This is a genomic window from Algoriphagus ratkowskyi (assembly GCF_002150505.1).
Taxonomy (GTDB): Bacteria; Bacteroidota; Bacteroidia; order Cytophagales; family Cyclobacteriaceae; genus Algoriphagus; species Algoriphagus ratkowskyi.
The window spans coordinates 1-94,466 of record NZ_MSSV01000020.1 but is presented as its reverse complement, the minus strand read 5'-3'; the positions used below and the strand labels follow the sequence as shown (position 1 = coordinate 94,466).

The 94,466-nt window shown below is 38.7% G+C and carries 64 protein-coding genes, 1 tRNA gene and 1 pseudogene; 24 read left to right on the top strand and 42 right to left on the bottom strand.

All coding sequences use genetic code 11. The features are described 5' to 3' along the window. On the bottom strand, positions 1 to 978 hold a 978-nt coding region (locus BVH02_RS17795; RefSeq protein ID WP_143244243.1), incomplete at its 3' end, for an MBG domain-containing protein. Positions 979 to 1,642: 664 nt separating this feature from the next. On the opposite strand from BVH02_RS17795, the gene BVH02_RS17790 reads away from it, so the two are divergent. After that, positions 1,643 to 2,182 carry a GNAT family N-acetyltransferase gene (locus tag BVH02_RS17790; RefSeq protein WP_086502823.1) on the top strand — a complete coding sequence of 180 codons (540 nt, stop codon included), beginning with the start codon at positions 1,643 to 1,645 and terminating at the stop codon, positions 2,180 to 2,182. A gap of 147 nt (positions 2,183 to 2,329) precedes the next feature. Here the strand turns inward: BVH02_RS17790 and BVH02_RS17785 are convergent, their stop codons facing one another. From BVH02_RS17785 to BVH02_RS17775, 3 genes are all read right to left on the bottom strand, one after another. After that, entirely contained in the window at positions 2,330 to 7,720 is a 5,391-nt protein-coding gene (locus tag BVH02_RS17785) for a CHAT domain-containing protein (RefSeq protein WP_086502822.1), read from the bottom strand. A gap of 368 nt (positions 7,721 to 8,088) precedes the next feature. After that, the gene (locus tag BVH02_RS17780) at positions 8,089 to 8,646 is read right to left on the bottom strand and encodes a GNAT family N-acetyltransferase (RefSeq protein ID WP_223271910.1); all 558 of its coding nucleotides are present in this window, start codon (positions 8,644 to 8,646) and stop codon (positions 8,089 to 8,091) included. Continuing rightward, entirely contained in the window at positions 8,643 to 9,767 is a 1,125-nt protein-coding gene (locus BVH02_RS17775) for a pyridoxal phosphate-dependent aminotransferase (RefSeq protein WP_086502821.1), read from the bottom strand. The genes BVH02_RS17780 and BVH02_RS17775 overlap by 4 nt, the downstream gene beginning before the upstream one ends. Positions 9,768 to 9,965: 198 nt before the next feature. Between BVH02_RS17775 and BVH02_RS17770 the strand changes: the two genes are divergently transcribed. Then, the gene (locus tag BVH02_RS17770) at positions 9,966 to 10,757 is read left to right on the top strand and encodes a hypothetical protein (protein WP_169712850.1); all 792 of its coding nucleotides are present in this window, start codon (positions 9,966 to 9,968) and stop codon (positions 10,755 to 10,757) included. Positions 10,758 to 10,832: 75 nt separating this feature from the next. Here the strand turns inward: BVH02_RS17770 and BVH02_RS17765 are convergent, their stop codons facing one another. Beyond that, complete coding sequence (locus BVH02_RS17765) at positions 10,833 to 11,357, bottom strand: hypothetical protein (protein ID WP_086502819.1); 525 nt, start codon at positions 11,355 to 11,357, stop codon at positions 10,833 to 10,835. Then, positions 11,350 to 12,453: a ferredoxin--NADP reductase gene (locus tag BVH02_RS17760; RefSeq protein ID WP_086502818.1), complete on the bottom strand. Its 1,104-nt coding sequence runs from the start codon at positions 12,451 to 12,453 to the stop codon at positions 11,350 to 11,352. Before BVH02_RS17760 ends, BVH02_RS17765 begins: the two co-directional genes overlap by 8 nt. Positions 12,454 to 12,673: 220 nt before the next feature. Here BVH02_RS17760 and purB point away from each other — a divergent pair, with 220 nt between their 5' ends. Next, positions 12,674 to 14,017, top strand: a complete 1,344-nt coding sequence (gene purB, locus BVH02_RS17755; protein ID WP_086502817.1) for an adenylosuccinate lyase — start codon at positions 12,674 to 12,676, stop codon at positions 14,015 to 14,017. A 106-nt stretch (positions 14,018 to 14,123) separates the two neighbouring features. Here the strand turns inward: purB and BVH02_RS17750 are convergent. From BVH02_RS17750 to BVH02_RS17735, 4 genes and pseudogenes are all read right to left on the bottom strand, one after another. Continuing rightward, positions 14,124 to 14,237 (bottom strand): annotated as a pseudogene (locus BVH02_RS17750) (arginine deiminase-related protein); the annotation flags it as partial. Positions 14,238 to 14,453: 216 nt separating this feature from the next. Beyond that, on the bottom strand, positions 14,454 to 14,975 hold the full coding sequence (locus BVH02_RS17745; protein ID WP_086502815.1) for a transposase: 522 nt from the start codon (positions 14,973 to 14,975) through the stop codon (positions 14,454 to 14,456). 337 nt (positions 14,976 to 15,312) lie between these two features. Then, positions 15,313 to 16,248 (bottom strand): citrulline utilization hydrolase CtlX, encoded by a 936-nt coding sequence (gene ctlX, locus BVH02_RS17740; RefSeq protein WP_223271909.1) that lies wholly within the window; start codon positions 16,246 to 16,248, stop codon positions 15,313 to 15,315. 5 nt (positions 16,249 to 16,253) lie between these two features. Beyond that, on the bottom strand, positions 16,254 to 17,120 hold the full coding sequence (locus BVH02_RS17735) for a hypothetical protein (protein ID WP_086502814.1): 867 nt from the start codon (positions 17,118 to 17,120) through the stop codon (positions 16,254 to 16,256). 111 nt (positions 17,121 to 17,231) lie between these two features. Between BVH02_RS17735 and BVH02_RS17730 the strand changes: the two genes are divergently transcribed. Continuing rightward, positions 17,232 to 17,657 (top strand): hypothetical protein, encoded by a 426-nt coding sequence (locus BVH02_RS17730; RefSeq protein WP_143244242.1) that lies wholly within the window; start codon positions 17,232 to 17,234, stop codon positions 17,655 to 17,657. A gap of 44 nt (positions 17,658 to 17,701) precedes the next feature. Here the strand turns inward: BVH02_RS17730 and BVH02_RS17725 are convergent, their stop codons facing one another. From BVH02_RS17725 to BVH02_RS17715, 3 genes are all read right to left on the bottom strand, one after another. Further along, positions 17,702 to 19,987, bottom strand: coding sequence for a xanthine dehydrogenase family protein molybdopterin-binding subunit (locus BVH02_RS17725; protein WP_086502812.1), 2,286 nt, complete (start codon positions 19,985 to 19,987; stop codon positions 17,702 to 17,704). A 23-nt stretch (positions 19,988 to 20,010) separates the two neighbouring features. Continuing rightward, positions 20,011 to 20,469, bottom strand: coding sequence for a (2Fe-2S)-binding protein (locus BVH02_RS17720; protein WP_086502811.1), 459 nt, complete (start codon positions 20,467 to 20,469; stop codon positions 20,011 to 20,013). A gap of 186 nt (positions 20,470 to 20,655) precedes the next feature. Beyond that, positions 20,656 to 21,945, bottom strand: coding sequence for a Gfo/Idh/MocA family protein (locus BVH02_RS17715; protein ID WP_086502810.1), 1,290 nt, complete (start codon positions 21,943 to 21,945; stop codon positions 20,656 to 20,658). 258 nt (positions 21,946 to 22,203) lie between these two features. Here BVH02_RS17715 and BVH02_RS17710 point away from each other — a divergent pair. Continuing rightward, a tRNA-Asn gene (locus BVH02_RS17710) sits at positions 22,204 to 22,277 on the top strand. Positions 22,278 to 22,769: 492 nt separating this feature from the next. Here the strand turns inward: BVH02_RS17710 and BVH02_RS17705 are convergent. From BVH02_RS17705 to BVH02_RS17695, 3 genes are all read right to left on the bottom strand, one after another. Next, positions 22,770 to 24,026, bottom strand: a complete 1,257-nt coding sequence (locus BVH02_RS17705; RefSeq protein ID WP_086502809.1) for a glycoside hydrolase family 27 protein — start codon at positions 24,024 to 24,026, stop codon at positions 22,770 to 22,772. A gap of 81 nt (positions 24,027 to 24,107) precedes the next feature. Continuing rightward, positions 24,108 to 25,643, bottom strand: coding sequence for a sialidase family protein (locus BVH02_RS17700; RefSeq protein WP_223271908.1), 1,536 nt, complete (start codon positions 25,641 to 25,643; stop codon positions 24,108 to 24,110). A gap of 32 nt (positions 25,644 to 25,675) precedes the next feature. Next, entirely contained in the window at positions 25,676 to 26,956 is a 1,281-nt protein-coding gene (locus BVH02_RS17695) for a Kelch repeat-containing protein (RefSeq protein ID WP_086502808.1), read from the bottom strand. Positions 26,957 to 27,562: 606 nt separating this feature from the next. On the opposite strand from BVH02_RS17695, the gene BVH02_RS17690 reads away from it, so the two are divergent. Next, the gene (locus BVH02_RS17690; RefSeq protein ID WP_086502807.1) at positions 27,563 to 31,807 is read left to right on the top strand and encodes a hybrid sensor histidine kinase/response regulator transcription factor; all 4,245 of its coding nucleotides are present in this window, start codon (positions 27,563 to 27,565) and stop codon (positions 31,805 to 31,807) included. Between the two features lie 85 nt (positions 31,808 to 31,892). Here the strand turns inward: BVH02_RS17690 and BVH02_RS17685 are convergent, their stop codons facing one another. From BVH02_RS17685 to BVH02_RS17660, 6 genes are all read right to left on the bottom strand, one after another. Continuing rightward, positions 31,893 to 33,935 carry a family 20 glycosylhydrolase gene (locus BVH02_RS17685; RefSeq protein ID WP_086502806.1) on the bottom strand — a complete coding sequence of 681 codons (2,043 nt, stop codon included), beginning with the start codon at positions 33,933 to 33,935 and terminating at the stop codon, positions 31,893 to 31,895. A gap of 13 nt (positions 33,936 to 33,948) precedes the next feature. Then, positions 33,949 to 35,067, bottom strand: coding sequence for a beta-N-acetylhexosaminidase (locus tag BVH02_RS17680; RefSeq protein WP_086502805.1), 1,119 nt, complete (start codon positions 35,065 to 35,067; stop codon positions 33,949 to 33,951). Positions 35,068 to 35,084: 17 nt separating this feature from the next. Further along, positions 35,085 to 35,603 carry a glycoside hydrolase family 20 zincin-like fold domain-containing protein gene (locus tag BVH02_RS17675; protein WP_086502804.1) on the bottom strand — a complete coding sequence of 173 codons (519 nt, stop codon included), beginning with the start codon at positions 35,601 to 35,603 and terminating at the stop codon, positions 35,085 to 35,087. Between the two features lie 52 nt (positions 35,604 to 35,655). Beyond that, positions 35,656 to 36,510, bottom strand: coding sequence for a glycoside hydrolase family 16 protein (locus BVH02_RS17670; RefSeq protein WP_086502803.1), 855 nt, complete (start codon positions 36,508 to 36,510; stop codon positions 35,656 to 35,658). Between the two features lie 125 nt (positions 36,511 to 36,635). After that, on the bottom strand, positions 36,636 to 38,630 hold the full coding sequence (locus BVH02_RS17665; RefSeq protein WP_086502802.1) for a RagB/SusD family nutrient uptake outer membrane protein: 1,995 nt from the start codon (positions 38,628 to 38,630) through the stop codon (positions 36,636 to 36,638). Between the two features lie 12 nt (positions 38,631 to 38,642). Beyond that, positions 38,643 to 41,903 carry a SusC/RagA family TonB-linked outer membrane protein gene (locus BVH02_RS17660; protein WP_086502801.1) on the bottom strand — a complete coding sequence of 1,087 codons (3,261 nt, stop codon included), beginning with the start codon at positions 41,901 to 41,903 and terminating at the stop codon, positions 38,643 to 38,645. Positions 41,904 to 42,910: 1,007 nt separating this feature from the next. Here BVH02_RS17660 and BVH02_RS17650 point away from each other — a divergent pair. Further along, the gene (locus BVH02_RS17650) at positions 42,911 to 45,178 is read left to right on the top strand and encodes an aminotransferase class III-fold pyridoxal phosphate-dependent enzyme (RefSeq protein WP_086502799.1); all 2,268 of its coding nucleotides are present in this window, start codon (positions 42,911 to 42,913) and stop codon (positions 45,176 to 45,178) included. 16 nt (positions 45,179 to 45,194) lie between these two features. On the opposite strand, the gene BVH02_RS17645 is transcribed toward BVH02_RS17650, so the two are convergent. The 3 genes from BVH02_RS17645 to BVH02_RS17635 are packed head-to-tail and all read right to left on the bottom strand — an operon-like array spanning position 45,195 to position 46,740. Next, positions 45,195 to 46,202: a HipA domain-containing protein gene (locus BVH02_RS17645; protein WP_086502798.1), complete on the bottom strand. Its 1,008-nt coding sequence runs from the start codon at positions 46,200 to 46,202 to the stop codon at positions 45,195 to 45,197. Then, positions 46,202 to 46,528 carry a HipA N-terminal domain-containing protein gene (locus BVH02_RS17640; protein WP_086502797.1) on the bottom strand — a complete coding sequence of 109 codons (327 nt, stop codon included), beginning with the start codon at positions 46,526 to 46,528 and terminating at the stop codon, positions 46,202 to 46,204. The genes BVH02_RS17645 and BVH02_RS17640 overlap by 1 nt, the downstream gene beginning before the upstream one ends. After that, positions 46,525 to 46,740: a helix-turn-helix domain-containing protein gene (locus BVH02_RS17635; RefSeq protein WP_086502796.1), complete on the bottom strand. Its 216-nt coding sequence runs from the start codon at positions 46,738 to 46,740 to the stop codon at positions 46,525 to 46,527. The genes BVH02_RS17640 and BVH02_RS17635 overlap by 4 nt, the downstream gene beginning before the upstream one ends. 549 nt (positions 46,741 to 47,289) lie before the next feature. On the opposite strand from BVH02_RS17635, the gene BVH02_RS17630 reads away from it, so the two are divergent. After that, positions 47,290 to 48,393, top strand: coding sequence for a metallophosphoesterase (locus tag BVH02_RS17630; RefSeq protein WP_086502795.1), 1,104 nt, complete (start codon positions 47,290 to 47,292; stop codon positions 48,391 to 48,393). A 129-nt stretch (positions 48,394 to 48,522) separates the two neighbouring features. Then, positions 48,523 to 49,458 (top strand): endonuclease/exonuclease/phosphatase family protein, encoded by a 936-nt coding sequence (locus BVH02_RS17625; RefSeq protein ID WP_086502794.1) that lies wholly within the window; start codon positions 48,523 to 48,525, stop codon positions 49,456 to 49,458. 548 nt (positions 49,459 to 50,006) lie between these two features. Here BVH02_RS17625 and BVH02_RS17620 read toward each other — a convergent pair. From BVH02_RS17620 to BVH02_RS17595, 6 genes are all read right to left on the bottom strand, one after another. Continuing rightward, positions 50,007 to 50,195, bottom strand: coding sequence for a DUF6804 family protein (locus tag BVH02_RS17620; protein WP_086502793.1), 189 nt, complete (start codon positions 50,193 to 50,195; stop codon positions 50,007 to 50,009). Between the two features lie 61 nt (positions 50,196 to 50,256). Next, positions 50,257 to 50,463 carry a thermonuclease family protein gene (locus BVH02_RS17615; RefSeq protein ID WP_223271907.1) on the bottom strand — a complete coding sequence of 69 codons (207 nt, stop codon included), beginning with the start codon at positions 50,461 to 50,463 and terminating at the stop codon, positions 50,257 to 50,259. Positions 50,464 to 50,486: 23 nt separating this feature from the next. Then, a complete protein-coding gene (locus tag BVH02_RS17610; RefSeq protein ID WP_111357181.1) occupies positions 50,487 to 53,765 on the bottom strand; it encodes a C1 family peptidase in 3,279 nt (1,092 codons plus the stop codon). After that, positions 53,762 to 56,551 carry a tubulin-like doman-containing protein gene (locus tag BVH02_RS17605; protein WP_086502790.1) on the bottom strand — a complete coding sequence of 930 codons (2,790 nt, stop codon included), beginning with the start codon at positions 56,549 to 56,551 and terminating at the stop codon, positions 53,762 to 53,764. The genes BVH02_RS17610 and BVH02_RS17605 overlap by 4 nt, the downstream gene beginning before the upstream one ends. Positions 56,552 to 56,563: 12 nt before the next feature. Next, a complete protein-coding gene (locus BVH02_RS17600; RefSeq protein WP_086502789.1) occupies positions 56,564 to 58,291 on the bottom strand; it encodes a vWA domain-containing protein in 1,728 nt (575 codons plus the stop codon). 10 nt (positions 58,292 to 58,301) lie between these two features. Further along, the gene (locus tag BVH02_RS17595; protein WP_086502788.1) at positions 58,302 to 58,922 is read right to left on the bottom strand and encodes a hypothetical protein; all 621 of its coding nucleotides are present in this window, start codon (positions 58,920 to 58,922) and stop codon (positions 58,302 to 58,304) included. Positions 58,923 to 59,310: 388 nt separating this feature from the next. Between BVH02_RS17595 and BVH02_RS17590 the strand changes: the two genes are divergently transcribed. Both BVH02_RS17590 and BVH02_RS17585 read left to right on the top strand, forming a co-directional pair. Beyond that, positions 59,311 to 60,162 carry an N-acetylmuramoyl-L-alanine amidase-like domain-containing protein gene (locus tag BVH02_RS17590; RefSeq protein ID WP_223271906.1) on the top strand — a complete coding sequence of 284 codons (852 nt, stop codon included), beginning with the start codon at positions 59,311 to 59,313 and terminating at the stop codon, positions 60,160 to 60,162. Positions 60,163 to 60,379: 217 nt separating this feature from the next. After that, entirely contained in the window at positions 60,380 to 61,042 is a 663-nt protein-coding gene (locus BVH02_RS17585; protein WP_086502786.1) for an SDR family oxidoreductase, read from the top strand. A 206-nt stretch (positions 61,043 to 61,248) separates the two neighbouring features. On the opposite strand, the gene BVH02_RS17580 is transcribed toward BVH02_RS17585, so the two are convergent. After that, positions 61,249 to 63,093 carry a hypothetical protein gene (locus BVH02_RS17580; protein ID WP_086502785.1) on the bottom strand — a complete coding sequence of 615 codons (1,845 nt, stop codon included), beginning with the start codon at positions 63,091 to 63,093 and terminating at the stop codon, positions 61,249 to 61,251. Between the two features lie 418 nt (positions 63,094 to 63,511). On the opposite strand from BVH02_RS17580, the gene BVH02_RS17575 reads away from it, so the two are divergent. Together BVH02_RS17575 and BVH02_RS17570 are read left to right on the top strand one after the other, a co-directional pair. Beyond that, the gene (locus BVH02_RS17575; protein WP_086502784.1) at positions 63,512 to 64,144 is read left to right on the top strand and encodes an ABC transporter ATP-binding protein; all 633 of its coding nucleotides are present in this window, start codon (positions 63,512 to 63,514) and stop codon (positions 64,142 to 64,144) included. Beyond that, positions 64,137 to 65,198: a hypothetical protein gene (locus tag BVH02_RS17570; RefSeq protein WP_086502783.1), complete on the top strand. Its 1,062-nt coding sequence runs from the start codon at positions 64,137 to 64,139 to the stop codon at positions 65,196 to 65,198. The genes BVH02_RS17575 and BVH02_RS17570 overlap by 8 nt, the downstream gene beginning before the upstream one ends. A gap of 81 nt (positions 65,199 to 65,279) precedes the next feature. Here the strand turns inward: BVH02_RS17570 and BVH02_RS17565 are convergent, their stop codons facing one another. The 4 genes from BVH02_RS17565 to BVH02_RS17550 form a co-directional block, all read right to left on the bottom strand. Continuing rightward, a complete protein-coding gene (locus BVH02_RS17565) occupies positions 65,280 to 66,950 on the bottom strand; it encodes a RagB/SusD family nutrient uptake outer membrane protein (RefSeq protein ID WP_086502782.1) in 1,671 nt (556 codons plus the stop codon). Between the two features lie 10 nt (positions 66,951 to 66,960). Further along, complete coding sequence (locus BVH02_RS17560; RefSeq protein WP_086502781.1) at positions 66,961 to 70,371, bottom strand: SusC/RagA family TonB-linked outer membrane protein; 3,411 nt, start codon at positions 70,369 to 70,371, stop codon at positions 66,961 to 66,963. A gap of 119 nt (positions 70,372 to 70,490) precedes the next feature. Then, positions 70,491 to 71,474, bottom strand: coding sequence for a FecR family protein (locus BVH02_RS17555; RefSeq protein ID WP_086502780.1), 984 nt, complete (start codon positions 71,472 to 71,474; stop codon positions 70,491 to 70,493). 121 nt (positions 71,475 to 71,595) lie between these two features. Next, positions 71,596 to 72,174 carry an RNA polymerase sigma factor gene (locus BVH02_RS17550; RefSeq protein ID WP_086502779.1) on the bottom strand — a complete coding sequence of 193 codons (579 nt, stop codon included), beginning with the start codon at positions 72,172 to 72,174 and terminating at the stop codon, positions 71,596 to 71,598. A gap of 495 nt (positions 72,175 to 72,669) precedes the next feature. On the opposite strand from BVH02_RS17550, the gene BVH02_RS17545 reads away from it, so the two are divergent. Both BVH02_RS17545 and BVH02_RS17540 read left to right on the top strand, forming a co-directional pair. Beyond that, on the top strand, positions 72,670 to 74,112 hold the full coding sequence (locus BVH02_RS17545; protein WP_086502778.1) for a PhoPQ-activated pathogenicity-related family protein: 1,443 nt from the start codon (positions 72,670 to 72,672) through the stop codon (positions 74,110 to 74,112). Positions 74,113 to 74,537: 425 nt separating this feature from the next. Next, positions 74,538 to 75,815, top strand: coding sequence for a ComEC/Rec2 family competence protein (locus BVH02_RS17540; protein WP_086502777.1), 1,278 nt, complete (start codon positions 74,538 to 74,540; stop codon positions 75,813 to 75,815). 23 nt (positions 75,816 to 75,838) lie between these two features. Here the strand turns inward: BVH02_RS17540 and BVH02_RS17535 are convergent, their stop codons facing one another. Continuing rightward, entirely contained in the window at positions 75,839 to 77,242 is a 1,404-nt protein-coding gene (locus BVH02_RS17535) for a sugar porter family MFS transporter (RefSeq protein ID WP_086502776.1), read from the bottom strand. A gap of 374 nt (positions 77,243 to 77,616) precedes the next feature. On the opposite strand from BVH02_RS17535, the gene BVH02_RS22075 reads away from it, so the two are divergent. The 7 genes from BVH02_RS22075 to BVH02_RS17500 all read left to right on the top strand — a co-directional run bounded on the left by BVH02_RS22075 (position 77,617) and on the right by BVH02_RS17500 (position 85,477). Then, on the top strand, positions 77,617 to 77,820 hold the full coding sequence (locus BVH02_RS22075; RefSeq protein ID WP_394363995.1) for a DUF1016 N-terminal domain-containing protein: 204 nt from the start codon (positions 77,617 to 77,619) through the stop codon (positions 77,818 to 77,820). A gap of 388 nt (positions 77,821 to 78,208) precedes the next feature. Further along, positions 78,209 to 78,418: a helix-turn-helix transcriptional regulator gene (locus BVH02_RS17525; RefSeq protein ID WP_086502775.1), complete on the top strand. Its 210-nt coding sequence runs from the start codon at positions 78,209 to 78,211 to the stop codon at positions 78,416 to 78,418. Positions 78,419 to 78,422: 4 nt separating this feature from the next. Then, on the top strand, positions 78,423 to 80,864 hold the full coding sequence (locus BVH02_RS17520) for a sensor histidine kinase (RefSeq protein ID WP_086502774.1): 2,442 nt from the start codon (positions 78,423 to 78,425) through the stop codon (positions 80,862 to 80,864). A 4-nt stretch (positions 80,865 to 80,868) separates the two neighbouring features. After that, entirely contained in the window at positions 80,869 to 81,495 is a 627-nt protein-coding gene (locus BVH02_RS17515; RefSeq protein WP_086502773.1) for a coiled-coil domain-containing protein, read from the top strand. Next, positions 81,488 to 82,048, top strand: coding sequence for an HNH endonuclease (locus tag BVH02_RS17510; protein WP_086502772.1), 561 nt, complete (start codon positions 81,488 to 81,490; stop codon positions 82,046 to 82,048). Before BVH02_RS17515 ends, BVH02_RS17510 begins: the two co-directional genes overlap by 8 nt. Next, positions 82,045 to 83,883: an Eco57I restriction-modification methylase domain-containing protein gene (locus BVH02_RS17505; RefSeq protein ID WP_086502771.1), complete on the top strand. Its 1,839-nt coding sequence runs from the start codon at positions 82,045 to 82,047 to the stop codon at positions 83,881 to 83,883. The genes BVH02_RS17510 and BVH02_RS17505 overlap by 4 nt, the downstream gene beginning before the upstream one ends. Positions 83,884 to 84,385: 502 nt before the next feature. After that, positions 84,386 to 85,477: a PAS domain-containing sensor histidine kinase gene (locus BVH02_RS17500; protein ID WP_086502770.1), complete on the top strand. Its 1,092-nt coding sequence runs from the start codon at positions 84,386 to 84,388 to the stop codon at positions 85,475 to 85,477. A 147-nt stretch (positions 85,478 to 85,624) separates the two neighbouring features. Here BVH02_RS17500 and BVH02_RS17495 read toward each other — a convergent pair whose 3' ends face one another. From BVH02_RS17495 to BVH02_RS17475, 5 genes are all read right to left on the bottom strand, one after another. Then, on the bottom strand, positions 85,625 to 86,422 hold the full coding sequence (locus BVH02_RS17495) for a phytanoyl-CoA dioxygenase family protein (RefSeq protein WP_086502769.1): 798 nt from the start codon (positions 86,420 to 86,422) through the stop codon (positions 85,625 to 85,627). 1,574 nt (positions 86,423 to 87,996) lie between these two features. Next, positions 87,997 to 89,688 (bottom strand): sulfatase family protein, encoded by a 1,692-nt coding sequence (locus tag BVH02_RS17490; RefSeq protein WP_086502768.1) that lies wholly within the window; start codon positions 89,686 to 89,688, stop codon positions 87,997 to 87,999. A gap of 145 nt (positions 89,689 to 89,833) precedes the next feature. Continuing rightward, positions 89,834 to 90,334, bottom strand: a complete 501-nt coding sequence (gene msrA / locus BVH02_RS17485; RefSeq protein WP_086502767.1) for a peptide-methionine (S)-S-oxide reductase MsrA — start codon at positions 90,332 to 90,334, stop codon at positions 89,834 to 89,836. Positions 90,335 to 90,394: 60 nt separating this feature from the next. Further along, positions 90,395 to 90,679 (bottom strand): peptide methionine sulfoxide reductase, encoded by a 285-nt coding sequence (locus BVH02_RS17480; protein WP_086502766.1) that lies wholly within the window; start codon positions 90,677 to 90,679, stop codon positions 90,395 to 90,397. Between the two features lie 216 nt (positions 90,680 to 90,895). Next, positions 90,896 to 92,524 carry a sulfatase family protein gene (locus BVH02_RS17475; protein ID WP_086502765.1) on the bottom strand — a complete coding sequence of 543 codons (1,629 nt, stop codon included), beginning with the start codon at positions 92,522 to 92,524 and terminating at the stop codon, positions 90,896 to 90,898. A gap of 361 nt (positions 92,525 to 92,885) precedes the next feature. Here BVH02_RS17475 and BVH02_RS17470 point away from each other — a divergent pair, with 361 nt between their 5' ends. Together BVH02_RS17470 and BVH02_RS17465 are read left to right on the top strand one after the other, a co-directional pair. Continuing rightward, complete coding sequence (locus BVH02_RS17470; protein ID WP_143244240.1) at positions 92,886 to 93,104, top strand: glycoside hydrolase family protein; 219 nt, start codon at positions 92,886 to 92,888, stop codon at positions 93,102 to 93,104. 183 nt (positions 93,105 to 93,287) lie between these two features. Further along, positions 93,288 to 94,337, top strand: a complete 1,050-nt coding sequence (locus tag BVH02_RS17465) for a glycoside hydrolase family protein (protein WP_086502824.1) — start codon at positions 93,288 to 93,290, stop codon at positions 94,335 to 94,337. Positions 94,338 to 94,466 lie beyond the last annotated feature (129 nt).

The following is a 94,466-nucleotide window of genomic DNA, read 5'->3' as shown; positions in this document are numbered from 1 at the left end:
ATAAGTGAACGGAGCACCTGTGATTGTTACCGTTGTAACTGAAGCTGCTTTGCCAATACTAAACGCCAATGGTGCTGAAACTGCGCCATTATAATTAGCATCAGAAGCTAGCGTTGCAGTCACTTGATAGCTTCCTGCATTTGTTGGCTTTGTTGCACTTGCAGCATAAGTAGTTGGAGATACACCAACATAACTGAAGGTCACTGATCCGGTAGATCCTGATTTTGTAACTGCATCCGGTCCTTGAGGATTGGAATTATAAGTAAACGGCCCTACGGCATTAACAGATATCGTCGATGCCCCTTTGCCCACGATATAAGTTGCTTCTATTCCAAAAGTACCAGTTGCTGGAATTGTTGCTGGTGAAGTAGGAGATGTACTAACTAAAGTATAAACAGTTGTTAAAACAGTAATTGTATTTGGGAATTGAAAATTCAAATTTCCAATCAAAGCAATGTTTCCACTAGCTCCATTACCTCCTCCACCAGTGGAGAAAGTAACAGAACTTGATATTGCAGATCCTGGAGAGGGAGGTGAAAATCCAGAATATGAAACTGTTACATTAACATTTGGAGGAAGTCCTGTAGTTGAAAATTTTACATTCGCATCCGTAAACTCCGTCACAGCAACTCTCCCAGAAACCTGGCCTGTAGCAGTCAATACAAAGTGAACTCCCAAGTGATTAATCTTTATCAAAAACCCATCATAATAGATATTACCACTCGCATCTGCGGTAGCAAAATTATCATGTGAGTTAACACAGGATTCAGGTTTAGGTGTTTCAACAAAGGTGAAGTCCACCCGTTCTCCAGGCTCCCAGCCTGTTCCTGTGATAATGACATATTCACCAGGAGCGTAATCATCCTTGTCCGTAGTGACCGTGGCCTGTCCCAGTGCCGTGTTCCAACTAGCGAAGGCTAGTGTTAGGAATGCCCCCATAAATAGGGCTTGAAGTGACTTAAGTAAAATTTTTCCCATATATATTGAATTTTTATAATTGCAAAAGGATTTACCGAAGTCCTGTCACCGACACATCTCTATTAATCAGAGCTTTGGATCGTCGAAAGTGAGAAGTATTTTTCAAAAAAAAAATAGGTTAGAAAAATATTTTAACATTTTTTTTGTTTTTTATACCATGTTAATTGCTTTTCATAACAATAGGCCATTACAAGGCCTATTTAAAAAATTAAAAAAATTTAACTAAACACACTTCCTCCTTAGATTCACAGCAATCATGACATAAAAGTCTATTAACAAAGAACTTTTGCCAGCCAATAATCTAAAAATATGCATAACCACTTTTTTGACTGTAAAAATAGTTTATGTAAAAAAACGATTAGGAAACCATTAGCCAAACTGCAGGATGGGATGACGGGGAGCGATGTGCCAGCAATCCCAATCCGTAGCAGGTAACAAGTCCTTTTTAGTGCATATACCTTTGCAATTGAGGACATACATACTAAAAAAATCTCCCTAAGCTATAATTGCCACTTTTTGATTTCTTTTGATGTGACTCGGAAATCTGTTCACTTTTATTTTGGCAAAACAATTGAAATACATTTCTTTGAATAGGAATTATCTAAAATTATGCACCCACATTTACCGCTCGTAATATTCTACCCATATACTCTCGCCTATTTCAATGACTAAACTTTCGGAAGATTTAAGTGTTCAAAAACTCACCTCCGCAGATCAGCCAGAGCTTATCGAATTGATGAAGGAAATCTATATCCCCTCCTACAAGCATATTTGGTCTGATTCAGGGGAATGGTATTTGGATCAAATGTATAATCCTGAAGCCTTTCAGAATGACTTGGATGACCCTAAGAGTCACTATTATTTTGTCCTTTATGAAGGATGGAAAATCGGAATTCTCAAGTATAGCTATCCAGAATCACCTGAGCTGGTAGATTTTCCAAATTCTCTGAAACTGCATCGCATTTATATCAGCAAGGAATATCAAGGCAAAGGAATCGCAGCACAACTCATGAAAAGAGTCGAATCTATAGCTAGGGAACGAAACCTGAATTTCATTTGGCTAGAAGTCATGGACACTCAGCTACAAGCTCAAAGCTTTTACAGAAAAATGGGCTTCGAATGGCTGTTCACCTATCATTTAGATTTTAAAAAGCTTCTTCCAAAGTATCGCGGCATACAGATTTTGAGAAAAACTTTGAAGTGACATGCTTTTGCTTTGAAGTTAGCCACGTTTACCCTATTTCTTTTAACCATTTGTTCTCAGAAGGAAACGGATGAGAAGTGTGAGCTATTTTGGTCCTACATAGAGAGACGGGTTATATTACTTGTTGAAAACACATTGGTAAGTAAATTATAGTCCCTCCTTCAGTTCTTTTTTTATACGGGAAATTAGTGGACTTAAAGCCTTTGCTTTTTCATTTTCTATGTTCCCTAATACAGCAGCAATAATCTCAAAGTGCTCAAGTTCACCTATCTTTTGACCCTTATTTCCAGCCAACTTCCAAAGCTTTAAGTAGGCTGCTGTGATTGCTTCTACTTTGGCATTGACTTCGGAAGGTTTGGTTGTATCCATGAGGAATTGTGTCAAAAGTATATTTGCTTGATGAGCCATCTTCCAGAAGTCACCTACTGCCTTGGAGTTAGAACTATTTTCATCAAAAATCTTTTGCATTGCCTTTCTAGCATCCAAATCAATATGTTTGACACCCTTTTTACCTTCTAGTAAAAGCTGAATTTGCGCCATTGTCAACCAATTAGTCAAAGGGTAAGCATCTGTATGGTCAGATAATCTACTTGCTTCTTTATAGGCATGAATGGATAAGGAGAGTGCTTCCGACATTGCTTTAGGTGAAGAACTATTTAGTAAATGCAATTTACGCTTATAGGTACTCCCCAGAAGGCTCCATCTTTCAGCGCTTTCTCCGAAATGTCTTGAAAGCCCTTGTAGATCGTCAATCACCTTATCGAGCATTTTTATTGCATCCTTCATTTCAATTTTTCCGGAAGCAAATTGCTGCAAGGTAAATTTGGCCTGTGTATTACAATAACGTTCGAAACTTCTGATGGTAAATTCTGATTTTTTCGATTTCAGTAATTTCTCATAGCAGGCACAGGATTTTTCGTACTCCTGCAAACCTGCATAAATACCAGCTGATAATTCTTGAATCTTATCATTGAGCATATTTCTAACATGCAACTTATCCATGATTTCATCTATTCTACCAACTATTTTCTCCTGATTATATTCATTTGCAAACATGGATTCATAGATATTCTGTAATTCAATTTCGACTTCCTCACACACCAACAATTCATCCTCATGTCCTCTCCAAACACCCTCTTCCGTCAATTTATAGAAAGGATCTCCATAGCACTGGAAAGCTCCCCACGTGTTCGTCCTACGTCCGAAATTTTTATAGATCCCCTTTCTTGCCCGCTTCACTGATTCTCCAAATCCCAATCCATCAAACATATTTTCGTAGAACTGCCTGGCAAACTCCAGCGCTGCAGCATCATCTACCGCCCAGCCAGCCACGATCACAGCCCTTGCGCCGTTATTGATCAGTTGTGTACCAATATTTGCCGCAAATTTATTCCTATACTGACTTCTCTCCTCAGAATCCTTATCTATTGCACCCAAATAACAACAGTTCACGAATACCATTTCGGCCGAAGAGCTCATCCCTGCTATCTGTGCCGGCGTCAGGAATGTATCGTAGCCGATAACCATTCCAGTGGAGCGATTTGGCCCATAGTTGAACACTCCATGACCTGCAAGGTGAATTATTTTATGATTTCTGGAAAAAAGCTTGAGGATAATATCCGCCGCTGTACTACTTATCAAACTCTGAATTTGATAGTCATTTTTACGCAAAATACTTACAACAGTCTCTGCTTCTCGCTTAGCTCCAAGAAGCTGAGGCATATACTTTTCTAATATTGGATCTCCCACCACTAGTGCTGTTTTGGCCGTCACACGAGCTATCTTTTGACGAAATTGCATGGTCGCCAACTGACGAATCATCCCTGTATGAACACATAGTGGCACCGCATCTACATCCTCTTGAATCATCTCCCAAGGATATTCCGCCGATGCAACATCCAATATCCAGGAGACATTACTCAAGCGTTTTACTTCTTCCTTAAACTGATAGGGTATCAATAATTCAAACATTGTCTTGGCGATCTCAGGAGAATATTGATTTTCCTGTGTCATTCTTTTCAGTAAGACTTGAAGCGTCTTGTCATTTGCGGGCATGTGTTCCACTTTTTCACTTGCGCCATTGGAAGCGATTGACATTCTGATCACCTCCTCAAACTCATTTGTATCTCTCAATTTCATTTCATGACAAACACTTACTCGGGTCCACCAGTCATTGGCATTGTCATATGGAATTCTCCAAAGCCTGCCCAATTTGTAGTTGAGTCTCTTTTCGCTGAACACCACATTAAACTCTTTACTATCATCGACTTCCAATCGCTGAATAGTTTTTAAAATAGCCAAGGCCTTATCATTGAAAATCTCAATGACTTCTATTTCCTCTATGCCTTTGATTTTACCTTTGTAAGCCGAGTGAATACTTCTATTGGCATGCTGAATCCCCAAAATAATTGCTCGGACTGAGCTTTCTGTAGTTAAACCGCCATAGGCATTGGCGATGGCAATCACCGAAATACCGGTGGTAGCCGAAGTAGTACCATCCCTTTGTGAATTGGCATTCTCCTTTCTAATAGTCAGGTATCTTGCCACTCCCTTCTCGACAGATTTCATCAAAGCAAAACCCGACAATTCACCAGGAACTCCCAAGCCTACTATTACACCACCTTTAAACGTTGTTTTGGAATAATCTTCATTTAACACAACCTGATTGGATCCTATATCACCTGGATATAAACCCAAGCCATGCAACCTTGCCAATTCTCCACTTAGCTGACGATCTATCGCGAGCTCGGTCGTGAGAATCGCATCAAATTTGAAATGGCCAGCAAGCACAGGAAATTTCGCATATTTCAAATCTCCATGACTTACAGAGATGAGTACAGGCTTTTCTTCTTGCCATTTTGCTTCCTGTTCTACTATTCCCAAAATGGTATCCAAGACATTCTCTTCACTTATATCAAAAATCTCAGTCTCCGTAGGTGCAAAATCCTTCTCTTCACCACGCGTTTTTGGAAGACTATTTTGCAGCCTTTTTGTACTACCATAAACCATCAACTCTTCAATGGCAGCAAAGAGATTTCTTTCTTTTGAAAGGCCTCCATGTGTGACATTCACATAATAAACTTGGTTTCTATCGTGCAGACTTTTAGGAATTCCCGACATCCAGGTAACACTTTCATCTCCTGCATTGGTGGCATAGAACACTAATTCCCCATTAACAATATCCAGATTTGAAATCGTAAAGCTTTTCTTACCACTTTGCCCTGCGATATAAGTGATATTTGAATAGTCAATTTTATCAACATTACTCAATACCATTTTTTGATGTGCTGCGAATTCTTTCAGCACCTCCACAGAGGGTATTGGCCAGGAATCGTCTCCTGAAGCAGCACGCATTCTTTCCCATAATCTCCTATCTGAGAAATCATGCAAACTCGTGTTGTTACTCATCGGAAGGAGATTTAGAATCCCGTGGAAATTGCAGAAAACAGACAACAGCTCCTTAGTAGAATGCTTGATATCTATCTTACCCAGCAACTTAATCATGCTATCCTTACCAAAAAGCACATACGGAATTCGGTAAGACCCACCCAGAGGAGAACCCAAGAGCACTGCTCTGAAACCTAAGGAGGTGTTGAGTTTTTCCCATGTCTCCTGATGATAAACAATAAAATCTCGCACCAATACACCTCCCATGCTGTGCGCGACAATTTTGATAGGCTGGTTTTTAGTGAGTAAGTCTTGAATTTTTCTTTCAAAACGAGCTGCGCTCACTTTAAGAGGGATTCTCCAATCAAACTCAAAAGTGACTACATCATAAGTCTCTTCAAGCTTTTCACCAAGTTCTCCATAGGAAGTTTTGATCAATGAATGTGGGGTAAGTTTGGTCTCATTCGTAGGATCCAAAGACATTCCTATCAAGTTACCAGTAAGAAAACTCCAATAATTGATCCACAGCAATTCGTCCCTTTTGCCTATTTTTTTCGAATCTCCCAAGTTAGACCCCATAATTCCTGGTATCACTAGGGCAATAGGTCGCTGACCAGAAACTTTGTCACGCTTATATGCACCATAATCTAATCCAGCGAATCCTCTATCGCTGGCAATTAGTTTGAGTTCAAAGTCTTCAATTACATCTCCAACCTCTGCCGATAGTCCAGCTAACACAGCTTTTAAAGTTTCAGGATTGGAGAAATATTTGAAATGGTTAATCGCGTCGCTTTTCTCGATACACACAAACACTTTTCCAGGCTTACGCCGCGCTCCCCAGGTCATACTTTCGGTATCCACTACTAAGTCATTTTTTCTCATAAAAAATAACTTTCCTAGAATCACCACAAGGGACTTGAAACTTACACTCAATTCACTACTGCCACCTACGACATAAAGCGGGAAATCAACTTCAATATCCGAAGCTTGATAGTTCAGCGCTTTGATGAAAGGTGATTGAGGCCCCATGGCCTCTAGTCCAGGCAACACATCCACATCGTCCTTAGATGCGACAGCCTCCATAATAAACTCCTTGAAAGCCACGAAAATAGGATTGCCAATCTGACCTACTGCCAAACCAGCTAAATTGAAGGTGACATTTAGAAAAATATTCAAGCGATTAGATGCTAGTGTTGTTCCATTTGCAGGACATGCCACACGTACCATTGACCTAATAGTAATTTCTTTGGCAGTGAGAATCCCTTCTATTTCCTTAATGACTCTGAGATCCATTTCTCGATTATTTTTATCAAGAAGTGACTTTTCAATTGCATCAAATCCTTTGGAGTCAGTAGAAAACCTAGCCAGCAAATCAGCTAATAAGCCTCCTCTTGAGTGACTCAAAAGGTCTAATTCTATCCCAGCTGGCAGTTGATTTACTAATTGTAGAATATTCTGAATTGGACTTGTAGTAAGTGTTCTATGCTGATAGGAAAGCAGGTGATCTGCTCCATATTCTATAATAAACTTCTTCCAATCCTCAGAATCCTTCAACTCACCAAATGATCCTAAAGTGGACGAACCTGTACCGTGAAGAAAAAGTAAATATCTATTTTTGACTTCTAAATCTGCTTCTCCTGAAGTTTTGAATTTGAGACTACTAAGTTCTATTTCTGGACTACAGGCTGTTAACACCCCATATTGCACCTCCTTAAAATCCACCCCAGAAAAAGCCAACTGCTTATTCTCAAGATTATGTGCCATGACAACCATCTTAGGCTTAATGATTGTCTTTTTCACAAAAATCTTAATTAGTTTGATCGCTACTTTTGAAAAGACACCCCTATCCTGCTCCTCTGACTCTAATTCATCTGGAAGAAATAGCTCATCTCCATCCGCAGAGCGCTTAACTTCCTTCGGAAACAGCATGGTAATCGATTCATTATCACCCAGCCAGACCGTTTCATCTTCAAATTGAAACTCTACAATTTTGTCATCGCCTAGTTCGAGTAGCTGCTCAGGCACGTCGCCTCTAGTGGGACTTTCCACAGTATATGCCTGGTCAAATTGGTAAAGGTCAAAACCGCTATCATCTCCCGTATGAAACAAAGAATGATCGAATCCTTTAAGCTTTATTTTTAAAATAGCCATAGGTAAAAATTATTAGATTGACAGTAAAATATACTTTCAGCAGAGGAAGGAAAAATTCTAAAAACACCTACAACAATGCCTGATTTGTACGATACAAGCGAGAAAAAATCGTCTCGGAGTTTTCGACAACCGAATGTCAATCAGTGCCAGTGAAGAAATCAATTCAATATGAAAACTCTTTACAAATTAAAATTTATTGACTAGAAATACCCATTATGTCCAAATAATCTGAGACTTATGATAAATCTAATGCCTATCGTATGCCGTGAATTAGGTAGAATCCTCTTTTTTTATTCGAAAAATCATAGCGATCAAAAAGTACTACATCCTTTACTTTCATGAAGTAACTTACTAGTTATACTTAGCGCTTATATCTCAGCAGAAATCCCCTTCCACTCACTTTCCAGCACACTATAATAAATAGTATCTCTACGTCTGCCATGAGTAAGCAACGTATGACTTCGCAACACGCCTTCCTCCAACGCACCAAGTCTCAATAAAGCTCTACGTGCAGGTATATTGAGTACGTCTGTTTTAAACTCCACGCGCTTTAGCTTTAGTGTCTCGAAACAATATTCAAGCATCAATAACTTCATCGCTTGATTGATACCTAATCCATGAAATTGTCGTCCAAGCCAAGTCCAACCTATTTCTATGCGTTCATCTCTCGGTGCATAATTCCCTAAAGCAGTGCTTCCTACAGCCTGATTTAATTTCTTGTCCCAAATCAGAAATTGCAAGCGCTGTCCATCTAGTGCCGGATTTGCCCATTCCTCAAATTCAGAATCAACACTTAGATCAAAGGTGAAATACCTCCAAAGATCTGAGTCCTTTGCCAAAAGCATCAAACTTGAGAAATCCCGCTTAGTAATTGGCCTGAGTAGAATTTGCTCATTTTCTAAAATTAGGTTCGACTCTAGCATCATCCTAAAACCTCTTGAATGGCCTGATTGTATAAAGCTATTTCCTCAATTGTACCTGTAGAAACTCTACACCAATCATTGAGTGGCTCAAAGGGTCGTCCTATTATGAAGCCTTTCGCTAACATAGTTTTATTCAACTCGGCGATATCTCTACCTGACTGGAAAAAGATGAAATTAGCATGGGAATCCAGGTAGGGTAATTTCAAGTCATCGAGCGTTTTAGTTAGCATTCCCATCGCCTCCTTGGTTTTATCCAGAGAAAATTGATAGAACTCAGTATCCAGCAACGCAGCCTTGCTTGCTTCAATCGCCATAATATTGGTATTAGCTACCACCCGATCTGACAGTAATTTCGCTAATTCAGGTTTTGCGATCAAATAACCCATTCTGATTCCTGCAAGACCATATACTTTAGAGAAGGTACGTGACACTATCACGTCGTAACCTTGCTTGACAAGCTCCACCATGGATGGATAATTTGGTTCCTTGATGTAATCATAATAAGCTTCATCAGAAAAAACTACGGCTTGCTTACTTACTATTTTACAAAAATCCACCACTTGATCTGCAGGCAGTAATTTGCCCGTCGGATTATTGGGATTACATAGAAAAACCATTTTAGTTTTATAAGAAACACGCTTTTCTATCTCTTCTAGATCGAAGTCCAACTCTTTATTGAGAGGAACCCAATTGATCTCCGTACCCCAAAGCTCAGCATAGCTCATCATAGACAAGAATGTCGGCGAACAGGAAATGATTTCTCCTCCGCCTCCAAAGGTAATCCCGGCTATTTTCAACCCTTCTGTAGATCCTGCCACTAGTACGATATGATCGGCGGGCACGCCTTCCTTTTCAGCGATCATTTTGACCAAATCTGCATTATAACCCCAAGGATACCTGCATCCATTATCAAAACCTTTGATCATCGCATTTCGCATCGATTCGGAAGGGCCATAGGGATTCTCATTGGATCCTAGCCGAATTGGACCCACGCTTGATCGAGGGTTAAACTTCTTAATCTCTTCTGCGGAGAGAGAGGAAATTATGCCTGAAGTACCCATAGCAGCTAAACCACTACCTAGAGAAGCTTTTTTTATCCATGACCTTCTTGAAATACTTAACATAATTTTTCGTTTTGATTGTTAAAATAACAATGTTTCACCACAGATTTTGAGATATTTTCATTATTCAACCAATTAATTGAATATGATCTTGTTTGGCGATATTAGGTTAATATAAAATTATCTCTCTTAAATATGGTTAACCACGAAATATTTATATAAATTATACGAAAGCGAAATTAACCCTAAACCCTAATATTCATGAAAAAGCTATTACTTTTCTTGGTTTGTGGGATGCTTTGGGTAAGTAGTCTCAAGGCTCAGCAAACACAATACATGGTATTCGAATTTGTCAAAGTTGAAAAGGATCAACTTTTTGATTATATCGAGTTTAAAGATCTAATGGAAAAAGTCTACAGGCAAGCTCTAAATGACAAGAGAATTAAAGGCTGGGACTTTTGGGCGCTACAATCAGGAGCTAATCAAGCCGACTTTCAATACATCATGGTTACTTATTACAATGACCCTGTGCAAATGATGAATGGACTCGATGAACAATCAATGATCGAATACACGAAAATAGCCTACCCTCACTTGAACAGTGCTCAGGTAAGTAAATTGTTTCAAGAGTCACTTGCGATGCGCGACATGCCTATGAGACTTTACATGAGGGAAATCACTGAAACGAAGGATAATTTCCAGATGAAACCTGGCGTACTGGCATCATTTGATTTGATGAAAGCAAGAGAGGGCAACTTCGAAGCCTATGAACAAGCTGAAGCTCAAACATTCAAGCCTATTCATCAAAAGCGCATAGAGCAGGGTTTGATGGGACATTGGAGTTTATTAAGAACTGCTTTGCCGCTAGGTTCTGAGGCTACATCGACTCACTTGACGATGAACATTTATAAAGATTATATGCAGTTTTTCAATGCACAATCTTATGAAGACATGAATCAAACTGATGCTCAACGAGAAGCCGTCAATGAAGGGCTAAACAGTAGAGATCAAAAATGGGTATACTTAGCAACATTAGAAAACGTAGTTCGATAGTCCGGTAGAAACTTACGTGGAGAGGCTTTGAAAGAAGCCTCTTTTTTTTACTTCAAATATCTACTCACTCAGCTCCTAATCCGGTCTTGATGCCAATCGAATCACCTCAGCATCTTCTTTATTCAATTTCATCAAGCTTTTAATCCGGTCGGGAGTAGGTTTGCCAACTGAGAAAAAGAAAAGTGCTGTTGCAAAAATCACGTTATAAATAGCAGATCCGAAAAAAAGTAAACCGGCTGAGCATAATAAAGCAACTAAAAAGAGTATTAAGTATCGCTCACGAGTAGCATTTGCATAAATCTTAAGCTTAGCAAGCAATTCATCTGTCTGAAAAACGAGTTTAACTCTTTTACGAAAAAGTATGTGTTGCACCAATACCAAACCTACTCCTAATCCAGTCAAAATTTGACCTACCAGAAGTGGTAATTCAGGAAGATTCCATGTTAATTCCCCTGATGATTGATACAAATAAACCATACCAAAAACAGGAAGCACCAACACTAATAGGATCATTATGAATCTATCTAGGTTTTTGTAAACCTTCCTGAACTCCCGAATATCCACAATTGGCGTTTGAGTAAGATTGGCTGAATTATTCAATGTTGATCTTCACATCATCTGTCAATGGATGTGACACGCAGCAAAGCACATAGCCAGCTTCTATTTCATGTGGACTTAAACCTGCATCCTCGTCCATCTTTACTTTACCGCTAATCAGTCGTCCTCTACACGCAGTACAAAGCCCACTTTGGCAGCTATATGGCATATTCAAATTTTGTGCAAGACCAGCTTCAAGGATTGTTTTATCCGGCGCAACTGTCACTGAACTTTCCTCACCTTCCAAAATCACCTGCACATCTCTGGTCAATAAGCCACCAGTAATTCCGTGAGCGGCATCTTCATGTGCTTTATCTGCAGCTGCAGAGTAAAAACTCTCCCGATGTACTTTTTCGCTAGGAACACCTAAATCTGCTAATACATCAACCACGTTATCCATGATTTCTTCAGGACCACAGGCAAAGTATTCCTTTTCAAAATCTGGCTCCGATTCTGATTTTTTAACAAATTCTTTAATGATCTCCTTTGTCAAACGACCTTTCATGCCAGTCCAATCAGCACTCGGCTGACTCAAATTATGAATAATTTCCAACCTACCAGGATTATTCTCAACCAACGCAGCAAGCTCTTTTCTGAAGATAATTTTGGATTCATTACGGCTACAGTACATCAGGGAAATCTTGGAGTTGGGTTCATTGACCAACACAGATTTCAAAATACCCATAATTGGCGTTATCCCACTTCCTGCAGCCACTAAGACGAAATGCTTCTTGTTTTTGGAATGAAATTCAGTCGTAAAATTCCCCAAAGGTTTCATCACATTGATTGTCTTACCTGGAAAAACACGTTCATTCAAAAAATTGGAGAATCTGCCTTTAGGGACACGTTTTACAGAAATCCCAGGAAATGGATCAACAAAAGGTGAGGTGCATAAGCTGTAAGATCTACGCTCTTCTTTACCCTCAAACTCCATTACAAGCGTCAGAAACTGCCCAGGCTTATAATCCAAAAACGGCTCTGGCTGCTCAAAATACAAAGTAACTGTATCTTCAGTTTCTTTAACTACTTCTCTAACTTTCAGAGGCAAATACTGAGGAGTCTTGACCTCTTCCTGCTTTTTCTTAAATATATTGAACATTACTGATCTGAGCTTTTATCTGTTTAAACGGTTGCAAAATTAAGCTTCAAAGCCAAATATTATGACATCTAGCTAAATATTTCAAAATCTTAACCACGATAATGCCTCGCTAGTTCGGATTAATTGAAGGATATTTCCGGAATAAGGCAGTATAAAGCCCCACTTATGGCTTCAAAAAAATTAACTTTGCAGCTTCCTAAAACCAAATTGAAATAAAGTGATGGAATTAAACGCATTGACCGCAGTGACCTCTATAGACGGGCGCTATGCTGGCAAAACTGCTCCTTTGAGAGCTTATTTTTCTGAATTTGCCCTGATCAAATACCGTGTTCACGTAGAGGTAGAGTACTTTATCGCACTTTGCGAACTTCCATTGCCGCAATTGAAGGATTTTGATCAAAGCTTGTTTGACAAACTGAGAGCTATCGTGACTGATTTCTCTCTTGCTGATGCAGAAACCATCAAAGCCACAGAAAAAATCACCAATCATGACGTGAAGGCAGTAGAATATTTCCTAAAAGAAAAATTTGACTCACTTGAATTAGAAGCTTTTAAAGAATTTATACATTTTGGCCTCACTTCTCAAGATATCAACAACACGGCAACACCATTAATGCTTAAGGAAGGTTTAAATGAGGTAATATTACCTCAATTGAACGCAGTGATGGCAAGGCTTCATGAATTAGCCAAAAACTGGAAAGACATTCCTATGCTGGCAAAAACCCACGGTCAACCAGCTTCTCCAACCCGCCTAGGCAAGGAAATTGAAGTGTTTGTGGTCCGCCTAAAAAACCAACTTATCCTACTTAATCACATTCCTTACTCCGCAAAATTTGGAGGAGCTACAGGCAATATGAATGCGCATCATGTAGCATATCCAGACTTCAAGTGGAATGAATTTGCATTCACTTTTGTGGGAGAATACCTAGGTCTAGAGCGAAGCTACCCTACTACTCAGATTGAGCATTATGACAATCTTGCTGCTATTTTTGATGGATTAAAAAGAATTAATACGATCCTGTTGGATCTTTCTAAGGACATATGGCAGTATGTGGCAATGAATTACTTCAAGCAGAAAATAAAAGCTGGGGAGATTGGTTCTTCCGCTATGCCACATAAAGTCAACCCAATTGATTTTGAGAATGCAGAGGGAAACTTGGGGATTGCAAATGCGCTTTTGGAGCACTTGGCAGCTAAACTTCCTGTGTCGAGATTACAGCGAGACTTGACTGATAGTACAGTATTGAGAACTATTGGTGTACCGCTTGGCCATATGATGATTTCCTTTGAGTCATTACTAAAAGGCTTGGGTAAACTTGAATTGAATGAAGCTGCAATTCGCGCTGATTTGGAAGAAAACTGGGCTGTTGTAGCCGAAGCCATCCAAACTGTGTTGAGAAGAGAAGGATTCCCAAAACCATACGAAGCACTAAAAGACCTTACCAGAACCAATACAAAAATCACAGAAAAATCCATTTCTGAATTCATTTCAAATCTTCCTATTTCTGATGAGTTGAAAGCTGAGCTCAGCGTGATTACTCCATTTAACTATACTGGAATTTAGTCGGTATTCGAATGTCGGTTAGTTCTGAATGCAATTGTACTAAGGGTTAAAAGAGTTTTAATAAATCTTTTAACCCTTAGTTCTTTTCATTTTAATAGAATTAAAATCAACCTTTCGCTACAGGCAAAAAAACCTCAGCCATCATACATCTAGCACTTCCTCCACCTAATTTTTCTATTGTTGGAATTCTCGGACTTATAATAGTTGAGTATTTTTCTATCAATTTCGCCACTGTTCATGTCCTCACGAACGGTTTATTAGCCATTTCAACCGACGCCGTATGTAATAAAACCACAAACGGTGGGATTTAAAGAATTTAGCACGTGAGTGGAGGCTCTCACGTAGACCACGCATAGACTTTATACTCGCCACTGTTCCCGTCTCCACGAATGGTTCCTCAAAAAACCCAATCATCCTTCTTTTCTCGCGAATGTTTTCAGAGTCTTTCCCCTATGTGAGTCAAAAAACCAAAATCATCTGTATTAAGCTCATAAAAGTTAAAGGATGAGTACGGATATTTTACTGGATCTTCTGCTAGCATCCATTTCTTTTGACATGGATTATTGTGAACATAATCAAGCTTTTGATAGACAACTTCAGGGGTGTAAAGTTCAATCGCCAATGAATCACGTTGCCAAAATTGATAAGTTTTGTTTATCAATTCAACTCTGAATTTGCTTAATAATTCTGGAGATTCATTTTTTAACCTTTTTAGAAAACTGTGGCTGGTGTATTTCAAAAAACTAGCATGTGGTAACTCTTTGCCATTCATCTTAATATTTTCTATTATCAAATGAATATGATTTGGCATAATTACAAACCCATAAATCTTCATACATTTTTGTTCAAAAAGGTAACTAAGACTAGATAAAATGATTTCTTTAAAACCATTTTTATCTAATAAAGGAATCCATTTGTGAATCGTCCCTGTGAAAAAATATAAGGTGTTTAGTTCCATAAAAATCAGAGATTGAAACCGTTAAAAATCAAACACTAACTTACAGAAAATTTGATTGAATTAAATGGCAGGGTCTGCGATCTAAGCCACACGCCGAGGCAAAAGAGATTGAATAAAAGCAGAACTACCGTTCGTAACTCCAAAACAGGAAATAATCCGTGAGTGAAGACACTCACGGAGGCGGTAGCTGAGCTCAGCGTGATTACTCCATTTAACTATACTGGAATTTAGTCGGTATTCGAATGTCGGTTAGTTCTGAATGCAATTGAACTAAGGGTTAAAAGAGTTTTAATAAATCTTTTAACCCTTAGTTCTTTTCATTTTAATAGAAGTAAAATCAACCTTTCGCTACAGGTAAAAAGACCTCAGCCATCATACATCTAGCACTTCCTCCACCTAATTTTTCTATTGTTGGAATTCTCGGACTTATAATAGTTGAGTATTTTTCTATTAATTGGATCTGGCCAATATTCAGCGAATCTAGCGCAGTTTCTGACATCACAGTAAACTTCTCCCCGCCCTCATTTCCCACTTCCAGCATATTACCCGCAAAGGAAAACTTCTGCTTAGAAGTTATAGGTACTACTTTCTTACCTACTTGAGTTAGACTTTTTTGCACCGCTTGTTTTTCAGATGCTTTCGGAATACTATCTAAGCAAACCACCGCCAAGTCAGAGCCTACATGCATCATTACATTGGTGTGGTAGATAGGCGACGAGACACCATTAATCTCCTGAATTGCGTGGAAACCTACTACTTCATAGCCCAGAAGCTTTCGCAAATAATCTAGCGGGATTTTATGCGTCCGCTCTGAGTAGCAGGCAAAAATAGTTTTGGACTGATGGTCCATGACCATACTTCCTGTGCCTTCTAAATACTGCCCGTCTTCCTCGAAAAAGCTTAAGTCAATAATCTCATCCACTCTAAACTTACGTTTCATCAGGTCTTCGATTAAGTCCTTTCTCCGCTCCAGTCTTCTATTTGGAGAATACATGGGATATAAAATAAGCCTTCCATCAGGATGTGTGCTGAACCAGTTATTAGGGAACACTGCATCTGTTTTGACAGGGTCTACTGTGTCTTCAATGACGATCACATTGACACCCTGATCTCTTAGAAGTGCTACAAAGCTATCGAACTCATTTTGCGCTAGCGAATTAATCTCTTCGGCAGAGCGAGCATCGGTTTGTTGGTAGAAATTGTTGGCAGCGGTTTCTGGATTAAAACCAAAATTCACTGGGCGAACCATCAAAATTGTGGAGGAGGTCTGCATAGGTGCTATTTTGCAGTGTATTTATAAAGTACAGGCTCGATATCGAAACGTTTTTCGCTTAAGGTATAATACGCTTTTCCGCTAGGCAAAAAACCAATTGCCTCTCCTTGAGGTTCTGGAGAGTACGGCAATTCAATGGGTGTTCTCGTCATAGCTTGTTCAATCGATTCGCCAATTGTTCTCTTCCAGTAGTAAATAGAAAAGTAATTTTTTACTAAAATCTGGCTACCATCAGCCGAAATATCTGCTCCAACGGCACTGGTAATCGGAAGCTTGATCAATTCTTCCAATTGCAGATCTCCAGCCCCAAATTTATTAGCAGGAAGTCGGTATAAGGTATTAAGACTGTCTCGTTTGGAAATTATAAATATATCGCCTGAAATAGGATCAACCATTAATGATTCAGCATCTCTTGGACCACCAGGATACTTAAGAGTGATTTTTTGCGGCGTTACCCGACTGTTTGAAGAAAAAGTGACAGGCTCGGGAATTCGGTAGAGAGCTATTTCGTCATGGACAGCATTATTGTCACCGATTTCACCAACGTAAATATATGATTTACCATCTGCTCCTGGCCCAACGGCTATGTCTTCCCAATCTCTGTTTTTTACGCCGAGGAATTCAATTTTCCCTACACTTTTCCCCAGAGAGTCTAGCAAATAAACCGCAGCCTCACCGCCGCTATCGTTATGGACATATATCAAACCTGGTACAGTTCTACTTGTGGACATGCCCGAAATCTCGTCAAGAACTTTATCTGTTAAGATACCAACGGCAACACCTTCACCGAAGGTAGTGGTTGCTGGTTCTACCTGAGCATTAGCACAAGAAAATGAAAAAATTATGAAGATTACTCCTATAGGTATTTTCATGGGATCGTATTTTATACATGTCAAAAGTAAATAAAATGTGGTAGTGCCTTACTATCTCAGTGACTCTTGATGGGTAATTTATATATTAGTGAACTTCCAGAAATTATAGCTATGAATCCAATACTTAAGAAAATGACCTGGAAAGAAGGAATGAACATTCAAATCTGGAATGCCCCTTCCGAACTACAAGATTTAATTTCAGGATGGGAAAAAGCTGGCTTGATCAATCCTTCCTCAGCTCCAGATTTTATGATTGCGTTTGTACAAACAGAAGCTGAAGTGAACACCTATTTTTATGAGTTGCAGCAACTCGCCTCTGAGGACCAGCAGCTCTGGATGGCTTATCCAAAAGGAAGCTCTAAGCGTTACAAAGCTGAGATTAACAGGGATTCTGGCTGGGCATATTTGGGAGAATTTGGTTACGAAGGGGTACGACAGATTGCCATTGATGAAGACTGGTCTGCACTTCGCTTTCGCAGTAAAAAATATATCAAAACTATGACGCGGCAATTCAGCGTAATTGATCAGAAAAAATAAGACTCAACTCTATTCAATGAATTAGAGCTGAGTCTTCATATGAGTTAAACCTTAAAAGGTAATTTATAGATTCTCTTTCCAGTCATTTGGTACATAGCATTTGCCAAAGCCGGGATAAATGGCGGCACAGGTGGCTCTCCCACTCCAGTCGGTTTGATCTGACTTTCTATGATATGCACATGGATGTTTTTTGGCGAAGCGGGCATTCTTAATATCTGATAGGTATCAAAGTTGTTTTGCTGCACCTGTCCCTTGTCAAAAGTAATTTTCGAAGTCGTAGCTAAACTAGTCGCAAATTGCGCTCCTCCCTCAAACTGAGATCTAATTCGGTCGGTATTCACTGCCACTCCACAATCTAGTGCATAGTGCACATCTGAAATCACATTTTTACCATCAGCTCCTTTTTCCAAGGTGACTACACAGGCTACATAGGTCAAAAAGCTTTTGTGAGCTGCAAAACCCATGATTTTCCCAGCGGCTTTATTGGCGCTCCAATTTGACTTCTCAGCGACTGTTCGGATCACGTTTTTCATCCTACCCGTATTCCAAGGATAGTCCTCTATTTTCTCTCCATAGTTTCCAAATTCGCCATCTACCATTTCCGATTGGAACGTAATATCTCTATCCTCTCCTAAGAGTTCAATGGCATTCTCTAAAGGATCTTTACCCCTAGCTTCGGCGATTTCATCCATCATGGAATGTATGGCAAAAGCATGGTGAATATTACTCACTGAACGAAGCCATCCAACTCTGGTATTTCCAGTCGATTCATGAGACTCAATCCGGATATTTGGCACATCAAAAGGAAAATCTACGCATCCTAAACCCAATTCTCCATCAGAAGGATGTAATTCTTCTTTACTACCCGTGGACCCGATCGCAGGAAAAACAGTATGATGATTCCAGCCAGTTAGATTTCCAGAAGCATCCAAACTCGCCTTGATACGCTGCGCGCTATGGGAGTGAAAAAAGTCAAAATGAAGGTCATCTTCTCTGGTCCATTGAACGCGAACAGGAGCTTTTGCAGCCTTAGAAAGCAATGCTGCTTCTACTACAAAGTCAGGCTTGGACTTCCTGCCAAAACCACCACCAAGTAAGGTCACATTAACCTTTACATTTGCGACATCGGTACCAATCGCTGCTGCTACTGCTCCTCTAGCCCATTGTGGGTGCTGGTTCGGTGCCCATACTTCACAGGAACCATCCTCCTTTACGTGCGCAATTGCAACCGGTGGCTCAATGGTCGCATGTGCATAAAATGGCACTTCATAAGTTCTCTCCAAGGATTTATCAGCAGCTTTACTTGCCTTATCGAAGTCTCCACGTTGTCTTCTTACTTTCCCTTTGCCTTTGGTGCTCTCCAGCATTTCTGCTTGTTGTTGGTCAGAGTTGTAATTCTGATTTTCTCCCAAATTCCACTCGATTTCCAGAGCTTCTCTGCCTTTCATCGCAGCCCAGGTATTTTCCGCAATCACAGCAACTCCTTCCAAAGCCTTATCCAATCCTGGAGGAAATCCAGAGCCTTCGATTTTTACAACTTGAACTACACCTGGCACAGCTAAGGCCTTAGTATCATCGTAGGAAATCAAAGTTGCTCCTATCACCGGTGTTCTTTTGATCACTGCAATCTTCATATTTGGCAAATCTACATCTGCTCCAAATACTGCTTTGCCATAAACTATATCTTGGAGATCATAAATCGGCAAATCAGTACCAATCAACTTGTAGTTGGCAAAGTCTCTAAGCTTTACTTCTTCAGGAGCTGGTATAGGAGCACCTTCAAGTCGCCCTACCAAATCACCAAAATTGACTTTCTTCCCCTTTCCGGCATGAACGACCATACCATCTTGGGTATCGCATTCAGACGCTTCTAAATCCCAGTCAGAAGCAGCTGCTTGAATCAGCATATACCTAGCAGTAGCTCCTGCCTTGCGCATGGGCTCATAGAACATTCGGATAGAAAAAGAGCCGTCTGTATTCTGATTGCCATATTTTTCCTCATCACCTTCAGCCTGAATGATCTTAATCTTGGACCAATCTGCCCCTAATTCATCTGCTACGATCTGTGGTAGGGAAGTCCGAATGCCTGTCCCCATCTCAGATCGATGAGCAACCAACGTTACCTCATTGGCTGAATTGATACTGATATAGACATTTGGGGCAAAAGTGATGGTTTCTCCTTTGGGGCCAGAGCATTGAAAACTAACTCCAAGAATAAGTCCTCCAGCAGTAAGAGAACCTAGTTTTAAAAAGTCTCTTCGTGAGGCTACGAAAATCTTACTCTGATCTTCTCTTTTGCCTTTTTTGAGAAATGGAATATTTGGAAGCATGGGTATGGTGTTAAAAAAAAAAATTAAATAGAAGTTGAAGCGGTCATGATTGCCTCTTTGATACGGTTGTAGGTCCCACAGCGACATAAGTTACCCGCCATTCCTTGTTCTATTTCCTCTTCTGAAGGAGTTGGATTGGAGCTGAGAAGTGAGGCAGCATTCATGATCTGTCCGGATTGGCAGTAACCGCACTGAGGTACGATATGCTGCACCCAAGCTTTCTGAACAGGATGATCGCCATCCGCAGAAAGACCTTCTATAGTGGTGATTTTACCATCTCCTACTTCAGAGATTGGAAGTGAACATGAACGAATGGCCACCCCATCCAGATGAACGGTGCAAGCGCCACAAAGAGCTTGTCCACAGCCAAATTTGGTTCCTTTCATCCCTAGCAAATCTCGGATCACCCACAAAAGCGGCATATCCTCCATTGCTTCTACTTCTTTATTTCCGCCGTTGACGGTCAGTGTATATTTAGGCATTAGTAGTAGGTTTATTTTCTTGATTATGTATCAATTTTATCTGATTAAGAACCATCATGTCAGTTGCAATATTCCCTTTTTTCAACTGGCTGGAAGACCGAAGCGTCCTCAATACTAGATTTGATCTTATTTTAAATCGCTTTTATCGGTACTGGAAGAAAAGCATATATATCATTATATCTAACATCAAGCGCCGATCAAATTCCATTTATCGCGATATGGTCTGAATAACAGTTCATTTGCTGCATCATTGTTTTTGAACTGCTCAGTCTTAGCGTTCCACTTTAGTTTCTCTTCTAGCTGGAAAGAGATAAGTGCCAAATGCATTGGCATGGTCATATTGCGTGCATATTCTAAATATGATTCTGGCTGTGTTCTGGCTTTTACGGCATCGATGAAGTTTTGCTGATGGCCAGGAGAGCGAATGATAGACTTTAGTATTTCAGGAATATCCTCCATGACCTTACCATCTATTCTAATTTCTCGCCGAGAATAATCACAAATCAATGTGCCCTTACTACCTTCAAAATAGGCTCCAATACCCATCCCAGATGCGCCAGGAACATCTGGAGGTGTGGATGTCCAATGAAGATCGAGTTTTTTGAATTTGAAATCTACATCAATCCACTTTGGAGTATCCCCTACTCCTTCCGATCGCTCTCCATTTGCACTTATACTCTTTAAGCCAGAAGGGTTTATTGACCACCAGACGATATCTGCGATATGGCACCAGAAATCCTGAAACACTCCTCCGGAATATTCCATAAAATAACGGTAATTGAAATGACACTTCTCTGGAGCATATTCTGAAAATGGCGCTGGGCCAAGCCACATATCCCAATTCAGATTGGAATGAGGCGCCTGATACGTTAAAGAAGGAATTACAGGCGGCTCTCCAGTTCTCCACAGTCGAACAGTTTTGATCTTTCCTAGCACGCCAGACTGGATGATTTCGGCTACTCGATGGTAATTATCCCCAGCATGAATTTGATTCCCTAACTGAAAAACCTGAGAAGTTTCCTTTTGCGCATCCAGCATCAGTTTGCCTTCGTGCTGTGAATAAGAAAGTGGCTTTTCACTGTAAACATCCTTACCAGCCTGAAAAGCGAGAATAGTAATCTGTGCATGCCAATGATCCGGCGTGGCAATCGTAATTGCATCCACATCTTGCCTATCCAGCACATGACGGAAATCAGAATAAAGCTCTGCTTTTGTATCTGGATGGATTTTTTTTAGTTTCGCTAAAGCTTCTTTGGCATGATCATCATCCACATCACAAAGTGCTACTATCTCCACATCCGGCAGATTGGCAAACCAATTCATGTGGTTCAGCCCCATTCCTCCCAAGCCAATATGTGCCACACGAATACGATCTGAAGGAGCGGCTCTGAGGCCTTGGAACGGAAGAAACTGTAATCCTAAAGCTGAGAGTGCAGAATAACGAACAAAGTCGCGTCTGTTAATTGGGTTTCGCATGAATAGTGAGTTAGTGGGGAAAATCTTGTCAGTGTTTCAAGGTACAAATCTTACTGGGTTTTGAAAAACTGGTATTCATTAGTAAGTAGAATAGTTTTTTTAGTAAAAAAGATAAAAATTAAGTCTCTGAAAGTGAAGCAAAACCGATCACAACTCAATAATATCACAGTTTTTTACTGAATACAGTTTGGAATAAATGGAATAGCCTCCTACATTTGCATCACCAATTCGGAACAAGCTCCGAAAGAAGAACAAAATTCCTCCTTAGCTCAGTTGGTTAGAGCATCTGACTGTTAATCAGAGGGTCCTAGGTTCAAGTCCTAGAGGAGGAGCAAAACCTGATACGAAAGTGTCAGGTTTTTTTATGTCCAGTCCTAAAATTCCAGAAACATTCAGAGGGTTCTAGTCCGCGATAGTTATCAGGACAAGTCCTAGAGGAGGAGCAAACTGAGCCTTAACTCGAAAGTGTCAGGTTTTTTTTGTTTTAAGGGTAACAGCTAAGGCCGAAGAGGCTCAAAGGAGGGCACAGTGAAATCAGATTCAAGCTTAGTAAAAAGGAATAAATTAAAGCGCAGTAGTCCTTGATGGCTATCGAGATGTTTCAAGTTCTCATTCGGCACCTACCGCTTTATATTTCAACTTTTATCCCAGTCTTTCCACCCCTCATTCCTCAAAAAAAATATTGGTCTACTCCAACTCAGATTTATTAGCCTTTAAAATGAGACATAGAAAAGCCTCAACTCTTTCGAATCAAGGCTTCTGTACTGCTTAGGTTTTAGTGTCTCAACAAAAGAGCTGTCAAAACTGATTAAATAAGCCCCCACTCATTTCCTTGGGTTATTGACCATCTTATGATCTTTCTCAAATTGAAAGACGTTGTTAATTAGATTTTTACCTGTGGCCTTCAGCACGACAACTCCATGTGCAGGAATGTCGAATGAGCGAGTTTCGTCAGTAGAACTAGGGTGGTCTTGCTTGGACCAAAGATCTCGGAAAGTATAGCCATCAGTGGCTGAGATACCAACCTCTTTTAAATCAAAGGACATTGAAGCTTCCTTATCGGATCTATTTAATAAGACAATTGCAACCTCTCCGCTAATGGTGGATTTAAGGGGCTTCGCCCAAAGTTCAAGATCACCATCATCCGCTAGTTTTCTAGCTTGATAGACCATAGGATCTTGGTTTAGTGCGATCAATTCTTCATTTTTCAGAATGAAAAGCGTCTCCTCAGTCATGGTTAATAGGTCATTTCCAGCGATCAGAGGAGAATTCAGCTTGCACCACATGGAGAAATGGGTCTTGTCCTCCTCGAAACTCATTCCTCTGCCTACCTGAAGAATATCCATATCATTTACATGGCCTGGCCCGGAATATTTCCACAAATCCACATTACTATCAACTATAGACATGACAGAACCAAAACTCTCTGCAATGTCTGGTGACACGCGCCAAGAGTCTGCTACTCCAAGTACCCACTTGCCTGGGAACTGCCATCTGCAGACATTATATACTACACTTGGATTCAATTCCCGGATAATAGAACCAATTTCCGTATAGCGAATTTGCTCATCCAATCCCATCCAATCTCCTCCACACCAGTCCACTTTGATAAAGTCAAAACCCCAGTCTTGAAGCATCAAGGTAAGATCACGTCGCTCGTTTCCATAAAGCCCGATACCAACTCCTATAAAATCCCGATCCCAGTAGGAAGCGCAGGAATTCAGACCTGCATCAGTATATGTGCCTGCCTTCAGACCTTTCTGATGGATGTAATCAACGATGCTTTTCATGCCGGACGGAAATTTTGTAGGGTGTGAAATCAAATTCCCTTCTGCATCACGACCTCCAAAGTACCCATCGTCTATATTGAGATATGTGTAGCCAACTTTGTCGAGGCCAAGTTCGACCAAGGCATCTGCTTGGGATTTGATGATATCCTCACTGATCTCCGCACGATAGGCATTCCAACTTGCCCAACCCATAATTGGCGTCTGAGGTCGCTGCGCAAAAGCATTTCCTCCCAAAAGCATAGCTCCTAAGCAAATAAGACCTAGCCCCGATTTTTTAATTATGTTATTCATTATATCAGTTATGTTTATAATCTCTTCGCTTTATCTCCTAACTGATTAAGCGTTTACTAAATATTCATGAAGTTGCCTTCACTATTTCCCTATCAAATCCTCCAGCTTCACCAACTGGAAAGTCATATTGGCTACAGAGCTTTCATAGAGAATCCCTACCAATTCCTCATCTACCATAGTAAGACAGGAATATCCCCATCCCTGCCCTTGATCTAGCAATACTTGGTTTGTGTCGCTCCAGCTTTTTCCCTCGTCCTCACTTATTTTGATAGTCATATTATAGCGACCGTCTGTAGCTGCAGGATTGGAGAAAAGAAGCAAATCCTTACTGGGATGGGTGATGATACTTGCCATGCAAACTGGCTCTATCAATGCAGAACGAGAGCTAGAATGCTCAGTCCAAGTTTGACCTAGATCGTTGCTGACGGATACAGAACGCGAACCTCCACGGTTGTCACGCATATTCAGCATCAGCGAGTGATCAGATAGCTCCACAACTTGGGCTTCGGTGGTATTGCTTTTGGCTCCTGTTCCTACTTTCCAAGTCTTGCCTTTGTCGGTACTGGAAATGATCGTACTGTACGGCATACCCTCTTCATCTTTGTATTGAGCAGGAAATACGAGCGTACCGTCTTCCATCACTATGCCTTTCCCTGGGCCATTGAAAAATAAATTCCACTTCGGCTCCTTCATCTGGGAAGTTATATTCACGGGTTCAGACCAAGTCAGGCCATCATCTTCTGATTTGACTAGCACCAACTGACCCGTCTCGGCTGGAGTAAGCCCAGGCCGGGAGCTATTCCAGATCATCTCACCTGGTTTGCCATGTGCCCAAAGAGCTATGACCCAAATATGGCCAGTTTCTGGATCCACCAAAACTGCCGGGTCGCCTACCCCATTCTGATCTTCTGGTAATCCGCCATAGGTCCCCATATCAATGATGGTGCTCATCTTACTCCAAGTTTTACCTTGATCGGTAGATCTGCTTAGACCCACATCTATATCACCTTGCATGTCCACAGAGCTATTGTGCCGAATGTCGTACACCGCCAGCAACGTGCCTTTTGGCGTAGTGACTAATCCAGGAATACGGTAAGAATTCACTCCATCCATCCCATAATTTCTGAGCTCATGTGCAATTCTAAACGTGGGATTTCCGGCACCTTGGGATAGCACTACTTTCTTTTTCCCCAACGAAAGCTCTGGTACTTTCACTTGGATTTTGTCCAATAGTTCATGCGCTGCTTGAGGCTGAATTTCCAACCACATTTTGTCTAGATCAGGCAAATTACTTTTCAAAGTAAGGTTCTCAGCACTTGACGGAGAATGCTTTTCAGCCAAAATCATTGGGTCTGACTCGGCTACTTGTCCCATCACCCGAAGTCCTGCCAAAGGATAGGTGGACAGAAGAGAAATCTGAATCTTGGTTACCTGACTGTACATCGAAGAATCCAGTTGGATCTCCCCTACCTTAGTATATTTCCCTTGAAGCAAGGGGATGTTCTTGGAGACAAACAGAGGCGTAACTTCAGCCGACATCACATTGACAATCAAACCGAAGAGGAACACGAGTGTAAGCAAGGACTTGCTCAAAATTCTAGTATTTAACTTTTTCATGAGGGTATATATTCTTCTATTTCTTCTTATCCTTAAGATGTACTGGCATTGAAATACTTTTTGGAAATAATAACTCCTATCACAATCACAATGCTAAGCGCGCCTATTAATACAAGGTAGTTCAAAGTCCCAAAACCTTGAATATTGGCTATGGTTAATCTTTGGATCTGTGGAGATCTGACACCTGGAAAGATTTCTCCAGAAGGGAGCAAAATAGCGTCTCCAAACGCAACAGCCATCGTATTAACGGGTGAATTAAATGGTAGCTGTTCGAGAGTGGTCCAAGTCTTCGTGATTGTATGATAAGCTAACACCTGTTTGCTAAAACCAGGATGATTATTCAAGAGTTGATTTCGCTCTGAAATTAGTTCTTCTCGCAGCAACGAGTCTAGACTGCTACTGGAAAGTTTACCGGCAGTTTCTTCCAACCAGCTAAAATTTTCACCCTTCACGCCTCCAAAGACCAAAATATGGGAAGAACCAACTGCAGCCGCTGCAAATGCTGATAAAGTGATCTTATGTCCAGCTGAATCTAAAATATTTTCTTCAATGCTCCAGCTACTTCCGTATGGGTCATAGGAATACACATCAGAAAATAAATCACTTACACCTGAGTCTGTTTTCTTTCTACCACCTATCAAATACAATTTTTCCTCGGATCCATTGCTTTGGGCTATCAAGGCAGCATTGGAGCGGGCTGGACCTGGCCAAGATGGAAGCGGCTCCCAGATAGGCGGAGAATCTTTCAATTCTAGTGCCCAAAAGTCTCCGCTCGTGTGGCTTGATTCACCACCAGCTAGATATACTTTACTTCCTATTATAGCTGCACTGCTATGTGATAAAGGAATGGGTAAATCCGGGAAATTAGTCACTTCTACCTCCTCACTCGAAGAATTCCAAGACAAGAGATAAACTGATTTTTTGGGGCCTGAAGCATTTTCTCCACCAATAAGTAACAGACCATCAGGCGTAGAAACAGCAGCTCCATAACCAAGGTTCTCAGGCAAGAGACCTCTTACTTTAGAATTCCATTCGAACCCATCTCCTTTTGTTTGCAGTACATAAATTTTGTCCCACCAGCGTTTTACTCCTCCTTCCCAAGGCAATCCATCAGGAAAATTTGCTCCGCCCGCCATAATGATTACGCCCTTATGCTCACCTGCATACATACCAGCAAATCCAAGAGACTCCTTCCCGTCTATCGCTGGAAGTGTTGCAATCTGATCCCATTTCAGCTCGAAATGATCTTGGGCACAGAGGCTCTGGGTAAAAATGAGTAGTAAGAAATATACTAAGGGGAGATAAAGCTTCACTTATATATACATGAACTGGTGGAGGATAAATTTCATACAAAATTATGCCCAAGGAACATAATTAGCACATTCAGCAGGTACTAGCCGAGTAAAAGAAGGAATTTAATGAGACCTAAACCAGTCATGACCCACTAACAGACTTCCAGCTAAATCCCCTGTGTCAATGTAGCTAATTGAAGGCTTGAAAATACTTTGTGTTTTGATCATTCCACCTTTTCTATATGACTGAAAGAAAATCATTGTAATTTCATGATCAAAAAAAAAAGGAGTCGGTAATTCCCGACTCTTTTTCGTCTTAAACCCAATTATCTAACCTTTACTATTCGGCATATTTACTCAAATTTGAAATAGACTTCAGCTATACCTCAGCCATTTTGATAACAACTTGGCTTTTTGGAACGTATCTATTTCATCTCTATAATTCAATATTACCAATGTTCAAATCTATGCTTCTTGCCTTTCAGAAATAGGTTTCAAAAGTCCGATTTTTGGGCATCAATCATCCACATGCGCTATTTCAGCAGAAAAAAAGACTATTAATTATCAAAGTGTAGCGTTCCCTAGAAAGCAAGTCGTCTTTCAAAACAGTTGTATCAAATTAATTAAATGGGGTTAACTAAGACCTGTAGAAAATTCCTTCCCCTTATATTTTTACTTGTACTCAAGGCTTTTTTCCTATGCCCGACGGAAAGCTATGCACGTCAGAATGACTCTATCTCTGTCAACTATAAATTCTCCCATTTTTCAAGTAAAAATGGACTTCCTCAAAACTCAGTGCTGGCTATTTTTCAAGATGAAAAAGGATATTTATGGATGGGTACCGATAATGGCTTGGCAAAGTTTGATGGATTTCAGTTTCAAACCTTTCTGCATAATCCCTCAGATTCTAACAGCATTTCCAGCAATGTAATTCGAGCAATTATAGCTGACAGACACGGGCATTTATGGGTAGGAACTGAAGGAGGAGGAGTAAGTATTTTCGATCCTCAAACTGATAAGTTTTATTCCTACAGTGGAGCGAAAGGCGCTGGAACAAAAATCACCTCGACCAAAATTTCTTCTATAATTCTAGATCAATCTGGAAACATCTGGATTGGCACACTTGGCGAAGGGCTTTATAAGGTATCTTCTCCGAAGTTGGATTTTAAAACGCTTCCAAATTACATCGACAACCTAACAATTGAGCATTTTGATAAAGGAAATTCCAGCCTGAAAGACGATAAAATATGGACTGTCTATCAGGGGAAAAGCGGGCAGCTATATGTAGGCACCTTAGATGGTGGAGGATATTATTTCAATTCAGAAAACAATAAATTTCTTCCTATTCAATTGGGCTCCACCGCTCAAAACATTACATCAGTGAAATCATTTTATGAAGATACTAGTGGGAAATTATGGTTAGGAACAGAAAAAAACGGGCTATGGGTAAGTCCTACCAAAGAGAATAATTTCAGATATATTGATCTCGCAACCTCTACCACTCCTCACGGTCAATTTAACCTTAATATTACCAGTATCCGTGCGGTAGGTAATAACCAAATCTGGGTTGGGACGCTGGGAAGCGGTCTTTACGTTCTTTCTACAGACGGCAAAGTTCTCAGTCATTTTGAGGACAATCCTTCTGATCCTTATAGTCTCACGGGAAACTCTGTTTATACCACTTTCCAAGATAGAAATAACAATATCTGGCTAGGGATGTATTCTGGAGAAGGATTAAACAAAGTCAATCCTACCCAACAGCAATTTGAGCACTACCGCTACGATCCAATTCAAAACGTTGGCTTAGCTAGTAAGATGGTCAAAACCATTTTAAAAGACATTAAAGGAAATCTTTGGGTTGGTCTATTTAACGGAGGAGTGAACATCCTACCCGCTGGATCTGAGAAATTTGAATATTTTTATACCGCTCCGTTTGGCAAGCTCAGCTACATCCATGTACAAACCATCATTCAAACTAGGGATGAAAAAATTTGGGTTGGCACAGACGGTGGAGGAATAAATGTGGTGACTATAGAGACTGAGGAGGTAAACTACATTAAAACCGAGCCGGGTAATTCCGAATCACTTAGCAAAAACGAAGTATGGGCCTTAGCAGAAGACTCAAAAGGTATGATCTGGGTCGGCATGGCAAATGGTGGTGGACTGAACAGACTCGATCGTTCTAGCGGAAAGGTGAAGCGCTATGACTCCTATCCCAATGCTCCCAGCTTCGATGATATAAGAACTCTATTAATCGATTCAAAGGATAATTTATGGATTGGAACCTATGGAGGAGGACTTAATAAGATGAATATCTCCACAGAGGATTTTGAAATTTTTAGAAATGACCCAACTAATCCAAACACGCTCAGCAACGACATCATCACTTCGCTATTGGAAGACAAAAACGGTAATATCTGGATTGGAACTTCTGGCGGCGGACTTAATCGTTTAAATCCCAGAACCAGTGAAATCAATAGTATGACCGTCAAGGACGGGCTTTCAAGTGATAATATAAAAGCAATTCTTGAGGACAATTCTGGCCAACTATGGATCAGTACCATCAATGGGCTTTCATCACTGGATATAGCATCTGGCACATTTAGAAACTACACAGAAGAGGACGGCTTACAATCCAATGAGTTCAACTTAGGGTCTGCATTCAAAGACGAACACGGTAAACTGTATTTTGGCGGAACCAATGGATTCAATGCCTTTTATCCTGACAAAATCACGCCAGACCCCATCCCAACACAGCCGGTATTCACAAAATTAAGAGTTTTCAACCAAGAAATTCATCCTGGAGCTAGGCTGGATAATAAGGTTATTCTAAACAAAAATATCTCTTACACTAAAGAAATAGAATTTGAATACAGTCAAAACAATTTTGAAATTGAGTTCAGTTCTTTGGAATTCCTTGGACAAAATCAGATTGACTTCAGCTATCAATTAGAAGGCTATGATACCGATTGGATCAACACTACCTCAGCTCGTAGATTTGCTACCTACACAAATCTGCCTCATGGGAAATATCTCTTCAAGGTCAAAGCATTACATGAAAACAGCTTAGACTCCTCACCTATTGCAGAATTACATATCACCATCCTAGCACCTTGGCATCTCACCAATTGGGCATTTCTTCTCTATGCTGTTCTTCTATTGATCGTAGTCTATGTTTACCAGAAGTTTATCATCTGGAGAATAAAATTGAGGAATGATCTCCGGTTTGAACGACTGGAAAAAGGAAAACAAGAGGAAATAAATCAACTCAAGTTGAGTTTTTTCACAAACATTTCGCATGAACTTCGAACTCCGCTCATGCTCCTCAACTCCCCTCTGGAAAAGCTCAGCTTACGTCAGGACTTGCCAGATACTGTACAAAAACAACTGCATTCCATTCACTCAAATGCGAAAAGACTTTTACGATTGATTAATCAACTCCTCGACTTCAGAAAGCAGGAAACAGGAAATCTGGAGCTACAAGTGGAAGAAGTAACAATCCAACCTTTTCTCCAACAAATCTTCGAAGCATTCGAAGCGTTGGCAATGGATAAAAAGATTAAATTTCAGATGAAATTTGACAAGAATACTCCTGAAAAAGTGTGGATTGATCGAGAACAGATTCAGAAAGTAATGTTCAATCTGATCTATAATGCCTTCAAATTCACTCCCGAAGATGGGACTATCACTGTATTGCTGGAGAGCAGCGATTTTATTCCCCCCGGAAAAAAGGAATCGAAACCAGGAATCTTGATCAATGTGATAGACAATGGAATTGGGATTCCAAAGGAGAATTTGGCTCATGTGTATGAGAGCTTTTATCAGATCAAAAGAGAAGGCCAAGTGTATGAAGCGGGAACAGGCATTGGATTGGCACTTTCCAAGAGCCTCGTAGATCTTCATTTTGGGGTATTGGATGTCTCTAGTGAAAATGGTCTGACTACCTTCAATGTATATCTACAGTTAGGAAGCAGCCATTTCGATGAAAAAAATATCCACACTTCACCGCAGGTAGAGCAAGTCAAAGAGTTAGACTTATCGCTAGAAGATTTAAAAAATCCTAGCTCTCAACCTATCCAAAGTAAGGTTTATCCTATCAACAGACCTGAAATGTCTGATCGAAAGATTTTGGTGGTAGAAGACAATCCTGAACTTCTGGAATTGATTATGAGTAATCTTGAGGAGACATTCACAGTTATTACTGCTACCAACGGCAAGGAAGCTCTACTGCTTATCGCAGAAGAAAATCCAGACTTGGTGATTTCTGATGTCATGATGCCTGAGATGGATGGAATCGAACTTTGTTCCAAAATCAAAGAGAATATAAATACTAGTCACCTGCTAGTAATACTTCTTACTGCAAAGAGCTCTCATATACATCAATTGGAGGGATATGAATCCGGTGCTGATGACTACTTGGTGAAGCCTTTCCAGCTGGATCTTTTGTCTTTAAAGGTGAAAAATCTTCTTTTCACTCGATCTAAATTTCAGTCACAATTTGTCCAAACACCCAATCTTGAGCCTAGTCGCGCGAGTTATACTTCCTCAGACCAGAAATTTCTGGAAGCTGCGATGCAGACCGTAGAAAAGAATATTGATAATACAGACTTCTCTGTCAATGATTTTGTAAAAGAACTGGGATTAAGTCGCACGCTGATTTTTGAAAAATTCAAAGCACTCTCTGGCCTCACTCCTAATGATTTCATACAAACTGTGCGACTCAAAAGAGCTGCTCAATTGATGATAGATTCAGATCTAAAAGTTGCAGAGATTAGCTATTCGGTAGGTTTTTCCAATCCCAAGTACTTCAGCAAATGTTTCCTCAAGCAGTTTGGTAAAACACCTTCAGCATACAAAAAAGAGGTGAAATAAGCATGCAGAAAATAATCAGCGTGCTGAATCTTAAGGATTCAGCACGCTGATTATAAAATTGGTATAGGCAAGCAGATACTGTTTTCTACTTTACTTTATTAGGGGAAAAGACTAATCCTTCCATGTCAAAAGGCGCAAAAGTAACCATACAATTCTGATAGTCATTTTGATATGGGATGGCTATCAACACTTCATTCCAGCCTTTATTTAAATGAAGCTGCGTTGGTTTTCTATTCCAATAAAGTTCTTCAGCTCTCCAAGGAATCTCTTGATCCACAGGCGTTCCCCAACCCTGAGATTTGGAAGGCTTCCAACCTGGATTCTCCCAGTTTGGAGCAGACAGTGCAGCCCCATTAATCCATATTTCACCTCCATAGGAATCCCATTTTCCTTCCTCAGGAATTCCTCCATAGGTTCTGTTTGCTCGCAGTGGTGTCTCAAAATTGACCCATGCCTCCACTGATTTCTTTTCGTCACTATGAATGAAAGTTCTCGCGTAAACAGTCTCCCCAAGTTGAATCTCAGGATAGAATCCTCCTTGCTTGAATCTGTCTCTAATGATCAAGGTATTCCCAACAGCATCCTGCACAGGCAGATTTGTCAAATCTGGCATTTTACTAGCTTCTTCACTACCAATTACTGGCCCGTACAATTCCCATTTCTTATCGCTTTGCTTCAAGTATGGGAACGTGGAATCTGTAAAATAGCGCTCTTTATGAGCTAGCAGGTAATCTTCAAAAACTGCAAAATACTCCTGCTCTACACTCCCAATTTCAGGTAGGGTAATCATATACTTTTTGGAAACATCAATCACATCCGCAGTCCAAGTAGCCCATGCGTAGGTAAGCATTCCTGGATATATAGGGTTATTTCGAAATACATCATCAGAATCATCCACCTTCACGTCGTGCCAAAGACAAAGAATTCCACCCAAGCATTCGTTATTCTTCCAAGTAGCACTGATTGGTTTGAAAAGTAGCTTATTGACGAAAGTCATCGGCTCTGCATTATTGACGTAGCTATTTCTTGAATCTAGCTCGGCATAGGAAGTTTCCTTCATTTTCAAGGTATCCATCTCACCCCAGGATTGACGAATAGCGGCATCATGAGCAGGAAGTCCTGGACTCCAGACCATCACCTTTCTCCCGTCAGACTCCACCTTTGCCACCATTCGCTCAATGAATTCTTCTGGATTTGGTACGTGGACTTCATCCGAACCTATGTGAATAATCGGGGCCATTTCTTTTGGGATTTCTTTGAAAAATTCTTCCAAAATGACCTCAAGTGCTGCCATCCCCTCCTGGGATTCCATACGGAATTTCATTGCAGCAATGAATGAGTCGCTGTGCCCTGGCATATCGAGTTCTGGAATAATAAGAATTTGCTTGCTCTTGGCATATTCAAAAAGCTCTCGAATCTCGTCGTAGGTATAAAACTTACCTGGTTCTCGGGTAGGCCGCTGATAGGCTGCATCATTCAATTGTGGAAATGCTTTACTCTCAATCCTCCAAGAAGGGCGATCAGTCAGATGCCACTGGAATACATTCATCTTGTAATCCGCCATAATGTCCAGCTGCTCTTTCAACTTCTCCATGGACTGATAGTTCCGTCCTACATCGATCATCAATCCCCGCATTGGGAATGCTGGCTCATCTGTAATAGTCACAAGTGGTAGCTGAATTCCTTCACCAGTTCTTATTAGCAGCTGCCTTAAGGTTTTCAGACCATAGAATTGTCCTGCGATAGTAGAGGCAACTATTTTTACCTCACTTGAGCTCACCTTCAATTGGTATCCTTCCTCTGAGATATTCTGATCTAGGGAAAAAGAAACGGACATACCAGACTTTGCATCAAGTCCAAAATCTGAGGCTATCTCCTTCATTTCAGCACTTAAAACCGGACTTAGCTCCTGCGTTTTTAAAACACCCAAACCCTTTAACTCCACAAATCCTTTCGCCCATTCCACTTTAGATGGATATGGAATTAATTTCACTGGGGCATTATGAAGTTCTTCTATCGTATGAACGGTTCTAAATTGAATTGATTCAGGTTGACTCGTTTGAGCATTCACCTGATGAATACTTAAGAAAGTAAACCATGCTAAACTCAGTGTTAAATATATTTTCATATGAACATTTGTATTAATAAACTGATCGTTCGAAATGCTTAGGATGGAATCGCGTTCCGCTAAACTTCCAATTTAAGTAATGCCATGAGTTTAACCTAACGATGAAATCCTCGAAATCTTTCTTCTTTTCACCGCTCCAAGCCGACTCAGAGAAAGCAGGAAGTCTAGGCAAAAGCATGAATTCCAAATGCTCTACAGAGGATATAAATTCTGTCCATATAGAAGCCTGAGTTCCGATGATTTTTATCTTTTGCTCCGCAGTCAGCGCATCGGGAACAGGATTGAAAGCATATACCCGCTCCAGCGTGTTCATAGACCAAGTAGGTGCAAAAGGATCATTGGGAGAATCCGTTTGGGCGATGTTCAGGTAAAGCGGGTTATTTGAACTCATAATTACGTTATTGCCTTTTTTAGCAGCTTCGATTCCACCTTTTTCTCCCCTCCAGCTCATTACGGTAGCAGAACTAGTGACGCCACCTTCCAATATTTCGTCCCAACCGATCATTTTACGACCATGAGCAGACAGGTATTTTTCGATCCTTTGGACAAAATATGCCTGAAGCTCGTGCTCCGAATCCAGGTGTTCATCGGCCATCCGCTTCTGGCAATGCGGACATGCTTCCCAGTAACTCATATCTACTTCATCTCCCCCAATATGGATGTATTCAGATGGGAAAAGAGCAATTACCTCATCCAATACATTTTCCAAAAACTCAAAACTTACTTCCTTACCAGCACAGTAGTTGAAGTTCCATTGCGCTGAATAGGCAAGGCTTGAGTGAGTTCGAGAGTAAGGAACTGTCTGAGGTGATGCATTGCAAGACAATTCTGGATAAGCTGCCAAAGCCGCTCCACTATGACCTGGAAGTTCTATTTCTGGAATCACTGTAATCTGACGACTTGCAGCATATTCGATTACCTCTTTTATCTGCTTCTGTGTATAATAACCACCATAGCGATAAGGCTCGCCCTCTGGTGTCCAAGTGGTGTCCTTGTCATAAAATTTGCCATTCCTGATCTCTTCTCGCCAAGCTCCTACTTCGATGAGTTTCGGGTATTGTTTGATCTCTATTCTCCAGCCCTCATTATCTACGAGATGCCAATGCAACACATTTAACTTATAAGAGGCCATTAAATCAATGAGATTTTTCACTTCCTGAGCGGTGAAAAAATGCTGCTTACATCAAGTAAAAGACCTCTCCAATTCATAGCAGGTGAATCATTGATGGTCAATTTGGGCAGGTTTAGTACTTCATTATTCTGATAAGGGGGAAGCAGCTGCATGAAGGATTGAATTCCGTAAAACAAGCCTTTCACAGACTTTGCGCTTAGCTCTATTCCCTTCTCATCAATTGTGAGCTTGTATGCTTCCTCATTTTCTAAATCGTCAGTTAACCCTATGTGAAATTGAGTGGATGAATTAGCGTTGCGTGCTATACGAAAACCCACTATTTGTTGTAATCTATCATTGAGGTAGTTGGATAGTTTGCCCAATTCCTCGTCTGCTTGTAAGCTGATGTCTTTAGTTAGGAGAAATACACCTTCCTGAAAAACAACTTCCTGAGGGATAGGGATGATGGGCACATGCTGCGCATAAGTGACTTTAGGAAAAAAAGCGGAAATGAATAGTGCTCCGATAAGGCTGATTTGATAGCTAAGGTTTTTCATAGAGTTCTTGTATTTGATTCAATGAGAATTACTAAAGTAAGAAGCGGCTTTATTACTCCACCTCTTCCCATAATTTCACATAGTCTATTGCCATTTCGTAGGGAAAATCATCCGTGGACACCACGAGACCTGACCAGTAATAGGTACCCGACTGTCCTTTATCTGCGCTGGCATGATTGAGAATTAAGTAAAAATCTGTTTCAAAAGGCCATCTGTCAGCATTTTCTCCGCCTTTGGTATAGGTCATGGTTTTCTTGTCATTGACGTAAAACTCTATTTTGTTCGCAGTCTTGATGATTCCATAAGTATTGTACTTATCCTGATTAATGTCAGGCGTGACAAAGGGTGCTGGTTTCATTTCCACACCTTCAGTTTTGGACTGATGCATTACTTGATAGACAAAGTTGTCTTTATTCAAATGCTCCATCACATCTATCTCGCCTCCATCAGGCCAGTTTTGAAAAACTGGAGTTTGTGGCATCAGCCAGATTGCTGGCCAGGCACCCTGTCCTGTTCTATTGAATTTGGCTTTCACTTCAAGCTTACCATAGGTGAAGCTAAACTTGTCTTTTGTCTGAATAGCGCCAGTTTCAGGCAAATCGGTTGCTGTATTCCACTTAGCACGTAGGTATAAGTTGCCATCCTTCACCTCTGCCAGCGATTTATCGGCAGGATTGACGTATTTGTTCCAGGCAGAAGAATGAGTCTGAGGCTGATAGCTAGCCCATAGTTGAGGATCTGTCTCTGTGCCTTCAAATTCATCTTCGAAAACCAGTTTCCATTTGATCTCCTGATCTTTGTTTATTGTACTTGGAGCAGATTCTTTTTTATCACAATCCGCTGCAAATAAAGGAATAGCTAAAATCGAAAGAATGGGCAGGATTTTTTGAATCGATAGTTGTCTCATAGGGAATTAGGTCTTAGTTTGAATTGGCCGAAGCACGTAGCAATCAGTACTAAAAAAAAAACGTAACTCCAGAATAGAAGAATATACCTCTACCCGGAATTACGTTTACAATGAATAGTAACTACTTATTTCAAAGCTCCGCTGTTTGCCGTAAGTGGCCAATCAGGGTTTTGATAGATTACTGAATTTTCTGCTACACCAGAACCATCAGGCGTAGTGATAAGGAAATGTTGAATCGCGATAGGCTCTAGGTAATGAGCATAAGCCCAACGATAACCCTCTTTTACCAAGTTCGTAGATTTTGTTACAATTCTATATGGCTGTAGATATTCTCCATCACTTTCAGCTGACACATTTGGAGTTCCACCTGTACCGGGCTCTACTAATTGAGAATCGCCATCCTCATCTTTGTACCATTCTTTCATTGGTCCCCAAAGCTTGAAGCCTTCGATGATATGTGGAGTAACTTTCAACTGATCCAGCGCTGCCCATCTTTTCAGATCGTACATTCTCATTCCTTCTTCCATCAATTCTACTCTTCTCTCTCTACGGATATTGTACAATATCTGATCTGACAATACAGAACCTCCAGAGTAAGCGCCAAAATCATTTTTAGCTTCAATACTCATATCAGTAGCAGCTACTGTCACCATGTAGTCAGGATTAACGCCAGCTCTTTCTCTGATGCTTTTCCAATAAGATGCAGCTTTTCCGCTTAAAGATCCTTCTTTCAAATAAGAAGCTTCGATGTAATTCAAGTACGCTTCAGTAGCTCTAAATACGATAGCACCAGTGCTACCTAAGTTTCCTTCTCCTTGTGCATTGTCGTAGCTAAGACCCTTCTTAATGCCGTAACCTGTCACATATTTTGTCTCCTGAAGACCTAAGATATCTGGCTGCTCTATCAGTACTGCCGAGCCATCTGCATTTTTGATTGTATTCACTCTCAGTTCTCCTGGAGCTTTCATAAACAGCTGCAATCTGTTGTCTCTGCCTACTTTCACATCTTGTATAAAGTCATCTCCTTTATATCCAGAACCTGCTGCATAGATCGGAAGACCGTTAGCCATCAATACGTTATCTACAAACTCTCTAGTGAAACCGGTATTTCCACCATTTCTACCAATGTAGTGATTAGCATTGTGGTTAATTCCTAAGCTAGGGTCATAATCTCTCCAAAATAATACTTCTGGATAACCTCCTAAGCTCTCAGATGCAAACATGGTGAAGTAAGGATTAGAGGAAGAATCGTATCCATTATCCTTTTTATTCACTGTAAGAGGAATAATATCTGCTACTTGCTCAGCTGCAGCCATCGCCTGAGTTAAGAAATAGTCGATTTCGGAATCTATGTCAATGCTGAAGTTATCAACCTTACCCTGACCTGGCCAGCCTGGACCACCTGGTACACGTGCAGTTCCTTTGTGATAAGTCAACCAAGACCCCTCATGAAGAGCTACTCTGGATTTGAAAAGCAAAGCTGCACCCTTAGAAAGTCTATTTTTCCCACCTGGAGCTACCTCTTTCATTAGCATGATGGCAGAGTCAAGATCTGCAAGAATAAATCTTGCAACTTCATTTCTTGGTCTTCTTTTAGAAGACTCAGTTAAGATATCCTGATTATCTGGAAGACTGTTCTTCACAATAGGAAAATCTCCCAGAGCCTGCACCTTGTCGAAATATTGGTAAGCTCTCAAGAAGTAAGCTTCACCGATGTAATGCTGCACATTAGTACCGTTACCATTAATTTCTCCATTTTTCCAGCTTGGTACAGCCGTTTCTAGGAAATAATTAATGTTTCTGATGGCGCCAAAATTCCATGCGCCACCTGTCTGACCTACTCTATATTCTCCTGGGATCCAGATATTACTAGCTCCACTTGTAGCTTGATTGTCTGTGCCATTGTCTATACCAAAAGTACCTACATTGAATCCACCGTGAGTAGGAAAGCTATACGCTGCAATAGTGAAGGCAGCAAGGTCTGCTTCAGTTTTCAGAAATGCGTCCGGAGTCACTTGCGACAAAGGAGCTCTATCTAGAAAATCGTCACAAGAAGTCAATCCAAAAGCTACTGCTGCAGCAACTAGACTGTTTTTAAGTATTGATTTATATTTTATCATCTTGATTTCTAATTAGAAGTTAACGTTTATACCAACAGCATAAGTGGTAGCAAACGGATAGGTCTTACCATCATTCCATCCATTCAATCCAACTGTCTCAGGATCGAATATTTTAGACATTTTGGTGAAAGTCAATAGGTTTTCGCCAGAGACAAATACTCTCGCACTTGCTACACCGATTTTACTTAATGCATTTTTAGGAATAGAATATCCGATCTGTGCATTTTTCAATCTTAAGTAAGCTGCATTTTGAAGGTATCTAGACTGCGTCGCAGTATTCCTACCCTGATCAAATGCTGGTCTAGGGAAATAAGAATCCAAGTTGATACCAGCAATACCAGCCTTCACCATAGGAGAGTTCTCATCACGGAAGAAATCCATGTGCTCATCAAAGCCAGCAGCTTGCCACTGATTCTGTCCGCCTGCACCCCAGAAATAAGATCCATTTGGCATCCAATCTCTTTTAGCTACACCCTGGAAGAAGATTCTAAAATCGAAATCCTTGTAGTTCATGTTGATATCAAGACCATATCTGAATCTTGGCGTACTGTTACCAATAATACTTCTGTCACCTGGATCGGCTAGAGTATTGCTTCCACCATTTACAGTACCGTCACCGTTGATATCCATGTACATGATATCACCAGCTTGCCAGTTGTTACCCATCTGATTCTGACTTACGGTCTCTAGGTGAGTTGCCATTTCGTCGTTAGTCTTGGCAATACCTTTAGTAGTATAACCCCAGATTTCTCCGTTATTTCTACCGTTGTACCACTGAGATAAATTTCCTGTATCGTTTGGATACTTCGTTACCTGCATCTGATCATCAGAAAGTACACCTCTTACATTGTAAGTGAAATTACCTATCTGATCTCTCCAGTTTATTTCAAGTTCAAATCCATAAGATTTCAAATCGGAGTTATTCACATTAGGAACTGCTGTACCAAGAATCACAGGCAACTCCTTCGCAGGACCTACCATATCTAATGTGTAGCGGTTGTAGTAATCGAAATTAAGACCTAGCCTATTGTCCAAAAGACCCAAATCCAAACCGATGTTATAACTCTTCACTCGCTCCCAAGTCATAGTAGTACTTACAATACCTGGAGCAGATGCAGTATTTGGACGTTCTCCATTCACTAACCAAGCTCCGTTATTCACTGAGAATGGCTGTGATAAGTAGAATGGATACCAGCTACTTGTGTTCTGGTTTCCTAGCTCACCATATGAACCTCTAATCTTGAACATAGAGAATGAATCCATATTCCAGAAATCCTCACCAGCAATATTCCAACCTGCTGAGAATGAGTTGAACCAGTTCCATCTTTTATCATCAATGAATCTACTTGAACCATCATATCGTGTGTTGGCCTCAAAGAAGTATTTCTCTTTGTAGTTGTAATTTAATCTACCAAAGAAACCAGCAGTAGCCCAGTGATTGTATTGTCCTGAGTTAGTGAAGTTGTCAGTCGCAGTGTTGATAGAGATCACATTAGGTGTAATCAAGTTGGTACGACCTGCGCCAATATTCTTATACTTATTCACCTCTGAGTTGAATCCAACCATTACCTTGAAATGATGATTAGTGGCCAAATCAAGAGAATAATCAGAATAGATGTTGGAAGTAAAATAATTTTCGGCTTGACTAAATTCATTTACTGCCGTATGGCCTGGAGATGAATAGGATACTGGAATAGCAAATGGCTCTCCAGCAACATCATTGGCGTAAACAGGAAGTATGTTTGAAGAGTTGTTGATACTAGTGATTCTATAGTTACCACTCGCGTAGATATTCCAGTTCTTCAAAGGAGTATAAGTCAGTTGACCCTGAGTGTAGTAGGTGTCCGTATAGTTATCTACTCGTCCACCGTCTCTCAATTGAGCAATTTCACTTGGGTCAGAATAAAAGCCATTTGGATCCAAAACTGGTACAGTAGGCCATCTTCTTGCTACATTATGGTAAAAAAGTTCGTTTAGATGAGTTGCCTTAGTGAAGTATTGTCTTACAAATCTAGAGTTGTAATTGAAGCTCACTTTTTCATTTAGATGCAAGTTCATTTTAGCAGCAAATGCGTAACGATTGAAGTTATCACCACCGTGACGAGTCAATCCGCCCTGATCTAGGTAGTTAGCAGATAGGTAATAATCTACATTTTCATTGCCCCCATTTACGCTCAAGTTGTGCTCTTGAGAAAATGAAGATGATTTGTATTGCTCGCTAAACCAATCCGTATTACCATTCGATCCTCCGTAGTATTGCCATCTATCTCCATTTCCGTTAGGAATAGTAGAGTAGTCGATTTTTCCTTCCTGAAAATCTTTAATGTTGCCAAGTACCTCGTCGCTGAATACACCTGAACGTCCTGCATTAATAGCAGCTTCATTGTAATAATTAGCAAAGGTGTACGAATCCATCATAGTAGGTAAGCCCATCGGCGTTGCCCAGCGGAAGTTGTTGTTATAATTAACTTTCGCTTTTCCTTTTCTACCACTCTTCGTAGTGATCAAGACAACTCCAAAAGCCGCTCTAGATCCATATACAGAGGCAGCAGCTGCATCTTTCAATACAGTCACAGACTCGATGTCCTGAGGGTTGATTCCATTCATATTACCTTCCATGCCATCTATAAGGACTAGCGCAGATGAATTAGAACCTGAACCAATAGTACCTGCACCTCGGATGTTGAAGCTTAGATTTTGATTAAGCTCTCCACCCAAACCTGCTGTCTGAAGGTTCAAACCTGGGATTACTCCCTGAAGCATCTGGCCTACGTTCTGAACAGGTCTAGCTTCCAAAATCTTTGAATCGATTGTTGCAACAGCACCGGTTAAGTTTGCCTTCTTCTGCTCACCAAAACCTACCACTACGATCTCGTCAAGACTCTGAGTATCCTCCGTAAGGGTCACATTTACAGTTGAGCTAGAAGTAATTGCAACTTCTTGAGCTTCATAACCTATAAAAGAGAAAACTAAGATGTCGTCGTCATTTACGCTGATGGAAAATTTTCCATCCACATCAGTGACAGTACCTGTAGTACTTCCTTTAATTAAAATGGAAACTCCTGGCATGGCTAAGTTATACTCATCCACTACAGTACCACTTACAACTTTCTCTATGAAAGCCTTCTCGAAAGATAAATCCGCTGCACTATTCAATCTGGTCATTTCTCCAGAGGAATTTGCGAAAAGTGTATTTGACAAGAAAAGCAATGCTACTAAATAGCTTACCTTACTCCTTCCCAAATCACCTAAATGATGTAATAATTTTGTCATACGTAAAAGGGTTTTTTGTTTAATTTTCAATCAAAATTTTTATTATATAAATACTACTAATCATATCACTCACACTTTAACACTCTTATATACTAGCTTGCATAGCGCGTAAGTACCATTAAAATTTAAACTTCCTGCGACACAGAATCTGGATTCGCCAATCGTAACTAGATACTCTGCACAGACTTCATCAAAGAGCTTCACAAAAAGACGGATTTACTAGCGAAATAAGGAGGACAATAGTCCAAAAAAAGGACACCAATCATCCGTAAGAGATATGATGTCAGTTATTTGCAAGACAATTAGCAGAGATTCTCAAATTCGATCTTCTTTTCTGACAGATGTAAAACCTAGAGAAAATTAGCAAATAGGAGAAATTGAATCCAGCTGAAAAAGTCAACTATTTACTTATCAACTTTACATTTTAAGAGTATAAAGTCTGTAGGACATCTACGCAACAGAAGATAATTCTACGATCTATTCTAAAGTTAGTCAGCTAATAAAAACAGCTATCACTCACTCAACATATACTGTTTAAGAATCAATAGAACCAGAAATAAAGAGTCACTTTAAATACACGTTACTAGTATTTATATATAACACCTAAAATAGGTATTATATAAATCATCATTTGAACGAGCTGAAGTTAAATGTGGCTTAATTAGATGGTAAACACTAGAATTGAGGCTCCTTTGGTCAGCCGTCTTCTGATAGCTACTGGAAGGTTTCCCAGCCTTTTGAGCAAAGAAAACAATGGCATTACCAGCATTGAGGATAATCCTATTTATGAATTAGCGTCTGCTAAAAAATCAATTATAAAAGAAATAGCTTTTGAAATTATCCTATCACGGACACAGTAACTGAGCTCAAAATTTGTTTCCAGTAATTGGGAAACAGCTCTCAGCAGGGAATTTGGTTTTTTGTTTTTTTTATCGAGTGAGAATTTAACATCTTGTGAAATAATAGAGAAAACAAAAAATGGGGTTAAATGCCCTTAGCAGCATTTTATGAGAGAATTACAGCGACTTCTTCAGGAAAAATTTGAGTTCGAAAATCCAACTATTGAAAAACTAATCGGCTATTTTAATATCAATTACTCAATAGAGGATCGGGTAACCAAATACATTTTTAAAACCTATCGATTTGATCAAGAACTGTTTGACATCTTGGAAGCAGAAAACGAAGCACTCCTACATCTTACTAATTTAGAAGCTGGGAAATACCCCAATCCTATACCTACTATTCAAAATGAAACTCTTTTCTTGGCTGAAATAGCTGGTCATCAAACGATCTGTAGACTTCTCACTTTTCTAGATGGAAGATTTCTTGGAGGTGTAGATCCATCTCCGAAGCTTTATGAGTCCTTAGGTACATTTTTGGGAAAGCTTGATCGCTCACTTCAATCATTCAACAGCTACACACTAAGAGCTAGAAAACTTGATTGGGATATTCAATTCCTGCATCTTAACAAACGACTAATCGAGGATATCGAAAACCCACAAGACAGAAGTTTAGTCCAGTATTTCTTCCTTCAATTCCAAGAGCATGTCATTCCAGTATTGCCGACACTTCGGCATCAAGTAATCCATGCTGATGCAAATGAATGGAATGTTTTAGTCCAAAATGAAAGCATCTCCGGTATGATTGATTTCGGAGATCTCACCTATTCCCCACTGATCAATGAGGTATCTGTAGCACTGACATATATCTGCTACGATAAGGGAAATCCCTTGGATTGGACAGGTGATTTCCTTAAAGCCTACCATCAGATCATTCCCCTGGAGTCTAAGGAATTAGAGATTTTATACTACCTCATTGCAGCTCGACTATGTATCTCAGTCTGTCAATCAGCTCATGCTAGGAAGGTGGATCCAGAAAATACTTACGCTTCAATCAGCGAAATTTCAGCTTGGCAGATGCTTAGGAAATGGGTTGCCATCTCGCCGCTAGGTGCGGCAAACAGCTTTAAGAAAGCCTTGAATAAACCGATTGCTGAAGTTCCAAGTTTGCAATCTCAATTGACAAGAAGACATCAATCGATCAGCCCTCTCCTATCTATTAGCTACGCAACTCCGCTTTCTGTCACTGGAGCGGCTTTTCAATACATGTATGATTCGGCTGGTAATGCGATTTTGGATGCATATAACAATATCCCGCACGTAGGTCACTCCCATCCGATAGTCGTGGAAGCTGCACAGCGGCAAATGGCAAAACTTAATACAAATACTCGCTATCTCTATGATGAACTGGCAGAATATGCGGAAAAACTGTTGGCTAAATTCCCAGCTTCACTCAGCAAGGTATATTTTGTAAATTCGGGAAGTGCAGCCAGTGACTTGGCGATGCGGATGGCTTTTGCTCACACCAAAAATCATAATGTGCTGGTGATGGAGCATGGTTATCATGGGAATACACAGATTTCTATAGATATCAGCGATTACAAATTCAATAACAAAAAAGGTTTTGGGCAGAAAAGTAATATCCTCAAAGCCCCAATTCCGGATACCTACTTAGGTAAGCACAAAGTAAATGATGGAACTGCTGGAAAGCTGTATGCCCAAGAAGCCATGCAAATCATTCATGATGCTGGCAAAACTGTTGGTGCATTCATCACCGAACCCATTGTAGGTTGCGGAGGTCAGGTTCCTTTGGCCGAAGGCTATCTCAAAAATCTCTATCCAGCCATCAGAGCTCAAGGCGGTATCTGTATCAGCGATGAGGTACAAACGGGCTTTGGAAGAATGGGTGATTTCTTCTGGGGGTACGAGGCTCAAGGAGTCGTTCCCGACATGGTCATTCTCGGCAAACCGATGGGAAATGGACATCCAATGGGTGCAGTAGTTTGTACCGAAGAAATTGCAGAATCTTTTAGCAAAGGAGTGGAATTCTTCAGTTCCTTTGGCGGAAATCCTGTTTCCTGTGCCATTGGGATTGCTGTTTTGGATGTCATTGCAGAGGAGAGTTTGCAGGAAAATGCAAAAGAAGTTGGAAATTACTATCTAGGACTTTTCAGAGAATTGAAGAAAAAACATGCCTGTATCGGCGATGTACGAGGATCAGGGCTATTCATCGGAGTGGAAATCGTGAAACCTGGAACTACCGAGCCTGACACGGCATTGGCTTCTCACATTAAAAATGAAATGCGAAATCGTAATATCCTGATCAGCACCGACGGACCTCATGACAGTGTATTGAAGACCAAACCTCCACTTTGTTTTACTAAGGAAAATGCCTTGACCGTGGTGGAGAATATTGATATGATTTTAAAGGGTTAGTGAGATTCTTTTATACCTAGACTTTCATGAATTGCTTTAAGCGACCCTGATAGGACTGCCAATAATTCCTTTTGGTACTTTCGTCGAGAAATGAAGCTAATATTAACTTCTCAACAGCACCGGACTTCGTAGTCATCACATCAACTATAGCCTGAAAAATCTTGTCACTGATTCCTGCATTCATTGCCAAATTGGCAAACTGAACACCAATTTTACTTTGAGACAGGTTTCTAGGCAACAGACCATCATCCAAAGCGAAGTCTTTACCATTAATATGAATACGACTATTTAACAAGTCATAAGCAGGGCTTAGCCGATAATCCCCCATAGACGTTTCCAAAAGTGAGAAGTTCTTCAAATGTGCATCTCCGTTTGAAAAGAGATAATTAAAGACAAGCAACCTAATGAGCTTAGGTGCCTCTATCTTGTAAGTAGCTAAATGGCTTTGCATCAACTCAAATAGCTCTAAGTAATTACCTAAATACTTATAATGTTCTCCATGAGTTTGTGATGTTCTGCCTGCTAAAGAAGCAAAATCATCTTGGGCTAGTTTACCGCCATGTCCGCCCGGGCTGGAGTTGTCCTCTAGGACATCAAAACGCTTTGTAATGTACGCGGGAGCTCCATTCTTAAAGAAAATCAACCCATTTTCCGCTGTCTCTATTCCAAAGACTTGTCTTGCTATTTGCATTGTCAGATGCTCATTGGCCGGAATTTGATCAGCTCTTTTTCCGACAGAGGGAATTGGTTTCAAAATATAGGTACCACGTTCATCTTCCTGTGTAAGTCTAAGTTTGTTTTTATCAAGAACTACAGAAAACTTTTCTTGCACTCCAGATATCGAAATGCGTTTTCTATTCTCGTCAAATAGCTCGTCCATTTCCAAGTTGGAAGCCGGTGAGTCATAAGGCAAAACATGATACACTTTCTTACCACGAAACAGTCGTGTTAAGGCTGTTCTACTGTAGGTATCAAAGCCTTCTGACAAAGTACCTGGGCAATATTTTATTACTGGCTGACTCATTACTCTTCAATTTTAACAACCCTAATAGCACCAATTGTATCATTCATTGCAGTGGTCATCAGCAGACCAAAATAGTCGTCTCTGTCGATTCTATTAAGTTTACAGACCACCTGCTTATTAGAGCCTTCAGGAAGCATATTGAAAAAAAATGGGAACAAAAATTCTGATTTGAATTCCTGATCGGACTTTGGGAAAGTGAGACTTATGCTTGGCTTACTTTGATCTGCAAGCCAATTATCATGATAGCGATACAGAAATGAACCATCATCTTCTTGGGTCAAAATCCCAGCTTCAATATTCTTAAATAATATTTTCGCCTTTCTCATTTAGCTTCGAGGTTTCTAATTTTCAAGCATACTTCCATTCCGAGTACTCCAGATATTTTTTGGAGTGTGTGTAGCGTAGGATTTCCCTTTCCACTTTCAAATTGTTTAAGCGTCCTTAAGCCAACACCAGCAAGTTCCGCAAGCGTTTTCTGCGTTACATTCAGAACTTCCCTCCGTTCTTTTATAGTTTTAATTAAATCAGAATAGTGCATTATATGGCCTAATTTTATACAAATGTATAGTTAATTTAGAGAAAATTATTAAAAAGAGCAATAAAATGCACTTTTCGAAGAAATTCACTAGTTAGACAGTAGTACAATGCCTATAAGTGCATCTTAATGCACTGTTGATATAGTTTCATTGCGGTTATTCCACCATTCGTGATTTGCAATCGCGAACTTCTATCCAAAGTTTTATAACCTTTTAGAACAAAAAGTAAAGTTCAATTTTTCAAAACATTCGAGGTTCTGAAAACCTCAAATGTTACGAACACTAGCTACTCAAACAACTTCAACATCATCTCTCCATTCATTTTATGCTATTATTGTAAAGGTGCTCAGGGATAATGAACATAGATGGTAAAAACCAATTTCAAGAACCTATCACTACTGAGAAAGACTCCTGAAGCTTAAAGCATTTGTAATTCTATAGATAATCAAGCAAGCTAGTCGCTAACTTGATCAAATGAACTTTGAGTATTTACACGACAACAAACTAAACTAGAAACTTCAACCGACAATTCATCTCAACTTTCCCATGACATGAAAAAGAACAAAAACTATCAAGCAATAACAGCTAGTTCGCTGAAGATTTTGGCTCTATTACTTTTCCTATGGAGCACGACGGTTTCAGCGCAAGAAAAGTATCAAGCGCCTCAATTAAGCTCTCCGGATTCTTGGACGATGATCATGCTTCCCGACCCGCAGACCTATGTCAAGTTCGGGAGGAACCAACCCATCTTTGAACTGATGACCACCTGGATTAGTGAAAACATTGATCACCTCAATATCAAAATGGTGATCTGTACGGGTGATTTGGTGGAGCAAAATGAGATGATCAATCCTGATGGTAAAGCTGCTAACCAAACAAGTAAACAACAGTGGGAGTCGGTATCCAATTCTTTTTCCCAACTAGACGGAAGGGTTCCCTATATCACCGTTGCTGGAAACCATGATTATGGATTGAAGAATATTGAAACTCGAAAAACGAACTTCAATGCGTATTTCCCAGTGGATAAGAACCTCCAAAACCAGAAACTTTTGCGCGAAGTGGCATTGAATGCTGAGGGAACTCCTACGCTAGAAAACGCTGCTTTCGAATTCACCTCGCCTCAAGGCAGAAAGATGCTATTTATCTCCATGGAATTTGCGCCAAGAGATACAGTGATCGCTTGGGTGAAAAGTGTAGCAGATCTGCCAAAATACAAGGATCACACCGTGGTGCTACTTACACATTCCTATCTCAATGCGAAAAATGAGCATATAGTAAAAGAAAATTACCCGATTGAAAATGGGAATTATGGACAAGCAATATTTGACAAACTGGTGAAACCATCCACTAATATTCAACTAGTTTTCTCTGGGCATATCGGTGCTCCCGATGATTTCAGGGCTCATGTTGGTTTCCGTACTGACATAAATTCTGCTGATAAAAAAGTACAGCAAATGGTCTTCAATGCGCAGGCATTAGGCGGAGGATGGATGGGCAATGGTGGAGATGGCTGGCTTCGGATTTTAGAATTTATGCCTGATAATAAGACAGTAAAGGTGAAGACCTTTTCACCCTTTTTCGCTATTTCCCCTACTACGCAGGAACATGCTTGGAGGACAGCGGACTACGACCAATTCAGTTTTGAGATCGACTGATTACAGCCAAGTTTCCGAAGAGGTAAAAGCTAAAAGTCCTCTGAAAAGGATATTTGCATTAGCAAAAAGTAAAGGTGTATGAACGATTAATACAAGATCTCTACTTTTATAAAAACATTTAGGACAGAAATGAAGCACAATTTTCTTAGAGTATTACTGATTACTATTTTTTTAGCAATAAGCTCATGTACTTCAACCAGTGACAAAACTGAAACTCAAGTCAATCAGCTTAGCTCCGCTATAGTTACTGTTCATAAAGAGCTAATTACTAGAAACGTTGAATACGATGATTCAATGTCTGAGGAATTAACAATAGCAACTTGGAATATTCAAGACTTAGGTAGGACAAAAGATGCAGAAGAAATAACTAAAATAGCTCAGATCATTCGACATATTGACCTTGTGGCGATACAGGAAGTAGTGGCTAAAGATCCTGCAGGAGCTCAAGCTGTCGCAAAAATTGTGGATGAGTTAAATAGAATGGGCGCTCAATGGGACTATAGAATAAGTGATCCGACAAATAGCCCTTCTCCATACATAAGTGAGCGCTATGCTTTTCTCTGGAAAACTTCAAAAGTAAAATTGCTCACAAGTGCCTACTTAGATTCTGAATTAGAAGAAGTTTGCGACAGAGAGCCCTTTATAGGCAAATTTCAATTGACGAAGGGTAAGGAGCCGTTTTATGTGATCAATTTCCACTCTCGTAGATTCAACCAGCAGCCTGAAGAGGAAATCATTCATTTCAAAAACTACCCAGAAAGACTAAAAACAGATAGAGTTTTTATTGTTGGTGATTTCAACATAGATGAGAATCATCAAGTTTGGGACAATCTATACAGGCTAGGCTATAATTCGGCTCTGAAAGGAACAGCAACTACATTAAAAACCAAATGTGTAGAACATAATTATCTGAATCATTCCATTGATAACATCTACTATTCAACCAACAGCGCTCAACTAGCTCAATCTGGCGCTCTTGATTTCGTAGGAACGTGTGAAAATCTTGAAGCAGCACGCGGAATTTCTGATCACTTGCCTGTATTTGGGAGGTTTAAGTTCAAATAAAAATTAAGGCTCTACCCTGAATTTAATGAAATAGCAAGTTTAGCATTTTACTTATCTTATGCAGAATAATGTAGGATATCTATTTTACTAAAGTTTCATTAATACGGCGAAGATTCAACGTTCTGAGCACTTCAATCCATTTTCTATCTATTTATCCTTGTCACTTTTTGGCGGCCAAAAAGTAACCAAAAAACCCTGAGCCTCGGTCTTATCTTTCCGCTGGAAGCTTTTGTCATTGATTTGAGATGAGGAGATAGCGGAATTTTGTTCTGCCTTGCCCACCTAAAAATGACTGGATCTCCCTCGTACCTCGGGAGCTAAGCCATTTTCTTAACGGCGAGCAAAGCAGCCCAAAACCGAAAATCACGCAAGGCTCACCCTTCCGGATACTTTCCTCCAGAGATTCTTACCATCAAATAATCAAGTAACGTTTCCATTAAATTCGTGGTAGTACCAAAATTAAATCAAATTAGCAAAGGAAATATTTACTTGTTCGGGTGAATAAATATTAAAGAAGACTGATCAAGAAAGATCCGCCTTACAATCTTCTATTCATTTTTTTTTAGACTAACTAACAATCCTACTCCAACTATCACGTCCACTATATTCCAAACTTCTTTTCCAAGCGCTATTTTGAAAAAAGGCTGAAATAGCAGGGCAAAGACTACATAAATCCAGAAAGCTTGTTCGTTGTTTTCGTTTTTAGCCTGAACAGCCAAAAACCCAAATCCTACCATAGCTACAAATCTGACAAATTGAAAAAACCATAAGGCATGTCTAAAAGGAAAAGGAGGATAGCTAAAGAGATTTTTTAAATTCTTTCCATAGACCTCTTTGGTTTTCTCTTGATTCAATTTGAAGCTCCAAGAATAATTCAGCTTGTATTACATTTGGTGGAACCGTCATGATCATAGCATATCCATTTTTTACAAGTTCAGCATTTACAAATACGCCATCCTCTAATTTCATATAGTTAAGTATACCTTCATAAAAATGAAGAATCACTTATAGAGACAAATTAAACTTATTTATATACTTATGTCGTCACCAAATAGTCTTTTGGTTTGAGAAGCTATAACAAGATTTGACAATAATGGTATTTCTATAAGTTGAAAATGAGCTATTGATTGAAAATTATTTCCAAATTCCATGAAGAGAGGTGGGAAATCAAAATGATTCCTTATATCTCGATTTAAATCATTATCATTATCAACCTTTTGAGGAAGGAAGCACAATCTAGATACCAAATTATTGTTAGAGCCTACTGAGCTATTCATAAAGATAAAAGGTTTAGAATACCTTTGTAATCGATTTGCATAGAAATCAAGAGATTTAGGATTAGGCAAATGAGTGTAGTTTTTAGTTCCAAATAAATATTCATTCAATTTAAATCCAGATAATATATTCTGAAAATCAGATTCATTTTTCTTAACAATATTCGCAACCATATTACTTCTAGCTTCAAGGACACTTTCAACCAAATGCAAATCTAATAAATCGAATAGCTTAACATTAGTATAAGAATCGGCAATTCTAGGAGAAATTGAGTTTCTCAGAAAACTGAAATCAATTAATGATTGATATGGGCCGCTCTGGTTCAAAATCTTATCTTCATAAAGTTTCAGATCTAAAAAATCCTGATCAATATGGTCAATTAAATCTGATAATAGGTGGAATTTATCTTTCAAATTTGATTTAAGAGTGTGGAAACCATCCAGCAAATATCCCCTTAACTCACCCTCAATAAATATATCTGCTAATTTAATTCTTAAAGAAGCTACCTCTTCTTCAATGGTTCTGATTCTATTGAGTAACTCTTGGAGCTCTTCAGCAGGATCCAAATTAATCAGATAATACAAGAAAATTAAAGCTGAAACACCAGACACTATACCAGGAATGAATGTGAAGGCCATTACTATAAAAAGAGTAACAAAAATTAGTGCCAAAACACCTAAACCAACAGCCAACCAAGTATATAGCGATTTTTTTCTTAACCTTTCCTGATTCCTTAACTTAGCATCCTCGTATTCCTTTTTTACTGATGATAGTTGATTTTCTAAATGAGAAATTTTATCAGACAATTTCCGGGCTATTTGTTGAGTAATACTATACCTATTAGCTGGAATTAGAAGCCGTTGTATTTCTTGCGAATACTTATCCATCTTTACACGGTAGACAATTTCAAGCTTTAAAATTTGAAATTGAGAAAAGTTTATGGCACTTGTCACAAGACTTGCCATAGAAGTATCATCCTGCAAATTGAAACTCAGAGATTCAAAATCCACGGAATGTTTCAGGCTTGTATCCATCCCTATTATATTACCAATAATGAATGATTCATCTAAGAAAGATCCAGAAAACAAATAATCTTCGCTTAAAAAAATGAAACCCTTAGACCCAAACTCTTTACCCCAAGGACTTTTTGCTATATAGATATACTTCTCATCATATTTGGTATAACCACATAGTATAATTGGATGAAAATGTTCATTACTAGATTCAATATCACTTTGAGAAGGAAACTGAACAACACCGTGAGAATGTTCAAAGTGTGAGCTAAAACTATCGAAAACACGAATTTTAGAATAAATAGGATGCCCTTGATTTAAAGCATTCAAAAATAAATGTTGCTCGGGCTTGAGAACCTTGATATTATCCAATTTTCTACTCAGAGCATCTTCAGTTGCCTCAGCAGAAGGATCTTCCTCAACATCTAAATAATATTGAGATTTTGAAAAACCAGCTGTTATTAAGACATTAATGATTTCTATAAGGGAATATTCTTCCTTTCTACCATATTGACTTTCGAGATGAAAATGCAAATATGGTAAACTCAATTTTTGGCTATCACCTATTCTTTTAAGGTAATAGCTGTATAAATAGCCGAAACAGATTACCTCATTTGAGGAAATCGAATCCTCAGAAAAATCATCGATATAGGAACTGAAATCAAGATTATTCCTAATTGAAATCCCATCTCTAGCCCCAAACTCCAAAAATAAAGAATCATCAATCAATGGAACCGCCTTTGATGACAAACCAAATTTCTTGCTCTTAAATATAATTTTTTTCAATCCAAATTGATTATCTAGAGAGGTGGAGTTTTTGGAAATATGCCTTACTAATTCTTTTAACTCACTTTCCTTTTGTGCTTTGTAACTCTTATTATTCTGAATCTCTTGTCTTACTACTTTTATTTCTTCAATAGAAATAGGCTCATTCAGTTCATTTATAAAAAATTTCGCTGTCAGATATTCAATATCTAGAATAGTGAATCGCTCGTAATTGTCAAAATTATAACCAACAATCGATTCATTATCTTCCCCTAACAATTGAATGAAGATTGCCTTCTTTTCAATAATAGAAAGCTGGGGCGTCTTTAAAAACTCTAATAAGATAGATTTCTTATACTTTATAAATTTGGAAACATTTGTAGTTTGATTTTGGGTAGCATCTAAGTTATTACTTTTTGCCCATGATAGAAATGCGGGGTATAAATCTGCATTTTCAGTGCAAATCTGCTCAACAATTCTACCAACCTTTACATTATCAGCTTTCTCATCTGTCTGAACGCCGGCGCTTTCAAAAACATATAAACAGGCAAGTTTTTCTAGGTGCTCACGTAATTCTTCTACTTCGTAATAATAGGAAGAGCAACCAAAACTAAAAATTTTCTCAGTCGACAATAAATTAACTATGTCTGAATAATTATAGGCTAGTCTACATGAAGTTTCATAGACCAACCGCACTAAATCATCACTAGAAAACTCAATATTTAACCCTGATAAATTCTTATTTTCTATGAAAACTGAAATAAAACTAGTATTTTCTTTTAGACTAATTATCTTTTCACTGTTAAGGCTTTGAATCTTTAACTGCTCTTCAATCGAAACTCGATCAGTATTCCGAATAGAATTAAAATTCTCACCAAGTGAATAAACTAAAAGTCTTACATCTAAATGATATGTTTCCCTAAAATCAGAAATGCAATCGAGAAGAACCTTCAGACTTTTGGATGCTTCCCTATCTACAAGGCTCAAAAAGACATTTATATGTAGAAAGTTGACATTTGAATCTATATTAACCTTAGACGCATAAAATTCCATGAATTTCTCATAGAACTCATCCTTTGAAATTCCATCTTGTGTATTACTATTACCAAAATGAAAATCCTCTCCACTTTTTACAAATATCTTATTCTCAAAATAAAAACTCTGAGACACCCTGCTTATAAAATACGAATCAACACTCTTAAAAAGTGTTACTAATTCTTTACTAATAAAAAGATTTAATAAGGGGACTCTCATTTTTTTAGTTCAGTTTCTACAAATCGAACCTCTTTCGATAATAAATCAAGAACTCCTTGATAAGTCCTAGTATCATCCTTAAGCTCTCGTATACTTATATTAACTTGAGAATAATCATTCACATAATTTTCCGAAGAGACATTTTGAATCTTGTCATTTATTTTTGTATCACCTAATTCATTCCTTAGCTTTTGAATACTCTGCTTCAATTCTCCTTCAAATACGCCAATACTATTTTTGAAAACATCAAAGGCGTCATCTCTATAAGAGGTTTGCGATAATTGATGCCAAAAATTTTCTAACGGATCACCATTACTTTGTGATTTAATATAGTATTTATCACCCTCATTCTTTATAAAACCGAAGATTATGCCTTTCACCCATAACTCTATAGAATTATCCTGTCCTCTATCTGGATGAATACTAAAATTCTCTCTAGCCATTCTTTGTTCCCAAGTTTTATCTACATGAAAATTATGATGAGAACTCATATTCTTATACACATTTTCATATCCCTCAACTCCTGCTAAAGAATAACCTGGTACTGAGACAATTTGCCGATAGATGATAATCTTATCTTTTATTCCAGTAGTTGTAAAGTCAACATTCGTAGTCCCAGAAACGAAAGATTTAAAATACTTATCTCTTTCAAATCGACTATTATTCCCACTTTGTGGCAATCCAACAAAGAAGGAATGATGAAGTTGTTTTCCTATTACTAGTCCTCTGTAATTATATCCAAACAGGGGTGTGGATCTCAATATCGCTTGTTGAATAATCGCTTCAATTTTCTCTTCAGGTAAATCTTCTATTACTTCCTCAATATTCTTATTCCTCCACCCAAGTGCACCTTCGAGATTTCTAGCATAATTCCACATTTTTTCACGGATAAGAACTTCATTCATCTCCATGAAATCAAATAATTGGTTTCCATCAAGAGTTTTTACAAACTGATTAACTGCTATATCTTGATCGGTTATCGAAATTTGATTTGCATAATGACCTTGTAGTTCAATAACAAATGTTTTATGATCTTCATTTACATTGTTCTGTAGAAAATTAACTTGATTACTAGCTTTCTCAGAAATACTTTTCAACGTAACCTTAAGACTATTCGCCTTTTCAAGATAAGCTTCAACTTTCGTTTGCAATGAGTTGAAAAATCTGTTGGCATATTCTCTTCGCACCTTTTCTCGGTTAGATTTAGCCATTTCATTAACCAATCCAACTAGATCTTCTTTGGCATTAGAGACTGCATTTCTCTTATTGAAAAATAAACTATTCGCATCATTTAAAGAATTTACGGCCGATTGTAATTGAGGATTTAAATTATCGATTTTAACTGAAAATTGAGAAATTTCTTCAGTCATCTCAGCTTTAAATATCTTAATTTGGTTACTAATTTCTTTTAGTATTTCTATGCTATTACCTACTCCGCATAATTTATTAAGCTCTGTTTTTATAAGCTTTGCCAACTGCACATCTACTTCCGACACGAATTCAATTACATTATCTTGAATAGAATCAAGATTTGGCTTCACACTTTCCAAATATTGATCTAGCTCAGGCTTTGCATTTTTCGCATCATTGATATCAAAGAACGCAACATTTGGCGCAGCATCTAATAATCGATCTATCACATTATCCTGTCCATTATTCTCTCTGATCATTACCTCAGGCGAATCTATCCAAGTATTAGCAATATTATTATTATCACTACAAGCATTATTAATATTATGAATCAATTGATTTATCACTTTTTCAGCATAAATATTCCCCAATTTATTTCCATCAAAATAAATCTCACAAATGCCCATTCCACTTGCCCAAGCCTTTTTATTCTCCACATCCAATACTCCACCATTTACCATGGTGACAACATTATCCATGACACTTTGGACATTTTCTCCAAGTTCACTACCTCCAATCGTTAATCCTAAACTGATCAATTCTGCTAGGTCTTCGATTTTAGTATAAATGTGACCCGCCTGATTGCTATTATTAATTAGCATTACAGAATCAAACGGTGTCTGGTTGGTTGAAATTCTATTCCCCTGTCCATAATCAATTACAAAAGGCGGAGAATTAGCTTTCAAGTGCATCAAGTAATCTAATTCCTTCAATGCAGCAAAGCCATTTGGTCGAACTCTAGCCATAGAAGGCCCTCCTGGATCCATTTGTGCAAAAACATCGGGTAGGACAGCATATCCAAATACCTTGGTATTTAATACAAATTGCTTATTAACAACATCTCGTAAAATATATGCCGCATCAATAAATGTCCCACTGCCAGTACCTCCGCCAAGGGAAAACACCATGTGAATCTCGACTACTTCGTTTGCTAAAGAATATTTTGCACCTACATTATCTACATTTGCGATTTTTGTAATCTTATTGGAGATAAGTGTTTGCAAATCCAAATAATGACAAAAAGCTGCAAATCTACCAGTAGTTCGTACCTGGCCAGCACCAAATTGAATGGTTGACATTGCTGGTAAATTTTCTTCTGGCATCCAAGAGAATAAGGCGGTTTGTTGCTGATATATATCTTTTGGGTTCTGAACAGTCATCGAATGAAACTCGCTTGCATCAAGTTTAACAATTTCGCCTGTTTTCGTTTTAAGCGTTTTGTTTATAGAATTGGAATCTGTATCGATAGATAAGAACCCCATCATAGGTGGAACCTCACCATAAGTTTCCTGCAATCTCTTTTTGGTATGAAGAACTGCTTGAAGTCCAGTACCCCCCAATCCTATAAATAATGTCCTTCTGAGTTTGGTTGCCATAATGAGTATCTTTTAAGATATTTTTATTTTGATTATTTTTCGAGATTTATCCTTGATATTGTATTCGCCATATCTTTTCAAGAAAATAGAATATGGATCCAGTGTAAATTCCTGGTTACGTACAACTTTAATTAAATCAGTTTTATTCTTGCCTGGCAAAAAAGTTAAAGGAGTAACCCAGATTGGGTTTACTTCATTATGCAGCCTCCCTTTGAAAATAGTTGACAGTGAATTTTGTTTAATCGGATATGAAGAAAAGATCATTTTTCGACATCCTCCTACCCTAAAACTTTTAAAATAAGGATCAGTGATTTGAATAGACGCCTTGTGGAATTTTTTGTAAATCTGATTTCTAAGAATTAAAAACCAAAATAACAAAAAGCCCAAGATGATGACTCCCACCCAAAACATAGTTACTTTCAAAGGATTGAAATTAGTATTAAGCTTAATCTCAAAAGTTAAAGGCTCATCAACATTGGTCCGGTCAAGATCAATTTTAGATACTTGAATTATACCAGACATTATACCTGACTGCATTCTTTCATTGATAAAAAAACCAATTTCTTTAGCGTTCTCAGAACTTAGGAATTCAATTTCTTTAGATGTTTGTGGATAGCCATCTACTACCAATCCGTATTCAGAATCTTTAAGTCCATCCAATTTAAGATTTAAATTCAGAGATGAATTTGACAACTTAGCATCCTCACTCCAATCAACACTCACTGTCTGAAATACAGTATCAGTCTTATTTGACCAAAACAAAAAACTAGGATAATTGCTAAGTATTCCAAAATCAGGATTTATAGTAATTTGGGCTAATTTCTCTGGTTTATTGATGAACTCAATTTCTACTTCATTACTGATTAGAATTACGTTTGGGGTCAGACTTCTTAACTCGATTTTAGAATTTATAATTTCTGTAGAAGCTACTGGAGAAATACTTCCTGAAAACTCCAAATCAATTGGAATAATACCATCTGCCTTTGTCAATAATACGGTTGGATTATTGACTTTGAAGCTATCTGAATTATTGATGAAATCAATCCCAATTGAAAAATTTTCAGGAAAATCTAAATCATTGAATTTTTCAAAAAACAGCTTTTGATTAAAACTTATTGGTTCTCTAAGATTGACGGTGAGTTTTGAAATTGACGGTCGAATTAAAGAAGGAAATTTAATTCCATCAATGAAACTAATATTTTTAGCACTCTCAAGTATTTTAGATGATTTAGGATCAATTGCCTTTGGCGTTAATCTTACAAAGCAGGCAAAAGCATTATTTTCACCTAGATATCGATCGGCATCATTAATTACCGAAGGTAAGTCTAAAGCTGAATTGTCATTATGCTCTCCATCAGTTAAAAAAGTAATGAAATTAAATTTAGATGGATCAACAAGATTTTCAATCTCTTTCCATCCAATTGTGATATTAGTTGGAGTTACATACTCTGGTTTAAATGATTTTAAGAACTTCAAAATTTCTTGTTTCCCTTTAACCTTTTCATATATTTTGTCTGCAAAAACCACCAATATAATGTCACTCTTTCCCTCATCAATATTTGTAATGTTTTGATTTAGCAAGCTTTTAACCCTCTCCCAAACATCTTCAGCTCCATTATATCCCATCATAGATTTCGTGCCATCTAAGATGTATATTCTTCTTTCTTTAACCTGTGCCTCGGCAGATAGTCCTACAATTAGGAAAAGGAACAGAACATTTAAGTATAATTTAATTCCCATTTAAAATTGATCAAAAAGCTTCTAATTCATTACTCGGTCTAGTCGAGAAATTCCCTGATTTTTGTAATACTAAGGAATAGGTGAGAACTGTATCCCCTAACTCTTGAGGATCATCTTTCCCAAAGACATCTTCCGAAATAAACCCACCTTTCAATTCAGTACAGCTTTGAGAACCCATCTCTTTTTCTGGATTCCTGCCTTTGCCGAAGTAAAAGAAAGGCTGATATTTTCCATTCGGCAACTGAAATGTATAACTGTTGCCAGATTTAATATAAGCGTGCCTAATTACGCGATTCCCACTTTTAATGGTCACCAAAACATCCGAATCCTTTGGACCATTTACTTTTATTTCAGAGCAGCCATTGGACGAGCAGATTTGGTTTCCACCAAAGCAGGAAGAGTATGGCGTCGCACCTTGGTTTAAAGAATTATTGATGTATCGGTTGTATAGTTCTTGTGTTTTTCTTTCAATCTCTAAAGCCAATTTTCTTTCTTCCTCGGCTTCTTTGCTCTCAGCATCTGACTCCCTAATAGCTTGCTGCTCAAGTTTTAACCTATTTTCCTTATCTCCAGGTGATTCGCATGAGAAAAGAAAAAGTTGTATTAAGAAAATCAGGCAAAATAAACGCATGTGATATTTGAAGTAAAGATGGCTTTATTTTGTAAAGACCTCCAAGAAAAGAATTTTTGGCATAACTAAAAATACCCTATATAGGGTATATTTTAACAGGTCTATTTAATCCTCTAACACTGAAGCTATTACAATCACATATTTAGATAAATAAATTATTTTAAGAGCAATTGCCACTCAATAAGGACCTGAACACAATCAAAATCTGGTTCCTTACTACTATCGTATTACAAAAATCTTTTTAAAAACCGCTGAAACAGATGGTTAAAAAAATCGTCTTGAAACAACAATTTCACATACCATTTCAAATAAAAATGAATTCAATAATGTTATATTTCTGTGTCAAGATCCCTAAATTCCCTCCTCCAAACCATAACTCTTTATCATTTTGAAACACTTAACCCTCCTCCTCTTTTACCTCCTCCCTCTTTTCTCCTTCTCCCAAACCACCTGCACCTTAGAAAGCAGACAAAAGCTGGAAGAAATGCTAAGCCATCTTTCACAGGAAGATCTAAGTAGCAAAACCACAAATGAGTTAGTGATCGAGATCGGAAAGGAATTCCTGAAAACTCCCTACGTAGAGAAAACCTTGGAGCTTCCTGGTGAAGAGAAGCTGGTGATCAACTTGATGGGTTTGGACTGCACGACTTTTGTGGAAACGGTGATTACGTTGACAAGACTTGCAGAAGAAGGTGAATTTACTTTTGAAGCATTCGAAAAGGAACTGAAAAATCTTCGATACAGAGATGGAGTCAATGAAGGCTACCCTTCCCGCCTCCACTACTTTTCTGACTGGATTGCTGAAAATCAAGAGAAAGGAATTTTGACTGATATCACGGCAAAAATTGGGGGATCACCTTATCCAAATGCTCCTTCTTTTATGTCAGAAAATCCAAAATTCTATGAGCAGCTAGCTAATCCAGCAAACCTCGCCGAAATCAAAACCGCTGAAGCTACCATCAAAGAGAGAACCTATTTCTTTATTCCAAAAACTGAAATCAAGAGTTTGGAAAAGAATATTCGATCTGGGGATATTATTGCCATTACTACAAGCATGTCCAATTTAGATATTGTGCATACTGGGTTCGCAATTGAGAAAAATGGCAGAATTCATTTAATGCATGCATCTTCAAAAAATATGCTGGTAGAAATCTCGGAAAAACCTCTTAGCGAATATCTGGCTGGCAACAAATCTCATTCTGGAATTATAGTGAGCAGGTTAATATCATCGTCTAGATAATACTGCAATATAATTACCCCCTTATAGGCTGGCTCTTTTCATAATTCAAATGCTACGATTTTTTAACTCAGAAACGCTGGTAGAAAATTCTTTTTTTTCCCTTACAAAGTAACGGCAGTGGATAAATCTCTTCGATTATAACAGGTGCTCTTAACTTTTCAAATCCAATAAATTCAGTTGGCTAGCTTATTGACTTTTTGAAAGCAAAAAAGAAATCATGAATACCGAAAAGCAAAAAGTATTAGTCATCGGTGCGAATGGAAGCACTGGAAAATATATTAGCAAGATGCTTCATAGCTCTTCTACCTACCATCCTGTTGCTATGATCAGAAAAGATTCTCAAGCGAAGTACTTTGAAAAGAAAGGGATAGAAACTGTGCTTGGTGATCTGCAGGAAGATTTTGAACCTGCATTCAAAGGAATTTCAAAAGTAATTTTTGCAGCTGGATCAGGCGGATCTACAGGTCCAGAAAAAACTCTAGCTGTAGATCAGGATGGCGCTATTAAAAGTGTGGATCTAGCCAAAAAACATAAAATTGAAAAATTCGTCCTTCTCAGTTCTATGGGTGCCGGAGAACCTGAGGATTTTAAAGACTCAGACATGTATGATTATCTGCTGGCAAAACATAATGCAGACGATCACCTAATCAAAAGTGATCTGAATTATGCAATCGTACGCCCAGGAAGTTTAACCAATGATGAAGCCACTGGTAAAATCGAAGCGGCCGTAAAACTTAGCAAACGCGGAAAAATTGCCCGAGCGGATGTAGCTCAAACATTGGTGGACGTTTTGGATTCCAAAATTGCTTCTGTGATTTCTTTTGAAATATTGGAAGGTGAGGATAAAATCAAAGATGCACTGAAAAAACTTCAACCCTAAAGACTCTCAAATCTAATAACCTAAAGCTTCCTTTTCAGGAAGATTTCTCCTTTCAGAATTAAAATCCCGTAATATCTTCTAGATGTATTTAATAGTTACTCAAAAACCCTTCTATAAATATTTAGGAGGGTTTTTAATGCGCTTAAAATTTTTGTTGCTTTTTAAACCAAGTTTTCTTTAAATCTCATCTTTCTTACAACTACTCATTACTTACTCAAAGCTTTCACAATTCTCTCTTGATTGATCACTACATCTCTAAAAAGAACATGAGGGAACATTTGATATTTTGAGTTTTTAAAAGTTTCATAGATTACCCGTAATGTTGAAGCTGTAAGTAATGACAAATTCATGTCAACATCCATCTCACAATCTGTAACAAAATCATCGCTAAATTCCGGAGCAACCAGCAGAATTTTCACAATCCGTAAATTATTCTTTAATGCTACATTCTGATAGGACTTCAATTGACGGGAAACAGTGCTGAATTTGTTGTAGCCACTTTCTTTGCTGGTTTTACATTCTACGATAATAACTTCTCCATTTCCAAGGTTAATTAAAATGTCCATGAGATCTTTTTGAGTATTGAGTTCTTGTCGGAATTTCTCATCAACATTGAATCCTAGCCCTTGAAAAATAATTTTTGTGAGCTCCTCAAATTTGACACCCAGCTCACTTTCGCGTATTTGGATTCCGTTCTCTTTCAATTGATTATAATTCCTATATCCGACGTGTTCATAGTTCTCTAAATAAATATTTTCAACATCCTTATAATGCTCAAGAATATTCAAAATATCATCGCCACGTAATTTTACCCCATTATCTTTCTTAAATTTTTCTATATCCGATTTTTCTAAAAGGTCTAGAATATCTCTTGGCTTGATATTATAATCAAGTAAGAACTCCGCCTCGAGTACAAACTCATCTTGAAGTTCAAAGTGCTCTTTTAATTTCTTATTTAGAGCAGGTAAGGACTGATGTAACTCAGTGAGAAGCTTATCATAGCCATCGATTGATATCCCTACTTTTTCATCCTTTTCTACTGCTTCAAAGTAGTGAATTAGACTTTCAATTTTCTCTTGAAGAGTGCTTCCGCGAAGATTAGGAATTTGCAGGCCTTTTTCACAGAGTTCGTTAAGCGCTTTTTTCTTTTCAGTAAGGGTTATACCTTCCTTATAAAGATCAAATTGAAGTAAATCTGAGAAAGAAATACCTGCATTAATAACGCCTTCTATTTTTTTGAAATGTGTAAGTTTTCGATCAATATTATGTTTTTTGGCAATAGTATTAATCTCAGGTTCTCTTAAAAGTTTGAGTGTACGTCGATAAAACTTATCAGCGACTTCCTTTTTCCTGACTTTACGTAAAAGCCTAACCATCTCATCTGCGATGAAAAGTGTGTTTTCTTTTTTTGAATAGAATATGATTCCAATGTTTTTTAGGTTATTGATCACATCTAATATTTCCATTTTCTTCACTGGCAGAATTGAATAGTTGATCAATTTGACTTCCTCCTGAGACAAGCCTAATTCTTTAACTAAAGTCAGCACGATAGAAAGTTCGTCAGACGTGATTTTCGCCTCGCGGTTATTGGCAACATCATTAAAAAAGGCAGTGGAAAGACATGCTTTGTAAATCCTGTAGTCTCGTTTTCTATCTTGGGAAAGTTCTGATTTCTCATTCTCAAAATCACCTTCTAAAGACTTTATCTTTGATTTCAAATTTTTAATCTCAGATTCGTAAAGCCTAGAAAACCAATCTTGTCTCATAATGCAATTTCCATCACGTATTATAATATCTAGAAAGATGTCAAGCTGGGAATTAACTTCCTGAAATTCACATTGAACATACTCCATAAACTCATCCGACATTAACTCGAATATTTTGGAAATATTTAGGCTATCTACAGACTTCAAACCCTTGTTTACTGGTACAAGAATCTTCTCTACTTCCTTGCTCTTATCCTTACTTTTGGAGATTAACGTATCAATAACTTTAATAAAGGAGTTTTTTTCGATCGAGCTAAGCCTATCTAGAATTTTTTCCAACTTCATATTCTATTGGGGTAAAAAAGTAGTCAAATTAGTGGATAGATTCCTAGAGAAAAATCTTCCTAGAAAGCGGAAAATGCTCAACTAATATAGATACCTGATGAACTGAATTATATGCCTCTGGATTTAAGCCCAGAAATAACAAAAGTTGGCTATGTTTCCTATTTATAAAGAACTATGCAACAAAGTGATTTTTTTAATGAAAAACATACCCTGCACAGGGTATTTTACTTATATATGAAAAGAAAAGGATTGAAATTTAGGTTAAACTTCCTAAACCAAACCCTGAATAATTCAAAAATTCTGATCTTAACAATGTAATAAACCAAGTCCTGCTACTGGAGAAGCAGAACAACTATCTCCGCGCCCTTTGCGAAATCTTTGCGCACTTTGCGGTTAAATTTGGCACACCAATAAGTCTATGTTAGAAATCCAGCACTTCCGTAAAACCTACCTTACTGGCTTTCAACTAGAGTTCAATTCACTGCATTTGAGCAAAGGAATACATCTGATCAAGGGTGAAAATGGCTCAGGGAAATCTACGCTTCTGAAAGCTATTGCCGGTATTCATGGTTTTGAGGGTGACGTTGTTCTCAATGGTTTATCTCTAAAAAAGGAGCCGATAGCCTTTCGCAAACTCGTCAATTACTCCGAAGCCGAGCCTCTATTTCCAGAGTTCCTGACTATGGATGAGCTCATCGCTTTTGTCGCCAAAACCAAAAAAGCGGATATTTCTCAGATCAACTCACTCAAAGAAATCTTGGGTATCGGGGACTTTTCACAAAATTCGATTTCTACTTATAGCTCAGGAATGCTGAAAAAGACAGGATTGATTTTGGCTTTTTTGGGCAATCCAAGCCTGATCATCCTTGACGAACCCTATACGACCATTGACGTCGGTTCACAGAAACGTCTCACCGAACTGGTAAATCGTGAATTGAAAAATGGTGTCAACTTCCTGCTCACTTCCCATATCGCAGATTTCGAGGAGTTTTTTACCTATGATTCTATATTGAATATCGCTGATGGAACTCTAGTACATTGTCATGAATGAACTGTTTTTCAAGTCTTTTGTAATTCCATTTCACAAGGCTTTTCTGGGATTTTTCATTTTAGTCATCCTTGTTTTCGGAGTCTTCATGGAGCTGAAGCAGCATCTCATGATTGCTGAACGTCTGCTAGAGAATACCGCAGGTTTCTATAGTTTCCTTCTGGTTTTTCTATTGTATGCCGTTGCTCAGCAGCAATTTCAACGTCGTCTAATGAATGGCACCCGATTTCGAATTTTTCATCAGCTTGCATTCCTATCTTTCCGTCAACTGAACTGGAACTTCCTTCCTGTTTGGCTTGCAAATCACGCCATACTTTTACTCTACGCTAGCCTACTGACTTACGTGGGTTTTGAGATCGGTGATTTAGCAAAGCTTCCTATACTTTGGGGTTTTCTGGTTGTTGTTTTCTTAATAGATATCAGCCTCCTCTATTCTAAGGTCAAAAAGCCATTTCCAGATCATGTTCGAGTCAGATCCCGGTGGTTCAAAAAACTGAACTTTGAATATTGGTTTTTGATGCATTTGCGAGAAAACAGAACGATGCTGATCCTCGCTGTTAAACTCATAAGCATCATACTGCTCAATGGTTTTTTCTACTCATTTCACTCTGGAGACTATGATCTGAGATGGTTGGAGTTTGGGTTGCTCTGTGCGTGTTATGCTCATTTCCCTATCTGGTTGGAGAAAAATGAGTTCGAATCTGAGCAATTGACTTACTTCCAAAACATGCCTGTGCGCGTTGCACTGAAGTTGCGACAACATAGTACTACAATAATTATAATTCTTTTGCCCGAGCTTATCTTATTGATTTATAAATATGGCAATCGTGAAACCTTACTTAATCTGGCGTTCTTGCTGCTTCTTTTCCTCGCCTTAAATATGGGGATTTTTGGATTGATAAAAATTAGAAAAAACTATAGCAACTCTCTCTCAGCTGCATATTTGGTGTTTTTCATTCTATTCATTTTGGTTATTTTCGGAGTCCATCCTATTATGATTTCAATGATTAGCTTAATTCCTTTTTTCATTTCTATTCGTTCTAGTTATTCAGTGTAAGCAGTAATTTATCAAGAGATCTAAAAACAAAAAAAGCACGGAGTCTCCCCCATGCTTTTCTATAGATATAATATTTTCTCCTTAATAACCTGAGTTCTGCTTAACTAGCTCATTACCCACTAGGTCAATGTATGCTTGAGGAATTGGGAAATATTCATTCACACCCACTTTGAAACTAGCGTTGGTTAGATGCGATCTAAACTTTTTCTCATTATTGAAATAGCTATTCATCACCTCAGCTGCTACTCCCCAACGTACCAAGTCAAAGAAACGATGACCTTCCATCGCCAACTCTACTCGTCTTTCTAACCTGACAGCAGTTCTAGCAGCAGCTACATCTGTCCAGGCCGAGCTATATGATGCTATAGCATAATCTGAGGCAGGAGCATCTGAACCTAGTGCCAATACAGTAGCGCTTGTCGCAGCTCTTTCGCGAACTATATTCACCGTAGCTCTAGCTCCTTCCAAATCTCCTAACTCCACTTGAGCTTCAGCTTTCCAAAGCAACAAATCAGCATAGCGAATTACGTAGTAATTCAATGCAGAAATATAAGGCCAAGTCTTGATCTGTAAACTAGATAAGGCAGATACCATTCTTTTCTTAGGAGCATATGGGCCATACGTAGCTAAGTCTCTTGCCCAAGTACTTTCGTAATTTATTTTCAAATCCAAGTATGGAATACCTGGACGACCTACTGTGTGATCTACCCTAGGATCCATTAACGTTGATGGGTTAGCGGATGGATTAAAATTTGGTGTGCCATCAGACAAAGTCTGATAGCTATCGATCAAGTTTTGGCTCGGTCTATGAAATCCATATTGGTTATAAAATGGTCCCCCTGGAGCTGACAGTCTATCACCGATAGAACCATTAAAGTTGCTTGGCTCACCATCATTTACAGAGTGCTGCACAGCAAAAATAATCTCACTGCTGTTGTCAAAATCAGGAAGAAATACATCTCTGAAATTTGGCAGCAAGGAATATTTCCCTGAATTAATCACTTCATTTGATGCAGCAAGAGCTTCTGCCCACTTCTGCTGAAACACATAGGTCTTTGCTAAATAAGCTTTAGCAGCTAGTTTCGCAGGGCGACCAGAAGCAGTTTGGTCTGCTGGTAATACGTCATAGGCAGCTTCAAAATCAGCTTCGATTTTCCCCCAAAGTTCTTCATCCGATAAGACAGTATTTGATACGTAGAAATCATCAATAGCTTTTGCAGTCTCATCGATGTATGGGATACGATTGTAGATTTTCTTCAATTCAAAGTAATAATGACCTCTCAAAAATCTCAACTCACCTTCTCGCTGAGTTCTTAGGCTTCCATCAAATGTTTTGCTTCCTTCTAGAAGATTGAGCGCATAATTCACTCGCTTAATCCCTTCATAGAGTGCTAACCATTTTCTCTGCACATCTGTAGTAGTAGGCAGAGTACCGAAAATTTCCATCTGATGGATTTGACTTTGATCACCTGTACCTCCACCTCCTTTGTATGCATCATCTGAAACGACGTCACCAAAACTCCAGTTGGATGCAGGAGAATTGAAGGCACTTGAGGCCCCATCAAATTGCCCATTGAGAACACTGTAAGCAGCTATAATCGCCCGCTCCACATTAGTAGGTGTATTCATTTCAGAAGGAGCTACTTCCCCGTAAGGAACTTCCTCTAGGTAATCTGAGGAGCAGGATGCCGCTATAGCTACAATGGCCGCAGTACAGCAGAAGGTTCGGAATTTATGTGTTAGAATTTTCATGTTCTTAGAATTAAAATTTCACGTTTACACCAATAATAAAAGTTCTGGAAGGAGGATAAATCCCTCTATCTACACCGATATCCAGATTTCTGCTGCTAGAGGAATAACTCTGTAAACCGATCTCAGGAGTCATCCCAGAATAGCTCGTGATTGTAAATAGGTTGGAAGCTTGTCCGTAAAGTCTCAGCTCCATATTCTTGATAGATGTGCTAGGAAAGGTGTAACCTAACTGTAGATTATTTAGCTTGAAATAACTCGCGTCTTCTAGATAATAAGAAGATGGTCTGATGTTACTATTTTGATCATCTAGGGACAATCTTGGAATATTTGAACCTGGATTTTCAGGGGTCCAAGCGCCAAGTACATCCTCTGATTTATTGTAAGCTGATTGATTGAAGAATTCAGTTTTGTATTTGGTCAAGTTGTAAATCTGGTGACCAAAAGAACCATTGAAGAACAAGCCTAGATCAAAACCTTTGTAAAGGAAATTTGCACTAAAACCAATAATCGCTTTTGGATGTGGAGAACCAATAGCTGCACGATCTTGGTCATTAATGATACCATCTTCGTTGATATCTTTGAACTTCAAGTCACCTGCCTGAGCTAGTGGTTGCGCAGTATATGCATCCGCTTCAGCTTGTGTTTGGAATATGCCTAAAGACTCATAACCGTAGAATGTACCGATGGGCTGACCCACTTGTGTTCTAGATATTTCTTGCCCAAAATTTACACTGTGTAAGGAAGAACCTGGAATACCCAAGTATTTAACTCCATTACTGAGAGAGAGTAACTCATTTTTGTAATAGGTATAGTTGAAGCCAAAGTTGTAGTAAACATCTCCCGCAGTACCATTGAATTTTGTACCTAACTCAAAACCACGATTTCTCATTTCTCCACCATTGATCCAGACGCCATCGTTTGTACCGCCATATGTCAATGGAATCGGAGCATAGATCAAAACATCTTTAGTCACTTTGCTGTAATAGTCAGCAGTCACAGAAAGACGCTCGCCAAACATAGTCAAATCCACACCCACACCACTCTGAGTGGTTATTTCCCAATTCAGATTCTCATTGGCAACTCTAGTCTGTACCAGACCGATTGCTACGGACTCTTGCTTTCCATCTATTGGATAGTTAGAATACGTGATATTGTTCTGAAAACTAGCCAAGGTAGAATATGTCGGAATTTGCTGGTTCCCGGTTTGTCCCCAACTAGCGCGGATCTTTAATTCATCTACATTATCACCTAAGTTTAGGAAATCTTCATTGCTGATTCTCCATCCTGCAGAAAAGGCCGGGAAAACATCCCACTTATTCTGAGACAGTCTTGAGGTACCATCGTAACGTACGGTCGCAGATACTAAATACTTGTCTGACCAATTGTAATTCACTTTTCCGAAATACGAATTCAAGTTCCACTTGCTCGCACTACCGGAATTCTGCTGGTTCTTTGTGCCAAAACTCAAGTACTGAAAATTCTGATCTTCGTATAAGTAGCTCTGTCTCGAAGCACTTTTGTACTCCGAATAGTTTTCAATCGCTTCCTGCCCTAGCAACACATCCAAATTACCATTGCCAATTACTCTATTATAAGTAAGCGTATTTGTCCACGCTAATTGATAGTAGAAAGAGCTATTGTCAGACAAACTATTTACAGCTCTAAGAGAAAGAATCTCATTGTATTCTGGAGAAAAAGAGCGTGCATTTTGATTTTCATAGTCAATACCTAAATTCGTTTTGAATGTCAGACCTTCCGCTAAGGTAGCTTCTGCAAAGAAATTGCCCAGCACTTTGACACGATTCTTCGTATTGTCTTTCTGACGATATAGATTTCCCAATGGATTTGAGATATCATTCAAAGGATTTCCACCAAAATTACCATCCAAATCTTTCACAGGAGAAATACTTGGAAACTGAAAGGCATCATATACAATACTTCCTAGTGAGGAATTGGTAGATACATCGTTCGTTCTCGTGAAAGAAGCAGTGAAGTTTTCACCGACGTTCAAAAACTTCTTGATCTTATAATTTGAATTGAATCGAGCTGAGAAACGATCGAAACCAGTGTATTTGACAATTCCTTCTTGATTGAAATAACCTAACGTCATCACATGACTCCCGTTATTTCCACCTTTGGCCACACTTACATTGTATGACTGAACTGGTGCTGTTTTGAAAATCTCATCTACCCAATTCACATCAGCTGAAGGAATTCTTTGCGCAGCATCTAAAAATTCAGGGATCATTGGATTGTTTGGATCAGAACCATATACATCACTCGCTGGAGTTTTGCCATCGTTCTCAAACGCTTGCCACAGCATATCGCCATAGCCTTGAGCTGAAAGCATAGTAGGCAAATTGAAAGCATTTTGTAAACCCACATAAGCATCCAATGTAATGGTAGCTTCTTCAGATCGGCCACCTTTCTTAGTGGTGATAATCACCACGCCATTGGCTGCTCTGGAGCCATAGATAGAAGACGCAGCAGCATCTTTCAGTATCTGCATAGATTCGATATCCTGAGGATTGATCGTGTTCAAACCATTAGTCACGGGAGTTCCATCGATGATGTACAGAGGATCATTGTTATTCACAGTCCCAAAACCTCTGATTCTTACCGTTACATTTCCACCTGGACCGTTATCAGAAAGCACCTGCACACCAGCAGCACGCCCAGCAAGCATAGTTTCTACACTTGCTACAGGCATTGATTTCATTTCTTCTACGTTTACTACAGCGACCGAACCTGTTAGATCTTTCTTCTTCTGTGAATCATAACCCATCACCACCACTTCTTCCAAAACAGAATCCTCTACTTCCATGCTGATCGTAAGCTCATTTGCATTCGTCAAAGCGATTGTTTGATTCTTGTAACCCAAATAAGAAACCACTAACTCCGTAGCATCATCTGCTACTGTCAAGGTAAACTTACCGTCTATATCAGAAATCACTCCTGAAGTGGTCCCTTTCACTAGTATAGAAGCTCCAATTATAGGCTCCTGATCAGTTACGCTTATCACAATTCCAGTAATTGTTCGCTCTTCTTTCACAACACTAGACCCAGATTTGTGATTCTCAACGTAAATCTTCTGATCTATTCGATTAAAATTGAACTCACTCTGCTCAGTGATTTTTTGAAGCGTGCTTCGCAGATCAGATTCTAAGTTTAATGTGATTCTAGAATTAGATTGAACTAGGTTCTGGTTGTAAGCAAACTCAAAGTCTGTTTGCTTCTCCAAGAGATTGAAAACATCCTGAAGCTTTGCTTCCACCACAGATAATTTCACATGGTAGCTTGCCAAATCCTGCTCGCTCGCAGGATTTGCGAATAAACTTTGGACAAAAATTAATTGAAGTAAGACTATCTTCAGAAAGCCCTTACTTAGCCGAACGGCACTGTTAGGTAAATTGTGTTTCATAATTTTAAAGGTTTGAATTTCAAATAAACTGGTGTGTTTTTTGGCGAGAGGTTCTTGGCTATCAAGACAGTTCAACTCTCGCTTTTACTCAAGCTAATTGGTGTTTTTCATCGGATCAACTAATTTTTACAGTTTTTATAATCAATTATTACATCTCCATTTTCAAGTATGAGGAAATCAAAATTAGCCAAATGCTGGAGTCCTTCCAAAATTGATTTTACGCCATTATTCGTGTAGGATGCCTTGATCAAACATCCCTTAGCAGAATTTTCCCTCAGCGTTATCTTTACATGATAATTGCGAGACAACATACTAATCACTTCTTCAAAAGGCAACAACTCAAATCGCATTTCATTGGACTTCCAGCTGGAAATTCCAGCGCTATTCACCTCGCTAAATTCCAATGCTCCGGAATCCGTCAGCTCAACTTGTTGATCGGGATGCAAAATCAACCCATCACCAGCATGATGGACTACTGACACTTCCACTTTCCCAGTGTTAACCGAGACGATTGAAGCCGCACCAGTTGCAGCATTTATATTAAAACTTGTACCTAGTACTGTAGTAATCAAACGCTCCGTCTGAACTAAGAATGGCTTATCTGGATTTTTCTTAACTTCAAAGAATGCTTCTCCTTCCAACTTCACAATGCGCTGCCCTACATCAAAAACCTCAGGAAAAGTAAGGGTGGTGTTAACATTTAAATGAACCAGAGATCCATCAGGAAGTATTACTTGAGCACGTTGAGAAGAATTTGTACTACGCTGAATCATGGGAATCTGAGGCACAAAACTATATTCCTGATAGGCTCCGTAAGTCGCGATAAAAATCAGCAGTGAAGCAGCTACAGCTATCAGGTACCTTTTCCAATCAATTACTACCTGACGAGCCCCTTTAATTGGCAGCTTACTTTGGATTCGCTGCTTTATTTCAGCCTGTTCAGCTAGGGTCCAAGGTAGATTTTGACCTGATTTCTCTAATCGCTTGAATGTTTCTTCGATTTGCTTCATCTCCCCGATGCTGGCAGTTCCTGCCGCTTTTTTATGAAGAAGATTTACAAATTGTTCTTTGATCATTGTACCACTTTTGCAGAGTAGTAACATGCGCTTTAAAAAATACGCGCTCAATTTCCACAGTTAATGATTTGGTAATCTGAGTAACAAAAGGATCACACGTTGGGGTTACAGAATTAATATTTGCGCTTTCTTTTTTTGTCTAAAAGACCTATAGCAAGTAAAAAAAATATGACTGTTTCAATAGGTGAAAAAGTGCTACCTGAGTCAAGGAGGCCTTCAATAACTTCATGCCTTTTTGCATATGCCCCTCAACAGTGCGAGTGGAAATCCCCAGATGCGCTGCTATTTCATGCGCACTCAGACCTCTCTTGCTTTTCAGAACCATTACTTCTTGACATTTTGGTGGCAATTGTGACATGGACTCTTCCAGTAAAACTAGTCGACAATCTTCAGAGGGAATCTCTAATGACTCATCATCAGTCACATCAGATAAATCTATAGTATCCAAATCAAGATGCCACTTCTTTGATCTGATGCTGTTGGACGCTTTATACTTTACCGAATTGTACAAATAAGCAGGAATATATTCTACATTTTTCGATGGCGCTTTTTCCCAAATACTAGTAAAAACTTCTTGCAGCACATCCTCACACTGTTGTTGGTCAGCTAAAATATTATAGGCATACTTGAAAAGTTTATCCCAGTATCGATCAAACAGCTTATCAAAAGCAACATAATCCCTCTTCTGGATCAAGACATATAATTGGCTATCTGATAAGTTTTTCATATCTAAAATTGCTTTACGCAAAGTTGGATGGAGTCTTTCATAAATTCTAAAAATCCCTGTTAAGGAAAATTTAAGTTTACTTGTCAGATTAAAGCACTCGTTTTACCCCTTTGCATTTTATTCTTGCTCACCAGCTATATTTTCTTTATCAGCATTGTGGTCAATTAACTTTGCTTCCAAAATTTGAAATTCCCATTTTTAATAAAAACCCTCACATATTTATTCGATTCTATTTAACTCTTAGTATTCTATATTCTACCACCATTCTTTTTGCTTAAGAAAACCTAGTCTTTGACAGTGGAACGGTAGCTCATGCAGTTGGACAGCTGAGAGCGACTTGGTTTGGCTTGGGGGAAAGGAATTAGGGAATCCCTACCAATAAGATGACTACAAGGAGATTGTTCTGAAAAATTCAAAAACTAAGCTTATTATTTTTCTTCCTATCAATTGATTTAGACATATTCTTTATCTTTTGAGATTAAACTCCATCAATCCATGAAATCACTTTCCCTCCGAATCCTTCTTGCCTGTTATGGCATTTTATTTTTTGTGGCCTGTTCTGCTCCTGCGGAAAAAGAAACACAAGAGGCACCAACTAGATCTGAAACCTTATTGAAAGACTATGTAAACGGTCCAAGTCCAGACTTTTCTTACGAAATAGTTCACTCAGTGCCTGGGGAAAAGTATGACTTTCATGTGCTCCGGATGGTTTCACAAAACTGGCTAAGCACTGCTGAAGTCAACGAAACAGAATGGTGGCATTGGATCTCTGTAGTGGTGCCAAAAAATACGCCATTCACCACAAGCTTGATGTGGATAGGTGGCGGAAGTACTACTACGAAAATGCCTGAGAAACCTAATGAACTGATCCTAGCCGCTGCGATGCAAACCAATTCTATCGTGGCAGAGATTCATAACATCCCTTTCCAACCGGTAACTTTTGTAAATGATCCAGTGGGAAAACGTACTGAAGATGGAATTATCGCCTATGGCTGGCGCAAATTTCTCGAAGGTGGAGCTAAAGATGAAGATGCAATCTGGCTAGCGAGATTCCCAATGACAAAAGCTGTGAAACTAGGTATGGATGCTGTGACAGATGCGGTGGAGAAAAATTACCAAAAGAAACTTGATTCTTTCGTTGTAGGTGGTGCTTCCAAGCGAGGCTGGACTACCTGGACTACTGCGGCTACAGATGACAGAGTTGTGGCCATTATCCCTGTCGTGATCGACATGCTCAATCTCGATGAATCATTTGCCCATCATTGGAAAAACTACGGTTTTTGGGCTCCGGCGGTGGATGATTATGTGAGTGAAGGAATTATGGATTGGATGGGAACTCCGGAGTTTGACCGACTGCTTGAGATCACCGATCCTTATTCATTTAACGCAGATTTTGACATGCCAAAGCTCCTGATTAACGCTGCCAGTGATCAGTTTTTCCAACCGGATAGCTGGGAGTTTTACTGGAATGAACTGATCGGAGAAAAGCATATGCAATACGTCCCAAATTCTGGACATAATATATCTGAGTCAGGTGCGCTATCAAATATGATTGCTTTTTATGCTTCTGTTTTAAATGAGAGCCCTAGACCAAAATACGATTGGAAAGTGGAAGATGAGAAGATAACCTTGACGCTGGATCCAGCGGACAAGCCTAGCACAGTTAAGGCATGGACTGCTTATAACTCAGAAACTCGTGATTTCAGAGTGGATGAATTTGGCCCAAACTGGAAAGCTGAAGAAATGAAAATTAGTGAATCAGGAACTTATGAGTTGGCTTTGGAAGATCCTGAGAAAGGCTACAAAGCTTACTTCATCGAAGTAACTTTCGCCGGAAAAACTCCTCTGAAAATCACTAGCGGAATTGAAGTGATGCCAAGATCTTATCCTTTCCCAGAGTACGAGCCAAAGCGCGTTCTGGAAACAGTGGGGAATTGAGGCGGATCATTACTTACAAACTAACTGATTTTTGTATCCATATTTCCCCAATGATTTGGAAGAAATATTCATGACTTAATGTAGTATGTCTATATAAATGAGGTACTACCATAAATTTCATGGAATCGACACATAATTATTTGATAATAATAACCTCTGGAAGATAGCATCCGGATGGGTGAGCCTTATGGGATTTTCAGTTTTGGGATGCTTTGCACGCCTTTAAGAAAATGACTTTGCTCCCGAGGTACGAGCGGACAAATCGTAAAGAAAATGCCCCTTAGGCATTTTTAATTAAACTTTAGTAAAATAGATATCCTACATTATTCTGTATAAGATAAGTCTAAAGCCAAACTTGCTACTTCATTAAATTGAGGGTAGAACCAAAAATGATATTCTTAAAGTGATTGATTTGATTAAATAACATGAAAACTCTACTCCTTCTTTTCTCCTTAATAGGTTTAACATTTCATGCATTTGCACAAGAAATCGGTCAACCATTACCAGCTTGGGAAGAAGGATATCTAGACCTTCATCACATCAATACAGGAAGAGGTGATGCCGCGTTTTTCGTGCTTCCAGACGGCACGACTATGCTGGTGGATGCAGGGGAATCAACGGAGGATGACCCTCGTACACTTTCCGAGAGAAACACTCCAAGATTACCCAACACTTCAAAGTTCGCTTACGAATGGATCGTGGATTTTATCCAGCAGTTCAGTCCAGCTTCCAAGAAAAGTGAGATTGACTATGCATTGATAACTCATTTTCATTCGGATCACTTCGGGCAAACCAACAGTTACGGACCTACTTCAGAAAAAGGAGGCTATCAATTATCCGGTTTGGTTGGAGTCGGAGACAAACTAAAGATTAGAAAAATGCTGGATCGGGATTATCCTGATTATAGCAGCAGTGCTATCAACTTTGGCAATAAAGAAAATCTTCAAAAACTGGTAGCCTCTGCGAACTCAAGCACTACTGCCTACCTCAATTCTATCTTAAATTATTGGAAGTTTCTGGAGTTTCAGAAAGCTGAAAATCAGATGGAAGTCGAGAAATTCTCTGCTGGAAAATTGAATCAAATCCACCTGCAAAATCCTGCTAGCTACCCAACTTTTGCTATTCGAAATATTCAGGGAAACGGTTGGGCTTGGACTGGAGTTGATGAAGAAGTATTTGATCTTAAATCCAACAATGAAAATGATCTCAGTCTAGGTTTCAAGATCTCTTATGGAGATTTCGACTACTTCACAGGCGGAGATATCCGAGGAGTTGGCTCGTTTGGTGAAGCTGATTTCAACAGTGTGGAAAGCAATATTGCACCGGTAATTGGGCCGGTAGATGTAGCTACTTTAAATCATCATGGCAATCGCGATTCCCAAAATCACTTTTATGTAAGGACGCTTAGACCTCGCGTGTGGGTACAGCAATCCTGGTCATCAGATCATCCTGGAGATGATGTGCTAAGAAGAATTACCTCAACTGAGCTCTATCCAGGAAAGCGGGACTTGTTTACCACCAGCATGCTTGAAGCAAACAAACTGGTGATAGGAGACAGAATTGACCAAGTATATGGATCTACGCAGGGTCATATTCTAATACGAGTTGCACCAGGTGGAAAATCTTATCAGGTAATTATTCTCGAAGATTCTGATGCAGAACGAAAGGTAAAGGCAATTTTTGGTCCCTATCAAGCTAGGTAAAGTCAAGCTTAAAAGAAATCATTTCACCCCGTCAATTCCTTTTCTATCTCTTCCAAGGACTTCCCTTTAGTCTCTGGTAAAACATAGTAAATCACCACAAAACCAACCGCACAGATTGCGCCATAAAGCCAGAAGTTATTCGCCCAGCCTAGGTTCTCCTGGATCGCAGGGAAGAAATAAGTCAAAGTGAAATTGCCTATCCAGTGAGCCAAAGCACCGATAGAAATAGCTGCTCCACGAATTCTAGTAGGAAAAATCTCTGACAGAACCACCCAAAGCAGCGGTGCCAAGGTGAAGGAATAGAACATCACATTGATCAATACAGCAAATACTATTGCATTGCCTCCTAGATCGATGTAGAAAAAATAACCGATCAGACCATATAAAATTGCCATCGCAGAAGTACCGATCAGCAGGAGTTTCTTCCTGCCAAATCTATCCACTGTGAAAATTGTGATAAACACAGAAAGTACCATCACTCCTCCTATTACCACGATATTTAGCATCATCTGCTTCAGATTGTAACCAGCCGCTTGGAAGATATCAGCTGCATAATAGATCACCACATTGATCCCGCTCCATTGCTGGAGAAAAGCTAAAAACACACCGATCCCAAGTAGTTTCATAATTCGCTTCTGGAACAATTCTTTGAGATTTACTTGGCCGAAGTCGCCATCTTTTAAGGTTGATTTCACTTCAGTGATAGAATCCTGAGCATAGTTCTCTCCACCGATTCTCACAAGAATCTTTCGAGCTTTATCTTCCTCCTTATTCTTGATCAGCCAAGGCACGGACTCAGGCACAAAAAACATCAGGCCAAAGAACAGTAGCGCAGGAACAGCTTCCGCAGCAAACATCCATCTCCAGCCATTTTGCCCAGACCAACTCGCGGCAATCATCTCGAAAGTAGCATCATCTGCCAATTGGGTATCGGCAAGCGAGATCTGCCAATTGATTATCTGAGCCAGCAAAACTCCAATCATAATCAACAGCTGATTGATAGTCACCATTTTGCCCCGTTTCTCTGGAGGTGAAAGTTCTGCGATATAAAGCGGTGAGAGGTTTAGCGCTACTCCCATTGCTACGCCACCGATGATTCTATAAAAATTGAATTCCCAGAAAGTACCCGCCATGGCAGTTCCTATAGCCGATATGGAAAACAATAAGCCAGAGGCAATAAGTAATCTTTTCCTCCCCAGCTTATCCGAAATCAAAATGCAAATCCCCGCACCGATCATGCAACCAATCAAAGCTGAGCTTGTTCCCCACCCTTGATCTGCTGCGGAAGTGATATTAAAAAACGGTTCGTAAAATGGCTTGGCTCCTCCTATCACTACCCAATCGTACCCAAACAAAAACCCTCCCAGAGCTGCAGTGAGGCTAATCAGCCAAAGGTAAGTTTGGTTGTAAGTATAGGTAGGCTTCATGGGATCAGATTAGGGTTTTGGGAAAAGCATAAAATCGAAGCGATAAAATAGGGCTTTTTAGGATTTTAGCAATCCTGTGGATGCTGCTGGTTAGTTCCCTCACTCAGGCATTTATCCACTAACTGCTTCTACACACAGAAATATAGAATGCTTTGTGGAAACAAATCTGGAAAACAGGATTATCCTAGTTGAAATAGACTTTGGCTTGGAGTTATACTAAAGATTAGCATTTATATTAGTCTATTATTCGACTGCAACAGACTATGAATCAAATCTCTAAATCATTTATAGATAACATCCGGCAAATCATTTCGCAAGCGCAAACAAATGCGATTCGCGCGGTAAATCATGAACGAGTGCTAATGTATTAGGAAATCGGTAGGCACATCGTGGAAGAAGAGCAAAACGGAAAAGAACGTGCAGATTACGGGACTTTCCTACTAAAAAACTTGGCTGAAGTCCTAGAAAATGACTTCGGTAGCGGTTATTCTTTTAGACAACTTAATTTTTGCCGGCAGTTTTACCTCACCTTCCCAATAATGAACGCACTGCGTTCACAATTAAACTGGACTCAATAACTTCTATTAGATTATAACGACAAGCCTCGTACTACAAAAAAGTATAAAATACCCTATACAGGGTATAAATTATAACCTAAAACTTCCTTTATTGGAGGACGGAATCTTCAGGGAATGAAAGCTGATATTTAGGAGAGAATAAAATATAAGATATACCCGAAATATAGGCGACTAGTTGGGTATACACAGATGTTAGGTGCAAGCGTAAGACGACTGGCAGAACAAACATAAACCGACAAAAAACCGTGGACAAAATGCCAACGCTTCGTAAAATTAAAAGAGCTTCAAGGCGACCCAATGCAGCACATTTTCTTTTGCTCCAACGCACATACTGAAAAACGAATCAGTTTCATATAAAATCAATATCTTTGTACCGAATGCAATTTACATGAGCCGAAAAGCAATAAATAGAATCAAGGTAGTGCTGGTTGAGAAGAACCTTAGCAGTAAATGGCTTGCTGAACAACTTGGAAAGAATGAAGCAACAATTTCAAGATGGTGTACTAATGATGTACAACCCACTTTGAATACATTGTCTTCAATAGCTGAATTACTTGGTGTCCAGATTACTGACTTGATAAATAACGAACAGAAATAGATTAATGGATAACGCTACTCAAATCTTAGAACTTAAGAAAAAGCTTTCCGAAGAAATTCAGAAGCCACAGCCTGATAGTGTTTTGATTGCATCCATTAAAGGGGAAATCGAAAAGTTAGAAATTACTCAAATACCGTTTACGGTTTCTGCGAGAACAGCTCGTCTCATTGGACAAGAAAACTTTGCAAATGCAGAAGGTGCCATAATAGAATTAGTAAAAAACAGCTATGATGCAGACGCATCAATTTGTATTATAATTATAGACCCAGTAAATGACAGTATTCGAATATTAGATAATGGTGATGGAATGACAGAAAAAATCATTCGAAACCAATGGATGACTATTGGAACTGATGATAAGAAAGTTAATTTCAAAACTAAGTCGAGAATAAAAACAGGAGCTAAAGGCATAGGAAGATTCGCATTAGACCGACTCGGCAAATCCAGTGTTATGCTAACCAAAACGTTAGATTCTGAAAGTTTAGTTTGGGATGTAGATTGGAATCAATTTGAAAACTCAGGAGCAGTAATATCAGATATTAAAGCAACTCTTCAAATCGGAAATAGTGATTTTTGGGGTGAAATTATTGAAATGCAAAATTTTACTGGACTCAAAGAGCCTATTATTGACCATTGGAAAGAAGAAAAGGGGACTCTAATTTCAATTGAAAAACTTAAAGACACTTGGGAGGAAAGAGCTACTCAATCACTGTATTCTAATTTAGAGATTTTAGTACCTCCTTTAGAAACAAATATTTTTCAATTATTCCTTTACAGTACCTTAGAGCCTGATAAGTACGGAAAGGTTTTACCAACATTATGTGACGACTATGATTACAAAGTTTCTGCAACAGTAAACGATAGTCAGTCCGTAACAATTAGCGTTTCACGAAATGAATTAAATTTTGGCGACTTAAAAAGAATTGGATTTTTTGAAAAATCAAAACTCAATGAACCTCAATACCAATTTAGTGCATTTGAAAAAGGCGAATTTGAGATAAACACTAAGCTAGAAACACTAATAGCAGGATATAAAGGAATTGATAAGAATAACAATCTACGTAAAATTGGAGCTTTTACATTTTCATTTTATTTTATGAAAAGAGGTGGAGGTCAGGAAAAGGATGAAGAGGTTGGTAAATACCCTTATAAGTCCGTAAATTATAGTATTCGAACAAATTGGTTAGACAAATTTGGCGGCATCAAAATTTTTAGAGATAATTTCAGAGTTCGCCCATACGGTGAAACAAAAAGTAGTTCTTTTGACTGGTTAGACTTGGGTAAAAGAGCTTTAAGTAATCCAACAGTTACAAGACCTGGATATCGAGTTAGACCACAACAAGTTTATGGAATTGTAAATATCTCAAGAATTGATAATATCAATTTTGAAGATAAATCGAGCCGTGAAGGACTTCAAGAGAACGACACTTTTACACTTTTTAAGGAGATATTAAAATCAGTAATTGAAATCTTTGAGCAAGATAGAAATCAAATAATGATGACTCTTAAAAAGATTTATGACGAGAATAACAAAAAGGCCAAAGCAAAAGAGGAAGCAGATAGAATAATCAAAAATAAAAAAGACAAAAAAAATAATTCTGACTCTTCAGACCCTAGTGTAGATAAAGACACTTTAATAAATGCAATTGAAGCATATAAAGAGGATATTGAGGAGCTACAGGATGAACAAAAAATTTTAAGGGTACTGGCTAGCGCAGGTTTAATCGTTACATCATTTGCTCACGAATTCAGAAACCATACTGACAGTATCCTTCCAAGAACAGAGGAACTTAAAAGTGTCTTACTGCAAGTAATTGATATTAATAAGCTAAAAGAGCTTCCTGACTTTTTTGACCCATATGTAATGCTTTCGGATATGCGTAAACAGGACGAAAGATTAAAATCTTGGCTTGATTTTTCAATTTCATCAGTAAGAAAGGATAAGAGGACTCGTAGAATAATAAATATGGTCACTTACATTGAAGGTTTGGAAAAAATATGGAGTCCTCTCTTATCGAGAAGAAATATCAAATTAACAATAGATAAGTGGAAGTTTACTGAAGTAAATTTTAGAGGACACGAAATTGACTTAGATGGAATCTTTAATAATCTAATCACCAATTCAGTAGATGCATATAAAAGGAAAGATTCTGGCGATTTAAGAGAACTAAAACTAAGTTTTGCTTTTAATCCATTAGAAACTAATGGAATTAATGTTGTTTATCAGGATTGTGGGCCTGGCCTTTTAGAGGAAATAACTGAACCAAACAAAATATTTCAGCCCTTTTTTACTACAAAAAGAGATGACAAGACAGGAGAAAAAATTGGAACAGGTTTAGGAATGTGGATTGTTAAATCCACAATTGATGAATACAATGGTGATGTTGAGATTTTACAAGCAAGACCAAGCTTCAAAATAAAGATAACATTACCTCATAATCTTTAAGAAAATGAAATACAAGATAGCATATATAGACGAAGATCAATCTGACACAAGAAGATTTCAGCGATTTTCGTACAACTTTTTTGATGTTGTTCCAATTATTCCAAAAGATTCTATTGAAGATACTTGCACTGAAATACTTGAGAATCACGTAGATGCAATAGTTTCAGATTTTGACTTTGCAGAGCAGCTCTCAACTGTTCATTATGACGGAACAGATTTAGTTAGCCTGTTTTTAAAAAAGAGAGAAGGGTTCCCTGTATTCATTCTGACCTCATACGAAGATGATGCCATCTCAAAAGGAGAAGATGTGAATATAATTTATGAAAAAAAAGAGATGGACGAAGGGGAGCAATTCTTAGAAAGAGTTAAGGCACAAATTGAAAAACACAAGCATAAATTAGAAACAGACGAAAAAAGACTTTTAGAATTAATTGCTGAAAGTAAAAAACGAAAACTTGATGCTGTAGAACGAGACGAACTGGCTGATCTGGACTCTAAAATAGAGAATACACTTGATAAAGAAAGTAGAATATCAAATATTCTTAGAGATGATAAGGAAGCATCCGAACTTTCTGAACTTCTTAAAAAAGTTGATGAACTAGCAAAATCATTGGGTAAAAAAGATGAATGAAATAATTTTTAGAAATGAATCACCTGTAAGATCATATTCAGGAAAGAAATTGTCAGACTACAGACGATACAAAGACTCCCTTGCTCAAGATTTTAAAAATAGATGTGGATATACATATTGTCTGGATTTTTGGTTTGGCGGCAAAACAAATTTTCAAATCGATCATTTTAAACCTAAATCTAAATTCCCAGATTTAGAAACAGAATACAAGAATCTGGTTTATTCGTGTTCTTATGTTAACAGAGCTAAAAGTGATGATGTAGGCTCATACCTTGACCCAGTAGATGAAGATTATAACGCTCATTTCTATAGAGATGAGTTAGGTAATATTTACCCAAGAGAAGAATCCGAAGTAGCTAGGTATATGTACATAAAATTAAAATTATACCTAAAAAGACATAGTATAATTTGGATGCTAGACCAACTTGAACAGAAAATGTTCTTACTTCAAAAATTAATTGAGGAATTAGATAACCCAGTAGCAAAAGAGTTGTATTTGGCCGTATCGTTTAAATATAATGATTATAAGAAGCATTTAAGAGCTATTCAATGAGAAACGCATTCAAATATTTAAGTAAATATTCTACAACCCCAAAAGATGTGGACAGTCTTATTATTTCTGCATTTCTTGAAATCAACAAATTAAAGACAAAGAAAAATAAGCTTCTCAAAGAATATTCTATTAACAGCGAAAGTAAGGACGAACACTCATCACTTCTTGAATTTGTATCAGCGATTTATGCAGATACAAAAGCATTTGGATTCGAAGAACTCATCGAACTATTTGAATTTGTTATCTCACCTGCTGATAGAATTATAAACGGTGCTATTTATACACCTCAAAAAATCAGGACATTTATTGTTTCAGAAGCGTTTAAGAAAATCAACTCCATAGATGATTCTCTTAAAATATCTGACATCGCAATGGGTTGCGGTGGCTTTTTGTTCAATGCATCCATTGAATTAAAAAAGAGAACCGATAAAACCTACTCAGAAATATATCGAAATCATATCTTCGGTTTAGACATCCAAGAATATTCCGTTAACCGAACTAAGTTGCTTCTCTCTTTATTGGCTCTGCAATCAGGAGAAGATATAGAAAAATTTGAGTTCAAATTGTTTCAAGGAGACTCTCTAGATTTTCATTGGACGAATAAAATTAGCGACTTCAACGGGTTTTCAATCATACTTGGAAACCCACCTTATGTTTGTGCAAGGAATCTTGACATAGAAACTAAGGAGAAATTAAAAAACTGGGAAGTTTGTCAATCAGGTAATTCAGACCTTTACATACCATTCTTCCAAATTGCAATTGAAAATTTAGCTAATAATGGCGTTCTAGGATTCATTACAATGAATTCATTTTTCAAAAGTCTGAACGGAAGAGCATTAAGAGAATATTTTCAAAGAAAAGAACTTGCTATTTCAATTATAGACTTCGGTTCTGAACAGGTTTTTAAATCGAAAAACACCTATACTTGTATTTGTTTCATTGAAAATAGAAAGCAAAATTTTATTTTATATAAGCAGTCTGAAAGCAAATATTTAAAAGGAAAACAGTCCTTTAAAAGGATAAACTATGGAATTCTCGATTCAAAAAAAGGTTGGAATTTAAAAGATAATAAAACCATTTCCAAAATTGAATCAACAGGAATTCCATTTGGTGAAATTTACCAAACGAGACATGGTATTGCAACCCTAAAAAATGACATTTACATTTTTAGACCAGTGGACGAAGACGAAAACTATTTCTATCTGCAAAATGGTAGTCTGTATAGAATTGAAAAAGATATCTGTAAGGACATTGTCAATTCAAATAAGTTAAGTCGAGAGATAAGCTTGAACAGGCTCAAAGAGAAAGTTATCTTCCCATACGACCATGAAGAAAAACCCAAACTTCTTGATGAGAAATTAATGAAGGAAAATTATCCAGAAGCTTATAAATATTTTCAAAACAAAAGAAAGATTTTAGGAGAAAGAGACAAAGGAAAAGGAAACTATGAAAACTGGTTTGCTTTTGGACGAACACAATCATTAGAGAAAATTAAAAACAAAATGTTCTTCCCAAAGTACTCAGACAGAACTCCAAATTATATTATTAACTCTGATGACGACTTGCTTTTTTACAACGGATTAGCAGTTGTAGGTAGTTCGGAGACAGAAATGGAAATAATTAAGAAAATAATGGAGTCTAATATTTTTTGGTACTACATAAAGACAACTAGTAAGCCTTACTCATCTGACTATTATTCTTTGAACGGAAATTACATTAATAATTTTGGGATTTGTGAGCTTAGTGATAAGGAAAAGAAATTCTTAATTGAAGAGGGTGATCAAAATTTATTGAATGAATTTTTTGAGGATAAGTATGAATTAAAAGTAAAATAAGCCAACGCTATTGGTGCCACAATTGCAAAAGAGCTCAAGCCTACTCACAACCCAAGTTTTGCAAAAGAGCCTCCAAGCCAAAGCAACAAAACCGACACAACAGACGACAGTAAAAGAAGGGCGAAGATATAGTGGTAATTTTAAAGATCAGTTCCTCGTGGGAAGGTTAATGGTGAAAATCTCTGCATGGGTATAACAGAGAACCGTTAAAAATCCCCCGCAATAGGATTCAATTCCGTATTGATCACCTCGCCGATTTTCGCTCCTGGGCACCAGGTATTCCAATCATGGATCTGGTTATCTCTAACTTGGTGTAAGCCACCTTTACTACGAAAAAGCTAAATAAGGTCTGAATGACAACTTAAAACTTTATTTCTACAAGGATTGAATCTTCGGTTGATAAAAGCTGAGGTTTTGGAGAGATTAAAATAATAGATATATAGAAAATATACTCAACTTGTTGTGGACGTACAGATTTTATAGGCAGGTCTAAAAGACAAGCATGGACACTAAAAAACTAAGAACAAAAATTTTTGAATTAAAGGTGGCAGACCATATTACTGCGATGTTGGCCTATTGGGACAAAAATCTAGTTTGTCGTTTTGCAAACTCTGCCTATATAGATTGGTTCGGGAAAACGCAGGAGGAGATGATAGACAAAATCACTGTTAAAGAACTGTTGGGGACTTTATACGAAATGAATCTACCTTTTATTTCTGCTGTTTTGAAAGGAGAAGTTCAAACTTTTGAAAGAGAAATCCCCACACCCACAGGCGGTACCCGACATTCTTTAGCAAATTATTACCCAGATATTGTAAATGGAGAGGTAGTGGGTTTTTATGTCCATGTTGCCGATGTATCATCATTGAAATTATTGGAAATAGAATTGCTCAAATCAAATCATAGAGTGAATGAGCAAAATAAACGGCTTTTAAATTTTTCCAATATCGTTTCTCACGATTTAAAATCTTACGCCAATAACATCTCATCTATTCTCGATTTAATCAACCAGGCTTCATCAGAAGATGAAAAAAGTGAGATGTTTGAATTACTTAAAGTTATTTCAAAAGAATTTAGTAGAACGGTTAACCATTTAAATGAAATTACAAGATCACAAAACCTCGCTAAATTAAATCCGGAACTAATTAATCTGAATGAACTTGTCGAAAAAACTAAAATGACTTTGCTCGTTCAAATTCACACCTCCAATGCAATTATTACTAACACGATAGACATTATAATTAACGTACTGGCAAATCCTGTGTATATGGAAAGTATTATTTTGAATTTGTTGACAAATGCAATCAAATATAGACAGCAGACCAAGCCTCCAATAGTTGAAGTATCCTGTACCCAGGAGTTGGGCAAAACAATTCTAAAAGTAAAGGATAATGGTAAAGGAATAGATTTAGAAAAACACGGAGCAGATTTATTCGGAATGTATAAAACCTTTCACGGTAATTCGGACGCTCAAGGCATAGGCTTATTTATCACCAAAAATCAAATTGAAGAAATGGGTGGACAAATTGAAGTAGAAAGCAAAGAAAATGTTGGGACCACTTTTACTGTTACTTTTAATGCTATTCCAAATTGATTAAAGGCCATTTTTTAAAAGCACATTATCAATAGAAAGGGTTTCTTTCTCAATAAACTATAGTGTAGTTGTAGAAAGTATGGTTCTCTGCATGGGCATTTTGGCGGAAAAAAAGCCCATCGCAAATCTGCTAATCATTAGTAAAAATCACCCTGCAATAGGATTCAATTCCGTATCGATCACCTCTCCGATCTTTGCTCCCGGACACCAGGTATTCCAATCATGGATCTGGTTATCATTCTTGGGATTCATCAATTTGGCTTTAGCATCCATGTAGATGATTGTCATCACTTTTCTCATTTGATCAGTTTGGTTGGCTCCGGCACGATGGAAAACCCATCCTGAGTGGAAGCTTACTTCGCCCAAATCAAATGCTTCGATCACATGCTCAAAATTGTTGACACGAAGATTCTGCTTGATTTGAACTTCAGAGTCATCTCCTATCTGCAGATCTCTACCGAAAACAATCTGCTGACTTTTGGCAGAAAACTCCAGCGGCCCCATTTCTAGCGGAGTTGCCTGAAGCGGAATCCAGGCCGTAATCGTGTTATTTGTATCTATTGGCCAGTAATACTGATCGGCATGCCATGGTGTAATTCCTCCACCAGCCTCTTTGAATAAAGCCTGATCATGGTAAATCCTGACCTGCTCGCAACCCATCAAATCTGAAGCTATCTGAGCCAAGCGCTTGCTCATCACAAATTTCTTGACCTCTTCGCTCTCCGTCCATAAATTGAAAATCTGCAAGAATGCCTTGCTGTAGGTATCCCGCTCCTCAATAAGTTTTTCCTGTGTGTTCTTCCGCTGAACTTCAGCTGAAATCACTTCAGAGAAATGTGCGACCTCCTCAGGACTTAGCACCTGCTTGAGTTTGATGTAGTTATTTTCCTGATAAAAAGCTTTGGCTTCAGGAGAGATTGGGTAGGGTTGAGCTAGGTTATTCATGGGTTGGGTTATTTGTACTCAAATTAGGAAGCTTAAATGGCTAATAAAACAGATTTAAATAAAAAGTGATTCTAACCGCAGAGACGCCAAGGACGCAGAGTTTTTTATCGCAGAGTCTTATTGTCTATAAAGGAATTTAAGCCTTTGCGTTTTTCTTTGCGATCTCCGCGACTCTGCGGTTAAAAAAATGTAGAAAATCACTTTGCTCCAGGACGGAAGAACGATGACTGAAGTAGCCACAATCTTTAATTAAAGTACTTCCGCAAATGATTTTATCTCCCTACTGGCAGAAAGACGGGAATACAAAAAAAAATGATTTCTACCGCAGAGACGCAGAGTTTTCGCAAGCGCTTTTTTTATAAAAAGGCAACATGATTATCCGCAATCTTGCCAGTACAGGAAAGTAATCAGTATGAAATTTAGCAAAATGATAATTTCTTTATAATTCTGAAATTGCAGTTACACCTGGCGCCGAAGGTGCCAAACCATTCATAACCCTGTACGTAAGTGCAGGGAAGTTGATGTAAGTATATGCTATAGCCCTGAAAGGGCGGAACATAGAGTTTCACCCTTTCAGGGCTATAGTCATTTACTATTCCTACACCCCCGGCTTTGCCGAGGGTTATGAATCGTTTCAATCCTTCGGATCTTTTTCGGACGTTTAGCGCCTACCTTCGTGTCTCACCAACGATTATTGATGCTACAGTCGAATCGTCCCACACCGCCATCGTTCGTTTTTCACGCACGATTTCAGATTCTACAAACGAATCCTTCTCTTAGTACAACTTTTTGTTTTTTTAGAGAATTAACACCTGGCGCCTTTTCGGAAGGCATTTATTCCCTTGCGCCCTTTGCGTGAACTTTGCGTACACTGCGGTTAAAAAATGTAGAAAATCACTTTGCAGCAGGACGAAAGACCGATACTTCGGCTACGCTCAGTACAAGTGACCTAAGACCGAAGTAGCCTCAATTCTTCGTAAACTACTTCCGAAAATGCTTTTATTTCCCTACTGGCAGAAAGACTGGAATACAAAAAAAAATGATTTCTACCGCAGAGACGCCAAGGATACAGAGTTTTTATCGCAGAGTCTTATTGTTTATAAAGGAATTTAAGCCTTTGCGTTTTTCTTTGCGATCTCCGCAATTTTGCGGTTAAAAAAAAACCAGAAAATCACTTTGCAGTGACATACTCAAAAGTGCAATATTTCGCTCTTTTAGAGCTCGTACCTTTTGACCAAATTTTTAACCCAGCCCTAATCGGACTGGGCTTTGATATCAAGGGCCTTCAGCCCTATTCATACATCAAATCCATAATCTTAAATTGAGCTCCCTGCGTTAGTCTCTGTTAACTTTTCGGTTAAAAAAAAGCCCCAGCGAAATCATCCACTGAGGCCTCTATCATTGTAAAATTTATTTTCTTTTTCTCAAAAAGCGTTCATATAAAACACCAAAAGCGACTTTTATACAGTTAAACACTAGCATTTAGGCCGCTTCGGTCACCCGTCTTCGGTCTTCTGACAGGGTGAGCAAAGAAAACAAGGCCACTTGCATAATTACCGACTATCATACAGTGATTACTTCTTCTTTCTGTCTTCAAAGATCTTATCGATCAAATCGGTTTCTTTTCCACCAGTGCTGTATTTGTTCTTTTCAAGAAAATCTAAGTACTTATCAATATACTCTTGACTTAACTCTGAGCTATCGCCATACTTTACGCGCATGTCATCCAGCTGCTGATGAAGCTCTGCTTTGATTTCGGCATATGCTGGATCATCATATACATTGGTCATCTCATTAGGATCCTTTTTTCTATCGATCAACTCCCATTCGTCAGTATCGAAATAATAATGAACTAACTTATATTCCTGAGTGATGATCGCATAATGACGCTTCACCATGTGAATAGATGGATACTCATAGTAGTGATAGTAAACAGCTTCACGCGTCCACTTATCCGTATCTCCAGTAAGCAAAGGCAACAAACTTTCTCCTTGCATATCTGAAGGAGCATCGATTCCTGCTGCTTCTAAAAAGGTCTGCGCAAAATCAAGATTTTGAACCATCTCATCTGACTTCGTTCCACCTTTTACTCTGTTTGGCCAAGCCATCAACAAAGGTGTTTTGAAAGACTCATTGTACACAAAACGCTTGTCAAACCAGCCATGCTCGCCCAGGTAAAAACCCTGATCAGAAGTATAGACGATGATCGTATTTTCCATCAAATCATTTGCTTCCAAATAGTCCAACACACGGCCTACATTCTCATCTACAGCTTTGATCGTGCCGAGATAATCCTGCATGTAGCGCTGATATCTCCACTTCATTTTATCCTTTTCAGTCATGGTAGGATAAGCTTTCTTGAAGTCCTCATTGACTTTCATATAAGCCTTATCCCAGTTTGCACGCTGAGATTCTGTCATTCTGTTCAATTCTCCTGTGAGTGCCGCCTTATCCCAACTTGAGTTCTCTGGAATACCCAACTCATCCATTACCTCAGGATACACTTTGGAATCTCCTCCCCAGTGCATATCTGTCAGCAAGTTCATCTCTGCCTCATGCGCAGCTCTGCCTCTTCCTGAGTAATCATCGAATAGCGTAGCTGGCTCTTTGAATGAGCGATTGGTGAATTCCTCTACGTGACGCTCAGCCGGCAACCACTCTCTGTGAGGTGCCTTGTGTAGGTACATCAGCATAAAAGGCTGATCAGCCTTGCGTTCATTCTGCAACCAATCCAAAGTCATATCTGTGATAATATCGGTCACGTACCCTTCCACTTTGATATTTCCTTCATCCTTGGTGATAAAATCAGGATTATAGTATTTCCCTTGTCCGGGAAGAATTTTGTATTGATCAAATCCTTTTGGACTGTTGCCAAAGTGAAGTTTTCCAAACATGGCCGTTTGATATCCTGCATCCTGAAGAATTTGCGGGAAAGTCACATTAGTCGTGTCGAATGGAAAATGGTTGTCCACCTTGCCGTTGATATGCGAATGTTTTCCGGTCAGAATCGTAGCTCTAGATGGCGCACAGATCGAATTGGTCACCGAAGCATTAGTAAACAACATTCCCATCTTTGCAATCCTATCAATATTCGGTGTTTCGATCAAGGTATTGTCATAAGCCGAGATCGCCTGGTAGGCATGATCATCCGACATGATGAAAATAATATTTGGCCGCTCACTGACCTTTGCTGCCTCCTCGGTTTTGCATGAAAAAGCGAGTACCACTACGGACCCGAGAAAAATTGATTTTAACGTATGTTTCATTCGATACTAATTTGTTTTAGATAAAAAGCGCAAGTTATTCTTGATATATATCACCTTTTCTAAAAGTATAGAGACTAACAATAAAATATGCTATACTCTAGACTTCAGGCCACTTCGGTCTTCAGTTTCCCGTTTCCGATCTTCCTCAGTCCTTAATATAGGAGTCTTCAAATCTCAAGAAGTGACAGGTATATCCATTTGGGTTTTTTACCAAATAATCCTGATGATATTCCTCAGCAACCCAAAATGGCACGAAAGGCTCTAAGGTAGTCACTACATTGCTCGTCCATTTGCCGGACTCATTCACTATAGCGATCATCTCTTCAGCTTCCTTCTTTTCCTCCTCATTTTGGAAGAAAATAGCTGAACGATAGCTAGATCCCATGTCATTTCCCTGCTGATCTACTGTAGTAGGATTATGCATTCTGAAGAAGTAATCCAGTATTTCCTTGAAGGAAGTTTCATTCGGATCATAGGTCAGTTCAATTCCTTCAGCGTGACGTGGATGATTTTTGTAGGTAGGATTTTCATTTTGTCCACCTTGGTATCCCACTTCAGTATCCACTATGCCAGGCCGTGTTCTGAAGAGATCTTCCATGCCCCAGAAGCAGCCTCCTGCGATGTATGCTTTTTTATAATTACTCATTGTGTTTTGGTTTAGCGTCTTTGAAATATTCAATGCGATTTTTCAGCAAAATAGTTTCATTCACTTTCGAGATAACGATTCATTGATAGTCAATAAAGTCAGGTGTTGCAAAAAGTGAAGTACTCTTTGCTCAGACATCTCACATGGTTTTAATAAATCTTTACGTTTAGTAATGTAATAGTTCAAACTATAGAAATCCTTCCCTCCCAGTTCTTCAGCGAAAATCTTGTAAGAATTTCCTCCATTAAATATAGACTTGGTAATGCCGTACTTTTTTGACTCGTAGAGTACAAAGGAATAACCCAAAGGTATTCTTCTTATATCCTCTAAAACTGAACTACTCATCTTTTAAGATAGGGATAGAAACTGTCAGGCCCTGAATTTACTTGACAACTTTTACTTCTTACCACTTACAAACAAATCCTTTCACTTCCCGAGAAATCGGGACAGGCTCCCTGTCGCTCGCGCTGATACCGAAAGCCACAGCTGTCTTCCGTCTTCGGTCTTCCAGCCTATTCACCAAGGAAAACAAGGAAATTGGCATCATGCCAGATACCAAGATTACTTCCCATTCCTTCTGTTATAAACCTCCATATACTCGTCTAAGAATCGCTTATCATTGGCATCGCTATCTCCATATTTCGTACGCACTTCTTCAAATTTCTTGTGCATCATCTCTTTCACTTCAGCATAGGAAGGATCATCATACACACTATTCATTTCACGAGGATCTTTTTCCAAATCGTACAACTCCCATTCGTCCACATCATAGTAGAAATGAATCAACTTGTAGCGATCTGTAGAAACTCCATTGTGTCGCTTCACACTATGCTCAGCTGGGTATTCATAATAGGTATAATAAACAGCATCTCTCCATTCGTTACTTTCTCCGCTGACAAGTTTCCGGAATGAATCTCCCTGCATTTCTTTAGGAACTTCAATCCCGGCATAATCAAGGAAAGTTGGAGCAAAATCAAGGTTCTGAACCAAGCTTTTGATGGTTGTTCCCGGCTTGATCTCCTTAGGATATTTCACCAAAAGAGGTGTGCGGAAAGATTCTTCATACATAAAACGCTTATCAAACCAACCATGCTCACCTAGGTAGAAACCTTGATCTGATGTATAAACTACAATTGTGTTTTCTGCCAAACCATTTGCTTCCAAATAATCCAAAACTTCACCTACTCCATCATCTACAGACTTGATCGTACGGAGGTAATTTTTAATATATCTATTGTATTTCCAGATGGCGATCTCTCGCTTTTTCTCAAGAGTAAGTGTATTCTCATCCAATTTTCCATACGCTTTCAGAAAAGCTGCATTTTTTGGATCATAGGCATCCCGCCAAGCTTTCAACTGCTCAGGATTAAAACGTCTAAGCTCACCTTTTAAGCCAGTGCTATCTCCATTTGGATTCACCTCAAGCATTAAATCTCTACCCCAACGCATGATCTCGTCGATCTCCATTGCCTGCTCCTTAGCAGCAGTACCTCTTCCTTGGTAATTTGTCTCTTCGTCAAAGAAATTAGCAGGAGGAGAAAATTCTTTGTCGTCATACAATGTCAAATACTCGGGGGCTGGTTTCCAGTTTCTATGGGGCGCTTTTTGGTGGTAAAGCATCACAAAAGGCTTTTCTTTATCTCTACCATTTTCCAACCAGTCCAAAGCCAAATCAGTCGTGATGTCGGTGACATATCCCTCAATCCTCTTGGTTTTTCCATTGATCAAAAAATCAGGATTGTAGTATTCTCCCTGACCAGGCAATACGATAGAATAGTCGAAACCCTTAGGCTGTCCATCCAAATGGATCTTACCTATCAGCGCAGTAGCGTAGCCATTTGCCTGCATCAGTTTAGGGAAATTGTCTTGCTCCCAGTCAAAGGGTTGAATATTATCAACTTTGCCATTCATGAAGCTATGCTTGCCTGTCAGCAATACTGCCCTACTTGGCGCACAAATAGAATTAGTCACTGTAGCTCGGGTAAAAATCGCTCCCTCCTTTGCTATTCTGTCAATATTTGGCGTTTCATTGAGTCCTTCTCCATAGGCACTGATCGCTTGATAGGCATGATCATCGGCCATGATAAAAATTATATTTGGTCTTTCAGTCGGCATTTGGTCTGCTTTGGCACTGCCGGCAACCGCCATTCCAACCACTAAGAATAGAAAACTGATCTTTTTCAAGGACATATTTTTATTAATTTATTGAAATTTGAAATTAATGCTATTTAAACAAAACACTGTACTGTGATTATGATTCTAGCTCTGACTCATAAAACAAAATACTCTTTATACCCTAAATTTATCAATCATATTTAATTTTAGGTCAATAGACCTTGAAATGAAATCAATCAGCACACTAGACCTGATCATTATAGTAGCTTACCTTTTGGCAATAGTCATGATGGGACTATGATTTACTGCCAAAAAGAAGAAAACCAGTAAGGGCTATTTTTAGCAGGCAAATCTCTTACTTGGTCAGTAATCGGCGCGTCACTTTTGCCTCCAATATTTCCACTGTTCACTTGGTTATCATATGATTGCAAAATGCATGAATGCAGCCATTACTGGTGAAAGTGGGGCAGGATTTTATACAAGTTCTGAACACGGTTTAGTTTGGGCTACGCCGGAAAACCAAGCTTCATACAGCAGAACTCTTACGCTCAGCAATGGAGAAACTGTAGAATTCCCTAAACTGGAACGCCCTCAAGTACTGGTTCAAAATGGTCATCCTACACATGTCTATTTCGCGGCCAGAAATCCTGAATGAAATATCTTCAACATGGTAAGGCCACTTAAAAGCGAACCAAAAGAATAACTGTCAAACAATAGACTCTCTTAAATTATAGTTCTTTACTTTACTAAATATTAAGCAAATTCATAAAGACCTTGAATTTGTGAAATTCACATTTCGTTTACCGAGTAGATGTTCAGCAATAAAAAATAAATGAGTATGAAAAAATATAGTCTAATACTGTTGGTTCAAATTATCTTTCTGATCCCTTGTATCGCACAGGATAATCTGCAAATCTCTAAATTTATTCAACCTGTTAGTGAGGTAAATATTTTTCGCACAGAGGGCTATTATAACTGGGGAGGATCAATAGTCAAAGGAAATGACGGAATGTATCACCTCTTTTATTCTCGGTGGCCCAAATCCACCAATTTTACTGGATGGCTATTATTTTCTGAAATTGCCCACGCAGTTTCAGAAAACCCTACAGGACCTTGGGAATTCAAAAAGACTGTTTTAGAAGGTAGCGGAAAAGGTAATTGGGATGCTATAACAGCGCACAATCCCAAGATTAAATATTTTGAGAGTAAGTATTACCTCTACTATATCTCCACCAATATGGGAGAAAATCAGGACTATTCAGAAAATGACTTGATGGACATCAGTTTGACTGGATACAATCATCCAAAATGGAAAATTCTAAGACCCAATCAGCGAACCGGAGTTGCAGTAGCTAATTCTTTAGATGGTCCTTGGCAAAGACAAGACCAACCTTTAATAGAACCTTCAGGCCCTATTTCGACTTTGACCGTGAACCCGGCTGTGGACCAGGGTAAGGATGGTCGTTATTATATGATAGTCAAAGGTGATAAACCCAATGAAACAAGATTTATAAGAAATCAAGCTATTGCCATAAGTGATAATCCTGACGGACCCTTTGAGATCCAACCTGACCCTGTAATCGATTACTTGGACACGGAAGACATGTCCCTTTGGTATGACGAAAAGCGTGAAATTTATTATGGGATCTTTCATACTCCAGAGGGATTTATTGGACTGGTAAGCTCTACAGACGGGATCAAATGGCAAAAAGCTTCCGAATACCAAATCATGCCAAAAGAAATTAAGATGAAAGATGGCACTACGCTCAAGCCTGATCGATTAGAGCGACCATTTATTTACAAAGAAAATGGGGAACTGATCACGCTGGGACTAGCAGCCAAGCAAGGGGACGAATCATTTATCATTTTTATCCCTCTGAATAAATAAGCTAACATTATATACCTGATAGACGGAAGACCGGTACTTCGCCTACGCTCAGTAGAAGTGACAGGTGACCGAAGCGGTTGAGACCTTCAGATATGGAGCTTTGAAAGTATATATTGTTAATAAAGCGGA

What these genes read in the sequence shown, in the direction of transcription:
- BVH02_RS17715 (WP_086502810.1), bottom strand. Translation starts at nt 21,945, where the DNA reads ATGCGAAACCCAATTAACAGACGCGACTTTGTTCGTTATTCTGCACTC.
- BVH02_RS17585 (WP_086502786.1), top strand. Translation starts at nt 60,380, where the DNA reads ATGAATACCGAAAAGCAAAAAGTATTAGTCATCGGTGCGAATGGAAGC.
- BVH02_RS17660 (WP_086502801.1), bottom strand. Translation starts at nt 41,903, where the DNA reads ATGACAAAATTATTACATCATTTAGGTGATTTGGGAAGGAGTAAGGTA.
- BVH02_RS17690 (WP_086502807.1), top strand. Translation starts at nt 27,563, where the DNA reads ATGGGGTTAACTAAGACCTGTAGAAAATTCCTTCCCCTTATATTTTTA.
- BVH02_RS17700 (WP_223271908.1), bottom strand. Translation starts at nt 25,643, where the DNA reads ATGAAAAAGTTAAATACTAGAATTTTGAGCAAGTCCTTGCTTACACTC.
- BVH02_RS17735 (WP_086502814.1), bottom strand. Translation starts at nt 17,120, where the DNA reads ATGAAAATACCTATAGGAGTAATCTTCATAATTTTTTCATTTTCTTGT.
- BVH02_RS17515 (WP_086502773.1), top strand. Translation starts at nt 80,869, where the DNA reads ATGAAATACAAGATAGCATATATAGACGAAGATCAATCTGACACAAGA.
- msrA (WP_086502767.1), bottom strand. Translation starts at nt 90,334, where the DNA reads ATGAGTAATTATAAAAAAGCATACATCGCAGGAGGCTGCTTCTGGGGC.
- BVH02_RS17580 (WP_086502785.1), bottom strand. Translation starts at nt 63,093, where the DNA reads ATGAAGTTGGAAAAAATTCTAGATAGGCTTAGCTCGATCGAAAAAAAC.
- BVH02_RS17685 (WP_086502806.1), bottom strand. Translation starts at nt 33,935, where the DNA reads ATGAAAATATATTTAACACTGAGTTTAGCATGGTTTACTTTCTTAAGT.
- BVH02_RS17620 (WP_086502793.1), bottom strand. Translation starts at nt 50,195, where the DNA reads ATGGTAGGATTTGGGTTTTTGGCTGTTCAGGCTAAAAACGAAAACAAC.
- BVH02_RS17490 (WP_086502768.1), bottom strand. Translation starts at nt 89,688, where the DNA reads ATGAAACATACGTTAAAATCAATTTTTCTCGGGTCCGTAGTGGTACTC.
- BVH02_RS17475 (WP_086502765.1), bottom strand. Translation starts at nt 92,524, where the DNA reads ATGTCCTTGAAAAAGATCAGTTTTCTATTCTTAGTGGTTGGAATGGCG.
- BVH02_RS17675 (WP_086502804.1), bottom strand. Translation starts at nt 35,603, where the DNA reads ATGAAAAACCTTAGCTATCAAATCAGCCTTATCGGAGCACTATTCATT.
- BVH02_RS17550 (WP_086502779.1), bottom strand. Translation starts at nt 72,174, where the DNA reads ATGAAAAACTTATCAGATAGCCAATTATATGTCTTGATCCAGAAGAGG.
- BVH02_RS17760 (WP_086502818.1), bottom strand. Translation starts at nt 12,453, where the DNA reads ATGTTCAATATATTTAAGAAAAAGCAGGAAGAGGTCAAGACTCCTCAG.
- BVH02_RS17535 (WP_086502776.1), bottom strand. Translation starts at nt 77,242, where the DNA reads ATGAAGCCTACCTATACTTACAACCAAACTTACCTTTGGCTGATTAGC.
- BVH02_RS17600 (WP_086502789.1), bottom strand. Translation starts at nt 58,291, where the DNA reads ATGGGAATTAAATTATACTTAAATGTTCTGTTCCTTTTCCTAATTGTA.
- BVH02_RS17540 (WP_086502777.1), top strand. Translation starts at nt 74,538, where the DNA reads ATGAAAACTCTACTCCTTCTTTTCTCCTTAATAGGTTTAACATTTCAT.
- BVH02_RS17770 (WP_169712850.1), top strand. Translation starts at nt 9,966, where the DNA reads ATGAAAAAGCTATTACTTTTCTTGGTTTGTGGGATGCTTTGGGTAAGT.
- BVH02_RS17650 (WP_086502799.1), top strand. Translation starts at nt 42,911, where the DNA reads ATGAGAGAATTACAGCGACTTCTTCAGGAAAAATTTGAGTTCGAAAAT.
- BVH02_RS17500 (WP_086502770.1), top strand. Translation starts at nt 84,386, where the DNA reads ATGGACACTAAAAAACTAAGAACAAAAATTTTTGAATTAAAGGTGGCA.
- BVH02_RS17705 (WP_086502809.1), bottom strand. Translation starts at nt 24,026, where the DNA reads ATGAATAACATAATTAAAAAATCGGGGCTAGGTCTTATTTGCTTAGGA.
- BVH02_RS17545 (WP_086502778.1), top strand. Translation starts at nt 72,670, where the DNA reads ATGAAATCACTTTCCCTCCGAATCCTTCTTGCCTGTTATGGCATTTTA.
- BVH02_RS17555 (WP_086502780.1), bottom strand. Translation starts at nt 71,474, where the DNA reads ATGTTACTACTCTGCAAAAGTGGTACAATGATCAAAGAACAATTTGTA.
- ctlX (WP_223271909.1), bottom strand. Translation starts at nt 16,248, where the DNA reads ATGCAGACCTCCTCCACAATTTTGATGGTTCGCCCAGTGAATTTTGGT.
- BVH02_RS17625 (WP_086502794.1), top strand. Translation starts at nt 48,523, where the DNA reads ATGAAGCACAATTTTCTTAGAGTATTACTGATTACTATTTTTTTAGCA.
- BVH02_RS17730 (WP_143244242.1), top strand. Translation starts at nt 17,232, where the DNA reads ATGAATCCAATACTTAAGAAAATGACCTGGAAAGAAGGAATGAACATT.
- BVH02_RS17780 (WP_223271910.1), bottom strand. Translation starts at nt 8,646, where the DNA reads ATGATGCTAGAGTCGAACCTAATTTTAGAAAATGAGCAAATTCTACTC.
- BVH02_RS17565 (WP_086502782.1), bottom strand. Translation starts at nt 66,950, where the DNA reads ATGAAAATTCTAACACATAAATTCCGAACCTTCTGCTGTACTGCGGCC.
- BVH02_RS17480 (WP_086502766.1), bottom strand. Translation starts at nt 90,679, where the DNA reads ATGAGTAGTTCAGTTTTAGAGGATATAAGAAGAATACCTTTGGGTTAT.
- BVH02_RS17725 (WP_086502812.1), bottom strand. Translation starts at nt 19,987, where the DNA reads ATGCTTCCAAATATTCCATTTCTCAAAAAAGGCAAAAGAGAAGATCAG.
- BVH02_RS17605 (WP_086502790.1), bottom strand. Translation starts at nt 56,551, where the DNA reads ATGGCAACCAAACTCAGAAGGACATTATTTATAGGATTGGGGGGTACT.
- BVH02_RS17645 (WP_086502798.1), bottom strand. Translation starts at nt 46,202, where the DNA reads ATGAGTCAGCCAGTAATAAAATATTGCCCAGGTACTTTGTCAGAAGGC.
- BVH02_RS17745 (WP_086502815.1), bottom strand. Translation starts at nt 14,975, where the DNA reads ATGGAACTAAACACCTTATATTTTTTCACAGGGACGATTCACAAATGG.
- BVH02_RS17520 (WP_086502774.1), top strand. Translation starts at nt 78,423, where the DNA reads ATGGATAACGCTACTCAAATCTTAGAACTTAAGAAAAAGCTTTCCGAA.
- BVH02_RS17465 (WP_086502824.1), top strand. Translation starts at nt 93,288, where the DNA reads ATGAAAAAATATAGTCTAATACTGTTGGTTCAAATTATCTTTCTGATC.
- BVH02_RS17495 (WP_086502769.1), bottom strand. Translation starts at nt 86,422, where the DNA reads ATGAATAACCTAGCTCAACCCTACCCAATCTCTCCTGAAGCCAAAGCT.
- BVH02_RS17575 (WP_086502784.1), top strand. Translation starts at nt 63,512, where the DNA reads ATGTTAGAAATCCAGCACTTCCGTAAAACCTACCTTACTGGCTTTCAA.
- BVH02_RS17720 (WP_086502811.1), bottom strand. Translation starts at nt 20,469, where the DNA reads ATGCCTAAATATACACTGACCGTCAACGGCGGAAATAAAGAAGTAGAA.
- BVH02_RS17510 (WP_086502772.1), top strand. Translation starts at nt 81,488, where the DNA reads ATGAATGAAATAATTTTTAGAAATGAATCACCTGTAAGATCATATTCA.
- purB (WP_086502817.1), top strand. Translation starts at nt 12,674, where the DNA reads ATGGAATTAAACGCATTGACCGCAGTGACCTCTATAGACGGGCGCTAT.
- BVH02_RS17635 (WP_086502796.1), bottom strand. Translation starts at nt 46,740, where the DNA reads ATGCACTATTCTGATTTAATTAAAACTATAAAAGAACGGAGGGAAGTT.
- BVH02_RS17595 (WP_086502788.1), bottom strand. Translation starts at nt 58,922, where the DNA reads ATGCGTTTATTTTGCCTGATTTTCTTAATACAACTTTTTCTTTTCTCA.
- BVH02_RS17785 (WP_086502822.1), bottom strand. Translation starts at nt 7,720, where the DNA reads ATGGCTATTTTAAAAATAAAGCTTAAAGGATTCGATCATTCTTTGTTT.
- BVH02_RS17670 (WP_086502803.1), bottom strand. Translation starts at nt 36,510, where the DNA reads ATGAGACAACTATCGATTCAAAAAATCCTGCCCATTCTTTCGATTTTA.
- BVH02_RS17570 (WP_086502783.1), top strand. Translation starts at nt 64,137, where the DNA reads ATGAATGAACTGTTTTTCAAGTCTTTTGTAATTCCATTTCACAAGGCT.
- BVH02_RS17665 (WP_086502802.1), bottom strand. Translation starts at nt 38,630, where the DNA reads ATGATAAAATATAAATCAATACTTAAAAACAGTCTAGTTGCTGCAGCA.
- BVH02_RS17470 (WP_143244240.1), top strand. Translation starts at nt 92,886, where the DNA reads ATGAATGCAGCCATTACTGGTGAAAGTGGGGCAGGATTTTATACAAGT.
- BVH02_RS17560 (WP_086502781.1), bottom strand. Translation starts at nt 70,371, where the DNA reads ATGAAACACAATTTACCTAACAGTGCCGTTCGGCTAAGTAAGGGCTTT.
- BVH02_RS17680 (WP_086502805.1), bottom strand. Translation starts at nt 35,067, where the DNA reads ATGGCCTCTTATAAGTTAAATGTGTTGCATTGGCATCTCGTAGATAAT.
- BVH02_RS17610 (WP_111357181.1), bottom strand. Translation starts at nt 53,765, where the DNA reads ATGAGAGTCCCCTTATTAAATCTTTTTATTAGTAAAGAATTAGTAACA.
- BVH02_RS17505 (WP_086502771.1), top strand. Translation starts at nt 82,045, where the DNA reads ATGAGAAACGCATTCAAATATTTAAGTAAATATTCTACAACCCCAAAA.
- BVH02_RS17525 (WP_086502775.1), top strand. Translation starts at nt 78,209, where the DNA reads ATGAGCCGAAAAGCAATAAATAGAATCAAGGTAGTGCTGGTTGAGAAG.
- BVH02_RS17775 (WP_086502821.1), bottom strand. Translation starts at nt 9,767, where the DNA reads ATGTTAAGTATTTCAAGAAGGTCATGGATAAAAAAAGCTTCTCTAGGT.
- BVH02_RS17790 (WP_086502823.1), top strand. Translation starts at nt 1,643, where the DNA reads ATGACTAAACTTTCGGAAGATTTAAGTGTTCAAAAACTCACCTCCGCA.
- BVH02_RS17640 (WP_086502797.1), bottom strand. Translation starts at nt 46,528, where the DNA reads ATGAGAAAGGCGAAAATATTATTTAAGAATATTGAAGCTGGGATTTTG.
- BVH02_RS17630 (WP_086502795.1), top strand. Translation starts at nt 47,290, where the DNA reads ATGAAAAAGAACAAAAACTATCAAGCAATAACAGCTAGTTCGCTGAAG.